Annotated in this window: 112 protein-coding genes, 2 tRNA genes and 3 pseudogenes (2 of these 117 running past the window's edge); 46 read left to right on the top strand and 71 right to left on the bottom strand. The window is 62.9% G+C overall.

Annotation, left to right across the window (positions count from 1 at the left end):
• From BSY18_RS16165 to BSY18_RS16140, 6 genes are all read right to left on the bottom strand, one after another.
• Positions 1-634, bottom strand: partial view of a hypothetical protein gene (locus BSY18_RS16165; protein ID WP_069051184.1) — the 5' portion only. Its footprint begins 407 nt before the window's first position; only the first 634 of its 1,041 coding nucleotides appear in the window; the start codon lies at positions 632-634; its stop codon lies off the left edge, out of view.
• Positions 631-1,389: a hypothetical protein gene (locus BSY18_RS16160; protein WP_069051183.1), complete on the bottom strand. Its 759-nt coding sequence runs from the start codon at positions 1,387-1,389 to the stop codon at positions 631-633. Before BSY18_RS16160 ends, BSY18_RS16165 begins: the two co-directional genes overlap by 4 nt.
• A complete protein-coding gene (locus tag BSY18_RS16155) occupies positions 1,386-2,330 on the bottom strand; it encodes a class I SAM-dependent methyltransferase (RefSeq protein ID WP_069051182.1) in 945 nt (314 codons plus the stop codon). The genes BSY18_RS16160 and BSY18_RS16155 overlap by 4 nt, the downstream gene beginning before the upstream one ends.
• Positions 2,324-3,271, bottom strand: a complete 948-nt coding sequence (locus BSY18_RS16150) for a glycosyltransferase family 2 protein (RefSeq protein WP_069051181.1) — start codon at positions 3,269-3,271, stop codon at positions 2,324-2,326. The genes BSY18_RS16155 and BSY18_RS16150 overlap by 7 nt, the downstream gene beginning before the upstream one ends.
• A gap of 62 nt (positions 3,272-3,333) precedes the next feature.
• Positions 3,334-4,056 carry a WecB/TagA/CpsF family glycosyltransferase gene (locus tag BSY18_RS16145; protein WP_069051180.1) on the bottom strand — a complete coding sequence of 241 codons (723 nt, stop codon included), beginning with the start codon at positions 4,054-4,056 and terminating at the stop codon, positions 3,334-3,336.
• A 440-nt stretch (positions 4,057-4,496) separates the two neighbouring features.
• Positions 4,497-6,506, bottom strand: coding sequence for a right-handed parallel beta-helix repeat-containing protein (locus tag BSY18_RS16140; RefSeq protein WP_083231517.1), 2,010 nt, complete (start codon positions 6,504-6,506; stop codon positions 4,497-4,499).
• A gap of 50 nt (positions 6,507-6,556) precedes the next feature.
• On the opposite strand from BSY18_RS16140, the gene BSY18_RS16135 reads away from it, so the two are divergent.
• Positions 6,557-7,315, top strand: coding sequence for an SGNH/GDSL hydrolase family protein (locus BSY18_RS16135; protein ID WP_069051178.1), 759 nt, complete (start codon positions 6,557-6,559; stop codon positions 7,313-7,315).
• Here the strand turns inward: BSY18_RS16135 and BSY18_RS16130 are convergent.
• The 14 genes from BSY18_RS16130 to BSY18_RS16065 all read right to left on the bottom strand — a co-directional run bounded on the left by BSY18_RS16130 (position 7,257) and on the right by BSY18_RS16065 (position 23,513).
• A complete protein-coding gene (locus BSY18_RS16130; protein WP_069051177.1) occupies positions 7,257-9,257 on the bottom strand; it encodes an acyltransferase family protein in 2,001 nt (666 codons plus the stop codon). The genes BSY18_RS16135 and BSY18_RS16130 overlap by 59 nt on opposite strands.
• 97 nt (positions 9,258-9,354) lie before the next feature.
• Complete coding sequence (locus BSY18_RS16125; RefSeq protein ID WP_069051176.1) at positions 9,355-10,548, bottom strand: tetratricopeptide repeat protein; 1,194 nt, start codon at positions 10,546-10,548, stop codon at positions 9,355-9,357.
• A gap of 49 nt (positions 10,549-10,597) precedes the next feature.
• Positions 10,598-12,754: a GumC family protein gene (locus tag BSY18_RS16120; protein ID WP_069051175.1), complete on the bottom strand. Its 2,157-nt coding sequence runs from the start codon at positions 12,752-12,754 to the stop codon at positions 10,598-10,600.
• A 55-nt stretch (positions 12,755-12,809) separates the two neighbouring features.
• Positions 12,810-13,544, bottom strand: coding sequence for a polysaccharide biosynthesis/export family protein (locus BSY18_RS16115; RefSeq protein WP_083231513.1), 735 nt, complete (start codon positions 13,542-13,544; stop codon positions 12,810-12,812).
• A gap of 13 nt (positions 13,545-13,557) precedes the next feature.
• Positions 13,558-14,910, bottom strand: coding sequence for an O-antigen ligase family protein (locus BSY18_RS16110; RefSeq protein WP_069051174.1), 1,353 nt, complete (start codon positions 14,908-14,910; stop codon positions 13,558-13,560).
• A gap of 236 nt (positions 14,911-15,146) precedes the next feature.
• Positions 15,147-16,211, bottom strand: coding sequence for a dTDP-glucose 4,6-dehydratase (gene rfbB / locus BSY18_RS16105; protein WP_069051173.1), 1,065 nt, complete (start codon positions 16,209-16,211; stop codon positions 15,147-15,149).
• Positions 16,212-16,306: 95 nt separating this feature from the next.
• A complete protein-coding gene (rfbD, locus tag BSY18_RS16100) occupies positions 16,307-17,167 on the bottom strand; it encodes a dTDP-4-dehydrorhamnose reductase (RefSeq protein ID WP_069051172.1) in 861 nt (286 codons plus the stop codon).
• On the bottom strand, positions 17,164-17,709 hold the full coding sequence (gene rfbC, locus BSY18_RS16095; RefSeq protein WP_069051171.1) for a dTDP-4-dehydrorhamnose 3,5-epimerase: 546 nt from the start codon (positions 17,707-17,709) through the stop codon (positions 17,164-17,166). Before rfbC ends, rfbD begins: the two co-directional genes overlap by 4 nt.
• Entirely contained in the window at positions 17,709-18,596 is an 888-nt protein-coding gene (rfbA, locus tag BSY18_RS16090; protein ID WP_069051170.1) for a glucose-1-phosphate thymidylyltransferase RfbA, read from the bottom strand. The genes rfbC and rfbA overlap by 1 nt, the downstream gene beginning before the upstream one ends.
• 205 nt (positions 18,597-18,801) lie before the next feature.
• The gene (locus BSY18_RS16085; protein ID WP_150126309.1) at positions 18,802-20,013 is read right to left on the bottom strand and encodes a hypothetical protein; all 1,212 of its coding nucleotides are present in this window, start codon (positions 20,011-20,013) and stop codon (positions 18,802-18,804) included.
• Positions 20,014-20,052: 39 nt separating this feature from the next.
• The gene (locus tag BSY18_RS16080) at positions 20,053-21,147 is read right to left on the bottom strand and encodes a DegT/DnrJ/EryC1/StrS family aminotransferase (protein WP_069051168.1); all 1,095 of its coding nucleotides are present in this window, start codon (positions 21,145-21,147) and stop codon (positions 20,053-20,055) included.
• A complete protein-coding gene (locus BSY18_RS16075; protein ID WP_069051167.1) occupies positions 21,144-21,569 on the bottom strand; it encodes a sugar 3,4-ketoisomerase in 426 nt (141 codons plus the stop codon). Before BSY18_RS16075 ends, BSY18_RS16080 begins: the two co-directional genes overlap by 4 nt.
• Complete coding sequence (locus BSY18_RS16070) at positions 21,566-22,126, bottom strand: GNAT family N-acetyltransferase (RefSeq protein ID WP_216094706.1); 561 nt, start codon at positions 22,124-22,126, stop codon at positions 21,566-21,568. The genes BSY18_RS16075 and BSY18_RS16070 overlap by 4 nt, the downstream gene beginning before the upstream one ends.
• 82 nt (positions 22,127-22,208) lie before the next feature.
• A complete protein-coding gene (locus BSY18_RS16065) occupies positions 22,209-23,513 on the bottom strand; it encodes a sugar transferase (RefSeq protein ID WP_069051165.1) in 1,305 nt (434 codons plus the stop codon).
• 458 nt (positions 23,514-23,971) lie between these two features.
• Between BSY18_RS16065 and BSY18_RS16060 the strand changes: the two genes are divergently transcribed.
• From BSY18_RS16060 to BSY18_RS16005, 11 genes and pseudogenes are all read left to right on the top strand, one after another.
• Positions 23,972-25,960 (top strand): acyltransferase family protein, encoded by a 1,989-nt coding sequence (locus tag BSY18_RS16060; protein ID WP_083231511.1) that lies wholly within the window; start codon positions 23,972-23,974, stop codon positions 25,958-25,960.
• Between the two features lie 34 nt (positions 25,961-25,994).
• Entirely contained in the window at positions 25,995-26,483 is a 489-nt protein-coding gene (locus tag BSY18_RS21070) for a hypothetical protein (protein WP_236823389.1), read from the top strand.
• A gap of 38 nt (positions 26,484-26,521) precedes the next feature.
• Positions 26,522-27,582, top strand: a pseudogene (locus tag BSY18_RS20730) (IS630 family transposase).
• A gap of 41 nt (positions 27,583-27,623) precedes the next feature.
• A pseudogene (locus BSY18_RS16040) lies at positions 27,624-28,618 on the top strand (isomerizing glutamine--fructose-6-phosphate transaminase); the annotation flags it as partial.
• Between the two features lie 281 nt (positions 28,619-28,899).
• Complete coding sequence (locus tag BSY18_RS16035; RefSeq protein WP_069051162.1) at positions 28,900-29,772, top strand: nucleotidyltransferase and HEPN domain-containing protein; 873 nt, start codon at positions 28,900-28,902, stop codon at positions 29,770-29,772.
• An 81-nt stretch (positions 29,773-29,853) separates the two neighbouring features.
• Positions 29,854-30,869, top strand: a pseudogene (locus tag BSY18_RS16030) (IS110 family transposase).
• Positions 30,870-31,470: 601 nt separating this feature from the next.
• A complete protein-coding gene (glmS, locus tag BSY18_RS16025; protein WP_069051161.1) occupies positions 31,471-33,294 on the top strand; it encodes a glutamine--fructose-6-phosphate transaminase (isomerizing) in 1,824 nt (607 codons plus the stop codon).
• A gap of 342 nt (positions 33,295-33,636) precedes the next feature.
• A complete protein-coding gene (locus BSY18_RS16020; RefSeq protein WP_069051160.1) occupies positions 33,637-34,545 on the top strand; it encodes a HEPN domain-containing protein in 909 nt (302 codons plus the stop codon).
• A gap of 697 nt (positions 34,546-35,242) precedes the next feature.
• Complete coding sequence (locus BSY18_RS16015; RefSeq protein ID WP_069051159.1) at positions 35,243-36,085, top strand: class I mannose-6-phosphate isomerase; 843 nt, start codon at positions 35,243-35,245, stop codon at positions 36,083-36,085.
• Positions 36,082-37,140: a mannose-1-phosphate guanylyltransferase/mannose-6-phosphate isomerase gene (locus BSY18_RS16010; protein ID WP_069051158.1), complete on the top strand. Its 1,059-nt coding sequence runs from the start codon at positions 36,082-36,084 to the stop codon at positions 37,138-37,140. Before BSY18_RS16015 ends, BSY18_RS16010 begins: the two co-directional genes overlap by 4 nt.
• A gap of 151 nt (positions 37,141-37,291) precedes the next feature.
• Positions 37,292-37,663, top strand: a complete 372-nt coding sequence (locus BSY18_RS16005; protein WP_069051977.1) for a VOC family protein — start codon at positions 37,292-37,294, stop codon at positions 37,661-37,663.
• A 34-nt stretch (positions 37,664-37,697) separates the two neighbouring features.
• On the opposite strand, the gene BSY18_RS16000 is transcribed toward BSY18_RS16005, so the two are convergent.
• The 5 genes from BSY18_RS16000 to hemC all read right to left on the bottom strand — a co-directional run bounded on the left by BSY18_RS16000 (position 37,698) and on the right by hemC (position 43,230).
• Positions 37,698-39,830, bottom strand: coding sequence for a transglycosylase domain-containing protein (locus tag BSY18_RS16000; protein ID WP_069051157.1), 2,133 nt, complete (start codon positions 39,828-39,830; stop codon positions 37,698-37,700).
• Positions 39,831-39,993: 163 nt separating this feature from the next.
• Positions 39,994-40,608, bottom strand: coding sequence for a molybdenum cofactor guanylyltransferase (gene mobA / locus BSY18_RS15995; protein ID WP_083231509.1), 615 nt, complete (start codon positions 40,606-40,608; stop codon positions 39,994-39,996).
• A gap of 5 nt (positions 40,609-40,613) precedes the next feature.
• Positions 40,614-41,528: a mitofilin family membrane protein gene (locus tag BSY18_RS15990; protein WP_069051156.1), complete on the bottom strand. Its 915-nt coding sequence runs from the start codon at positions 41,526-41,528 to the stop codon at positions 40,614-40,616.
• A complete protein-coding gene (locus BSY18_RS15985; RefSeq protein ID WP_069051155.1) occupies positions 41,525-42,238 on the bottom strand; it encodes a uroporphyrinogen-III synthase in 714 nt (237 codons plus the stop codon). The genes BSY18_RS15990 and BSY18_RS15985 overlap by 4 nt, the downstream gene beginning before the upstream one ends.
• On the bottom strand, positions 42,238-43,230 hold the full coding sequence (hemC, locus tag BSY18_RS15980) for a hydroxymethylbilane synthase (protein ID WP_083231508.1): 993 nt from the start codon (positions 43,228-43,230) through the stop codon (positions 42,238-42,240). Before hemC ends, BSY18_RS15985 begins: the two co-directional genes overlap by 1 nt.
• A gap of 41 nt (positions 43,231-43,271) precedes the next feature.
• Here hemC and tsaD point away from each other — a divergent pair, with 41 nt between their 5' ends.
• Positions 43,272-44,318 (top strand): tRNA (adenosine(37)-N6)-threonylcarbamoyltransferase complex transferase subunit TsaD, encoded by a 1,047-nt coding sequence (gene tsaD, locus BSY18_RS15975; RefSeq protein WP_069051154.1) that lies wholly within the window; start codon positions 43,272-43,274, stop codon positions 44,316-44,318.
• Positions 44,315-45,304, top strand: a complete 990-nt coding sequence (locus tag BSY18_RS15970; protein ID WP_069051153.1) for an NAD(P)H-dependent glycerol-3-phosphate dehydrogenase — start codon at positions 44,315-44,317, stop codon at positions 45,302-45,304. Before tsaD ends, BSY18_RS15970 begins: the two co-directional genes overlap by 4 nt.
• A 42-nt stretch (positions 45,305-45,346) precedes the next feature.
• Here BSY18_RS15970 and BSY18_RS15965 read toward each other — a convergent pair whose 3' ends face one another.
• From BSY18_RS15965 to BSY18_RS15955, 3 genes are read right to left on the bottom strand one after another with little or no spacing between them, the layout of a single operon-like run.
• Entirely contained in the window at positions 45,347-46,156 is an 810-nt protein-coding gene (locus BSY18_RS15965; RefSeq protein WP_069051152.1) for an NAD(P)-dependent oxidoreductase, read from the bottom strand.
• Positions 46,157-46,211: 55 nt separating this feature from the next.
• Complete coding sequence (locus BSY18_RS15960) at positions 46,212-46,619, bottom strand: acyl-CoA thioesterase (RefSeq protein WP_171900259.1); 408 nt, start codon at positions 46,617-46,619, stop codon at positions 46,212-46,214.
• A 40-nt stretch (positions 46,620-46,659) separates the two neighbouring features.
• Positions 46,660-46,950, bottom strand: a complete 291-nt coding sequence (locus BSY18_RS15955) for a hypothetical protein (RefSeq protein WP_054135137.1) — start codon at positions 46,948-46,950, stop codon at positions 46,660-46,662.
• A 141-nt stretch (positions 46,951-47,091) separates the two neighbouring features.
• Here BSY18_RS15955 and BSY18_RS15950 point away from each other — a divergent pair, with 141 nt between their 5' ends.
• On the top strand, positions 47,092-47,520 hold the full coding sequence (locus BSY18_RS15950) for a CBS domain-containing protein (protein ID WP_054135138.1): 429 nt from the start codon (positions 47,092-47,094) through the stop codon (positions 47,518-47,520).
• A gap of 137 nt (positions 47,521-47,657) precedes the next feature.
• Here BSY18_RS15950 and BSY18_RS15945 read toward each other — a convergent pair whose 3' ends face one another.
• From BSY18_RS15945 to BSY18_RS15930, 4 genes are all read right to left on the bottom strand, one after another.
• Positions 47,658-49,241 (bottom strand): helicase HerA-like domain-containing protein, encoded by a 1,584-nt coding sequence (locus tag BSY18_RS15945; RefSeq protein WP_069051151.1) that lies wholly within the window; start codon positions 49,239-49,241, stop codon positions 47,658-47,660.
• Between the two features lie 235 nt (positions 49,242-49,476).
• Positions 49,477-50,475 carry a ferrochelatase gene (gene hemH / locus BSY18_RS15940; protein ID WP_069051150.1) on the bottom strand — a complete coding sequence of 333 codons (999 nt, stop codon included), beginning with the start codon at positions 50,473-50,475 and terminating at the stop codon, positions 49,477-49,479.
• A 26-nt stretch (positions 50,476-50,501) separates the two neighbouring features.
• The gene (locus BSY18_RS15935) at positions 50,502-52,805 is read right to left on the bottom strand and encodes a molybdopterin cofactor-binding domain-containing protein (protein ID WP_236823388.1); all 2,304 of its coding nucleotides are present in this window, start codon (positions 52,803-52,805) and stop codon (positions 50,502-50,504) included.
• A 2-nt stretch (positions 52,806-52,807) separates the two neighbouring features.
• Complete coding sequence (locus BSY18_RS15930) at positions 52,808-53,788, bottom strand: Mrp/NBP35 family ATP-binding protein (RefSeq protein ID WP_054135190.1); 981 nt, start codon at positions 53,786-53,788, stop codon at positions 52,808-52,810.
• Between the two features lie 135 nt (positions 53,789-53,923).
• On the opposite strand from BSY18_RS15930, the gene hflK reads away from it, so the two are divergent.
• The 4 genes from hflK (at position 53,924) to phbB (ending at position 58,596) form a co-directional block, all read left to right on the top strand.
• Positions 53,924-55,066, top strand: a complete 1,143-nt coding sequence (hflK, locus tag BSY18_RS15925) for an FtsH protease activity modulator HflK (RefSeq protein ID WP_069051149.1) — start codon at positions 53,924-53,926, stop codon at positions 55,064-55,066.
• Positions 55,066-55,917, top strand: coding sequence for a protease modulator HflC (gene hflC / locus BSY18_RS15920; protein ID WP_054135141.1), 852 nt, complete (start codon positions 55,066-55,068; stop codon positions 55,915-55,917). The genes hflK and hflC overlap by 1 nt, the downstream gene beginning before the upstream one ends.
• Before the next feature lie 146 nt (positions 55,918-56,063).
• Complete coding sequence (locus BSY18_RS15915) at positions 56,064-57,593, top strand: Do family serine endopeptidase (RefSeq protein WP_171900258.1); 1,530 nt, start codon at positions 56,064-56,066, stop codon at positions 57,591-57,593.
• Between the two features lie 280 nt (positions 57,594-57,873).
• Positions 57,874-58,596 carry an acetoacetyl-CoA reductase gene (gene phbB, locus BSY18_RS15910; RefSeq protein ID WP_054135142.1) on the top strand — a complete coding sequence of 241 codons (723 nt, stop codon included), beginning with the start codon at positions 57,874-57,876 and terminating at the stop codon, positions 58,594-58,596.
• 75 nt (positions 58,597-58,671) lie between these two features.
• On the opposite strand, the gene BSY18_RS15905 is transcribed toward phbB, so the two are convergent.
• A complete protein-coding gene (locus BSY18_RS15905; protein WP_069051148.1) occupies positions 58,672-59,868 on the bottom strand; it encodes an ABC transporter permease in 1,197 nt (398 codons plus the stop codon).
• On the bottom strand, positions 59,861-60,805 hold the full coding sequence (locus BSY18_RS15900; RefSeq protein ID WP_069051147.1) for an ABC transporter ATP-binding protein: 945 nt from the start codon (positions 60,803-60,805) through the stop codon (positions 59,861-59,863). Before BSY18_RS15900 ends, BSY18_RS15905 begins: the two co-directional genes overlap by 8 nt.
• A gap of 90 nt (positions 60,806-60,895) precedes the next feature.
• Between BSY18_RS15900 and queG the strand changes: the two genes are divergently transcribed.
• Genes queG through dapD form a run of 3 tightly spaced genes read left to right on the top strand, consistent with a single transcriptional unit; the run spans position 60,896 to position 63,568 of the window.
• Positions 60,896-62,041: a tRNA epoxyqueuosine(34) reductase QueG gene (gene queG, locus BSY18_RS15895; protein WP_069051146.1), complete on the top strand. Its 1,146-nt coding sequence runs from the start codon at positions 60,896-60,898 to the stop codon at positions 62,039-62,041.
• Between the two features lie 13 nt (positions 62,042-62,054).
• On the top strand, positions 62,055-62,729 hold the full coding sequence (locus tag BSY18_RS15890) for a pyrimidine 5'-nucleotidase (protein ID WP_069051145.1): 675 nt from the start codon (positions 62,055-62,057) through the stop codon (positions 62,727-62,729).
• On the top strand, positions 62,726-63,568 hold the full coding sequence (gene dapD / locus BSY18_RS15885; protein WP_069051144.1) for a 2,3,4,5-tetrahydropyridine-2,6-dicarboxylate N-succinyltransferase: 843 nt from the start codon (positions 62,726-62,728) through the stop codon (positions 63,566-63,568). Before BSY18_RS15890 ends, dapD begins: the two co-directional genes overlap by 4 nt.
• A gap of 179 nt (positions 63,569-63,747) precedes the next feature.
• Here dapD and rplL read toward each other — a convergent pair whose 3' ends face one another.
• The gene (gene rplL / locus BSY18_RS15880; protein ID WP_054135148.1) at positions 63,748-64,119 is read right to left on the bottom strand and encodes a 50S ribosomal protein L7/L12; all 372 of its coding nucleotides are present in this window, start codon (positions 64,117-64,119) and stop codon (positions 63,748-63,750) included.
• A 76-nt stretch (positions 64,120-64,195) separates the two neighbouring features.
• The gene (gene rplJ, locus BSY18_RS15875) at positions 64,196-64,711 is read right to left on the bottom strand and encodes a 50S ribosomal protein L10 (RefSeq protein WP_054135192.1); all 516 of its coding nucleotides are present in this window, start codon (positions 64,709-64,711) and stop codon (positions 64,196-64,198) included.
• Positions 64,712-65,210: 499 nt separating this feature from the next.
• Between rplJ and BSY18_RS15870 the strand changes: the two genes are divergently transcribed.
• Positions 65,211-65,867 (top strand): RBBP9/YdeN family alpha/beta hydrolase, encoded by a 657-nt coding sequence (locus BSY18_RS15870; RefSeq protein ID WP_069051143.1) that lies wholly within the window; start codon positions 65,211-65,213, stop codon positions 65,865-65,867.
• A gap of 43 nt (positions 65,868-65,910) precedes the next feature.
• Here the strand turns inward: BSY18_RS15870 and BSY18_RS15865 are convergent, their stop codons facing one another.
• From BSY18_RS15865 to BSY18_RS15815, 12 genes are all read right to left on the bottom strand, one after another.
• Positions 65,911-66,708, bottom strand: coding sequence for a transglutaminase-like domain-containing protein (locus BSY18_RS15865; RefSeq protein ID WP_069051142.1), 798 nt, complete (start codon positions 66,706-66,708; stop codon positions 65,911-65,913).
• Between the two features lie 110 nt (positions 66,709-66,818).
• Positions 66,819-67,517 (bottom strand): 50S ribosomal protein L1, encoded by a 699-nt coding sequence (rplA, locus tag BSY18_RS15860; protein ID WP_054135150.1) that lies wholly within the window; start codon positions 67,515-67,517, stop codon positions 66,819-66,821.
• Positions 67,518-67,522: 5 nt separating this feature from the next.
• Positions 67,523-67,954: a 50S ribosomal protein L11 gene (gene rplK / locus BSY18_RS15855; RefSeq protein WP_054135151.1), complete on the bottom strand. Its 432-nt coding sequence runs from the start codon at positions 67,952-67,954 to the stop codon at positions 67,523-67,525.
• Positions 67,955-68,214: 260 nt separating this feature from the next.
• Positions 68,215-68,751, bottom strand: a complete 537-nt coding sequence (gene nusG, locus BSY18_RS15850) for a transcription termination/antitermination protein NusG (RefSeq protein WP_054135152.1) — start codon at positions 68,749-68,751, stop codon at positions 68,215-68,217.
• A 46-nt stretch (positions 68,752-68,797) separates the two neighbouring features.
• Positions 68,798-69,004, bottom strand: coding sequence for a preprotein translocase subunit SecE (gene secE, locus BSY18_RS15845; RefSeq protein WP_054135153.1), 207 nt, complete (start codon positions 69,002-69,004; stop codon positions 68,798-68,800).
• 206 nt (positions 69,005-69,210) lie between these two features.
• Positions 69,211-69,286 (bottom strand) — tRNA-Trp (locus BSY18_RS15840).
• A 202-nt stretch (positions 69,287-69,488) separates the two neighbouring features.
• Positions 69,489-70,004, bottom strand: a complete 516-nt coding sequence (gene rpsI / locus BSY18_RS15835; protein ID WP_082382312.1) for a 30S ribosomal protein S9 — start codon at positions 70,002-70,004, stop codon at positions 69,489-69,491.
• Positions 70,004-70,483 (bottom strand): 50S ribosomal protein L13, encoded by a 480-nt coding sequence (gene rplM, locus BSY18_RS15830; protein WP_054135154.1) that lies wholly within the window; start codon positions 70,481-70,483, stop codon positions 70,004-70,006. The genes rpsI and rplM overlap by 1 nt, the downstream gene beginning before the upstream one ends.
• A 1,062-nt stretch (positions 70,484-71,545) precedes the next feature.
• The gene (locus BSY18_RS15825) at positions 71,546-72,448 is read right to left on the bottom strand and encodes a HEPN domain-containing protein (RefSeq protein ID WP_069051141.1); all 903 of its coding nucleotides are present in this window, start codon (positions 72,446-72,448) and stop codon (positions 71,546-71,548) included.
• 4 nt (positions 72,449-72,452) lie between these two features.
• Positions 72,453-72,662: a hypothetical protein gene (locus tag BSY18_RS21065; protein ID WP_150126308.1), complete on the bottom strand. Its 210-nt coding sequence runs from the start codon at positions 72,660-72,662 to the stop codon at positions 72,453-72,455.
• Positions 72,663-73,392: 730 nt separating this feature from the next.
• Positions 73,393-73,743, bottom strand: a complete 351-nt coding sequence (cutA, locus tag BSY18_RS15820; RefSeq protein WP_069051140.1) for a divalent-cation tolerance protein CutA — start codon at positions 73,741-73,743, stop codon at positions 73,393-73,395.
• Positions 73,740-74,822 (bottom strand): COX15/CtaA family protein, encoded by a 1,083-nt coding sequence (locus BSY18_RS15815; protein ID WP_069051139.1) that lies wholly within the window; start codon positions 74,820-74,822, stop codon positions 73,740-73,742. Before BSY18_RS15815 ends, cutA begins: the two co-directional genes overlap by 4 nt.
• A 149-nt stretch (positions 74,823-74,971) precedes the next feature.
• Here BSY18_RS15815 and BSY18_RS15810 point away from each other — a divergent pair, with 149 nt between their 5' ends.
• The 3 genes from BSY18_RS15810 (at position 74,972) to BSY18_RS15800 (ending at position 77,284) form a co-directional block, all read left to right on the top strand.
• Complete coding sequence (locus BSY18_RS15810; RefSeq protein ID WP_069051138.1) at positions 74,972-75,349, top strand: MerC domain-containing protein; 378 nt, start codon at positions 74,972-74,974, stop codon at positions 75,347-75,349.
• A 71-nt stretch (positions 75,350-75,420) separates the two neighbouring features.
• Positions 75,421-76,431, top strand: a complete 1,011-nt coding sequence (thiS, locus tag BSY18_RS15805; RefSeq protein ID WP_083231507.1) for a sulfur carrier protein ThiS — start codon at positions 75,421-75,423, stop codon at positions 76,429-76,431.
• A 463-nt stretch (positions 76,432-76,894) separates the two neighbouring features.
• Positions 76,895-77,284 carry a UrcA family protein gene (locus BSY18_RS15800; protein WP_054135159.1) on the top strand — a complete coding sequence of 130 codons (390 nt, stop codon included), beginning with the start codon at positions 76,895-76,897 and terminating at the stop codon, positions 77,282-77,284.
• 84 nt (positions 77,285-77,368) lie between these two features.
• Here BSY18_RS15800 and BSY18_RS15795 read toward each other — a convergent pair whose 3' ends face one another.
• The 11 genes from BSY18_RS15795 to BSY18_RS15745 form a co-directional block, all read right to left on the bottom strand.
• Positions 77,369-77,767: a GFA family protein gene (locus tag BSY18_RS15795; RefSeq protein WP_069051137.1), complete on the bottom strand. Its 399-nt coding sequence runs from the start codon at positions 77,765-77,767 to the stop codon at positions 77,369-77,371.
• Positions 77,768-77,931: 164 nt separating this feature from the next.
• Positions 77,932-78,591, bottom strand: a complete 660-nt coding sequence (locus tag BSY18_RS15790) for a cell wall hydrolase (protein ID WP_069051136.1) — start codon at positions 78,589-78,591, stop codon at positions 77,932-77,934.
• A gap of 199 nt (positions 78,592-78,790) precedes the next feature.
• The gene (locus tag BSY18_RS15785; protein WP_069051135.1) at positions 78,791-79,144 is read right to left on the bottom strand and encodes a DUF1491 family protein; all 354 of its coding nucleotides are present in this window, start codon (positions 79,142-79,144) and stop codon (positions 78,791-78,793) included.
• Entirely contained in the window at positions 79,141-79,641 is a 501-nt protein-coding gene (locus BSY18_RS15780) for a PaaI family thioesterase (RefSeq protein WP_054135163.1), read from the bottom strand. Before BSY18_RS15780 ends, BSY18_RS15785 begins: the two co-directional genes overlap by 4 nt.
• Positions 79,628-80,089, bottom strand: coding sequence for a PTS sugar transporter subunit IIA (locus BSY18_RS15775; protein WP_083231666.1), 462 nt, complete (start codon positions 80,087-80,089; stop codon positions 79,628-79,630). The genes BSY18_RS15780 and BSY18_RS15775 overlap by 14 nt, the downstream gene beginning before the upstream one ends.
• Before the next feature lie 195 nt (positions 80,090-80,284).
• On the bottom strand, positions 80,285-80,848 hold the full coding sequence (hpf, locus tag BSY18_RS15770; RefSeq protein ID WP_054135196.1) for a ribosome hibernation-promoting factor, HPF/YfiA family: 564 nt from the start codon (positions 80,846-80,848) through the stop codon (positions 80,285-80,287).
• Between the two features lie 129 nt (positions 80,849-80,977).
• Positions 80,978-81,679 carry a DNA polymerase III subunit epsilon gene (gene dnaQ, locus BSY18_RS15765; protein ID WP_069051134.1) on the bottom strand — a complete coding sequence of 234 codons (702 nt, stop codon included), beginning with the start codon at positions 81,677-81,679 and terminating at the stop codon, positions 80,978-80,980.
• 25 nt (positions 81,680-81,704) lie between these two features.
• Positions 81,705-82,343 (bottom strand): dephospho-CoA kinase, encoded by a 639-nt coding sequence (gene coaE, locus BSY18_RS15760; protein WP_171900256.1) that lies wholly within the window; start codon positions 82,341-82,343, stop codon positions 81,705-81,707.
• The gene (aroE, locus tag BSY18_RS15755; RefSeq protein ID WP_069051133.1) at positions 82,340-83,167 is read right to left on the bottom strand and encodes a shikimate dehydrogenase; all 828 of its coding nucleotides are present in this window, start codon (positions 83,165-83,167) and stop codon (positions 82,340-82,342) included. Before aroE ends, coaE begins: the two co-directional genes overlap by 4 nt.
• Positions 83,168-83,183: 16 nt before the next feature.
• Complete coding sequence (locus BSY18_RS15750) at positions 83,184-83,777, bottom strand: Maf family protein (protein ID WP_082382315.1); 594 nt, start codon at positions 83,775-83,777, stop codon at positions 83,184-83,186.
• Positions 83,778-83,789: 12 nt separating this feature from the next.
• Entirely contained in the window at positions 83,790-84,644 is an 855-nt protein-coding gene (locus tag BSY18_RS15745; RefSeq protein WP_054135167.1) for a pyruvate, water dikinase regulatory protein, read from the bottom strand.
• A gap of 282 nt (positions 84,645-84,926) precedes the next feature.
• On the opposite strand from BSY18_RS15745, the gene hemE reads away from it, so the two are divergent.
• From hemE to BSY18_RS15710, 7 genes are all read left to right on the top strand, one after another.
• On the top strand, positions 84,927-85,979 hold the full coding sequence (hemE, locus tag BSY18_RS15740; protein WP_069051132.1) for a uroporphyrinogen decarboxylase: 1,053 nt from the start codon (positions 84,927-84,929) through the stop codon (positions 85,977-85,979).
• Positions 85,980-86,034: 55 nt separating this feature from the next.
• Positions 86,035-86,499: a CopD family protein gene (locus BSY18_RS15735; protein ID WP_171900255.1), complete on the top strand. Its 465-nt coding sequence runs from the start codon at positions 86,035-86,037 to the stop codon at positions 86,497-86,499.
• 334 nt (positions 86,500-86,833) lie between these two features.
• The gene (rho, locus tag BSY18_RS15730) at positions 86,834-88,090 is read left to right on the top strand and encodes a transcription termination factor Rho (protein ID WP_054135170.1); all 1,257 of its coding nucleotides are present in this window, start codon (positions 86,834-86,836) and stop codon (positions 88,088-88,090) included.
• 37 nt (positions 88,091-88,127) lie between these two features.
• A complete protein-coding gene (locus tag BSY18_RS15725) occupies positions 88,128-88,796 on the top strand; it encodes a TerC family protein (RefSeq protein WP_054135171.1) in 669 nt (222 codons plus the stop codon).
• Between the two features lie 78 nt (positions 88,797-88,874).
• Complete coding sequence (locus tag BSY18_RS15720; protein ID WP_069051131.1) at positions 88,875-89,846, top strand: 2OG-Fe(II) oxygenase; 972 nt, start codon at positions 88,875-88,877, stop codon at positions 89,844-89,846.
• Between the two features lie 89 nt (positions 89,847-89,935).
• Positions 89,936-90,940: a Vgb family protein gene (locus BSY18_RS15715; RefSeq protein ID WP_069051969.1), complete on the top strand. Its 1,005-nt coding sequence runs from the start codon at positions 89,936-89,938 to the stop codon at positions 90,938-90,940.
• A complete protein-coding gene (locus BSY18_RS15710; RefSeq protein WP_069051130.1) occupies positions 90,937-91,308 on the top strand; it encodes a c-type cytochrome in 372 nt (123 codons plus the stop codon). The genes BSY18_RS15715 and BSY18_RS15710 overlap by 4 nt, the downstream gene beginning before the upstream one ends.
• 115 nt (positions 91,309-91,423) lie before the next feature.
• Here BSY18_RS15710 and BSY18_RS15705 read toward each other — a convergent pair whose 3' ends face one another.
• The gene (locus BSY18_RS15705; protein ID WP_069051129.1) at positions 91,424-91,822 is read right to left on the bottom strand and encodes a nuclear transport factor 2 family protein; all 399 of its coding nucleotides are present in this window, start codon (positions 91,820-91,822) and stop codon (positions 91,424-91,426) included.
• On the bottom strand, positions 91,819-92,541 hold the full coding sequence (locus BSY18_RS15700) for a dienelactone hydrolase family protein (RefSeq protein ID WP_442856583.1): 723 nt from the start codon (positions 92,539-92,541) through the stop codon (positions 91,819-91,821). Before BSY18_RS15700 ends, BSY18_RS15705 begins: the two co-directional genes overlap by 4 nt.
• A gap of 103 nt (positions 92,542-92,644) precedes the next feature.
• Between BSY18_RS15700 and BSY18_RS15695 the strand changes: the two genes are divergently transcribed.
• The 6 genes from BSY18_RS15695 to BSY18_RS15670 all read left to right on the top strand — a co-directional run bounded on the left by BSY18_RS15695 (position 92,645) and on the right by BSY18_RS15670 (position 98,612).
• Positions 92,645-92,899: a DUF6489 family protein gene (locus tag BSY18_RS15695; protein ID WP_171900254.1), complete on the top strand. Its 255-nt coding sequence runs from the start codon at positions 92,645-92,647 to the stop codon at positions 92,897-92,899.
• Positions 92,900-92,914: 15 nt separating this feature from the next.
• Complete coding sequence (gene mnmE / locus BSY18_RS15690; RefSeq protein WP_069051128.1) at positions 92,915-94,210, top strand: tRNA uridine-5-carboxymethylaminomethyl(34) synthesis GTPase MnmE; 1,296 nt, start codon at positions 92,915-92,917, stop codon at positions 94,208-94,210.
• 98 nt (positions 94,211-94,308) lie between these two features.
• Positions 94,309-96,156 (top strand): tRNA uridine-5-carboxymethylaminomethyl(34) synthesis enzyme MnmG, encoded by a 1,848-nt coding sequence (gene mnmG / locus BSY18_RS15685; protein WP_069051967.1) that lies wholly within the window; start codon positions 94,309-94,311, stop codon positions 96,154-96,156.
• Between the two features lie 7 nt (positions 96,157-96,163).
• Positions 96,164-96,856 carry a 16S rRNA (guanine(527)-N(7))-methyltransferase RsmG gene (rsmG, locus tag BSY18_RS15680; RefSeq protein ID WP_069051966.1) on the top strand — a complete coding sequence of 231 codons (693 nt, stop codon included), beginning with the start codon at positions 96,164-96,166 and terminating at the stop codon, positions 96,854-96,856.
• Positions 96,853-97,638 (top strand): ParA family protein, encoded by a 786-nt coding sequence (locus BSY18_RS15675; RefSeq protein WP_054135176.1) that lies wholly within the window; start codon positions 96,853-96,855, stop codon positions 97,636-97,638. The genes rsmG and BSY18_RS15675 overlap by 4 nt, the downstream gene beginning before the upstream one ends.
• Positions 97,638-98,612 carry a ParB/RepB/Spo0J family partition protein gene (locus BSY18_RS15670; RefSeq protein ID WP_054135177.1) on the top strand — a complete coding sequence of 325 codons (975 nt, stop codon included), beginning with the start codon at positions 97,638-97,640 and terminating at the stop codon, positions 98,610-98,612. The genes BSY18_RS15675 and BSY18_RS15670 overlap by 1 nt, the downstream gene beginning before the upstream one ends.
• A gap of 116 nt (positions 98,613-98,728) precedes the next feature.
• Here the strand turns inward: BSY18_RS15670 and BSY18_RS15665 are convergent, their stop codons facing one another.
• The 4 genes from BSY18_RS15665 to ftsE are packed head-to-tail and all read right to left on the bottom strand — an operon-like array spanning position 98,729 to position 101,602.
• Positions 98,729-99,445 carry a lysophospholipid acyltransferase family protein gene (locus BSY18_RS15665; protein WP_069051127.1) on the bottom strand — a complete coding sequence of 239 codons (717 nt, stop codon included), beginning with the start codon at positions 99,443-99,445 and terminating at the stop codon, positions 98,729-98,731.
• 2 nt (positions 99,446-99,447) lie between these two features.
• Positions 99,448-99,978: a YdcF family protein gene (locus tag BSY18_RS15660; protein WP_054135179.1), complete on the bottom strand. Its 531-nt coding sequence runs from the start codon at positions 99,976-99,978 to the stop codon at positions 99,448-99,450.
• Positions 99,975-100,871 carry a cell division protein FtsX gene (locus BSY18_RS15655; RefSeq protein WP_069051126.1) on the bottom strand — a complete coding sequence of 299 codons (897 nt, stop codon included), beginning with the start codon at positions 100,869-100,871 and terminating at the stop codon, positions 99,975-99,977. The genes BSY18_RS15660 and BSY18_RS15655 overlap by 4 nt, the downstream gene beginning before the upstream one ends.
• Complete coding sequence (gene ftsE, locus BSY18_RS15650; protein ID WP_069051965.1) at positions 100,871-101,602, bottom strand: cell division ATP-binding protein FtsE; 732 nt, start codon at positions 101,600-101,602, stop codon at positions 100,871-100,873. Before ftsE ends, BSY18_RS15655 begins: the two co-directional genes overlap by 1 nt.
• A gap of 231 nt (positions 101,603-101,833) precedes the next feature.
• Between ftsE and BSY18_RS15645 the strand changes: the two genes are divergently transcribed.
• A complete protein-coding gene (locus BSY18_RS15645) occupies positions 101,834-102,676 on the top strand; it encodes an MJ0042-type zinc finger domain-containing protein (protein WP_069051125.1) in 843 nt (280 codons plus the stop codon).
• Positions 102,677-102,811: 135 nt separating this feature from the next.
• Positions 102,812-102,898 (top strand) — tRNA-Leu (locus BSY18_RS15640).
• A gap of 68 nt (positions 102,899-102,966) precedes the next feature.
• Here the strand turns inward: BSY18_RS15640 and BSY18_RS21060 are convergent.
• Complete coding sequence (locus BSY18_RS21060) at positions 102,967-103,224, bottom strand: hypothetical protein (RefSeq protein WP_150126306.1); 258 nt, start codon at positions 103,222-103,224, stop codon at positions 102,967-102,969.
• Between the two features lie 133 nt (positions 103,225-103,357).
• Here BSY18_RS21060 and BSY18_RS15630 point away from each other — a divergent pair, with 133 nt between their 5' ends.
• Positions 103,358-103,825 carry a Wzt carbohydrate-binding domain-containing protein gene (locus BSY18_RS15630; RefSeq protein ID WP_150126305.1) on the top strand — a complete coding sequence of 156 codons (468 nt, stop codon included), beginning with the start codon at positions 103,358-103,360 and terminating at the stop codon, positions 103,823-103,825.
• Positions 103,826-103,838: 13 nt separating this feature from the next.
• Here BSY18_RS15630 and BSY18_RS15625 read toward each other — a convergent pair whose 3' ends face one another.
• Entirely contained in the window at positions 103,839-104,141 is a 303-nt protein-coding gene (locus BSY18_RS15625) for a SemiSWEET family sugar transporter (protein WP_069051122.1), read from the bottom strand.
• Positions 104,142-104,341: 200 nt separating this feature from the next.
• On the opposite strand from BSY18_RS15625, the gene BSY18_RS15620 reads away from it, so the two are divergent.
• The 4 genes from BSY18_RS15620 to BSY18_RS15605 are packed head-to-tail and all read left to right on the top strand — an operon-like array spanning position 104,342 to position 109,432.
• Positions 104,342-105,406, top strand: coding sequence for a DNA topoisomerase IB (locus BSY18_RS15620; RefSeq protein WP_236823387.1), 1,065 nt, complete (start codon positions 104,342-104,344; stop codon positions 105,404-105,406).
• A gap of 47 nt (positions 105,407-105,453) precedes the next feature.
• Positions 105,454-106,209 carry a trehalose-phosphatase gene (gene otsB, locus BSY18_RS15615; protein ID WP_171900253.1) on the top strand — a complete coding sequence of 252 codons (756 nt, stop codon included), beginning with the start codon at positions 105,454-105,456 and terminating at the stop codon, positions 106,207-106,209.
• Positions 106,206-108,017, top strand: a complete 1,812-nt coding sequence (locus BSY18_RS15610; RefSeq protein WP_069051121.1) for a glycoside hydrolase family 15 protein — start codon at positions 106,206-106,208, stop codon at positions 108,015-108,017. Before otsB ends, BSY18_RS15610 begins: the two co-directional genes overlap by 4 nt.
• Positions 108,014-109,432: an alpha,alpha-trehalose-phosphate synthase (UDP-forming) gene (locus BSY18_RS15605; RefSeq protein ID WP_054135932.1), complete on the top strand. Its 1,419-nt coding sequence runs from the start codon at positions 108,014-108,016 to the stop codon at positions 109,430-109,432. Before BSY18_RS15610 ends, BSY18_RS15605 begins: the two co-directional genes overlap by 4 nt.
• 15 nt (positions 109,433-109,447) lie before the next feature.
• On the opposite strand, the gene galE is transcribed toward BSY18_RS15605, so the two are convergent.
• The 4 genes from galE to BSY18_RS15585 form a co-directional block, all read right to left on the bottom strand.
• Positions 109,448-110,470, bottom strand: a complete 1,023-nt coding sequence (gene galE / locus BSY18_RS15600) for a UDP-glucose 4-epimerase GalE (RefSeq protein WP_069051120.1) — start codon at positions 110,468-110,470, stop codon at positions 109,448-109,450.
• An 11-nt stretch (positions 110,471-110,481) separates the two neighbouring features.
• Complete coding sequence (gene pgmG / locus BSY18_RS15595) at positions 110,482-111,867, bottom strand: phosphoglucomutase/phosphomannomutase PgmG (RefSeq protein ID WP_069051119.1); 1,386 nt, start codon at positions 111,865-111,867, stop codon at positions 110,482-110,484.
• Between the two features lie 94 nt (positions 111,868-111,961).
• Positions 111,962-113,128 carry a non-hydrolyzing UDP-N-acetylglucosamine 2-epimerase gene (gene wecB, locus BSY18_RS15590; protein WP_069051118.1) on the bottom strand — a complete coding sequence of 389 codons (1,167 nt, stop codon included), beginning with the start codon at positions 113,126-113,128 and terminating at the stop codon, positions 111,962-111,964.
• 27 nt (positions 113,129-113,155) lie between these two features.
• A protein-coding gene (locus BSY18_RS15585; protein ID WP_069051117.1) for a UDP-glucose dehydrogenase family protein crosses the window boundary here: on the bottom strand, positions 113,156-113,244 show its 3' end. It continues 1,213 nt past the right edge of the window; 89 of the gene's 1,302 nt are visible here — the last part of the coding sequence; its start codon lies beyond the right edge, outside the window; its stop codon occupies positions 113,156-113,158.

Here is a 113,244-nt window from a genome sequence, read left to right as displayed (position 1 = left end):
CCAGGCCGAACATCTCGGTATATTGCCGCCCGATATCGTCGCCAAAATTGATATAATCGCGCAGGCCGATGATGATCGCCGGTGCGATGCAGAGGGAGGGAAGCTGGCTGAACAGCGAATCTCCGACACCGGGGCCGGAGGAGGCGGCCGGATCAGCGCGTCCCAACCCGCGAATGGCGACGATCAGGAATACAGCTGCCAGCGCTATCTGCGCGTAAATCGGCAGAACGATGACGATCAGGAACAGGATCGGTGGCAAGCTCTCCCACGCAACGTTCTTGATCGTTCCGCGGGTCACACGAAAAATCAGCGTAAGCAGCGACGTACAGAAGAAACACAGCACCGCCACGATATCGGTCGGTGTGATCTGGAACTCGTCTGATATGGCGCTCAGCAGGAAGACCGAGGTGATCGGGACGAAAAGCCAGGGCAAATCGGCCTGGCGAAAGGCGACCTGGCCGCCCCCCTCTACCCCAGAACCTCGCAATTCGAGGATCAGGAAAACGGAAAAAAGCCCTATATAGCCGCTGCGGGCCAGCGAAACCAATTGCGGGGCGATGTGGAGTTCCGGACTGATCCACACCACCCCCAGCCAGGTCACGCCGGATACGAGGAACCAGAAGAAACTGTTCACCGGCGCTCCTGAAACTTCCGCCGTTTCAGCGAATAGACGAGCCGCCCTACAAGCCCACAGGGAAAGCTTTCAAGATTACGCAGTTCGATCCCGTCAAACACGTGGTGCTCGATGAAGATGCGGGCAAGGCGACTTTGCAGCGCATCCTTCGGCCAGCGTCCCGGCTGGGATTTTACCCATCGCTCCAGGATGTTCTCTTCATCCGGCGAGAACAGCGCGGCACCGGACGCATGCCGTTCCGCGTACTGGTCGATTGCGTGCTGGATCGAGGCCTGCAACTGACCCGCCATTGCCTGGCCGCAAATGACCACGCGCGAATTGGGCCGCGAAGAGAAATAGGGCTTGCGCAGGAACGAAAAATTGTCGCGCCATCCGGCGACCTTGCCCTTTTGCGCCGCGCTGTACATCCCAGCGATGATGCCGCGCGAAGCCTCGGTAATAGTCCAGTTCCGGGCATAGCTGTCATTGAGCAACGTGATCAGCCGGGGCGCGCCTAGCGTTCCGGCCAACACCATGCCTTCAACCCAGCCGGAAAACTCCCAATAGGTGTTCGATCCCTTGTGCACACTGAACCGACCGACATTGCTGATGCCTTGCTGGGTCAGCTTGCCTGAATTGTCGATAACGATAACACTGTCGTGGACGAAGCCCGTTTCCGCTTCGAACGACGCCACGAGCTGCTCGATACCGTGGATCGTGTCCTGATAATAACTGACCAGAACCAGCACGAAGCTGCTGCTATCCGCCGTTGTCATCCGGCATACCTGGCAACGTACAGCAACTCCTCGCCCATTTCGTCGGTCGGAGCGCGCACGGTGGCGGGAACCGGCGCACCGGCCTTGGCCGCAGCCTCGCCGCTAACGGCATCGGTCCACGCTCGGCTGCGGGCTGAACACCGGCCGGTCTCGATCACGAAGCCATTTGCCTGCAGCAGCCGGCTTAGCGACGCCTGGGTGAAGATGTGCAGATGCCGCGGTGCCTCAACGCCACGCCAGAATTTGGCCCATTTCAGCCGCGACAGCGAATTGAAATTCGGAGTTAGGATAGCCAGCCTGCCCGTACCGCGCACAAGCACGCGTCCGATTTCGCGCAGGGCCTCGCCCGGATCGGGAACGTGCTCAATAACATGATGCATGATTGCTGCATCGACGCTGCCATCGGACAGCGGAATGGCATCTGCGGTGCCGGTATCCACCTGACGCCCCTGGGCGCGTGCAGCCTCGACCGCCTTGCTGTCGATCTCGACGCCGATAGCCTTGCCCCAGCCTGCGCGCAGCAATACATCCAGCCGGTTGCCATTACCGGCGCCGACATCGAGGATGGTGCCCCTGGGCAATGGCCGCATCGCTCCGATATTGCAAAAGGCGTCCTCGACGAGCCTCAACTGGCCGGTCAGGTCCCGGCGTGACAACAGCCCTTGCGGGGCCGCCAGCGCCAGCTTGACGATCAGCTGCTTGACCTGCGCCTTGAGAGGGCTATCCGCCGGTTCCTCATGCGTGTAATAGGTGCTGTAGGCGAGCGACAGCAGCTCTTCACTGGGTGCCGGATCGATCCAGGCCACACCGCAGGTGCCCGACTGGCACTGAAGGATGGTCCATTGGCCCGGGCAGTGGAAGTAATAGTCCTGGACCTGTTCGAGCACGGGCTTGCCTAGCGACGCGCAGAGCGGACAGGTCGCGGGATGGGCCTCTACCATGGAATATAGCTCCTGATCTTCATTGCAAACTTGCGGTTGCGCGGATCGTCGAGCGAGACCAGAACCCGGCCGAAGATTTTCATGAAAAGGTAGCGCGCCCAGCCCGATCTCGTACGCAGCAATATGCACAGATCGTCAAACATCCGGACATTGCCCGCCTTCAGCGCGCGGATGGCGGAGATCGCGATATAATAGGATTGCCGCTTTGCGACATAGGGCGACAATGCTGGATAGCGCGCCTCCAGGATCGCGCCGACCATCAGATTCTCTTCAAGCATCTCGCTCTTGATCTGGGGGTTCTGGCCAATGCTCTTGTCGTGCTTGCGATAGCGCGCCAGAACGCCATCCATCCGCCAATAGGCACCGTCGGGGACGATCACTTCCAGATCGAACAGAAAATCGTTGTGGAACTTGAGCCGCCCATCAAAGCGGTGGCGAATATGGGCTCGGCGCACCATTACAGTGGACGGCAGCATCTGGTAGCGCGGATCCAGCATGCGGCGGGCGTCGACCCGATCGGTCGTTGCAGCCTTGCCAGCATAGAGCACCGAAAACAGCCCCAACGTCTGATCAGATGGCCAAGCAAAGACCTCTGCATCATGATAGCAGCCATGTGCCTCGGGATGATCGTTCAGGAAACGTCGCTGTCTGACAATCTTTTCCGGCATCAGGATATCGTCGCCACCCAGCCAGGCGACATAGTCACCGGTTGCCGCCTCTATCCCGCGGTTGAAATTCGCCGCGATGCCGGTGTTGCAAGGGCTCAGCACCGGCACAATGAGTTCGGGATGCGCCCGGGCATAGTCCTCTATGATGGCCTGTGTCCGGTCGCTGGAACCATCATCCGCAACAACAATCTTCAGATCATAATCGTCGCCTGTCTGGATGATGCAACTGTCGAGGCATTGTCCAATAAACTCTTCGTGGTGGTACGAAACCACGACAATCGTAACAGTCTCTTTCCCGCCCATAATTCTTTCCGGTTATCTATTTGGGTATTTCATCAGCGGGCAGGACGCAGAGCCAAAGGCAGCTCTGCCGTCTTGGGATCGAGATAAAAACGCAAGAAATGGTAATAGGTCTTGAAGGCCCGGCGCAATCGCCCCTTGCTGGGCTGAAGCAGCAGCCGCCAGAGCGCCTCCATCCCTGCAGCCTGCACCAGGCGCGGTGCCCGCTTCAGGCCGCCGGTTATCATCTCGAAGCTGCCGCCGATGCAATAGAATCGAGCGCCGCCGTGCATGGCGCTCAGTTCACTCGCCAGCATTTCCTGCTTCGGTACGCCAAGCGCGATGAACACGGCACGATAGGCGCTCAGATCGTGCTCGGCAAAGCGGCCCGCGAGTTGCCGGGCATCCTGCTGGCTGCTGATATCAAACATGCCATCATCGTGGTCGAAACGCGCGTGAGGATAAAGCTGCCGCAACTGCTCGATATACTTGCGTTTCGACCCGATGATCAGGAAGCTTTCCGCCGGATTGCGATCCAGGAGCGCCTTGGTCAGTTCGTTGCCGACCACGATCGGGATGCGGCGTCCGACACTCTTGCGGATCACCAGCTCGGCCCCGCGCCCGTCGACGCACACGTTCATGTCAGGCGCGGTGCGGAACAAAGTCGCAAGGCCGACATTGGACTGAAGCTCGTACAGATGCTGCATGTTGACGGTGACCAGATAGCCCGTCGCCATATTGCACGCTTCATCCAGCGAATGAAATAGTTTGTTGTTCATATAACATCTCGTTCAAATCGCTTCCCACCAAAAAATTGGCAATTCGATCAGTAAATCAAATATTGCTGATGCATCCAATCAGATTTTTCAGCAATATTTGCCGATGTATTATTCAAATTACACTCTTTATCTAAAACATCTGCATTATACATCGACAAGCCACAAGATATTCCGGCATACACTTGCAGTAAAATAGCACCCCTCTGGTTCGATACGGTGATGTAAACGGGTTATCCAAAAGCGGCGCTGAACGCGCTGGAATGGTTCCGTACCGCTACCCGTTTCTCCCTATCCACCAAGCAGCGCAGGTCCTTGCTGCAATTTTTCCGCGGCCCCTTTAGCGCCCTCCCCGGAAATGCGCCAGACTTTACGCCAAAGGATGGAAATTGGCCGAAGCACCGAAAAGGCGTCAGTGGTACAGGGGGTGGGGCCTGCATTCCCTAGCTGTCTGGAAAGAGCTTGACCCGGCCGCTCTTCATGACGCCCTGCGCATCGCGAACCCGGAAGACCAAAATGTCGTTCTCGATCGTGACATGCATGTCGCGCGGATTGAGCGCAGCTGGCGCAATGCTGCCGGGAACGGCGGTGCTCAGGATGCAACCACCTGCGCCAAGAAACTTGGCGAGCCGGTTACCCCGGCCGGTCGTGATGGACATGCCCCGCGGACCCTGATCCGCCGGGTCGAGCGCAAGCCATATCGCGTCATCATCAGATGCCGAATTCAGCACGAGGTTGTTCAGCGAATTGAGCGGCTTGTTGTTGATGATGGCATTCTGGAAGCTGCAGAACTTGAGATCCCCTTGCGCCATGCTCAGGTAACAGCCCGCAACCACGATCCCGCCGAGCGTCACGGGATTGACGACCCTGAGCGACACCGAATTGTTCTTGCGGACATATTGATCGGTGATTGCGCGCAGTTCGCCAAGGCAGTTTTCCATCACGATAGCATCGCGATCGCCAAGCGAGAGCAGGAACACCGAATGGAGCACCACGTTCCTCAAGGCCTTGAGCATATAGGCCGGTCCGGCATCCTTTTCAGAGGCGCAATTGTTGAAAAGCACGTTGCTGACAGCGTTCAACCCGCCTGCTGCACCGTCAAGAAAGATGCCGCCTGCTCCGTTTTCCTGCGTGGTCACATTGTCAAAAGCGCAATAGTTGATGTTCGAGCCCATCAGTCCCCATCCGCGGTTCTGCTTGGCCCAGATGTTGACCATCTTGATCGATGTGCTGACATCGCCCCTGTGCAGTGGCTGGTCCACGCCGACGATGATGCCATTGCCCATGTTGTCTCGGACGGTGACATTCTCGATCGTGGTCTTCAGTACATATTCGACGATCAGCCCGTCGCCACGCGATCCATAGATTTCGGCGTTCTTGAGGATGCACGAGCCGCCGTAAAGCGCACAGGCCGACCGCGCAAAGCCGTTGGCGTCGAGCGAGAGATTACGAATCTCGCAGCTGCCGACCGTGTTGCGCTTCTGGCCATCGCGGTTGACCCTGGCATCGAGCATTGCAGTGGTACCGCCAGAGGCGCATTTCAGGATCGTACCTAAGCGCGACTGGCCCACAATCATGCACCCCTGCACCCCCAGGGTGTGCACCCAATAGGTGCCATCGGGCAGATAAAGCGAAACCGAGACACCCTGTTGCGGCTGTGATCCCAAACGATTGAGCGCCGCCTGAAGACAGGCGGTAATGATATCGGCATCGCTGGCATCGGTCTGGTTAGTCCGGATTTTGCGGCACATTTCTTCGGGCAGAAAGTCGAACGCGCTCACGATATCGGCGCTTTTTGATTCGACGGTGCGCAAATAAGCGCCGGGTTCCTTGCGGGAAAATCCGACATGGCCCGCGCCCTCGCGCCCTGCCAGATTGCTGCCGATGGATTCCAGCACCTGACGCAAATTTCCGTCGTTCTCGATCAACGGCGATTCGAAACTGCCGAGCGACCGGTCCGTGGTAACGAATTCAGAGACCAGAACCGCCTTTCGCCCCTCGTTGACGTACAGATCAACCGGGCCAGTGGTCCAGAACAGCTCTCCTTTGCGAGTGAGCTTCCACCCCTCGTCGCTATTGTCGAACAACGGATTCCTGCCGACCACCTGGGGTGCCGAAGCAACCAGCGCGGTGGCCGGTTCGACCGAAGCAGCCCCTAAGCCAACAACCGACAGGCCAGCCGCACCCCTGAGGGCGGAGCGTCGCGTGATTCTGCCTTTCATAGATTTGACCATGTCCTTGCGACCGTGAATATGCCCGAGAAACCAGTGATTGCTGGCCCGCGCTGTGCGCTGCTGCATAGCAGCAGGTACAACCCTATGCGATAGGCGACCGTGAGGCGATACTATCAAGCAGTATGTCGTGACTGCATGTCGAACACCTGGGATATGGTACGCTATCGAGTTGCATTGAAGGTGGAAGGCTATCGCACTAGGACGGCGAGATCGCGGCATTCTGGTTCGATCTGGGGGTGAGGTAGGTTATGAGAAGAAAATCGGGTCTTATGGCGTTCGGCGCGGTTGCGCTGGTAGCGTTGATTGTGATTGTCATCGCGCAGATGCTTCCCGCCCAGTCCCCCGATGTTTCGAACGGGCCCAACCAAGTGAAATCGGACGGGGCCGTTGTAGACGGAGCCCTTGTAAAAGCATCGCCTGATCCGGCAGCGGCAAGCATCACCTTTGACGAGGCGATTGGCGGGATCCTCGCTGATCAGCGGACATTCGGCGAAAAGGGCGTCGTTCTGCTGGGTGACTCCATCGTGGCGCGCAGTGGTGTGTATGAAATGTGCGCGAAGCCGATATTGCTGGCCGGAATTCCCGGTTCTCGCGTCCGCGACTGGGTGGACCTGGGCCCGGACATCTTCGCCCAGGTAGAACCCGAACTGGTCGTTTTCGCGCTGGGGATCAACGATTCAGTTGCAGCGTTCAATACAGACCCCGACAAATGGGCGTCGGATTACAAGGCGCTAGCCAAGGCGGCCTTGCCTTCCAGGCTCGCTTTCGTTTCGATCATGCCAATCGACAAGTCGCGGCCGGGTGCAGCCGCACTCAGCGAAGAGATGCGCGAAAGGTTGAATGCCAAGTTGAAAACCATAGCCGAAGAGACAGGTGGATTGCTGATCGATCCCCTGCCCACGGCCAAGGGCTTGACCCTGGACGGTGTACATTTCAACGATGCAGGGCAGAAGCAATGGGTGACAAACCTCAGCGCGGCCTGTCAGGCGCCCAATCAGCCGAAGTCCGACCGAGCACCGATCCTATAAGGTCGGGCGGCAATGCCAGTTGCGCCCCTTCGGCAGAGAGGTGGTTATCGTCGAAATAGAGTGGACGACCGGATTTTACGACGAGACATCGTCCCGCAAGGTCGGCCGGGCACAGGCCTCGGGCAGGGTATAGCCGCGTGAGGCGGGGATGCTCGCCAAGGCGGTCGAGCAGTGCGAACAACTTCTGGTTGGCCGCATCAAAGGCGGAGCGCGGGATGGTCAGCTGTTGCGGGATCTGCCAGCCCAGCCGTTCACGCTTGAGCAGATAGCGGGGAATGTCGCGCCTTGCCGCAGGCGAGGGGTAAACGATAATCACATGGCGTCCTGCACTCAGCAATCGGTTGACGGTGTCATTCAAGGCGCGTTGCAGCAGCGCGGTGCGCACCCTTCGGCCCGGATCGGCGGCATAGATACCGTCGGCACCGTCTGACCCAGCATAAAGCGACCATCGCGCCACCAGGATGACCGTCTGCAAATCCGGACGGGCTATCACGTGATCGAGCGCAGCTGCTGAATAACGGTCGCAAGTCGCTGCGGCAGGGTCGCTCGTGCCGCGCTCGATCCAAAGCGGGAGACATCCGGACGCCGTGAGAATCAACGCATTGAGACCGGCTGTCTTCAGCGGACCAGCAAAGGCGGCGCTTGCCCCAGTCGCATAGGAATCACCGACGATGGCGACGCTGGGTCGCACCGGGGCGCCGATCCTGCATCCCCGGCCAAGCGGGCGATCCGGGTTTTCGTCCGTGCGGCAGCGTTGGTTGAAAGCGATGTAAGGGTCAGCAAACTGAACAAGATACTGCTGCCGGACGGTCAGTGACACCGGCTGCTTCCCGAACGCAAGCAGACTTCCCGTTGCGATGATCACTAATAAAGCCGCGACGATCGCAGCCAGTTTGGGCATCTGGAACCGTCCACCACCGCGGAACGGCATCTCGATGAAGCGCCAGGTGGCAGCGCCCAGCAGCACGCTGAGCACCAGTACGGCCGCGGCCGAAGCGACCGTCAGCTCGTCGGGCGACAGCAGTCGGAACATTGCCAGCAGCGGCTGGTGCCAGAGATAGGTGCTGTAGGATATCAACCCGATAGCAACCAGCGGCCAGCAGGAAAGAATGCGGCCAACGCCTCGGTCCTGCTCCGCAAAGGCGATGAACAGGCAAGTACCGACGATCGTCGGCACCGCCGCCACGCCGGGAAAGGGGATTGCCGAGGACAGCAGGAAAATGGGTGCCGCCAGCATCGCCAGACCAGCTGCTGCCAGCCAAGGGCCCGCCTTGGAGCACAGACGCCCTGCTGCGGCCCGCTCGCCCAGCAGGACAAGCATTCCCGCGAGAAACTCCCACCCGCGCGTGGGCAGCAGGAAATAGTTGGCACCGGGCTTGGCGATACTGAGATAGCAGCACAGGAGGAACGAGCAAAGTGCGGCAAGGCCCAGCACAATCCCCTTGTCGCGCAGGCTGCGCCGGCTCATCAGGACGAGGGCAGGCGTGACGATCAGGTAGAACTGCTCTTCGACGGCCAGGCTCCAGAGGTGGATCAGTGGGATATATGGTGCCGCCAAGCCAAAATAGCCGCCACTTCTCAGCCAGAAATAGACATTGGCCAGCATCGCAACCGATGCGATCGCACTTTGAGCGGTGGTTTTGATGTTGGCTGGATCGATAACCAGCAATGACGCCACCAGGGTGATGAGGGTGACGAACAGCATGGCTGGCAGAATGCGCAGCGCTCGGCGCAGGTAGAATGCGCGGTAGCCGAAAGTCCCACTTTCGATATTGCCCAGGATGATGGCCGATATGAGATAGCCGCTGAGGACGAAGAATATGTCCACACCGGTAAATCCGCCAGGTACCGCGTCAAGCTCCGCATGATGTGCCATGACGGCGAGCACCGCAATCGCGCGCAGCCCGTCAAGCTCGGGCCGATAGGCGATGCTGACAGACATCGATGGGGCTTGCGATCTCGACCGGAGGCTGGGCATCGCAAACCGCACGATCGTCCTGGCTGCCGTGCCCCACATCAGATTGCGGGTGATGCCCGGATCAGCGCGAAAGGCGCAAACGGGAGATCTGGGTCTCGACCGTGGCACCCGAACCATCGCCGTCCAGATACAGCATCACGCGCAGCATCCTGCAATCGCTGCCGACATCGACCGAGACCGCCTCCCCGCTGCGCTGTGCATTTGCTGGCTCCACAGCGGATTGGAGGTCTGAGACAAGCTCTGCCCCAATGCACTGAAAGCCCCAGATCAGCTTGGTTGATGCATCGTCCTGGTCGGCATGCTCGAAACTCAGCTGATAGCGTCCGGAGCCGGGAACTGGAATGTCGCGCGACGCTACGAGTTCACGGCCGGCCACCTGCCCGGTCAGCTTCAGCGTGCCCTGTTCGGAATAATCGGACTGAACCGCGTCGTCCGGAAAGGTCCAGGCAAACGGACCGAGTAGCGGGTCGGCAGTCTGCGTGGAAATGCGCGGGTCACGCAGCAAAGCCGGGTCGAATTTGGGTCTGATGCGCCGCAGCAAGCCGATGCCTGAATCGGTATCCCCACTGCGGATCAGCGAATAGGCAAGATCGACGGCAGTGGCTTGCAACCCTAGACGGCGAACGTCAATCTGACCGCTGGAAAACAGGCTGAACGCCAGCTGCGGATCCTGCCCCACCAGCGTAGAAACGAACGACTTGAACCATGGCCGTCGGGCATAGGGGTCGAACAGCTTCACGGGCAGTGTAAACTGCTTGCCAAGATCGCGCACGACGCTCGGAATCACGACTTCGCTCGTCACAGGCCTGACTGACATGCTGTAATCGAAATGCTCTAGGGCAGAAGGCAAGTTGCCTTGACGCCGATAAAATTCACCCAGCCACAATTGGGCAATCGTGTCGCGTTTGGATATGGCTGAACTCAGCTGCATGCCGGAAAGTGCACGCTTCATGTCGCCGGAGGCTTCATAATGCGCTGCCAGTGCCCGCAACAATACGCGGTTCATCGGATTCCAGGCCAGCGAAGCCTGGACATTTGCCATGTCGCGCCCCTCAATAATGAACCGCTTTTCCTCGATGAACCTGCGGTTGATCTCGTTGGCAAGAACCTGCCCGTCGGTAGGATCATATTGAAAGGCAAGGCGCGGATTACCGAGACGGACATTATTCGACGCAGCTATGTTGAACGCGACCCAGGCAAGGCCGAGACCGGCCACGAAAATGACATAGCGCAGCGCGGACCAAGCACCAGTCATTATCGGGTACCATCAATCATGGCAGCGATGAAGCAAACGGCGTGCACGTTTAGGATTCTTTCTCGTCACCATAGCCATAGCCGTAACCATAGCCATATCCATAGCCGTAGCTCATCGAGCGTTGGCTCATCTTGGTCAGGATGACCCCAGCAATCTTGGCATTGGCGGACAGGATGCGTTGCGTCGAGTTACGCACGCCGCGGATCGGCGGGCCACCCGATTCGACGACATAAACCACCGCCTCGACCGAACGCCCGATGAGCGGAGCGTCGGCCATGCCCAGCACCGGCGGCGCGTCGATCACGATATGGTCATAGACCTCGCCGAGCTTTTGCACCAGTTCGGCCAAGCGCGAACCGGTGAGCAACTCGGCGGCATTTGGCGGCGTGCGTCCTGCCGAAATGACGGAGATATTTGCGGCATGGCCGGTTTGCACCAGGCTGCGCCAGTCATCGTTGCCCGACAGGAAGTCCGTAAGGCCCCGATCATTCTTGAGGTCGAGAAGGCCGTTGACCGAGGGCTTGCGGACGTCGCCATCGACAAGAATGACGTTCTTGCCGGTGCGAGCCAAAACCGTCGCGAGAGCAACCGAGGACGAGCTTTTGCCTTCGTTCGGCCGTGTGCTGGTGACCGAGATCGATTTGGGGAAGCCATGGTTTGTCGAGAACGACAGGTTCGACATCAAGGTGAAATAGGCATCGTAAATCGGCGATTTCACATCCTTCAAATTCGACAGGATGTCGTCTGCGGTCATTGGCGTGACACCCAGGAGCGGCAGGCCGAGCAGCGTCTCGACATCGGTCGGATTATCGATACCCTCATCAATCTGCTCCAGCGCCACTGCAGTCAGCCCAGCCAGGATCAACCCTACGCAAAGCGCGAGCAGCAGGTTCAGGAGCAACTTGGGCGAAGAAGGCGCATTGGGCACGATCGCAGGCTGTACGACGCTGATGTTGTTCACGCCCACCTGGCCAGCGACGCCGATCTCCTTGTAGCGCTGCAACAGCGCATCATAGATCTGACGGTTGGTATCGGCATCGCGCAGCAAAGCCGCATATTGAATATTGGCGGTTCGCTCTGCCTCATATTCCTGCTTGATCTGCTGCAACTCACCGCGGAGTTCCCGCTCACGGTTTGTCGCTTCCTGATATTCGGTCTGTCGCGTGAGTGTGATGCGCCGCGATTCCTGGGCAATTGCTTCGTCGAGCGAGCGAAGCTGCTCGCGCAATTCCTGCACCTGCGGGTTGCGCTCATCGAGCTGCACGGTCTTGCGGGCATAATCGGCCGCCACTGTCGCGCGCTGCGCTTTCAAGGTGGCAATTGCACCGCCGGTGACCGATTCAGTGACATTGGCACCGACCGACCCCTTGCGCGACTCCGCAGTGATGCGGGCGGCGGTCGCCTTGTTAAGCTCGGCAGCAAGCTCTTCGAGCCTCAAGCTAGCCAGCGTCTGGTTGGTGACAGTGCGGCCATCAGCATCCTTGGTATCACTGAACGAGACGATGCCGCTGCGCGCGGCGTACGACACGGCAACGCGTTCCGATTCGTCGAGCCGATCACGCAGGATCACCAGCCGCCGCTCAAGGAACTTGCGCGCATCAGCGGTCGATGCGTACTGCCGCTCCATGCTCTCGGCGATATAGGCCTTGGCCCATTCATTGGCGATGCGCGACGACAGTTCAGGGTTCTGGCTGGTGTAGCGAATGTTGATCAGTTTCGACAGCCGGATCGGATTGATCTCGACATGGCCAAGGAGGATCCCGACCACCATTGCCTTTTTGGCATCGGCGGCTTTCCCGCGTGCCTGGCCAGTTTCCATGGCGTCAAAAGTATCGGGCGCTACACCATGCGCCTCCAGAAACTGGACACTGTCATAAAGACGCAGCGAGGTAGCGACGCGCTCGGCAATAGGACGTGCTTCGAGCAGCGCATATTGCGTCGCGTAGAACTCCAGATCGGGGGCCGAGCTTTCGGCTTCGATGCCCTCCACCTTGGTAATCTGCTTCTGCTGCCGCTCGACCTGAATCTGCACTTCGGCGCTGTACTGCGGCGACATGAACAGCGTGATCACCGCACCGATGACGATCGCGCCCAACACGATCCCCATCATCAGCCAGCGCCAACGCAGCACCGTGTTCCAGTATTGCAGCAGCAGCGGCGGAACAGCCGACCGATTCACCGGCACTACAGGTGCTTGCATATCCATATAGCTACCGTCAGAAAAAGAATTGGTCGACGTCATGTGCAATCCAGTAAATTTATCAATTGTTGCTATCAAGCAGGAAGATCAACGGAGCAATCAAAGATGGTGCAATGCCATAGATATTCTTTAAGTCACGACGGGCCTGCGAATCACCGATAATGATCGTGTCATTCGGATAGACGCGTGGGTCCATGTAATTGCCGCGTTCGATAGCCCGGGCGTCATAAAGCGCTGCATATTTCTTACCGCTCACATTGCGGAAAATAATCACCTCACGCTTCTTTGAGAACTCAGTCCAGCCTTCAGCACGTGCGATGGCCTTCATCAACGTCATGTCGCCGATCACCGGATAGATGCCCGGACGCTTGACTTCACCGCCGATGGAGACGACCTGGCTGGAAGTTTCCTTCATGTTCACGGAAACTTTAGGGTTCTTGTAGTAACCCTGCTTGAGCCGGTCTTCGATTTCTGAGCCCACTTGTTGCGGGGATTTGCCTGCCACCTCGACCGAACCGATCAGTGGGAAGGATATCCGTCCGCTGGCATCGACCTGCACACCTTCGACACCGAGGTCGTCACCATATACGGCGATGGTCAGCACATCGAATGGTCCGATCACGAACGGCTGCTCAGACGCCAGATAATCCTGATCCAGCGGTGTGGGCAGTTCTTCTCCGCCGACCAGCGATAGATTTGTACCGCCACCGATCGGGCCGGACGATGACGACGCACAGCCGGACAGCGCGAGGCAGATCGCGGCTGCAAGGAAACAGAATTCGCGAACATTCTTCATATCGACTTCCAGATTATGGCTTGACAGGTGAGCCGGTAGGCCGCGCGGCCCAAGCAGCCGCGATCGCTGCTACCGCAGCAATGAGAGGGGTCCTTAGCGGATAATCCGTCATGCTCGCAATGGCCAAAACCAACAGACACATAAGGCCCAAACGCTTTGCCGGATCGGCGCGTCTGCCCGCCGACAGTTCGCGCATCCATCCCCGGCTGTAGGCGCTTATCGCAAGCACCGCCAGGACAAGGCCGGGAACACCTGTCGTGAAGACCAGCTCTAGCCAGTCGTTATGGGCATGGTTCGAATAGGACGGCGACAAAAGCGCTCCCGGTTCGATTGCCTGATAGCCGGCAACATAGGTGCCGACACCCGTGCCCCATGGCATGACATCGGGCAACGCGGCGACGATGCTTTGCCAGACGTCCAGACGCGACGAGTCCAGGCCTCCGACGATACGGGCAAAGGTCACATCGCGCGCAGTGAACAGGATGAAAACGGCAAAGGTAACAACCGCCAGTACCGCCGCACCGATCAGAACCCCGCCGGCCTTGCGGAAATGGCCCTTACCGGATCGAAGGATGCTGCGATCGACAAAGGGTGCCAGGACCAATGCGACCACGAACGTGATCAGTCCCATGCGTGACCCGTTGATCAGCAGCAGAACGGCAATCAGCAGGATATAAACAATGGCAGCGAGGATCAGCGGTATCCGGTACTGGTCCAAGTGCCGTGCCTTCTGATAGACAAAGGGCAGGAACAGAACCGAAACCGACAGCAGTACGGCCTGGTGGTTCCGGTTGGCGAAAATGCCCGACATTTCAGAATTGTAACGGTACAATTTGATGGATACGCCGACTGCCTGAAGAATGCTGACCACAATCCCAAGACCGATAATGATCGCGAGGACCGCCGCAATCTTCCGGTCGAAGGCCGGTCCCAGGTGCAGCACGTACAGAAAGACGGACAAGGGCACGAAACAAAAGAATAACGAATACAAGCTGTCCTTGGGAGAGATGGACAGTGGCCGCCACAGATCTGGCACCCCGTTGAACGCATCGATCCTCGCGATGATCTCCCTCCCTGGCAGGCCGCGCCAGATCTCTGGGGGTAACGGCAAGAGATGCAGCGCAGCCAGGAGCAATGGCATACAGACACCAATCAACAGCCAGCGATAGCGGCGAAGCTCGTCCACCGAATATTGCGTCAAGGCCCAGAAGGCGGTTGAGATGGCCACCGGCAAGAGGACGACGAGGCCCGCAACATCGCTCCGTGCGCTGCCGCCCAATAGCCCGACAAGGATCAGCAGAACAGCAAGAATGTAGAATTCATAATTGCGAGCGCCGCCCTGAGCCGGGCGATTTCTGGCCTTCATACAGTGCCCTTCATTTCATTGGCTCTCGATGCGCCGATAACCGGAAGCTTAGGTCTGCTTCTGAGCGCACCTGCCTTGCGCGTCCCAGAAGCCGATGCGATCGGTAAATCCGAAAACGTGAGAATGATCAATGCCTTCGGCGGTCCGGCCATCGGAATGCTGCAGCGCTGTGTCTTTAGAGTGGCATTCGCTCGACGACGTTGCCGCCCATGAATGCCACCATGGCGCCATTTGCCTCAGCCTTTGTTGCCAAGGCTTAGCGCTCGCCACCACGGCTCGTTGGCCAGATACCAGGCGAGGGTCTCAGCAAAACCCTGCGGGAAATCGCGCGCGGGCGCATAGCCCAGCTCGGTGCGGATCTTGCGTTCGTCGATCGCATAGCGACGGTCATGTCCCTTGCGGTCTTCGACATAGGTCTTGAGGCTTGATGACGGTTCGCCCCGCACTGCGGGGGCACCGGGGAAGCGGGCGGCCAGGTCGGGGTTCGCTGCGAAGGCCGCATCGACCGTGGCGCAGATCTCGTCTATCACCTTGATGTTGGGCAGTTCCTGCCCGCCGCCGACATTGTAGACCTCGCCGGGGCGGCCTTTTTTCAGGATCAGTTCGATGCCTACGCAGTGATCCTCGACGTGCAGCCAATCGCGCACGTTCATGCCATCGCCATAGATCGGCAGATTCCGGCCTGAAAGCGCATTCAGCAGAAACAGCGGGATCAGCTTTTCCGGAAACTGATACGGACCATAATTATTCGAACAGTTGCTGATCGTCGTTTCGAGCCCATAGGTGTGGTGATAGGCACGCACCAGATGATCCGAAGCTGCCTTGGATGCCGAATAGGGTGAATTCGGCGCGTAGGGCGTCGTCTCGGAAAACGCAGGATCGTTGGGGCCGAGCGAACCATAGACTTCATCGGTCGAAACGTGATGGAAGCGATGCGGACGCCCGCTGCCTTCATCGAGCCAAACCGACTTGGCCGCTTTCAACAGGCTGTGCGTTCCGATCACATTGGTCGTAACAAAGGCATCGGGCCCGGTGATCGAACGGTCGACATGGCTTTCTGCGGCGAAATGAACGATGGTCTCAACGTGCCGTTCGACCAGCAGTTTGCGCACCAGATCGGTATCGCAGATATCGCCTTCGACAAGTTCGACACCGTCCATTCCAGCAATATTCGCAGGGTTGCCAGCATAAGTCAGAGCATCGAGCACGATGATCGTATCATCGGGTTGCTTTTGTCGCCAATGGCGCACGAAGTTCGCGCCAATGAAACCGGCACCGCCTGTTACAATGATGTTCTTCATTTTCCTATTTTTCCTTCAAGCGCTGTCAATCGCGCACAACCATATTTACAAATCAGGAGCCGGCGCGCTGATGCGCGGCCCGTACAGAGGCAGGGTCACCGTGCTTCCGACGATATGGCGCGCAGCATCAGGCGCAGATTGGCCCTCCAGTGAGGGGCTGGGCCGCCCAGGACTGCCATAGTCTTCGTGCTATCCAGAACCGAATAATGCGGCCGCGTGGCGGGTGTAGGGTAGCCAGATGTCGGGATTGGCACGATCGGAATTGCCTTGTCCAACAATTGCAGCGCGAGCGCCTCTTCCTGGATCGCCACCGCAAAATCGTACCAGCTGGCCGCGCCGCTGTCGGTGTAATGATAAACACCGCTGGCCTCTTTTTCTGCGAGCGTCCAAAGCGCTTTGGCGAGGTCGGGGGCATAAGTGGGCGTGCCCATTTGATCCGAGACCACCCGCACTTCGGACCGCTCGCCGAACAAGCGCAGCATCGTGCGGACGAAATTGCCTCCGGTGGTAGAATACACCCACGCCGTCCGGACGATCAGGGCAGCATCACCGGCTGCTCGTTCGCCGGCCAGCTTGGTACGGCCATAAGCACTGACAGGATGGGTCGGTGCGTCTGGCGCATAAGGCCGACCGCTCAGCCCATCAAAAACATAATCGGTCGAGACATGGACAAGCTTCGCACCCAGATCGCGCGCCGCTGCGGCCAGGACACCGACGGCCTCGCCGTTAATCTTCCGGGCCGTCTCCTCTTCCGCCTCTGCGCCATCGACATTGGTAAATGCCGCAGCATTGAAAATAATGTCTGGGCGCGCGGATTCGACACTCGTCCTGAGCGCGTGATGGTCACAAATGTCAAGAGTATCGATGTCGTGTTGCACGACGATCGAGCCTGCAGGTGCGCATGCCACCAACTGGCGGCCCAGCTGGCCCTTGCTGCCAAGTACCAGAGCCTTCATGCATAAGCCTTTATCGAATGGAGCAGCTTGCCGTTGCGATCCTTCTCGGACAGTTGCACGTCCAGCCCCTCGATCGGCCAGGCAATGGCGACATCCGGATCGTTCCACTTCAGCGTCTGCTCGCTCGACGGGTCATAATCAGCCGTGCATTTATACAAGAACTGAGTGCCGTCCTCAAGCGAGAGGAAGCCATGCCCGAAGCCGGGCGGCACCCACAGCATGGCCTTGTTGTCCGCGCTCAGTTCGACTCCGAACCATTGGCCGAACGATGCAGCCGAGCGCCGCAGATCCACTACCACGTCCCACACCGCTCCGCTGACAACGCGCACCAGCTTGCCTTGGGGGTTGGGATTCTGGAAATGGATGCCGCGCAACACGCCTTTCGAAGAAAGGCTGTGATTGTCCTGCACGAACGTCCAGTCTAGCCCGGCTTCTGCGAATCGCCGAGCATTCCACGATTCCAGGAAGAAACCGCGCTCGTCTCCGAACACGGTCGGCTCGATCAGCACCGGACCCGGGATGTTGAGCGGGCTGAAACGCACTATGCAGACCCCCGATTGTTGAGCAGGTCGAGCAGGTAATTGCCATAGCCGCTCTTCGTCAGGCGGGTACCCAGCACGGCGAGTTGTTCGTCGTCGATAAACCCATTGCGCCACGCAATTTCTTCCGGGCAGCAAAGCTTGAGGCCCTGCCGCTCCTCGGTCACCCGGACATAAAGTGCGGCGTCGAGCAACGAACCGTGCGTACCGGTGTCCAGCCAGGCAAAGCCGCGCCCCATAAGCTCCACCGACAGGCTGCCATCTTCAAGGTACAGTCGGTTTAGATCGGTGATTTCGAGCTCGCCGCGTGGCGAAGGGGAAAGCTGCTTGACCAGGTCCACCGCTCGCCCGTCGTAGAAATACAGGCCGGTCACGGCAAAATTAGACTTGGGCTGAGCCGGCTTTTCTTCGATCGTCTCAGCCTTGCCGTTCGCATCGAATGAGACCACGCCATAGTCTGTGGGGTTGTTGACGTGATAGCCGAAGACCGTCGCCCCGCTGGTGCGCGCATCCGCCGCCCGGAGCAGTTCGGCCAGGCCATGGCCATGGAAGATATTGTCACCCAGAATGAGCACCGAAGGCGAAGTACCAACAAAGTCCGCGCCGATCTGATAGGCTTGGGCAAGACCTCCCGGGTGTGGTTGGGTGGCATAAGTGAGCGAAATCCCCCACTCCTGCCCATCGCCGAGCAAAGCCTCGAAAGCAGGGCGATCATGCGGCGTAGTGATAATCAGGATATCCCGTACACCGGCAAGCATTAGCGTCGACAATGGGTAATAGATCATTGGCTTGTCGTACACCGGCATCAACTGCTTTGACGCAGCGAGCGTCAAGGGATGCAGCCGAGTTCCAGACCCTCCAGCGAGTATTATACCTTTTCGTTCGGTCATGAAACTTCCATTCCTACCAATATTGAAACTGACGGCCTTTTTGGCCTTACCATTTTTGCTTATTTTTGGAGCTGACACGGAGATTTACAGCTCAACTGGCAATAACCTGAACTACTGGAGCCGTTAGACAGAGATTCCGCGCGATGCAAGCCGCAGGATGGGACCCCCAAATATGCCTGATGCAAAGCCGACACCACGTTCATCCTTATGATCTGGCGGGAACGGCAGTGTGCGCTCGTCGCCCGAGTATCGCCATGGTCGACAGCACAGCACCCCCAGCGAACGAGCTATAATCCAGAATGGGGATGAACAGGATATAGGCCAAAAATGCGAGCGCGAGAAACATGATTCCGGTGCGGTGATAGCTGCGCACCACAAACGCCACCCAATAGCTGATCAGCCCCAGTGCCAGCAGTGCACCCGGCAGGCCATAGCGCAGGATGTACAGCAGCATTCCATAGTCGGACGAGAAATACTGTTCTGACACCGCAAGTGCGTTGCGGAGAATATTGTCGGTGACGAAGCCGAAGCCAAAGGGAAAGGCAGTGGCTGCCACGGCCAGCGCATATCCATAATCGCGACCGGCCACTTCTCCGCTGAACTCGAATGAGTCACCCGAAAACAACGCCACGCCGATCGTTAATGTGATGATAACTGAGAACAGGACAATAGGCAGGAACCGCAACCATTGCGACATGCCGTAAACCAGTACCGCAGCGGTCAACAATGTTTCGATACGGCTTGTCGTGATCAGAAGCGCATGCAGGAACAGCACCCCGGTCACCAGCAGTGCCGTGAGCATCTCCCTAGGGTGAGTATCCGAGCGCGAAATTAGGATGCAGGCCGCCGATAGCGGAAACAAGGTGGAGCAGACATAGCGCTGATAGGTCCGCTCGCCGAGAACGAGTGCCTGGTCGGGTGCCAGAAAGGCAAAGACGAACACATCGAGCAGAGCGATAAACACGACCATGTAGATACAGAATCTCACAAGATCCCTGCGGTCCATAGACCTGTAGAAGCGATAGATGATCGGCAGGAATGCCAGCATGATGCCGAAGCGCGCTTCCTGAAAACTGGGCAGCAACGGCTGGCCGAATTCGAGCAGTGCAGTTGATGCGCCGAATGCGAATTTCAGGATGATGAACAACAGGCCGAAAATCGTGAACAGGACCACTCGCCGCTTATCCTGGACCCGGCTGCACATCAGCCCGACCGACAGAAACTCGCAGGCGGCGATGACATATTTCAGTAATTCGCCCTGATCGAGTACCGGAAGGCGCGAAATCGATGAAATCGTCATCAGCAGCGGCAACAGAAACCAGATCGTCTTGGTCGGTGTCGCTGCAGCGACCGAAGGCGACGCATAGCGTTGCCCCCCAAGGCCGAAGGCCGCTTCTCTGCCGGTCAGCATCACCACACACAGGGTCCATTCAACAGGAAGAAACAGCGCCCTGCGTCAGGCATGCAGCTTCACCATTTCGGCCACAGTGCACATGTCGCCGTGCGACAGGTGCGGGCCCATGGGCAGACTGAGCACCTGATCGGCCAGCTCTTCCGCGATCGGCAGGCTGCCCGGCGCCAAGCCTGCATCGGCATAGGCCAGCTGCTTGTGCGGCGGCACCGGATAATGGATCAGCGAATCGACACCACTGGCTTTGAGCCGCTCCTGCAGCCCAATTCGATCGCGGGTGCGAATGACATAGAGGTGCCAGGCCGGCGCGCACCAATTGGGAATGTGTGGCAAGATCAGCGACGTTTCGGCCAGCGCCTCGCTGTAATAGGCCGCTACCTGTCGGCGGCGGTCGGTCCATTCATCGAGCACACCGAGCTTGACGCGCAGGATCGCCGCCTGAATGGGGTCCAGGCGCGAATTATGTCCCTTCACCTCATTGATATATTTCACCTTGCTGCCGTAGTTGCGCAGCATGCGGATGTTGTCGGCCAGATCGGCCCGGTCCGTGGTGATCGCTCCGCCATCACCCATCGCCCCCAGATTTTTGCCGGGATAGAAGCTCCAGCACACGATATCGCCGTGCGCACCAATCTTTCGATCGCGGTAGGTCGCACCATGCGCCTGTGCGGCATCCTCAATCACGGCAAGACCGGCGGCCCTGGCGAACTGCAGGATTGGTTCCATATCCGCAGGCTGACCGTAAAGGTGCACCGGAATGATTGCCTTGGTTGCCTTGGTAACGGCCGCTTCCAACAGGCTGCTGTCGATATTGTGGGTAAACGGGTCGGGTTCGACCGGGACCGGCTTGGCCCCCACCGCCGACACCGCCAGCCAGGTCGCGATATAGGTATTCGAAGGCACGATCACCTCGTCGCCCGGCCCAACATCGAGCGCGCGGAGCGCCAGGATGATCGCATCCAGCCCGTTGGCGACGCCAACCGCGAACTGGGCGCCGCAATAGGATGCCCATTCCTGTTCGAACAGTGCGACTTCATTGCCCAGAATATACTGGCCGGAGCCCAGCACCTGCATCACGGCTTCGTCTAGCTGGGGCTTAAGCTCGTTATAGGTTGCAGCCAAATCAAGAAAAGGGATCACGCCTGCTTACTCCGGACAACATCGAGAAATTCTTCATAATCGCGATAATAATCCTGCTCGTCATATCGATGCGACGCCAGGACCATGCACACCGCGCCTTCGCTGAAGGCATCCATTTCGCGCCAGATCAGTCGATTGATGTACAGGCCCTTGGCAGGATCACGCAGCCAGTATTCTTGGGTGTCGATGCCATCGGAAACCTTGATTCGGAAACTGCCCGACAGCGCGAAGATGACCTGTTCGAGTTCCTTGTGCGCGTGGCCGCCCCGTTCTGCTTCGGCCGGCACGTTATACAGGTAATAGACGCGCGCGATGCTGAAGGGGATATGCTCCATCCCTTCCACAAAGGTCAGATCGCCCCGCGCATCCCGAATTTGGGGAAGGCTGATTTCTCTGACGGTACCGGATTGACTGCTGATCATCGAGAATTGGCCTCAAGCAATTTTACATATTCTGGCAGGCGACCAAGAAAGACGTCCCGGTGGTTGTGGAAATAGATGTTTTCTTCATCGACGCCAGTCTCTTCCATGCCGAAGCCCCGGTACAGACTGGCTGCCCTCTCGTTCTCAATGCGCACATCTACCAACGCCATGGGTAGCGCCAGCAGACCAAAGCCGATGTAGAACGAGAGCATGGCGCTTTCCAGCGCGGCCTTGGGCGGCTTGTTCTCGTCGAGAATCCAGCTTCCCCAGGTGAAAGCCATAGGCGTGATGTCGTAGAGCCGGACCAGTCCGCACCGGCAACCATCGTGCCGTTCGATCACATAATAAAGTTGCTCGCGACGCTGCTCCGCCTGCTTGTAGCGCAGAATCCAGTTGCGCTGGTCTTCGACATCGCCGGTCACGGGCGAGAGATGACGGTTGTATCTGGGCTGCATTCGCAGGTCCTGAATATAGCCCGCGTCATCCGGCTCGACCAGCCGCAGCTTCAGCGAGGGTCCTGAAACTCCTTCCATATCCCCGGCAATTTGATGATTCAATGGCGTTTCCTTGCAGAGGTCGGAATTCAGGCGATCGCGCCGAGGCACGTCGCGCCATGGCTTTCGATACGGGCGCAATGCATCATTTGGACCCGAAACCGGTGACGACCGTCATCACTGTCTTGAAGATGATCAGGATATCCAGCCACACGGAAAAATAGCGGATGTAAAAGAAGTCATATTCCAGCTTCTCCGTGGCGGCTGCAACCTGGGCGACGTTGCCCTGGTGGACCGCTGCCCATCCCGTAATGCCGGGGCGAACGGCGTGGCGATAGCCATAAAAGGGGACATGCCGTGCATAGTGCTTGGCCAGATTCAGCGCTTCAGGGCGCGGCCCGATCCAGCTCATATCGCCCTTGAACACGTTGAAGATCTGTGGAAGTTCATCGATGCGCCACTTGCGCAGATACATTCCGAGCTTGGTGATGCGCGGATCGCGATCGACCGTGAACTCGGGGCCCTTGATGCCCGAACGCATGGTGCGCAGCTTATAGCAGATGAACGGCTTGCCGCGATGGCCGATGCGCACCTGGCGGAAAACGGCAGGGCCGGGGCTTTCCAGTCGGATCGCTACACTGGCAAGAGCGATGATCAAGAGGAAGATCGGGAAAAGCATTATGGCGAGCATCAAGTCCAGCGTCCGCTTCAGTCGTAGATAGAAGAGCGAAGGTAGCAGCGCGCCAAACTCATTCTCGGATTCGTTGTTGAACCGAACCCGGCCTGTGAGACCCTCGACAATATGCGACAAATGATAGACTGGCACGCCATTGAGCACCATCTTGGTGATGAAGGAGGACCATCGCATCGAGAGATCGGCATGCGGGTCATAGGCGATCGCTGTCATGCCCTTGACGAACTGCGGCTGTTCCAGCGGCAACCAGGCAACGCTTTCGGGCAAGTCCCTCAAGGTCGTGTCATCGACACCGAGAATCCCGATCACCGGGTGCAGGTGCTTGGTTCGCAACAGCGCAAGCAGCATGTTTAGCGCGATCACCACCGCAAGGCTGACGAAGATTGGCTTCACACCGAGCGGAACCTTGGTGACGTAAAGAGTGAAATAGGAAAAACCGTAGGAAGCCATGAAAGTCGGAATGACAACGGCAGCCGAGGAGATCAGTGGCAGCGCAGCGATGCGCTGCACCGAAAAATGGCCTGTTACGATCGCCAGCAGACAACATGCCAGCGTCGGAGCGAAATGTTCCAGCGTCGGGATAATCCGGCCAAGGGTTTGAGGCTGGATGATGGAGAACAACGGCGCAATCAGTCCGACCATCAGGCCAAGCGCAAGAACATAGCGATTCGAGCTGAGGATGACGCGCGCAAGCCGGCTGTCAGCGGCTGCCGCCACAGGATGGATCGATCCCCTTTTCACAACGATATTGTTCACGATGCATATTCCATTAGGCTTGGACGGGACGTTGGCCTGAACAGTCTGTTGGTGGTCGAACCACCACGCCATGTGGCGCTTTGGGGCCCCTTTCCACCCGTTGTAGCCAAAAGTCAAATGGCAGCTATGACTGGCCCACGCAGTGCCGCGCGGCACTGCGTGGGCCACAAATTGAGATGCCGGGACATCGCCCCGCATTGCGGAACGGGCAACGCACTCTTGTGACGGCGGGAACATGCTACTAAGAGCCGCGAACCGGATGGGGGCTGAGACCTGAACTTGCGCTCTTTTTCAAGGCCGCCGCCCCGAAGGGAACACCGGACTGGCGCATCTGGGGTTGGGCGGAAGGGCTGAAATTCACACAACAGTCTGCGGCCAGGTCCTTCGCTCGCAACGTCTTATTGCCTTTCAGGCCAATCAAATTGCAACGTTTATGACATTTCGACTCGAGGTGGCGGGTGAATTACAGGCCTGATATTGATGGACTACGCGCCATTGCGGTTTCCACGGTTGTTTTGTTTCATCCAGGCGTACCCTTCCTGTCGGGGGGCTATGTCGGTGTCGATGTATTCTTTGTTATTTCGGGCTATCTGATTACCGGTATCATCAACAAGGAAATAGTTTCGGGCACGTTCAGCTTTCGGAATTTCTTCGAACGTCGCATCCGGCGAATTTTCCCTGCGCTGTTTTTCATGCTTTTCGTAACTACGGTGATGGCGTCGATAGTTATGATGCCTCGGGATTTGATGGACTATGCAAAATCCTTGGTCGCCACCGTGCTGTCGGGATCAAACATGCTGTTCTGGTGGCAATCGGGATATTTCGATGGCGCTGCCGAGGCAAAGCCTCTTCTGCACACCTGGTCGCTCGCAGTGGAAGAGCAATTCTATCTCGCGTTTCCGCTGATCCTAGTGCTGCTGCAGCGATTTATGCCCCGTAGAATCCAGCCGGTCGTAGTAACCGCCATATTGCTGTCCTTCGGCCTGTCGGTTGCGTTAATGGCTATATCGCCGACATCGAGCTTCTACATTGCACCGCTCAGGGCGTGGGAGCTGCTGATCGGTGCGATGCTCGCCTTTGTCGGCCATGCCAGGATCAGCAATCCGCTATTGCGTGAGCTTCTTGCCGGAGCAGGCCTGGTCGCCATACTGGCCACGGCAGTGCTGTACACAAAGCTGACGACTTTTCCTGCCCAGGGCGCGGTGCTGCCGGTGCTGGGCAGCGCGTCGATTATCCTGGCCGGTTCGACCGGAACTACACTTGTCGGCCGGCTTCTGGCGCTGCGCCCGATGGTGTTTGTTGGCCTGCTGTCCTATTCCTTCTACCTCTGGCACTGGCCCGCGCTAGTCTTGGCCGAATATGTCGCGATCGACGAGCTGACCACCATGCAATCGGCGATCGCCGTCGGCTCGGCATTGTTTATGGCCTATCTTTCGTGGAGGTTCGTCGAACGCCCATTCCGGTCGAAAACCGGCCTGATCAAGACGCAAAAGGCAGTGTTCGTCGCTGCCGCTGCCACGGTCATGTTAAGCATCGGCCTGAGCGGCGCGATTTTGGTGGCGCAGGGCTTGCCCTTGCGTTTCTCGCCGAACGTCACTCGCATCCTCGTAGCCAGCGAATCGCTCACCGACCGCATGGCCACCTGCTCGGCACAGGTCGAAAAGCAGCTGGATCCAAAGGGCGGGTGCGTCATTGGCAGCAACCCGCAGCCCACAGGCTTTCTGATGGGCGATTCGCATGCCGATGCCATAACAGGCGCGGTCCAGGCAGTTGCCAAGGCTAAGGGGATGTCCTTTTATTACGGGGTTGATGCTAGCTGCCCGCCGTTGCTCGGCGTCGGGACTGGCACGCAATGCATTGCAAACAATCGGCGCTGGCTCGACTTTATCGGCAAGCATCCGGAAATCAGGACCATTATCATCGCATCACGCTGGACATCCTATACCCGTGGTAGGGCCGTCGATTTCGGCCCGGCGGAGAGCAACGAGCAACTCCCTTATCTGATGCTTGAAAACGGCGAGACCGTCCCGCGCTTTTCCATACAGGCGAAGCGCGCCATGCAGACCGGAATTAGTGGCATGGTCGATGCACTTATCAAGCTGGGCCGTGACGTGGTCATCGTCTACCCGATACCCGAAACCGGGTATAACATCCCGACGACACTGGCGCGGATGGTGAGCCAAGGGCGCGCGCCCGAGAAATTCACGCGGCCTATGCGCTACTATCAGCAAAGGCAGCGTTCGACTTTCGAGATCCTCGATAGCCTGCCCTATGGCGAACATCTTAAGGCGCTCCATCCCGAGCAAATTCTGTGCGACAACGGGCAGTGCCGGGTTTATTCGGCTGGCAAGGTGCTTTACTGGGATGATGACCATCTCAGCCTTGAGGGTGCAATGCTACTCTATCCCGACCTTTTGGACATTATTGGTTCTTTCCCCGTGCGCTAATGTTTGCAGCCATCACTTGCTAGTCCCCGAAGACTTGGACATCTGCATTCTCTATCTGGCCGGAACAGCCCATTCCCCAATGTTAGGTGTCGTTGGAACAATCGCCCGGCGCAATGTTTTGAATGAGTTGATCGATGACCTGAAAGAGATGGAGTACAGCGGCTATGATTCGGTCCACATGTGCACGGTTCATGAAGGCCCGCGTGCCCACAGGCGCGCCCAGGGCAAGCTGAGTGACCAGGTCGATATACTAACCAAGGACTTCGCGCCGGAACATTTCGGCATTGCGCACACTCGCTGGGCGACGCACGGCGCGCCGACCAAATCGAACGCGCACCCACATGCGACCCAAGAGGTTGACCTTGTGCACATCGGTATCACTGAGAACTTCAAGAGCCTGGGCAATGCGTTGATCGAGCGCGGCCGCCGGTTCGAGAGCGAAACCGATTCGGGAATGGGCGTACGTCTGCTAATACCAAGGCGCGCTGAGGCTGACTCACGAGAGGGATTCCCAACTGGCTGAAATTGTGATTCGTTGCGGCAGGCATATGGAGGCTTGCAATGGCGGCAGCGAGTGGGGTTCGGACCGATTACACATCATCGGATTTGCGGGGATTTGCCCGACGATGCAGTGACCCGGAACAGGTTCGTCGGCTGCTGGCGCTGGCGTTGATCGTTGACGGTGGAAGTCGGAATGATGCGGCCCGGTTTGCCGGGGTCACCCTGCAGATCGTGCGCGACTGGGTGTTGCGGTTCAACGAGTGCGGTCCTGATGCCCTGGCAACACGCAAGGCACCGGGACGAGCTTCGATCCTGAATGATGAGCGACGCGCCCGGCTGGCGGAGCCGGTCGAGGCTGGGCCGATCCCTGCTGCCCATGGCGTTGTGCGCTGGCGGCTTGCAGATCTGGCGCAGTGGGGCTGGGATGAGTTCGCGCTTTCTGTCACCCGCCATACCTTGGGGCGCGAGCTTCGCGCGATGGGATATCGCAAACTCTCTGCGTGACCACGGCATCACGGGCAGAAGCCCGATGACATTGTCGATTTTAAAAAAACTTCGCCTCCCGTCTGGCGCGGATCAAGCGAAGGCTCCCGAGAGGAACGCCCGTAGAGCTTTGGTAGCGGGACGAAGCGCGCATCGGCCAGCAAACCAAGCTCACCCGGCGTTGGGCCAGACGCGGCACCCGCCCATCAGCGCCCAAGGATCAGCGATGCGCCTCCGCATGGATGTTTGGTGCGATATGCCCCGCTGAAGGGAAGGCCGCCGGGATCGTCATGCCCAAATGCAACAGCGAGGCGATGAGTATACATCTTGAGGAAATCGCCTTCCACATCGCGCCAGGTGCGCATGCGGTGCTGCTGCTTGATCAGGCCGGATGGCACAACTCGGCCGAGCTGGTCATATCTCCCAATATCACCCTCATGCCTCTGCCTCCCAGGTGCCCAGAACTCAATCCGGTGGAGAATGTGTGGCAGTTCATGCGCGACAACTGGTTATCGAACCGCATCTACCAATCATACGACGACATCGTCGACCACTGCTGCTTCGCATGGAACAAGCTCGTCGATCAGCCATGGCGAATTATGTCTATCGGCCTGCGCAGGTGGGCTCATGGGTCATGATCAATGCGCGTTGGTATAAGTGAGCAGATCTCGGTAGGCGGCAGGTCGCGCTGCCACAGATGGATTTCGCGATGTCCGATATCGACCGGGTGACGATCATCGCCTGCGGTACCGCTTCTTATGTCGGCATGATCGCCAATACTGGATCGAGCAGCTGGCGCGCGTGACCGTCGAAGTCGATGTGGCATCTGAATGCCGCTATCGTGATCCCGTCCTGATGCCGGGCATGCTGGGGGTCTTGGTGTCCCATTCGGGTGAGACCGCCGATACGCTGGCGGCGTTTCGGCACATGAAGGCAGGAGGGGCGACCACCGCTGGCATCATCAACGTGCCGCCCAGCTCGATTGCGCGCGAGGTCGAACTTTTTGCTGCCGACGCATGCCGGGCCGGAAATCGGGGTTGCCTCGACCAAGGCGTTTACCTGCCAGCTGGCGTGATGGCGGCGCTCGCGGTCAACCTGGCCCGCGCCAAGGGACGATTGGATGCTGCCGAAGAGGCCGAAATCGTCCGTCACCTCATCGAAGCGCCTGCGGCGATCAACGAAGCGCTGGGTCATGATGCCGAGATCGAGGCGATGGCGCACACGATTGCGCAGGCCCGCGACGTGCTGTATTTGGGGCGCGGGCCGGACTACGCGCTGGTACTCGAAGGCGCGCTGAAGCTCAAGGAAATCAGCTATATCCATGCCGAAGGCTATGCTGCAGGCGAGATGAAGCATGGCCCGATCGCGCTGATCGACGAGGCGGTGCCGATCATCGTCATCGCCGCCTCCGGCCCGCTGTTCGAAAAGACGGTGAGCAACATGCAGGAAGTGCGCGCGCGCGGCGGCCAAGTGGTGCTGATCTCCGATGCCGAAGGCTTGGCTGAAGCAGGCTAAGGCTGCCTGGCAACCATCGAGATGCCCAAGGTACACCCCATAATTGGCCCTATGGTTTACTGCGTACCAATTCAGTTGCTCGCCTATCACGTCGCCGTCGCCAAGGGCACCGATGTCGATCAGCCGCGCAACCTGGCGAAATCAGTGACGGTAAAATAGAACCAACAAGGATAATCATAGCCTTACCGCACCAATTTATCACCTAATAAAATAATAACTTAGATGATATATATTTATAATTGCCTGCTCCGCTCACTTATCCAAGTGAATGCCATAGACCCATCTCTGAAATAAAATTCTAAGCGGGTGCAGCCCAATTAGAACTATTCACAAAGTACCAGATTAAAATTTATATTGCAAGCAATCACCGAGCAATCACACACAGACTTTTGTATTCATCTGACCTTGCGGTGGCTGCGCCAGGGTCGCACGATGGAGATATGCGAACCGATCTCGACCATCTGCCCAGCCGGAAGCAGCAGGAGCTGCAGGGCGCAATGCGTATCCTGTTCGAGGAGTTTGCGGCCGCGATCGGCAGCACTACAGCGCCTTGGAAAAAGCAGGGCCGTATCCTCAAGATTATTCTTTATGGCAGCCATGCCCGCGGTGACTGGGTCAATGACCCTGTTGGCGGCTATAAGTCAGATTTTGATCTGTTAATTGTGGTTAATGACGAACGCCTTACCGATATCGTTGATTATTGGGCAGCCACAGATGACCGGCTGATGCGCGCGATGACAATCACGCACACGCTCAGCGCGCCGGTGAGCTTCATCGTTCACAGCCTCAAGGATGTGAACAAGCAGTTGGAGCAGGGACGTCCGTTCTTCACCGATATCGCCACACAGGGCATCGCGCTGTACGAGGCCGAGGGGTTTCCGTTTACGACGCCGGCCAAACTCGCCCCAGATGTGGCTCGTGCTGAGGCGCAGAAGCATTTTGACATCTGGTTTGAGCAAGCAGACAGTGCCAAGTCAGGAGCGATGTTTTTCGTCCAAAAGGGCAAATCCCGTGACGCTGCGTTCTTGATGCATCAGGCTACAGAACGGCTTTACCACTGCGTGATGCTTGTCTTCACCCTCTACAGCCCAAAGTCTCACAAACTGGCCTTTCTCCGCGGCCATGCGGAGGCGATCGCGCCCGAGCTGACCAAGGCCTGGCCTCGCGACGTCCGGTTCAGCCGCCGGTGCTTCGAACTGCTGCGGCAGGCATATGTGAATGCGCGTTATTCCCTGCACTTCAAGGTTAACGACGAGGAGCTAGCTTGGCTTTGCGAACGCGTGTCTCTCTTGGAGAACTTAGTTGGGGACTGACGTGATGTCGTGGACGACCTCCGCACCACCGTAGCTGTGTGATGATGTGGTCGTTGTAGGTCCACGTCTAGGAGTCGTTCCATGGAGCAGAAGATTGTCACCGTCGGATTGGATCTGGCGAAGAATGTGTTTCAGGTCCACGCCATCGCTGCCGATGGCGCAGTGCTGTTCCGGCGCAGGTTGCGCAGGACAGAAATCATCCGCTTCTTCACTGAGTTGCCGCCTTGCCTGGTCGGCATGGAAGCGTGTACGTCGGCGCATCACTGGGCGCGCGAGTTGACGGCGAACGGCCATGAGGTGCGCCTCATGCCTCCGGCCCATGTTAAGCCGTATGTGAAGCGTGGGAAGACCGATGCAGCGGATGCTGAAGCGATCTGCGAAGCGGTCACCCGGCCGACGATGCGCTTCGTCGCTGTGAAGTCGGTCGAGCAGCAGGCGGTGCTGATGCTCCACAAAAGTCGCGACCTGATGGTCAGACAGCGCACCATGTTGATCAACGCGCTCCGCGGCCACCTAGCTGAATACGGGATCGTGACGGGTCTGGGCGCTGGCGGCGTAGTGGCTTCCCTGAAGGCGCTGCACGAAGAGCAGGACAGGTTTCCCGCACACACGCGTTCGGCCCTTCATGCTATTGCCGCTCAGCTGAGGGCACTAACCAGCGAGATCGATAGGCTTGAGGCGCAAATCCTCGATTGGCACCGTAACAACGAGACGAGCCGCAGGTTGGCTACGATCCCGGGGATCGGCCCGATCACAGCTTCAGCTATCGCGGCAGCGGTGCCCGACGCCTCTCCGTTCCGATCAGGTCGTCAGTTCGCCGCCTGGCTTGGGCTCACACCTCGTGCGAACAGCTCGGGCGGCAAAGAGCGGCTCGGCGGAATAACCAAACAGGGCGATGGCTATCTTCGCCGGCTTCTGGTCGTCGGTTCGACTGCTGTTATGCGAATAACGCGCAAGAATCCGGCTCGCCAACCCTGATGGCGGACCTGCTCGAGCGCAAGCCTGCGAAGATCGCGGCAGTGGCGCTCGCCAACAAGATAGCACGGATTGCCTGGGAAGTGACGACGCGGAAGGAGGTCTACGCCGCCGCCGCATAACGAGATCTCCGTCACTCGACAATCGCGTGATGGGATGCGTTGGAGCAGCTTAGTAGTGATGACGAACCGGTCAGACCGGGGGTTGGTGAAACCCAGAGGGTCAAAGCGCTTCGAGCGCGATGACGTGATTAGGGAGCCAGCCTGCGGATTTCATCAGGGCCAGCAGCCATTTGGTGCTGCGCGAACAGGCCGAACACATGGATGCACCCGACCGAGGTCATCAATGCCGAAAATCTCTTGCGCCGCGGAGGTCGTCCACACATGGACCTACAACGACCGCAGTATGACACAGCTACGCTGGTGCGGGGGCCGTCCACGCCATCACGTCACTGGACCAACTTGAGCGACAGCAAGTTTCCTATTCACATGGATGCCCGTAGCCAGCTGGTATCATTGTGGCGAGCTGTCTCCCATAAATCTGCAGCTGCTGGCTCGCAAACTGCGCCGTGTGCCGCAAATCACACTAGAGGTTGAGATTACCTATCAAACCGGTCTAAAGGCCCGGCCCGATCGCAATATCGTTAACGAGTACACAAACGGATAGCTGGCAACGACGCCTACAGTTCCTGTTTCGTATCTGCTTTGAAAGGCCTCTTCCTGCATGTGTGGTATCGTTGGAATCCTCGCCCGGCGCGATGTCGTGGGCGATCTGGTCGATGGTTTGAAGCGGATGGAATACCGCGGATATGACTCCGCGGGAGTCTGCACGGTGCACGACGGCCAGCTGGTGCGTCGGCGCGCGCAGGGCAAGTTGCGCAATCTGGTCGATGTGCTGGCGAAGGATCCCGCGCCCGGCCATGTCGGCATCGCGCACACCCGCTGGGCGACGCACGGCGCGCCGACCACATCGAACGCGCATCCACATGCTACGGACGAAGTGGCGCTGGTGCACAACGGCATCATCGAGAATTTCAAGCAGCTGCGCGATGCGCTGATAGCGCGTGGTCGCCGTTTCGAGAGCGAGACCGATTCCGAGGTCGTCGCGCATCTGCTGAGCGAGCGGATCGAGGCCGGCGACAGCCCGCAGGACGCGGTCAAGGCCGTACTGCCGCAGCTGCGCGGCGCCTTCGCGCTCGCCATCGCGTTCCGCCAGTATCCGGATATGCTGATCGGCGCGCGGCTGGGTTCGCCTCTGGTGCTGGGCTATGGCGAGGGCGAGACCTATCTGGGTTCCGACGCGCTGGCGCTCGCTCCATTGACGCAGCGCATCGCCTATCTCGAAGAGGGCGACTGGGTGGTGCTGACCCGCGACGGCGCGCAGGTCTTTGACGCCGACAATGCTCCGGTCGAGCGCGAGGTCACGCTGTCGGGTGTGACAGGCGCGCTGATCGACAAGGGCAACCACCGCCATTTCATGCAGAAGGAAATCTTCGAGCAGCCGGTGGTCGTGGCGCAGACGCTGCAAAGCTATATCCGCTCGGTCGAACAGCAGGTGGCGCTGCCGCAGATGGACTTCGAGCTTTCGGACATCGACCGGGTGACGATCATCGCCTGCGGCACCGCATCCTATGTTGGCATGATCGGCAAATACTGGATCGAGCAGCTCGCCCGCGTGCCGGTCGAGGTCGATGTCGCGTCGGAATACCGCTATCGCGATCCGGTGCTGTCGCCCGGAATGCTGGGCGTGGTCGTGTCTCAATCGGGCGAGACCGCCGATACGCTGGCGGCCCTGCGCCACATGAAGGCGGGCGGGGTGACCACCGCAGGCATCATCAACGTTCCCACCAGCTCGATGGCGCGCGAGGTCGATCTGTTGCTGCCGACGCACGCGGGCCCCGAGATCGGGGTGGCCTCGACCAAGGCGTTCACCTGCCAGCTGGCGGTGATGGCGGCGCTTGCGGTCAATCTTGCGCGCGCCAAGGGGCGCCTCAGCCAGGCTGAAGAGGCCGAGATCGTGCGCCATCTGATCGAGGCGCCCGCTGCGATCAACGCGGCGCTGGCACATGATGCCGAGATCGAGGCAATGGCGCACACCATCGCACAGGCGCGCGACGTGCTGTATCTGGGGCGTGGGCCGGACTATGCGCTGGCGCTGGAAGGCGCGCTGAAGCTCAAGGAAATCAGCTACATCCACGCCGAAGGCTATGCCGCAGGCGAGATGAAGCATGGCCCCATCGCGCTGATCGACGAGGCGGTGCCGATCATCGTCATCGCGCCCTCGGGCCCGCTGTTCGAAAAGACGGTGAGCAACATGCAGGAGGTGCGCGCGCGCGGCGGCAAGGTGGTGCTGATCTCGGATGCCGAAGGCCTCGCCGAAGCAGGCGAGGGGTGTCTTACCACGATCGAGATGCCCAAGGTCCACCCGCTGATCGCGCCGCTCGTCTATGCCGTGCCGGTCCAGCTGCTCGCCTATCACGTCGCGGTCGCCAAGGGCACCGATGTCGATCAGCCGCGAAACCTCGCCAAGTCCGTCACTGTGGAGTGACGGGGTCCAGAGGTCATCAATCGACCAGATAGCCTGACCGTCACCGGCGGCTGCCATTGCGGCGAGGTGCGGTTCCAGGCCGACGTCGCGCCGCAGGTGCAGGATGCGCTGACCAGCCACTGCTCCGAAACGGCGCTTTAGGACCTATTCGACGGTAACACCGTACCGACCAATTTCTCGTGAACGCTAAAACTGGTCTAAGCGGGGCTCTGTTGTATAGCAGAAGGACTTCACCCTTGGTGCGTTTGTGGGGAGTGATCAAACGTCGAAAGCATATCCATTTTCGATGCGTTGTATGGCTTGGCGCTTGCAAACGCTTGGCTCGGATAGCAAGGTAAGCCAATGCGCTCCGACCTCGACCATCTACCCGAACAAAAGCAGAGCGAACTGCGAGCGGCAGTCCGTATATTGTTTGATGAGTTTGCTGCAGCAATCGGCAACACTACGGCCCCTTGGAAAAGGAAGGGAAGAATTCTTAAGGTCGTCCTGTATGGAAGTTTTGCTCGAGGGGATTGGGTCGATGATCCGCTCAGCGGTTACAAATCTGATTATGATCTTCTCGTAGTAGTAAACGATGAAAGATTATCGGATGTTGTTGACTACTGGGCTGGTACAGATGATCATTTGATGCGCGAGATGGTGATAACAAATAGGTTGAGCGCGCCGGTGAATTTTATTGTACACACTATCAGTGATGTAAACAGGCAACTAAAACACGGCCGACCATTCTTCGTCGATATCGCAAAACAAGGTATAGCTCTCTATGAGGCAGAGGGCTTTCCGTTTGCTATGCCTACTAAATTAGGGGAAAAAGCCTCGCTTGAGGAGGCGCGAAATTACTTTAATCAATGGTACCCCAGCGCCAAAAGGCGCCTGCAGACATTCAGAATCGAACAACTCGAAGCGCACGCCGACGTCGAATGGCGGCGTGATGCAGCTTTTACCCTACATCAAGCAACTGAGCGGCTTTACCATTGCTTGATGCTAGTCTTCACCCTGTATAGTCCAAAATCTCACAAGCTGGGCTTTCTGCGCGGCCATGCTGAAGAGCTGTCACCTGGGCTCATTGCGGCGTGGCCGCGCAATGACCGGTTCAGTCGGCGATGTTTCGAATTACTCCGGCAGGCCTACGTGAATGCCCGCTACTCATCCCACTACAAGATAAGCGAAGAAGAACTCGATTGGCTTGGCGAACGTGTGTTAGTGTTGCAGGAGTTAGTACGCATAGCATGTTTGGATAAAATTGAATGAAAAATCCTATAAATAGAGCAATCATGGCGACAGTTACCATATAATTCAGACTTTAGTGCAGTGCAGCCGGAACCAGCAGGCCTGGGAATGGTAGAGCTGTTTTTTAAGTGGATAAGTGTGTAACAATATACTCAACCCTCCTGAAAATCAGGTCGCCACGGAATTGGTGCTTGTAGCAGCGATAGTCTAATTGAAATTTGGCATTCGGATTCGACGGTTTCGGGATTTCCGGCGGACTGCTGCACTGATGCACTGATGCACTGATGTACTGATGCACAAGGCACCTGCTCAGCTTTTATGTGAGCAGGCGAACACTTTAGGAGTTTATCAGTTTGAATGAACTTTCTGGGGTCTAGTCGGTGCTACTGGTGTTGATGCCGGGCTTGTTTGAGAGCTGCGGCATCTAGATCACAAGGTTCCGTAAGGCTTGGCAGGACGAGATCACATCGGCGCTTCTGGTTTCCAGCTGCGCGCTTACTGAAGCGCTGAAGGCCTGCAGCATCAAGAAACTTTTGAATAGCCTGACTTTTTTCAGCTCTGCGCGTTACACGATATGAAAAGTCTTGTAAAAAACTGGACCACATTTTTTGGCGGGCCACCAATGGGCTTGGCGAAGAGTCTTCCATCTTTTTAGATAGACTGCCCAGATTGACGTGTCACGCTTGACTAAACTGGGAGCATCGCGGAGATGACAGTTATGAATGTAATGGCTTTTCCGATGAAGCTTACGGCGCGCGAGGTGACAAAGCCATGGGGAAAGGCCGATGTCCCGGCTCCCTTCAGCAACACCGGCCCCGACAAGATCGGCGAAATCTGGTTCGAGGCTGAAGGCGCTGCTCCGCTCGCGTTGATGGTGAAGTACATCTTCACTAGCGAGAAGCTGTCGATCCAGGTCCATCCTGGCGATGCCTACGCGCGCTCGATCGGCCTGTCCGGCGGCAAGGAGGAGTGCTGGCTGGTGCTCGATGCCGAACCCGGCGCGACGCTGGGGATCGGCCTGGTGCGCGACCTCAGCGGTGACGAACTGCGCGCGGCCGCGCTCGATGGCTCGATCGAGCAGCTGCTTGCCTGGCTCCCGGTGGCGCGCGGCGACTTCTTCTACATCCCGGCTGGCACCATCCACGCCATCGGCGCGGGGCTCAGCCTGATCGAGATCCAGCAGAACGCCGATGTGACCTTCCGGCTGTACGATTATGGCCGCCCGCGCGAACTGCATCTCGACCAGAGCATCGCGGTTGCGAACGCTGCGCCCTATCGCCACACGCTGGCGCGGCACATCGATCTGGACACCGACCAGACACTGGTCGACGGGCCGCTGTTCGAGCTTCGCCTGGCAGGAGATGCCCCCGAAACGCTGGAGGGAACAGGCCCGCTGCTGGTGATCCCGATCGAAGGCAGCGTATCGGTGCAGAGCGCCGCCGGTGCCGTTACCGCGGTAGCGGGCGAATGTCTCGCGATCGATCCAGCCTCTTCCTATCACGCCAGCAGCGACGCGCGCCTGCTGCTCGCCCGCGCTCATGAGAACGGCCAGACTGCATGACAAAAATCCTTCCCGTGATCCTGTCGGGCGGTTCGGGCACCCGGCTTTGGCCGCTGTCGGTCGAAGCCCGCCCCAAGCAGTTCCTGCCCTTGGTCACCGACCGGTCGATGTTCGCCGACACGCTTGCGCGCGCCAACGGCTCGGACAGGTTCGGCCCTGCGCTGATCATTGGCGCGGAGCGTCATTGCGATCTGATGCAGGCCGAACTGACCGAAGCGGGGCTGGGCGATGCGCGGATTCTGCTGGAGCCGAGCGCGCGCAACACTGCGCCTGCTATCGCGCTGGCGGCGCTGGCGGCAGGATCGGGCGATGCGGTGATGCTGGTGATGCCCAGCGACCATGTCATCGGCGATCTGGATGCGTTTCTCGCCGCAGTCGACGCTGCGCGTCCCGCCGCGGAACAGGGCTGGCTGGTCACCTTCGGCATCGAGCCGACCGGGCCCGAAACCGGCTTTGGCTATATCCTCATGGCCGCGCCGCTCGCCGATATCCCCGGGGTCCGGCAGGTCGAACGCTTCATCGAAAAGCCGCCGCGCGACAAGGCCGAGGCGATGCTGGCCGAGGGCAACCATGCCTGGAATGCCGGGATCTTCCTGATGCGCGCCGATCGCTATCTGGAGGAGCTGGCGCTGCACGCCCCCGACATGCTGCGCGCCGCAAGGGAATCACTCGAGGGCGTCCAGCTCAACGCGCGCACCATCCGCCCGCTGCCCGACCGCTTTGCCGCCTGCCCCTCCGATTCGATCGATTATGCGGTGATGGAACGCGCAGACCGCGTCGCCATCGTGCCGGTGTCATGCGGCTGGTCGGATGTCGGCAGCTGGGACGCGCTGGCAGGCATCGCCCCGCCCGACGACGCGGGCAACACCCGCCATGGCGAGGTCATCGCGATCGGTTGCAGCAATTCGCACATCCATGCCGACGGCATCACCGTCACCGCATCGGGCATCAGCGACCTCATCATCATCGCCAACGGCAGCCACGTGATGATCGTCCCCAAGGGCCGCTCGCAGGACGTCAAGAAGATCGTCGAGGCGCTGAAAGCGGGCGGGTAGCAGCACGGGCAAGAGGCAACGAGGCGGGCAGATGATCCGGTTTCCATCCCTTTTCGCCCCATGGCTTGCCATTGGAGCGCTGTGCCTTGGAATCGCTGCGTGCAGCGGTGGAACGGTGGCTGGCGAGGATAACAGCACAAAGGCGCGTTCGATGGGCAATCCGGTGGTTCATTTCGAGATCCCCGTCACCGACATGGACCGGGCGGTGGCGTTCTATGAAGCCGTGTTCGGCTATCGGCTGACCCGGCAAGAGGTCGATGGATATGACATGGCGTTCTTTGCGCGCGCCGACGGGGCTGCCGGTGCGAGCGGGGCGCTGGCCAGAGGCGATGTCTACCGGCCGAGCAAGGAGGGCGTGATCGTCTATTTCGACGTTCCCGATATCGATGCGGTGCTGCAAAAGGCCAAGGCCCGAGGCGCCAGGATCCTCTACGCGAAGAAGGATATCGGCGCGGCGGGGTTTGTCGCCGAAATCGAGGACAGCGAAGGCAATCGCATCGCGCTGTCGCAGGTCAGGGACTGATCGCGCACAGCGGGCAAAGAGCGCCAGCGCCCGCCTATTCGTCTTCGCGCAGCGCCGGGGCGACCCGTTCTTCCTGCGGCGTCGGCGGCAGACGACGCACAGGGGGCCGGGGTTCAGCCTGACGGACCTGCGGCCGGTTGACCGGATCACGGCCAAGCGCGCGATCTATGAAATTGTCATCCAGCCGCTCGGGCTGCTGCACCGGCGGCGGCGCGAACGGGTCGGGCTCGGCCGGGCCGCGGCCCGGATCGATCGGGTTGCCGTTCTCGTCGATGAAGATCACATCGTCGGGCGAGCCGAAATAGGCCTCGTCGTCGGGCTCTAGCTGCCATTCGGGAAGCTTGAGCTCGGTGTCGAACGGCTCGACCTTGCGCTTGGCGACCGCGACCTTCATGAACGAGGCGAACGCGCGCGCGGGCGCGGTGCCGCCCTGCAGCCCGCCGACCGGGCGGGCATCGTCGCGGCCCATCCATACGCCGGTGGTGATCCCGCTCGAAAAGCCAAGGAACCAGCCGTCCTTGTTGCTGTTGGTGGTGCCGGTCTTGCCCGCCACAGGCCGCCCGATCTGCGCGGCGCGCCCGGTGCCGACATTGACCGCGGTCTGCAGCAGGTCGGTCATCCCGGCGGTGACGTGCGGCGGAACGAGCACCTGGCTCATGTCGGATTCATGGCTGTAGAGCACCTCGCCATCGCTGGTGGTGACCTTGGTGATACCATAAGGCGAAATCGCGACCCCACCCGAGCTGACCCCGGCAAAGGCGCGCACCATATCGATCACGCGCACCTCGGACGATCCCAGCACCATCGAGGGCAAGGTCGTGATCGGGGTGGTGATACCAAAACGGCGCGCCATGTTGGCGATCGAGCTGGTGCCGACATCCTCGCCGATCCGCGCGGCAACGGTGTTCTTGGAATAGGCAAAGGCGGTGCGCAGCGTGATGTCGCCCGCATAGCTGCCGCCGCTGTTGCGCGGAGACCAGCCGCCGATGGTGATCGGCGCGTCGGTGACGATGTCCTCGGGCGTATAGCCCGCCTCCAGCGCGGAAAGATAGACGAACAGCTTCCACGCCGAACCCGGCTGGCGCAGCGCGCTGGTCGCGCGGTTGTAGTTGGAGGTGACGTAATCGGTGCCGCCGACCATCGCGCGCACCGCGCCATCGCGGTCGAGCGAGACCAGTGCGCCCTGCGCGCCGCGCGGCACATGCGCCTGGATCGCTGCGGTCCCTGCGCGCTGCATGTTGAGATCGAGCGTGGTCCACACCACGATCGGCTCGCCATTGTCCTCGATCAGCGTGTCGAGCTGCGGCAATGCCCAGTCGGTGAAATAGCGTACCGAATTCTGGCCCTTTTCGGGCGCGAACTCGACGCCTTCGAGATCCGCCTCGGCGGCCTGGGCCGGGGTGATCGTGCCGACATCCTGCATCACCTGCAGCACCACGCCCGCACGGCCCAGAGCGGCCTCGCTGTCGGCGGTGGGGGAGTAACGCGAGGGCGCCTTGACCAGTCCGGCGATGATCGCGGCCTCGGCGAGCGACAGCGTCTTGGCATCATGGTTGAAGAACTTGCGCGCCGCCGAATCCACGCCATAGGCGCCGCCGCCGAAATACACCTTGTTGAGGTACAGCTCGAGGATCTGGTCCTTGGAGAACTTGCGCTCCAGCGCCAGCGCCAGCACGCCTTCGCGGATCTTGCGGGTGTACGAACGGCTGTTGCTGAGGAACACGTTGCGCGCGAGCTGCTGGGTGATCGTTGATGTCGCCCGCACGCGGCCGCCGCCTGCGACCGAATTGTAGATCGCGCGGCCGATGCCGATCGGGTCGACGCCGGGGTGATAGGCGTAGCGGCGGTCCTCGACCGAGACCATCGCGTCCTTCATTACCTGCGGAATGTCATCGATATCCAGCCATTCGCCGAAGCTTGGGCCCAATTGCATGATCTCGGTGCCATCGGCGGCCTTGACCAGGATCATCTGGCCGTTGGGCGAGGATTTCAGGTCCTGGAAGCTGGGCAGCGAACCCATCACGGTGACCACCGCGACGACCAGGCCGATCAGCCCGATCACCGCTGCCGCCGAGCCGATCTTGACGAAACGCCAGAACCACAGGCGCGGGCCGCTTGCGGGCCTGGGCTTCGACGCGGCCCTGTCACCCTTGTCTTTCACCGCCATGTGCAATCGGCCCCGATCATTGTGCCCAGCTCATTGTGCCAGGCTCATTATGCAACGCGCGCATCAGCCGCGCCGCAGCAAAGCGCCGCGTTTTGCAGCATCCGGCTTTCGCGTTGCTGAATATCGCGTCCAGTGCCATGCGCCAAGGCGTTTCGGTGGGGCCTCATGCCGTGCCCGGCCCGCCTGGCGCGTCGCCTGCCAGCGCCTGCGCCATTGCGAGTTCATGCGGCGTGTTGACGTTTATCAGCGCGCCTGGCTCTGGAAACTCCACCGCGCGCGCGCCCAGCGCCTCGCCCAGGCGGCGCAGCGACCATTTTTCGGCGCATACCTCTGCCGGAAGCGCTGCGATCACCGCGCGCGTGTCCCACAACGCAAAAGCGGGCTGCCAAGCGCCAGGGGTTCCGCCGTCGCCTGTGGCCATCGCCACCGGCGCAGATGGCGCCAGCCGCGCGACCAGATCGTCCGGCACGAAGGGCGCATCGACCGGCGCGGTGACGAACGCATGCACGTCGCGCGCCGCCAGATGCAGCGCCGCCGCGCGGATCGCGCCGACGGGTCCCGCTGGGCCTTCGGGGAGATCGGCGATCGCCTCGAGCCCGGTGCCATAATCATGCGGCGCCGACAGCAGCACCTGCTCCACCTGCCGCGACAATCGCCGCACCACCCTGTCGATCATGCGTTCGCCGCCGATCAGCGCCAGCGCCTTGTCCTCGCCCTGCATGCGGCGCGACTGGCCGCCTGCCAGCACCACGGCGACCTGCGGCAGGGACATATCCATCAGGCTCAGTTTGCAGGCGCCTTGGGGGCCAGCGGCGAGGGCTGCTCAATCGGCTGGCCAGCGGCATCGCGCAGGCCGCGCGGCTCGAGAATGGCCGCGCTTTCGATGATGTCGAGAGCGCGCCGCGCCTCGGCATAGATCCGCGCCTTGGCCAACCAGTCGGCGGCCTTGTTGCTTCCGGGCAGCCGCTCGATCTCGGCGAGTGCAGCCTCGACCCGCCCGGCCTCCAGATAGCGCTTGGCGCGCTGCAGCCGCTGCGAGGGGGTCTGCGACACGCTGCCCTGCTGCTCGACGACGAACAGCTCGCTCGCCTCGCGCTGCAGCGCATCGAAAAAGCCTTCATTGGCGGCGCGGCCCGAGACGATCGAGGGGCCGATCTCCTCAAGCTGCGCGCGCAATTGGTCCATGGTGACGGGGTTGCGCGCGGCGCGCACGATGGTGGCGACCGCATTGGGCTGTGCTGCGCCGAAACGCAGCTGCAGCTGGCCTTCGAGATAGCCCAGCGCCGAGGCGCGGTCGAGCGCGCGGCGCGCGGCAAAGGCGATCAGCAGCCCTTCGGCGCGCCCTGCATTGCCCGATGCCTCCTGCGCCTGAACATTGATCAGCGACAGCCGGTTCTCGAGCTCTGCCACCCGCACATCGAGCGCACGCGGCGAAACCGGGCCCCCGAGCATGCCGCCTGTCATCGCAGGCGGCGGGCCGCCGGCGCCGGGACCTGCCGGATCTGCGGTAATGACATTGCGGTCGAGCGCGGTCTGCGCAGGCGTTGCAGGTGTTTCGGTGAACCAGCCCGAGCGGGTGATCAGCCAGCCCGACAGCGTCGCTCCGCCGACAAAGGCAAGCGCCAGCAGGATCAGCAGCGTCCTGCCGCTGGCGCCTTGCGAAGGGCGGCCCGGGCGGGGGGTCTCGGGGTTCATCATGTCTCCGGTTGGTGATTGGGTGAAGCATGCTGGCACAGGGCGTCCGCGACGTCCAGCAAAGCACGGTCGTCGGTCGAGGCCGCGACGCGCACCGCAGCCCAGCCGGACCCTGCCGCATCGACCAACGCAGGCGCGAACAACGCGAGGCTGATCCGCCCGCGATCCAGCCCGGCGGAATCGACCAGGGCGGCAAAGTGCGAGGCCGCGCGCGCCGAATGCAGCAGCACCACGCAGGGGTTGGCCAGCGCATCTGCCAACGCAGGGGGCATCGGCAGCGCGCGCGAGCGATAGACGATGCGGGTGTCGATCGCGAGGCGGCTGTCGGGAAGATCGACGCGGTCTTCGCCCGCCAGCCGCAGGATGTGCAGATGGCCGTCCTCGACCAGCATCGGCAGCAAGGCGGCCAGCCCGCCTTGCCCTTGGCCGCGCACCCGGAAGCCGAGGTCCAGCGCCATCCGCGCGGTCTTGCCGCCCACCGCATAGACCGGCAGGTCCTTGAGGTCCGCGAGCGCCGGGCCGCCATGGCGAAAGACATTGGCGCTGCCCACCAGCAGAGCATCATAGGCGGACGGATCGGCGGGGCTCCAGGCGACCTGCTCGATGACGAACAGCGGCGTCACCAGCGGATCGTGCCCCGCAGCGCGCAGCGCCTGCGCGGTCGCGGTGGCGCCGGGCTGGGGCCGCAGCACGATGATGCGCGCGCCCGCCATCAGCCCGGATGGAACAGCCGCGTGATCGTCTCGGGGGCCTGGGCCAGCAGATCGGCGGCCAGCCGCGCCGGTGCGCCAGGATCGTTCGCCGCAAAGCGGATGTCGCCCGCGACATGCTGCGCGCCGTCTTCGGAATAGAGCACCGCGCGCAGATGGATCGTGGTGCCCGAAATCCGCGCCAGTGCAGCGATCGCCGAGTGGCAGTCGCCGCCCAATGCCTCGAGCAGAGCGCGTTCCGCCATCACGCAGGCTGAGGTCGGCGCATCGTCGATCCCGCCGATCAGCGCGCGCATGGCTGCATCATCCCGGCGCACTTCGATCCCCACCGCGCCTTGCGAGGGGGCAGGCAGCCAGTTGTCGCTGTCCAGCCGCACCGAGGCAATCCCCGGCAGCGTCTCGCCCAGCCGGTCGAGCCCGGCGGCGGCGAGCAGCGTCGCATCGGCCTCCCCGGCCTGCAACTTGCCGATGCGGGTGGCGACATTGCCGCGGAACAGCACCGGCACGATATCGGGGCGAAGGCTGCGAATCTGCGCGGAGCGACGCGGCGAGCTGGTGCCGAAGCGCGCGCCATGCGGCAGCGCATCGATGCTCGCAGCGCCCAGCAGGACATCGCGGACATCCGCGCGCGGCAGCATCGCGGCGAGCACAAAGGCCTCGGGACGGATCGTCTCGACATCCTTCATCGAATGCACCGAAAGGTCGATCGTGCCCCCGCCCAGCGACCAGTCGAGCTCGCGCGTCCACAGCGCCTTGCCGCCAACATCGGCAAGCGGACGGTCGGTGATCCGGTCGCCGCTCGCCACCACCGGCGACAGCTCGACCTGATCTTCGCCCAGCCCCCAGCGCGCGCGCAGCGCGGCGGCGGTCATGTGCGCCTGCGCCATCGCCAGCGGCGATGCGCGGGTGCCCAGCCGGATGGGCCGGTCGGCGAGGATTTCGGCTATGCCTTCTGGCAGGTCGGCGCGGGCGCCGGGATGCAATGTCTCTCCCATGCACCTTGTGCTAGCGGCCAATAGCGATAAGGGAAAGCCCCATGGCAATCATCCTCGGCATCGAATCAAGCTGCGATGAAAGCGCGGCCGCGCTGATCGGGTCCGATCGCAGCATCCTGGCGCACCGGCTGGCGGGGCAGGAAGACGCGCACCGTCCCTATGGCGGCGTGGTCCCCGAGATCGCCGCGCGCGCGCATGTCCAGATGCTCACCCCGCTGATTCAGGCCGCGCTCGACGATGCCGGGCTCACCCTCAACGATGTCGATGCGGTCGCCGCGACCGCAGGCCCCGGGCTGATCGGCGGCGTGATGGTCGGGCTGGTCACCGCCAAGGCGCTGGCGATGGCGGCGGGCAAGCCGCTGATCGCGGTCAACCATCTCGAGGGCCATGCGCTTTCGCCCAGGCTGGCCGACGCCAGCCTCAAATTTCCCTATCTGCTGCTGCTGGTCTCGGGCGGGCATTGCCAGATCCTGCGGGTCGATGGCGTGGGCCAGTACCGCAGGCTGGCGACGACGATCGATGATGCCGCAGGCGAGGCATTCGACAAGACCGCCAAGATCCTGGGGCTGGGCTATCCCGGCGGGCCGAAGGTCGAGGCGCTGGCGAAAACCGGCGATGCGCGGGCGGTACCGCTGCCAAGGCCGTTGCTGGGCAGCGCCGAGCCGCATTTCTCGTTCGCAGGCCTCAAGAGCGCGGTGCTGCGCGCGGCGCAGAGCGGGAGCCATCGGCCCGAGGATATCGCCGCAAGCTTTCAGGCGGCGGTGGTGGATTGTCTGATCGACAGGCTCGAGAAGGCTCTGTCCGGCTCTGCCGACGAGGGCGAACCCCCCCGAACCCTTGTCGTCGCAGGCGGAGTCGCGGCGAACGGCGCGATCCGCTCGGCGCTCGAGGCGCTCGCGAGCCGCCACGATATGGGCTTTGTCGCCCCGCCTTTATGGCTGTGCACCGACAATGCCGCGATGATCGGCTGGGCGGGAGCAGAACGCTTCGCTTTGGGGCTGACCGATCCGCTGGATATCGCCGCACGCCCGCGCTGGCCACTCGACCCACAGGCAGAAGCGGCGCGCGGTGCAGGAGTGAAGGCATGAGCGACACCAAACCAACGGTCGGCGTGATCGGCGGCGGCGCCTGGGGCACTGCCCTTGCGCAGATGCTGGCGAGCGATGGCCGCGAGGTGCTGCTCTGGGCGTTCGAACCCGCAGTGGTCGAGGAGATCAACGCGCAGCACCGCAACAGCGCGTATCTCGCCGGGATCGACCTTAACCCCGCGATCCGGGCCAGCACCGATCTGGCTGATCTGGCCGGTTGCGCGCTGCTGCTGGTGGTGACCCCCGCGCAGCACATGCGCCGCGTGCTCATGCAACTGCCACCCGGCACCGCCGATCTAGTGCTGTGCTGCAAGGGGATTGAAGAGGCGAGTGGCGACCTGATGGTCGATGCCGCGCGCGCCGCAGCTCCGGGACGCCCGCTGGCCGTGCTCTCCGGGCCGACCTTTGCGCACGAGGTTGCGCGCGGCCAGCCCACCGCGGTGACGCTGGCGTGCGAGGATCAAGCGCAATGGGAGCGGATCGCGCCACAGATCGCGCGCCCCGCCTTCCGCCCGTATTTCACCACCGACATCACCGGCGCCGAGATCGGCGGTGCGGTCAAGAACGTGCTCGCGATCGCGTGCGGCGTGGTCGAGGGGCTGGGGCTGGGCCAGAACGCCCGTGCCGCTTTGATCGCGCGCGGTTTTGCCGAGATGACGCGCTTCGGCCTCGCCTGCGGGGCGCAGGCCGAAACGCTGTCGGGGCTTTCGGGGCTGGGCGATCTGGTGCTGACCTGCTCGTCGGTGAGTTCGCGCAACTTCTCGCTGGGCAAGGCGCTGGGCGAGGGTCGAACCGCCGCCGATATCCTCGCCGACCGCGCCACCGTGGCCGAAGGCGCCTTCACCGCGCCGGTGCTGCAGCGCGTGGCGCGCGACCGGGGCGTCGCGATGCCGATCGTCGACACCGTGTGCGCGCTGCTGACAGGCGACGTCGCAGCGGGCGCTGCGGTGGCGGCGCTGCTGGCGAGGCCGCTGACGGCGGAGTGATTTTCTCTCCCCTCCCGCTTGCGGGAGGGGAGAAAGTAGTCACTACCCCGCCAAAATCGCCGCGAGCCCCGCCTCGTAGTCAGGATAGCGCAACTCCCACCCCAACAGCCGTTTCGCCTTGCCGTTCGCCACCCGGCGGTTCTCGGCATAGAAGCCCAAAGCCATCGGCGACAGGTTGGCCTCCTCCAGCGTCTGCAGCGGCGGCGGCGGCATGTCGAGCAGGCGGCACGCCGCCTCGATCACCAGATTCTGCGAACAGGGAAGGTCGTCGGCGAGATTGTACACCCCCGCCGGGCCTGCAAACGATGCGATCACCCCGCCTGCAATATCATCGACATGCACCCGGCTGAACACCTGACCGGGCATCGCGATGCGCTTGGCCGACCCTTCGCGTACCCGGTCCAATGCGCTGCGTCCGGGACCGTAGATCCCCGGCAGCCGCAGCACATGGACACGTGAATCGAGCGGGGGATCGAGCGCCTGCCAGTCGAGATCGGCCTGGGTGCGCGCGTTGCGCCTGCCGGTGCCGACGATGGCGCCTTCATCAACCCACGCCCCGCGCGCATCGCCATAGACACCGGTCGAGGACAGATAGCCGATCCAGCGCGCGGGTGCGGCGCGCAACGCATCGGCATAAGCGGCGAGCACCGGGTCAGCGCCGCTGGCGCGATCGGGCGGAACGCTCGATAGGATGTGGCTCGCGCCTGCCAGCGCGGCGTGGACGGCGGCGCTGTCGGCAAAATCGGTGTCGCCCGCACGGCCCGTGCCCTGCACCTGCCAGCCCTGGGCGCGCAGCCGCTGCGCAAGGATCGAGGCGGTATAGCCTATGCCGAAGATGAAAAGCCTGCTCATGGCGCGGGACCCTAATGCCCTGGCAGCGGCTGACAAGCGTTTGCCGGGGTCTGCGTCAGGCCAGCCTGGTGTCGCGCACGATGGGACGCGGGCGGTGGTTGTCGTCGAGAGCGACAAAGGTGAACAGGCCGCTGGTCACGCGCACCTGCTGTTCGCCGCGGTCGCGTGTCGCGATGACATCCAGCCGGATCGAGATCGAGGTGCGGCCCACCCGCTCGACCTCGGCATAGACCGAGATGATATCGCGCAGCAGGATGGGAGCAAGGAACTGCATCGCCTCGATGGCGACCGTGGCGCAAGGCCCCTGAACCTCGCGGCTGGCGACGATGCCGCCTGCGATATCCATCTGCGCCAGCACCCAGCCGCCGAAGATATGGCCGTTGGAATTGATGTCCGCAGGCGCGGGCACCACCCGCAGCACGGGATCGCGACACTCGGTCAGGCGATCGGTGGTCTCAGTCATGGAATTACCCCCCGGTTGGCACCCGGCACTCCGGCCCCGGTCACGGGGACTCGGGATCGAGCGCGTCGTCTATCGATTCGTCATGGCCGGTGCCGCTGGAAAGGAACACCAGCCCCATCAGCGCCGCGGTCAGCAACATCGTGAAGCCTATGCCCAGCGCCGCAGCGATGTACATGTGGATCGAGACGGTGCCGTGCAGCATGAACAGCACGCCCAATATGCTCACCACCGCCAACGCCGTGGCCGCCGCCATCCAGCCCATCACCCGCCAGTAGCGGCGCCAGGCGAAGCGGGCATATTCGGGATCATCGAGATTGGAAAAGCGGGGCATGGAAGGGGATATAGGTCGAGATGCCTTTTCTTTCCAAGCATTTCGTGGGACCATCGCTCTGCTTGAGTCGCCATGGCGGACCTCGTTGCATTGCCGCCTTTGTCAGAGGGACCGGGCGTAACGCTTAGGAGGGCGCATGTCATGACCATTGCCAATATTCTGTCCGGGCGCGATGGCGCGGTCCACCAATGCACCTGCAATGCCACCGTGCGCGATGCGGCCAACCTGCTCGCGGAAAAGCGCATCGGCGCGCTGCCGATCGTGCGCGACGGCGAGGTGGTCGGCATCTTCTCCGAGCGCGATCTGGTCTACCGGCTGCATTCCGACGGCCCCGATATTCTCGATCAGCCGGTCGAAAAGGCGATGACCGCGCCCGCGATCACCGTTGCCCCCGACACCGCGGTGATGTCCGCGCTCTCGCTGATGACCCGCAGGCGGATCCGCCATCTGCCGGTGGTCGAAGGCACGACTTTGATCGGCTTCGTCTCGATCGGCGATCTGGTAAAGTACCGCATCGACAAGATCGAAAGCGAGGCCGCGGCGCTGAGGGATTACATCCAGAGCGTTTGAGGGCTGCTGTTCTCCAGTTTTTTGCCCGTCATTCCCGCGAACGCGGCAATTCCGCTTTGTCTGGCCCCTCGGGCAGAAGCGGGCCCTCTGCCTTCGCGGGGGGTGACGACAAAAGGGCTTGGGGCAGGCACTAACCCCTATCGCATCAACCCGCCCAGCAGATTGCGCGCGAACCGGCCGAGGCCCGGAAAGCCGAACGCCTTGCCCAGTTCGGTCGCGACCGTGCCCGCAGCCGCGCTTGCCGCACTTGCACCCGGGCGCGCGCTGCTCTTCTTGCCGCGGATGGCGCCTGCAATCACCGCGCCGGCCGAGGCGGCTGCCGCCCCGGCTGCGGCATTGCCCGCCTTGGCCCAGATCGATGTCGTCTTGCGCGGCTGCTTCGCCACTTCGTCCTTGCCCTTGGCCTCGACTTCCTCGGCGACCGCGGCAGCGTCGGCTGCCTTCTGTGCGAGCACCTCCATCGCCGATTCGCGCTCGATCCGCGTGTCGTACTTGCCGTCATAGGGCGAGACCGACTGGATGATCGCGCGCTCTTTCGGGGTCAGCGGGCCGAGCCGCGAGCGCGGCGGCTTGATCAGCGTACGCTGGGTGATCGAGGGCGAGCCGTCCTCGAGCAATGTCGAGACCAGGGCCTCGCCGGTCTTGAGTTCGGTGATCGCAGTTTCGACGTCGAGATCGGGGTTGATTCGGAAGGTATCCGCCGCCGCCTTGATCGCTTTCTGGTCGCGCGGGGTGAAGGCGCGCAGCGCGTGCTGCACCCGGTTGCCCAGCTGGCCTGCGACCTTTTCAGGGATATCGATCGGGTTCTGGGTGATGAAATAGACGCCCACCCCCTTGGAACGGATCAGCCGGACGACTTGCTCGATCTTCTCCTCGAGCGCCTGGGGGACGTCATCGAACAGCAGATGCGCCTCGTCAAAGAAGAACACGAGCTTGGGTTTTTCGGGATCGCCGACCTCGGGGAGAGTCTCGAACAGCTCGGACAGCAGCCACAACAGGAAGGTCGCATAGAGCTTGGGGCTATGCATCAATTTGTCGGCGGCAAGCACGTTGATATAGCCGCGCCCCTGGTCGTCGCAGCACAGGAAATCGTCGATCTCGAGCGCGGGTTCACCGAAGAACTGCGCGGCGCCCTGGCTTTCCAGCTGGAGCAGTTGCCGCTGGATGGTGCCAACGCTAGCCTTGGTGACATTGCCGAACCGGGCGGACAGCTCGCTGGCGTTCTCGGCGGTATAGGCGAGCACCGATTGCAAATCGGCAAGATCGAGCAGCAGCAGCCCCTTTTCATCGGCATAGCGGAAGGCGATGTTGAGCACGCCTTCCTGCGTGTCGTTCAACCCCATCAGCCGCGCGAGCAGCAGCGGCCCCATCTCGCTGATCGTGGTGCGGATCGGGTGGCCCTGTTCGCCGTAAAGGTCCCAGAAGATCGCGGGGTTGTCCGAATAGGCAAAGCCCTCGAGCCCGATCTCGGCGGCGCGCGAGACAAGCTTGTCATGCGCCTTGTGGGTGGGTGAGCCCGGCATCGCGATCCCGGCAAGGTCCCCCTTCACATCGGCGACGAATACCGGAACGCCCTCGGCCGAAAAACTCTCGGCGATCCCCTGCAATGTCACGGTCTTGCCGGTGCCGGTAGCGCCCGCGACCATGCCGTGCCGGTTGGCACGGGCAAGCACGAGCACCTGCCGCTCCCCGCCGCCAAGGCCTAGAAAGATATCGGACATAGGTGGTGCTCCCCGCAGCTGCTGTTTGCGGATGTATGCCGCGAGAGCAGGGGCAAGTCGAGGGAGCTGGCGTGTAAACTGTGTGGGGGGCGGTGCTCTCAGGCCCACCCCGGCTTCGGCTTCGCCTCAGCTACCCCTCCCGCAAGCGGTAGGGGAGAATGTTGCGCCGTCCCTCTCCCCTCCCGCTTGCGGGAGGGGCAGCGCGGCTTGCCGCGCGGGGTGGGCGTGTAAAGACCTAGATCCACCCGCCCAGTTCGCGGCGCACCAAAGTCTCGAGCATGTCCATGCCCTCGCCGCTGGCGTTGAGGCACGGCAGGTACGCGAACTTCTCGCCGCCGGCGTGTTCGAACTGCTCGCGGCCCTGGATCGCCAGCTCCTCGAGCGTCTCGAGGCAATCGACCGAAAAGCCGGGCGCGACCACCGCGATGCGCTTGACGCCCTTCTTACCCAGCGCCTCGAGCGTCGCGTCGGTCGCGGGCTCGAGCCATTTGGCGCGGCCGAAGCGCGACTGGAACGAGACGACCAGCTCGCGCCCCATCGCCTCGCTCAAAAGCCGCGCGGTCTTGCGACACTGGCAGTGATAGGGATCGCCCAGATGCAGCGTGCGCAATGGCATGCCGTGGAAGCTGGTGACGATCTCTTGCGGAACGAAATCGAGCGAGGCGATCGCGTGCTCGATGTTGCGCTTGAGCGCATCGATGTGCGCGGGGTCATCATGATAGGCGGGCAAGGTGCGGATCGCGGGCTGCCAGCGCATCGCCTGCAGCACCTCGAACGCCTTGTCGTTGGCGGTGCCGGTGGTCGCGCCCGAATATTGCGGATAGAGTGGGGCGAGCAGGATGCGGTCGCACCCTGCCTCCTTCATCGCCTTGATCCGCGATTCGATCGAGGGCTGGCCATAGCGCATCGCGTAATCGACCAGCACCGCATCGCCCAGTCGGGCCTTGAGCGCCTCGGCCTGCCTTCGCGAATACACCGCGAGCGGCGAGCCCTGGTCGGTCCAGACCTCGGCATAGGCAGCCGCCGATTTCTGCGGGCGGGTGTTGAGGATCACCCCGCGCAGCAAGGGCTGCCAGACGATCGCGGGGATTTCCACCACGCGCTTGTCGGAGAGGAACTCGCCCAGATAATCGCGCACCGCCTTGGTGGTCGGCGCTGCAGGTGTGCCCAGATTGATCAGCAGCACGCCGATGCGGGGCTTCAGGATCGGCGGGTGATCGGCATCGGGCTGCATTCCCGACCTGGAAATATCGAAATCGCTCACAGGCCACCTGACAGTAATGGCAGCTGGCGGAAGCGCAGGCCGGTGGCAGAGGCGAGCGCGTTGGCAATCGCGGGCGCGACAGCAGGCACGCCGATCTCGCCAAGGCCCGCAGGCGGCTCCTGGCTCTCGATAAAGTCCACGCGGATCTCCGGTATGTCGGCCAGTTGCGGCAGGGAAAGGTCTCTCAAGGCTCTGGCATCGGGATAACCATCGGTCCAGCCGGTGGCGCACCCCATCGCCATCGCAAGGCCGAATATCATGCCGCCCTCGATCTGTTGCAAGGCTATGTCGTGATTGATGATGCGCCCGGCATCGACCACCGCAGACAATCGCTCGACCCGAAAGCCGCCGCGCGCGCCTGCGCCATCTGTACCGCTGCCGCCGCGCGAGGCGCTGGCGACCACCGCGATGTGCGCGCCGTTCCAGCTGCAGCAGGCGACGCCCTGGCCGCTGTTGTCGAGCCCGCCATCCCATTCTGCCAGCCCCGCGACGCGCGTCAGGCAGTTGGCGAGGCGGATGTTCTGCCCCAGCATCTGCACCCGGTACGACAACGGCTCGCGCCGCGCCTGGGCGGCCAGCTCGTCGATGAACGATTCGGTGACGAACACGCCATAGCTCGCGCCATTGCCGCGCCAGCGCCCGGTGGGGATGTCGATCCGCACCGGGTAATGATCGATCGCGACGTTCGCGATATCGTACGGAACCATTGCACCTGAAACCGCCATCCGGTCGGCATCGCCGCTGGTATCGCCGATCGCCTCCATGCCGTGCGAATCGTTGAACAGCCGCTGCGCCGATTCGCGCGCGCTGGGCGGGCAGGCGATCTTGACCGAGAGCGCGGCGATGTTCGCCTGTTCGTCGATCAGCGCCGCGACGCGCGCCGCGACGGGCGTGCGGACGGGATCGCGCACCGCCTCTTCCTGCCGCGAACGGGTGAGCTGCACGGGCCGACGCAGGTCGCGTGCCAGGATCGCGGCGGGCGCGACCAGATCATCATCGAGCCTGCGGTCGAACGATCCTCCTGCGGGCATCGGATAGATCTGCACATTGGCAGGCGCGATGCCCAGCGCCTTGGCCGCGCGCCGCCGTGCGGCTGCCGGGGCCTGGCTCGCCACCCAGAGTTCCAGCCGGTTGTCGGCAAAGCGCGCGGTGACCGCGCCGGTTTCGAGCGTCGCATGCGGCGCGGCGGCGATGGCATAGCGCGCCGCCAGCCCCCTGCCCCCGGCAAAGCCCGCATCGCCCTCGCCGCGTTCGATCATCCGATAGCCGGTGCCCGAATCGCCGCCCTTGCCCTCGATCGCCTTGGCGAGCAATTCAGCGACATCCTCGCCGCTGCGCCGTTTGCCGCTGTGGCGGAACCGCGGGCGCAGGCGGTTGACCGCCCTGTCCGCCGCCCACCAGCTGGTCGCCGCCGCCGCGACCCAGTCTTCGCCCTGGACGATGTCGATCAGCCCGGTCACGCCATCGGCCAGCTTGCGGTCGACGCTGACCAGGGCGGTCGCGCCCACCGGTCCCTGACGGATCGCGGCATAGACCATGTCGGGCAGCCGGACATCGCCTGCAAAGGTGGCGCTGCCATCGACCTTGCCGGGAAGATCGAGCCGCGCAAAGGGCGGCGCATCGCCCACCGGCTCGGCGCGGACATTGCCCGGCAGCGTGGTGCGCAAAGGTGCAGGATCGGGAACGGCATAGCCCACCGCCTCAGCGGCAAGTTCGGCGAAGCGCAGCTTCTCGTTGCCCCAGACGACGAAGCCGTCGCGGGTATCGGTTTCCTCGACCGTTGCGCCCCAGCGGTCCGCTGCCGCCTGACACAGCAGCGAGCGCGCGGTCGCAGCCGCCGCGCGGTATCCCGCCTCATAAGCGGTGACCTCGGTATCGCCTGTGGTCACCACGAACTCGCGCATCGCGGCCCAGCGGCGCACCAGAATGTCGTTGGCATCGGGCTGCAGCGCCAGCATCGGGGGCAGCAGCAGCGGCGCCCATTCGCTCGCGAGCATGGTGTTGGCGAACACCGGAACCGGCGGCGCGGGCTCTATCGCGATCGTACGCCAGTCTGCGCCCAGCTCTTCGGCAACGATCTGCGCGAGCACGGTGCCCACACCCTGCCCCATTTCGCAATGCGGATTGCTGACGATCACGGTGCCGTTGGCGGCGATGCGAAGATAGGCGCCGAACACCGCCTCGTCGCCGATCAGCGCGGGCGGATTGTCATAACGGCGCGGCCACAGCGCCCAGGCGACCGTCAGTCCGGTGCCCGCGGCTGCGGTGATCAGCAGGCCGCGCCGCGTGATCTGCACCATGTTCAGCCTGCCGGCCCGAACCGGTTGTCGATCCAGGTCGAGATGCGGCCTGCAATCGCGGCGAAGCTGTCGGAGATCAGCCCCTCGCCCGATGCCGGCGGCACGCCCGCATCGCTCGACCGGCGGATCACCATGTCGAGCGGAACGCGGCCCAGGAACGGCAGGTTCATCGATTTGGCCGCCGCTTCCGCGCCGCCGATGCCGAAGGGATCGGACAATTCGCCGCAATGCGGGCAGACATAGCCCGCCATGTTCTCGATCAGCCCGATGATCGGAATGCTGCCCTGTTCGAACAGGCTGATCGCGCGCACCGCGTCCATCAGCGCCAGATCCTGCGGGGTCGAGACGATCACCGCGCCAGCCGGCTTGTGCTTCTGGAGCATCGAAAGCTGCACATCGCCGGTTCCCGGTGGCAGATCGACGATGATGTCGGTGACATCGCCCCATTGCGCGTTGATCAACTGGTCGAGCGCCTTGCCCGCCATCGGCCCGCGCCAGGCGATGGCCTGACCCTGCGGCACGATATGGCCCATCGAGAGCAGAGGCACGCCATAGTCGTTGGGCACCGGCACCAGTTTGTCGTCGCGCGCGGTGGGTTTGACATCCTCGCAATCGAACAGGCGCGGCTGGCTGGGGCCATAGATATCGGCATCGACCAGCCCGACCTTGCGCCCGGCGCGGTGCATCGCCACCGCCAGATTGGCGGAAAAGGTGGACTTGCCGACACCCCCCTTGCCCGAGCCGACCACGATCAGCCGCGGCGGACGGCGCTCTGCGGTCATCGCGACCTGCACCTTGGTGACGCCCTCGATCTTGAGCAGCGCGCCCTTGAGCGCGATCTCCATGCGGTCGCGCGCGAGCCCATCAAGCCCGCCGACATCGAGCACCAGCGAAACCACGCCGCCCTCGCGCAGCCGCACGCCACTCGCCCTGCCCTCGCTCGCCGCGGCTGCAGCGGTTTCAATTTCGTTCAGCTCTGCCATATTCGTCCCAAGCGCATAAAGCGGCGCACCATCATCCGGCAAGCCCCTGCCCTGCCTAGACGAAATGCGCGTGTCCGCAAAACAGATGCGCATGAAACCCCTGTTTTTATCGGAGTCACGTCCTATAAAGAGAGTATGACAAGACTGACCGGCTGGTTTTCCAACATTGCGACTATGGCCAACAACAGCCCCTGGGGCGGCGGATCGGGAGGTTCGGGCGGCCCCGGCGATTCCGGATCTGGCGGTGGCGCAGACAATGGCAGCGGTGGGGGTCCGCGCAATCCGTGGCAGCCCGCAGGGGCCAGTCCGACCGGTGGCCGCAAGGCATCCAATATCGAAGAGCTGTTCAAGCGGCGCGGCGGTGGCGGCGGCGGTTTTGGTGGCGGCGGCTTTGGCGGTCTGCCCCGGCGTCCCAACGGCAAGAGCTATCTTCCCATCGCCATCGGCCTGATCTTCGTGCTGTGGCTGCTGCTCACCAGCATCCACCGTGTCGGCCCGCAGGAGCGCGGCGTGGTCTCGTTCCTCGGCTCCTATTCGCGCACGCTGGAACCCGGCATCGCGATGACGCTGCCCTCGCCGGTGGAATCGTTCGAGGTCGTCGATGTCCAGAACATCCGCACCATCGATATCCCCGCCGCAGGCACGCAGGAAAACCTGATCCTTACCGGCGACCAGAACCTGGTGGACCTTGCCTATTCGGTGCGCTGGACGATCAAGGACCCCACGCTTTACCTGTTCCAGCTGGCCGATCCTGAAGCGACAATCCGCGAGGCGGCAGAAGCCGCGATGCGCGCCAGCGTGGCCGAAGTGACGCTCGATGATGCGATCGGCCCTGGCCGTATCGAGGTCGAGCAGAAGGTTGAGCAGCGGATGAAGGAGCTGCTCGACGGCTATCGCTCGGGCATTCAGGTGCAGGGCGTCGCGATCAAGAAGGCCGACCCACCCGAAGCCGTCAACGAAGCATTCAAGGCGGTGTCCGCCGCGCAGCAGGAAGCGCAGACCTTCCTCAACGAGGCGCGCGCTTATGCCCAGCAGCTCACCGCTGCCGCGCAGGGCGAGGCCGCCGCGTTCGACAAGGTCTACGAGGAATACCGCATGGCGCCCGAAGTGACGCGTCGGCGCATGTATTACGAAACCATGGAGCGGGTGCTGTCCAAGCTTGACAAGACGATCATCGAACCGGGCAATGTCGTCCCCTATCTGCCGCTGCCGGAACTGCGCAAGCGGGTGGAAGCGACCCCTGCGCCGCCTGCGCCAGCGACCGGGGAGGCACGCTGATGGGATCGATGATGCAACGCCCGATGCTGCTGCTCGGCCTGCTCGCATTGCTGCTGATCGTGCTGGCAAGCTCGGTCGCGGTGGTGCCCGAAACCAAGCAGGCGGTGATCGTCCGCTTTGGCCAGCCGGTGCGCACCTTTAACGTCTATCGCGAGAACGAGGAATTCGGCCAGACCGGCGCGGGCCTCATCGCGCGCATCCCGTTTGCCGAACAGATCGTCTGGGTCGACAAGCGCGTGATCGCGGTCGAGATGGAGCAGCAGCAGGTGCTCTCCACCGACCAGTTGCGGCTTGAGGTCGATGCCTATGCGCGCTTCCGGATCGTCGACCCCGAGCGGATGTACGTCTCTGCCGGAAGCGTCGAGCGCGTCGCTGCTGAGCTTCGCCCGATCCTCGGATCAGCGCTGCGCAACGAGCTGGGCAAGCGCCAGTTTGCAGCCTTGCTGAGCCCCGAACGCGGCGGCATCATGGACCGCATCCAGGCCGGGCTCGACCGCATCGCATCGCAGTACGGCGCGCAGATCGTCGATGTGCAGATCAAGCGCGCCGACCTGCCGCAGGGCACCCCGCTGCAGAGCGCGTTCCAGCGGATGCGCACCGCGCGTGAGCAGGAAGCACGCACCATCACCGCGCAGGGCCAGAAGAACGCGCAGATCATCCGCGCCGAGGCCGATGCATCCGCATCGCGTACCTATGCCAACAGCTTTGGCAAGGATGCGTCCTTCTATGAATTCTACCGTGCAATGCAGAGCTATGAACGGACGTTCCTGGGTGGATCGGGCGAAACCTCGATCATCCTGTCGCCCAACAACGAATATCTGCGCGAATTCCAGGGTCGGGGTAATCGCTAAACCGGTGCGGCGCACCTGATGCGCCGCACCATTCAATCTGCGTTCAGGCGCGGGTTGCAAACCGGACGTACCAAGGTTTTGCACCGGCTTGTCGGTGTTCTGGGGAAGCCGGTGGTCGCGTCTTAAGACATGAAGAGGAATCACACGTGCGATACGCTTATGCAGTGACGTCAGCCCTTTTGCTCGGTGGCAGCGCCGTCGTGCTGGCCACCGGCCAGCCACTGGGCGCGCAGGTCGCCCAGAACGACCAGAGCGCGATGATGGCAGCCGCCCCGCGCCCCGGCGCGCCGATGAGCTTTGCCGACCTCACCGAACAGCTGCAACCTGCGGTGGTCAACATCTCCACCCGCCAGCGGGTGCGCGTGGCCAACAATCCCTTTGCCGGAACCCCGTTCGGCGGCCTGTTCGGCGCGCCGGAAGGCGGCGGCGGCGGCGGCACCCGCGAGGCGCAGTCGCTGGGATCGGGATTCATCATCTCGGCCGATGGCTATGTCGTCACCAACAACCACGTGATCGCAGCCGAAGGCAATGCCTCGGTCGAATCGATCACCGTGACCATGCCCGACGGCACCGAATACCCCGCCCGGCTGATCGGTCGCGATCCGCAGTCGGATCTTGCCGTGCTCAAGATCTCGGGCACCAAGCCCTTCCCGTTCGTGCGCTTTGGCGATTCAACCAAGGCGCGTGTCGGCGACTGGATCCTCGCGATCGGCAACCCCTTCGGCCTGGGCGGCACGGTGACCTCGGGAATCATCTCGGCGGTCTATCGCAACACCGGCCAGGGCGGCGCCTATGACCGCTATCTGCAGACCGACGCCGCGATCAACCGGGGCAATTCGGGTGGCCCGATGTTCGACCTCAACGGCAACGTCATCGGCATCAACAACGCGATCATCTCGCCCACCGGCGGCAGCGTCGGCATCGGCTTTGCGATCCCTGCCGAAGTCGCCGCACCCATCGTCGAGAAGCTGCGCAGCGGAACTGCGATCGAGCGCGGCTATCTGGGCGTCGGCATCACGCCGCTGACCGATGATCTTGCCGCCTCGCTGGGCCTGCCCAAGAAGCGCGGCGAGTTCATCCAGCGCGTCGAACCGGGTGAACCGGCGGAGAAGGCCGGGCTGAAGGCCGGCGATGTCGTGGTGTCGGTCGACGGCAAGGACGTGACTCCCGATCAGACGCTGTCGTTCATCGTCGCCAACACCGCCCCGGGCAAGCGTATCCCCGTCGTGGTGGTGCGCAACGGCGAGCGGATGACGCTGACCGCCACGGTCGGCAAGCGTCCGAGCGAAGAGGAGCTCAACGCACAGGCGTTCAACCCCGAAGCTGCCGAAGACTTCTCCGATCAGGACGAACAGGTTAGCGAGCAGGCCACCCGCCAGGCGCTGGCCATGGCGGTGACCGAACTGACCCCGCAGATCGCGCGGCAGATCGGCGTGCCGCCCGAGCTCAAGGGTGTCGTTGTGGCCGCGGTCGATCCTTCGGGCGATGCCGCGACCAAGGGCATCCGCCGCGGCGACGTGATCCTCTCGATTAACAACCGTCCGGTCGCGACCGGAGCGGATGTCGACCGGGTGATCGCCGAGGCGCGCGCTGCCAACCGCGAAGCCGTGCTGCTGCGCGTCCAGCGCCGCACCGGCCAGCCGCAGTTCCTGCCGGTACGCCTGCGCACGAAGTAAGGGCGGCTCAGGGCGAAAACGGACAAGGGGCGGTACCATAGGGTGCCGCCCTTTTTCGTTGAGCATTGGGCTAGCTTCATCGCCGTCACCCCCGCGAACGCGGGGGTCCCGCTTTTGTGAAGCCGTTTGTGCAGAAGCGGGATTCCCGCGTTCGCGGGAATGACGAGATCGTACACCCACCGCGCCCACGCTTTTCGCGAGCGTCAACTTGTCTTGCCTGCCGCGGCTTCCTAGTGTGGCCGCGAAAGCCTTGATTCACGGGCGAGACAGGAGAGTATGCATGGGCAGAATTGCAATCGTAACCGGCGGAACGCGCGGCATTGGCGAGGCGATCAGCCTGGCGCTCAAGGATGCAGGCGCACGGGTTATCGCCAGCTACGGTGGCAATGACGAAGCCGCCAGCGCCTTTTCCAAGCGGACCGGCATCGCCGTGCAGAAATGGGATGTCGGTGACCACCAGCAGAGCATGGATGCGGTCGCCAAGATCGAGGCCGATCACGGCCCTGTCGACATCCTGGTCAACAACGCCGGCATCACCCGCGACGCCACGATGATGAAGATGACCTGGGAGCAGTGGGACGAGGTGATCCGCGTCGACCTCACCGGCTGCTTCAACATGGCCAAGGCGTGCTTCCCCGGAATGCGCACCCGCGGCTGGGGCCGGATCGTCAACATCGGATCGGTCAACGGCCAGGGCGGCCAGATCGGTCAGGTCAACTACGCTGCTGCCAAATCGGGCATCCACGGCTTCACCAAGTCGCTGGCGATGGAAGGCGCGCGCTATGGCGTCACCGCCAACGCGATCGCGCCGGGCTATATCGCCACCGAAATGCTCTCGACCATTCCGCAGAACGTGATGGACAAGATCGTGGCGCAGATCCCGGTCGGACGTCTGGGCCAGGCAGAGGAAATCGCGCGCGGCGTCGTCTTCCTCACCGCCGAGGAAGCCGCGTTCGTCACCGGATCGACGCTGTCGATCAACGGCGGCCAGCACATGTACTGATCGCCCACAAGGCACAGATCACCAAAGGGCCGTGCAGCGATGCGCGGCCCTTTTGCGTTTCAGGACCAGTGTCGTTCAGGGTTTCGCCATCAGCCCGGCGATCAGCCCGCGCTTGGCGCCGCCGCCCGATTTGAGCACGTTGCGGCGGAACAGCCGCGCGCCGAAGCGGATCAGCAGCAGCACCCACGCCGCCTGCCAGCCCAGGGCCAACAGATGCTGCAGCACATCGGGCTCCTGCGCCGCGCGCGCCAGCATCGCGAAAGGCGAGCTGAACGGGAACGCCGCAGCAAAGATCTCGATCGGCTCGCCCAGCCGGGTAACCGAATAGGACGCGAGGAAGAAGAACAGCAATTGGCCCATGGTCGCGGGCATCGACAGCGTCTGCACCTCGCGCACCGTGGTCGCCATCGCGCCGATGCCGAGGAACAAAGATCCCAGCAGCAGATAGGCCATCGCGAAATAGGCAACGCCAAGGCCAAGGAACAGCGGCCATCCGGTCGCGGGCGCGGGCAGCTGCGGCATGCCATTGCCCGCCGCCAAAATCGCAATCACCGCCAGCCCCGCCCAGCAGGCGATGCCGATCAGCGCCATGCCCAGCATCGCGAACAATTTGCCCAGAAAGATCGCATCGATCGGCACGGCTGCCGCGAGGATCTCGATGATCTTGTTGGTCTTTTCCTCGACCAGATTGGAGAGCACCATGCCGGCGAGCAGCATGGTGAGCAGCACCAGCAAGGCCTGACCGACTTGCGCGGTGACCAGACGCCCCTGCTCCTGCGCGCCCGAGCTTTGGGCTACCGCGCGAGTCTCAAGCTTTGCGGGCTGCGCCGCCTGTCCGGCGCGCGCACGCTCGACCAGCAGCTCGAGCGGACCCTGCCAGCGCTCGATCTCGGCTGCGGTGCCGATCAGCTGCGGATCTGCGAGGCTTCCGGTGAGCACGCCCAGAAAGCGCGTGTCCTGTGTCGCATCGAGCAGGCGTTCGGGCTGGTCGGCCTGGCGGGCCACCAGCACCGGCACCCTGCCCTCGCCCAGCTGCATGGCGAGCGCGGTGCGCGCCGCCAGCGCGGCCTCTGAATCGGGCGCAGCCATCACCAGCGCGAAGCTGGGCCGGTCGATATCGCGTGCGACCTGCCCGCCGATGCTGCCCGCCGCAATGCCGATCGCAAGCGGAAAGACCGGGCCGAGCAGGAAGAAGAAGAACGCCTTGGAAAAAATGATCGCGGCGAAATCGCGCCGGGCGATCACCCAGGCAGCGCGCAAAAGTTCAGGCATCGGAACCCTCCTGCAGCGCTTCTTCCTCGAGCTGGCGCGCGGCATCGGCGCCTGCGATCGCGACAAAGGCATCGTGCAGTCCGGGGCGTTCGATCGACAGCGACTGGATCCCCGCCTCGCCCTCGATCAGCGCGCGCAGCAGGGGCTCGACCCCGGTTTCGGGAAGCGTGAAGTGCCAGAAATGCCCCTCAGGCGCGGCATCGGCGGGCAGCGCCGCGCGCCATGGCCCGTCGAGCGACCGCGTCTCCAGCTGCACCTGCGGGCGCAACCGGTCGCGCGCTTCCGAGACCGATCCGGTGAACGGCACCTTGCCGCCGGCAATGATCGCGATACGCTCGCACAGCCGTTCGGCATGCGCGATGACATGAGTGGAAAAGATCACGGTGACGCCCTTGTCGGCCTGCGCGCGGATCAGCCGCTCGAGCTTGGCCTGGTTGAGCGCGTCGAGCCCCGAGAACGGCTCGTCGAGCACGATCAGCTCGGGATCGTGCACCAGGGTGCCGAGCAGCTGGACCGTCTGCGCCATGCCCTTGGAGAGCGTGCGCACTTCCTTGTCGGCCGCCTTGCCCAGGCCATGCTCCTCGAGCATCGCCCTGCCCCGCCTTCGCCCCTCGGCCAGCGGCAGCCCGCGCAGCGCGCCCATGAAGGCGATCGCGTCATAGGCCTTCATCGAAGGATACAGCCCGCGCTCCTCGGGAAGATAGCCCACGCGCTTGGCGACATCGAGCGGATGATCGGTGCCCAGCAATGTCCGCGTGCCCTCGTCCGGATCGACGATCCCCAGCAGCATCCGCAAGGTGGTGGTCTTGCCTGCACCATTGGGTCCCAGGATGCCGAAGATGCTGCCGGCAGGGACGGTTAGGTCAACCCCGTCGACCGCGCGCTGACGCCCAAAGATCTTGACCAGCCCGCGCGCTTCGATGGCATTGGCGGTCACGGCTGGTCCTTGGGCATTGGGGTTTTGGGCGGGGTCAACGGATAGCCCATCGGTCTTGGTGGAGAGGCGTTAATCGGGTAGCGGACAAATATGGTTAGCGGCAAGAAAAACCTTGAGGCGGACATTGCAGCAGAGGCCGCGCGGCTGGGCTTTGCCGATTGCGCGATTGCGCCCGCGAGCCTGGGCCCGCAGACTGCCGCGCGGCTGCAAGACTGGCTCGCCAAGGGCTGCCATGGCGACATGCTGTGGATGGAGGCGCGCAGCGACCAGCGCGCAGACCCGGCCACCCTGTGGAGCGATGTCCGATCGGTGATCATGCTGGGGATGAGCTATGCGCCCGGTCGCGATCCCTTCGCGCTCGCCGAGCATCCGGGCCTAGGGAGGATATCGGTCTATGCGCAGGGCGGCGATTATCACAAGACGGTCAAGACCGCGCTCAAGGCGCTCGCGCGCTGGCTGGTCGAGCAAAGCGACGACGTTCAGGTCAAGGTGTTCGTCGATACCGCGCCGGTGATGGAAAAACCGCTGGCGATGGCGGCGGGGCTGGGCTGGCAGGGCAAGCACACCAATCTCGTCAGCCGCGAGCATGGTAGCTGGCTATTCCTGGGCGCGATCTACACCACGCTCGAACTCGCGCCGAGCGGTGCGAGCGCCGACCTTTGCGGATCGTGCACCGCCTGCCAGGACGTCTGCCCGACAAACGCTTTTCCCGCGCCTTACAGGCTCGATGCGCGACGCTGCATCTCGTATCTCACGATCGAGCATGCCGGACCCATCCCCGCCGAATTGCGCGCTGGCATCGGCAACCATGTCTATGGCTGCGACGATTGCCTGGCGGTCTGCCCGTGGAACAAGTTCGCCGATGCCGCGCACCGCAACCAGGCGTTCCTGCCGCGCGCCGAGCTGGCCGCGCCGTCGCTTGCCGATCTGCTGGCGCTGGATGACGCGCAGTTCCGCAGTGTGTTTGCCGGATCGCCGATCAAGCGCAGCGGGCGGGTGCGGATGCTGCGCAATGCTCTGATCGCTTCGGGCAACAGCAACGATTCCACCCTGATAGCCCCGGTGGCCGCACTGCTCGATGATCCTGAGCCCGTAGTGCGCGGCGCTGCGGTGTGGGCGCTGGCCGGGCTCGACTCGGCGCGCTGGGCAGCCGAGCGCGCTGCGCGCATGGCTCAGGAGCAGGACGCGGACGTGGCAGCCGAATGGCGGCTTGCCGACGCGCCCGCGCCGGTCTAGGCGCAATTCCATCATGCGCCCGCCTTTCGATCACATCCGCACCTGGATCTTCGATCTGGACAACACGCTCTACCCGGCGGAGACGGACCTGTTCGCGCTGATCGACGAGCGCATGGGGACCTATGTCGCCGATCTGATGCAGGTCGATCTGGTCGAGGCGCGGCGCATCCAGAAAGACTATTATTACCAGCACGGCACAACGCTGGCCGGGCTGATGCTCGACCACGGTGTCGATCCGCACCATTTCCTCGATTACGTCCACGATATCGACATGGGCCGCATCGAGCCCTGCCCGGTTACCGCAGCAGGGCTGGCGCAACTTCCCGGGCGCAAGCTGATCTTCACCAACGGCGACGTGACCTATGCAGGCCGCGTGCTCGACCGGCTCGGCCTGCGCGACCAGTTCGAGGCGATCCACGACATCCACGCGACGCAATACCAGCCCAAACCGCATGCCGCGGCGTATGCCAGCCTTGTCGACAGCCTCGCGATCGATCCTGCAGCGGCGCTTTTCGTCGATGATCTCGCGCGCAACCTCAAGCCCGCCAAGCAGCTGGGCATGACCACGGTGTGGATGAACAACGGATCGGATGGCGGCACGCATGAGGCCGAACACGACTTTATCGACCATGAGATAAGCGCGCTGGGCGAGTGGCTCACCGCGCTGACACAGGAGACTGCCCGATGACCGACACACTCCAGACCCGCATCGAAGCCGCCTGGGACGGCCGCGACAGCCTCGACACCAGCCCCGGCAGCGCGGTGGGCCGTGATGTCGCTGAAGCCATCGCGCTGCTCGACAGCGGCGTGGCGCGCGTCGCCAAGCCCGACGGCAAGGGCGGCTGGCAGGTCAACCAGTGGCTCAAGAAGGCGGTGCTGCTCTCGTTCCGTTTGAACCCGATGGCAGAAATAAGCGGCGGCCCCGGCGGCGCGCACTGGTGGGACAAGGTGCCCAGCAAGTTCGACGGCTGGCAGGCCGACGAGTTCAAGGCAGCGGGTTTCCGCGCGGTGCCCGGCTCTATCGTCCGCCGCGGCGCGTTCATCGCCAAGGACGCGGTGCTGATGCCCAGCTTCATCAACATCGGCGCGCATGTCGGTGAAGGCACGATGGTCGACACCTGGGTCACCGTGGGCAGCTGCGCGCAGATCGGCCGCAACGTCCACATCTCGGGCGGCGTCGGCATCGGCGGCGTGCTCGAGCCGCTGCAGGCGGGCCCGGTGATCATCGAGGACAACTGCTTCATCGGCGCGCGCTCCGAAGTCGCCGAAGGCGTGATCGTCGGCGAGGGCGCGGTGCTTTCGATGGGCGTGTATCTGGGTTCGTCGACCAAGATCGTCGACCGCGCCACCGGCGAAGTGCATTACGGCAAGGTGCCTCCCTATGCGGTGGTCGTCCCCGGATCGATGCCCGGCAAGCCGCTACCCGATGGCTCGCCCGGCCCGTCGCTCTATTGCGCGGTGATCGTCAAGACAGTCGATGCGCAGACGCGTTCGAAGACCGGAATCAACGAGCTGCTGCGCAGCTGACCTCTCGTCATTCCCGCGAAAGCGGAAATCCCGCTACTGCCGAAACGACAGCGCACAAGCGGGACCGCCGCGTGCGCGGGGGTGACGAAAAAGAGGAAAGACACGAAAAAGGGCGGCCTGCGCGAAGCAGACCGCCCTTTTCGTTCATCCCTGCGGCATGAAGCCGCAGGAGCAGAAGATTACTTGAGCTCGACGGTGCCGCCGGCTGCTTCGATCTTCGCCTTGATGTCTTCGGCTTCAGCCTTGCTGACGCCTTCCTTGATCGCCTTGGGAGCGCTTTCCACCAGGGTCTTCGCTTCGGTCAGGCCGAGCGAGGTGATGGCGCGGACTTCCTTGATGACCTGGATCTTCTTACCGCCGTCGCCGGTCAGGATGACGTCAAATTCGGTCTGCTCTTCAGCAACCGGTGCAGCAGCGCCAGCAGGCGCGGCAACAGCGACAGCAGCAGCGGCCGAAACGCCCCATGCTTCTTCGAGGGCCTTCGAGAGTTCAGCGGCTTCAAGAACGGTCAGCTTCGAGAGTTCTTCGACCAGGTTTGCGATATCTGCCATTTTAAGTCTCCAGTTCTAAATCATGATAGGTGCCGCATCCGCCCGGACAGGCGAGACGCGACGAAGTTTGAAAAGCTTATGCGTCTTCCTTGGTCGCATAGGCGCCGAACACGCGGGCAAGCTGCCCAGCCGGTGCCTGAATGACCTGGACAACCTTGGTTGCCGGGGCATTGACGAGACCAATGATCTTGGCGCGCAGTTCGTCGAGCGAGGGCATCGAGGCAAGCGCCTTGACACCTTCGGCATCCAGAACCGTGTCACCCATTGCGCCGCCGACAATCTCAAGCTTTTCATTGTCCTTGGCGAAGTTCACCGCAACCTTTGCAGCCGCGACCGGATCGGTCGAGGTGGCAAGGGCAATCGGTCCGGTCAGCAGGTCGGCGATGGACTCATAGGGAGTGCCTACCGCAGCCAGCTTGGCCAGGCGATTCTTGGTGACTTTGTAGCTGGCGCCTTCTGCGCGCATCTTCGTGCGAAGCTCGGTCGACTTGGCAACGGTCAGACCCAGATTACGGGTCACCACCACCACACCGGCTTCACCGAAGGTTGCGTTCAGCGAGGCAACAGCGGCTTTTTTATCAGCACGATCCATGCTGGTCTCCTTCCACATGAGCGCATCGAACAGACAGTGTGCACTGCCCGCCGGTGCGCCCGGTTCATTGCGCAGCGCCCTTGCCCTTGTGGGGGTCAAGCACTGCAGATCAGTCCGTGGGGGTGTTTGCCGAGCCGTTGCCCCGATCCGATTGGAGGGGCGAAAATGGCAGCGTCTGCCCTGATCAGATCAGGAGCAGTGAAAAACATATCCCCGTCTAGGCTGGACATTAAGCGGAGCAAATCCCCCGCACCAACTGTCTCGGACGGCGATCGGGTGGGCCCTGAGGCCTATCCGGTCAGCGGCGGCAGATAGCAGCGGGGCTACCAGAGTCAAGCCCTGTCGCATTTTCGGTCCGGCTCAAACCGAGTTCAAGTGATCGCAATCACATTGTCTATCATAATGGTTGAGATAAATCCAGCTCATCGCCGGGGCCGACCGAGGCCATGGCGACCGCCGCGTGGTCCCCGCGTGGCGAACTCGAAACGAAAGGTGCCCCATGACCGGATTTCGTACCCATTCGCTCAGTGATCCCACCATTCTGACCGTTCCCAGCCTCGACAACAGCGGGCCCGATCACTGGCAGAGCCATTGGGAGCGTCAATCACTCAATTGCCGCCGTGTCGATATGGGCAACTGGCGCACCCCCAACCGCAATGCCTGGGTCAACCGGCTCAACATTGCCATCCGCCAGACCCAAGGACCGATCGTGCTGGTCGCGCACTCGCTGGGCTGCCATGCCGTTGCCTGGTGGGCCGCGCTTGAACGCCCAACCGCCAGCGGACCGGTGATCGGCGCGCTGCTCGTCGCGCCGCCGGAAGTCGATAATGCTCCAAGAGATTCTCGGCTGTGCAGCTTTTCCCCGTCGGCCCGAGGTGTCCTGCCCTTCCCCAGCCTGCTCGTGAGCAGCCGCGACGATCCCTACATCACACCAGACAGAGCCTATCGTCTTGCCAGTTTTTGGGGAGCGGATCATATCGATGCCGGACGGCTCGGGCACATCAACGCAGAAGCGCGGCTGGGCGACTGGACGTTCGGCAAGACATTGCTGGCGCGGCTGCTCGATTCGGCGCAGTTCGAGCGCAGTGTGATGCAGCAGGCACTGCCCCCTGCGCAGCGGTCCGCAGGCGGCTGGCGAGCCGACCTCACCCAATGACGCCCTGACATGCCGACTGGAGACCGGCGTCGGAGCGCTGGCGTCAGTCAGCCCTTGTCACGCTGACGTTCTGCTCGACCAGCTCGACCGTGCCGAAAGCGGTGAGGAAGGCGACGTCGAGCGCGTCGCGGCCGACGCCGATCTTCACCATATCGGCGGCGGTTGCCATGCCGGTGGGGTCGATGAGATGCCACGAGCCGCCAACGCCCGAGGGATCTGCAAGGAACACTTCTGCGACCGCGTGGAAATCGGGCGGGGTGACATCGGGCGCGTAGACGCTGGCGAACCGCGCCGGGATCGAGCAGGCGCGTGCGAGCACGATCATGACATGCGCATAATCGCGGCAGACGCCATGGCGCATCACGAAGCTGTCGAGCGCGGTGGTGGTTCCGTCCGACGAGCCGGACTCATACACGAAATGTTCGGTGATCCAGTCGCGCATCGCCGCGATCCGCGCGCCGCCCTGCAGCTCGCCAAATTCGGTGTCGACGAAGCTGTGGAACTTGGTGGCGGGGCAATAATGCGAATCGAACAGATACTGCACGGTTTCGCCGGGCAGCTGGTGCAGCGGCATCTGCGGCAGCGTTGCGACATCGACCAGATCGCGCAGCACCGTCATCCGGGCCCGGTAGTCGATACTGAGCCTGCCGCTGGTGCGCAGCCATATCCGGTCGCCGATTCCGTCCAGCGCCGCCACGCGGACGAAATGCTCGCACCGCGATGCCTCGATATGCGCCCATTCGATCCGCTGTTCGGGGATCGCGGCGGCCTCGACCTGCAGCAGGATATCGGTCGGCACATCCATGTCATAGGTGAGCGCGATGTGCAGATCGAGGGTCATCAGGGAAGCTCCAGCGGGCGGATGTGGGGGTCTGTGAAAGCCAGACACCAAAAAGGGGCCGAGGTTCCCCCCGGCCCCTGATTTAGGCTTTTAACAGCAGAGTGTGACGATCAGCCTGCGTGCACTTCCGACAGGTCGACCTTCAGGCCGGGGCCCATCGACGAGCTGACCGAGATCTTGCGCAGGTACTTGCCCTTGGAGCCCGAGGGCTTGGCACGCACGATGGCTTCGACGAACGCATCGAAGTTCGCGCGCAGCGCCTCATCGGTGAAGCTCGCCTTGCCGATGCCCGAGTGGATGATACCGGCCTTTTCGACGCGGAATTCGACCTGGCCGCCCTTGGCAGCCTTGACCGCTTCAGCGACGTTCGGGGTGACGGTGCCCAGCTTCGGGTTCGGCATCAGGCCCTTGGGACCCAGCAGCTTGCCCAGACGGCCGACCACACCCATCATGTCGGGGGTGGCGATGACGCGGTCATAATCGACCTTGCCGTTCTGCATTTCTTCCATCAGGTCTTCGGCACCGACGCGCTCGGCACCAGCGGCGAGAGCCGCATCGGCCTTGTCGCCGCGAGCGAACACGGCAACGCGCACGTCCTTGCCGGTGCCCGAGGGCAGCGACACGACACCGCGGACCATCTGGTCAGCGTGACGCGGGTCGACGCCCAGGTTCAGCGCGACTTCGATGGTTTCGTCGAACTTCGACGTCGCCAGTTCCTTGATGGTCTTGATGGCTTCATCGACGCCGTACAGCTTTTCAGCATCGAGCTTGGCGGAGAGGGCCTTTGCCTTCTTGGTCACTTTTGCCATGATACTTAGCCCTCCACCACTTCAAGGCCCATCGACGTCGCCGAGCCTTCGATAATCTTCGTTGCCGCTTCAATGTCGTTGGCATTGAGGTCGGCCATCTTCGCCTGGGCGATTTCCGCCAACTGCGAACGCTTGATGGTTCCGGCGCTTTCCTTGCCCGGCAGCTTCGATCCGCTCTTCAGGTTGGCAGCCTTCTTGATGAGATAGCTGGCAGGCGGGGTCTTGGTGACGAACGTGAAGCTGCGATCGCCGAACACGGTGATCACGGTGGGCAGCGGGGTGCCTTTTTCGACTTCCTGCGTCGCAGCGTTGAACTGCTTGCAGAATTCCATGATGTTCACGCCGCGCTGACCCAGAGCCGGGCCGATCGGCGGAGAGGGGTTGGCAGAGCCCGCAGGCACCTGCAGCTTGATATAGCCTTCAATCTTTTTTGCCACGATGGCACTCCTTCATTCTGTCGGGCGAGTGGCGGATGCCGGATGCCCTCAAATTAAGCGGTCAGACAACAGGTTTGAGGCCTGTCTCCCGCACTAAACCCTCTCCCTTTACGGGAGAGGGACAGCTTCACGAAGTGAAGCAGGGAGACGGCTGGGAGCACGACCGGTGCGCCGAAGCCCTCTCCAACTTCGCCTAGGCAGCAAGCTGCAAAGGCTGCGTATCCTCTCCCGTAAAGGGAGAGGATAAATCCTATGCGACCTTATTTCGCTAACTCGACATGCTCGAAGTCGAGATCGACCGGCGTTGCACGGCCGAAGATCGAGACCGAGACCTTGACGCGGGCCTTGTCGAAATCGAGCTCCTCGACGATGCCGTTGAAGCTCGCGAACGGGCCTTCGAGCACCTTGACCGAATCGCCGATCTCGTAATCGACATCGATGCGCTGGCGCGGGGCGTTGGCGGCCTCTTCCTTGGTGTTGAGAATGCGCGCAGCCTCGGCGTCGCTGATCGCCTGCGGCTTGCCGTTGGGGCCCAGAAAGCCGGTGACCTTGGGCGTGTTCTTGACGACGTGATAGACATCGTCGGTCATCGCCAGCTTGGCCAGCACGTAGCCAGGGAAGAACTTGCGCTCGGTCTGCACCTTCTTGCCGCGGCGGACTTCGGTCACGGTTTCGGTGGGCACCTCAACCTGTTCCACCAGCGCCGACAGGCCCATGCGCTCGGCATCGGCGAGAATCGCGTCGCGGACCTTGTTTTCAAAGCCCGAATAAGCGTGAATGATATACCAGCGCGACATTCAGTTCTCTTTCAATAATCAGCCAAGCAAAATCAGGCCGCCGCGATCATGCAAGCGTGAGCAGCCATTTCACGATGGCACCGAACACCGAATCGACTGCCAGGAAGAAGATCGCCAGGATCGTCATCAGGATGAACACCATGATGGCGGTGGTGATGGTTTCCTGACGGCTCGGCCAGACGACCTTCGACGCCTCGGTCTTCACCTGGTTCACGAACTCGCCGGGACTGGTCTTCTTGCGCTCAGTGGCCATGGCCGTCTAACTTTCCTGTTTCCGATTCGCGGGGCATCATCATGCTGCAGGCACATCGCCGCCAGCCTTGCCCGGCTGAAACACGATATATGCACCCTGTCGGAGAAAGACAGCCCCATAACCGCGCCAAGCCGCAGAGGCAAGGGGATTCAGAAACCCGGGGGATTCAGAAACTCGGGCGAATCACAAAGCCGGGGTAGGGCCGCTGGCAGGAGTGGAGGGATTCGAACCCCCGGCATTCGGTTTTGGAGACCGACGCTCTACCAGCTGAGCTACACTCCTGTGCGGGCAGGCCGTCGCCATTAGCGGCTGCACGCCCGGTGCGCAAGCGCTGCTGTGCGGTTTTGCACCCGCCAGACGCACAACGGGGTGACCGCTTGCCCATGATCCGCGCCACAAGGGCACTGCCATGGGGGCGATCACCCCGTGTGAATTCAAAGCCGGTAGGCGCCAGGCCCCAAAAGAGCCCGGAGCCAGGACCAGATCAGCGCTTCGAGAACTGGAAGCTCTTGCGCGCCTTGGCCTTGCCGTACTTCTTGCGCTCGACGGTGCGGCTGTCGCGGGTCAGGAACCCGGCCGACTTGACTGCGCTGCGCAGCGTGGGCTCGTACTTGCTGAGCGCCTGGCTGATGCCGTGCTTGACGGCGCCGGCCTGGCCCGAAAGACCACCACCCTTGACGGTGCAGATGACATCGTACTGGCCACGACGATCGGTGATGTCGAACACCTGGTTGATCACCAGACGCAGAGTGGGGCGTGCGAAGTACACTTCCTGGTCGCGCTTGTTGATGATGATCTTGCCGGTGCCGGGCTTCAGCCACACGCGGGCCACGGCGTCCTTGCGGCGACCGGTGGCATAGGCACGGCCCTGCTTGTCCAGTTCCTGCTCGCGGATCGGAGCCGGCGCGCCGCCACCGCCGGTGTGGGCGGGGTTGATCGGGGTTTCGACGTCGGCGGCGATGTCCTTGAGATCGGACAGGGATTGCACGGTATCAGACATTATGCACCCACCTTGTTCTTGCGGTTGAGCGAGGCAACGTCGAGCGCTTCGGGCTGCTGGCCGTTATGCGGATGTTCGGTGCCGGTAAAGAGATGCAGGTTGCGCATCTGCTGGCGACCCAGAGGACCACGGGGAACCATGCGTTCCACCGCCTTTTCAAGCACACGCTCGGGGAAGCGGCCGTCGAGCACCTTGGCTGCGGTCACTTCCTTGATGCCACCGATATAGCCGGTGTGCTTGTAATAGACCTTCTTGTCGCGCTTGTTGCCGGTCAACACCACCTTGCCGGCGTTGATGACGATGACATGGTCACCGCAATCGACGTGCGGGGTGTAGCTCGGCTTGTGCTTGCCGCGCAGGATGTTGGCGATGATCACCGCAACGCGGCCGACCACCAGTCCGTCGGCATCGATAATGTGCCACTTCTTTTCCACGTCCGCCGGTTTGATCGACTTGGTGGTCTTGAGCAAAGCCTTCATGGCCTTCAACCTTCCAAAACATCAGCCAGGCATCTGACGGACCCTGATCGGGCCGCCCGCCGGTGGGCTGACACGTTTCTATGAAACGAACAGGCCTTTATCGGCCTGAGCGAAGCGCGGCTAATGACGATGAGGGCACGTTTAGTCAAGCATTTTGGGGGGATTGCAAAGAGGTAAAATGATACCTTGGCCATCTCGGGTCGGTCGCAGGGGCCCCAGCGTGAGCAATTTGCGGAACACCCGGCTCGTCCCCTGGGCCGTACTGGTCATGCGCCGGTCCTGGCATAAGCAACGCAGATCGGCGGACAGTGAGCCAATATCGTGTCAGGCAAGCCGATGCAGAATAGCTGCATCGACAGATTCAACTTTGCATGCACGATGGTTCTTTCAATGAGACCCTGTTCATGGGCCTTGTCCATACCCGTCTCGAAATCACTACATGAGTCGAGGAGTTTAACCGGGGGGCCGCACTCAGCCCTCGGGTAAACCACACCGCCGGCACTAGGCTTTAAACTGGATCATCTAAAACTGGCCTCGCTAAGCCCGACGGGCTACGCTACAAAGGCTATGGCTCAGCCACGCAAACCGCTCCGCCTTGGCCCCGGCTGGAGCAATGCTAAAGGTCACTTCCCTACGCCAGCGCACTTCTTCTTCTCCGACCAGTGCCGCCGACCCTGAACACCGGACATTCCCTGCGTCTGACCAATGACACCGTCTCTAGCACCAGCGTTTGCAACCTTGCTTCTTGGTACCTCAACAAACCAAAGCAAAATCGTTCTCACCGAAAGGTTTCTGCATAGTGGGCAGTACAGTTGAACAGCAGCTGGTCTGGACTTTCACTGCCTCATAAATAACGATGTGAAGTGGCGCGGAGCCTTAATGTAAGGGACTCGTGCCCGACCCAGCAGGTGTTGCTAGCCCCTGCTAGGTCGCATATTCCGTCAGCGACACCGGTGCCGTTTGTTGATCCGTTGCCAGCCGTAAACCTACCGCTAAGACCAATTTCCTCAGTACGGCGCCTATTGCCGCCACCGGCTGCTGGTTCAAGTTTGCCTACCTTGCTTAGTCCTCGGGAGCCAAGCGGCTTTCGCATACCTTACGGACCAAATCTTGGAGGATCGCGACGCGTTCGCCGAGCCATTTCAGTTCTTCGTAGCTAACCTTGTAGTGCGGCGAGTAGCGCGCGTTTACATAGGCCTGGCGCAGCAGCTCGAAGCAGCGGCGGCTGAACCGGTCGTTGCGCGGCCAGGCCTCTATCAGTTCGGGCGCGATCTCTTCCGCATGGCCGCGCAGGAAGCCGAGCTTATGTGACTTTGGGCTGTAGAGTGTCAGCACTAGCAACGTACAGTGATAGAGGCGCTCAGTCGCCTGATGGATTGAGAAAGCGGCCTCTTTGTCCCATTGCTTTTGACTTTGCTCCAAGCCAGTTTCCAAATAGCGGCAAGCGCTCTTGTACCATTGATCAAAATGCTTTTGGGCCTCAGCGCGAGCCACTGCCGGTGCAAGCTTGGATAATGTCGCAAACGGAAAGCCGTCAGCTTCATACAGCGCGATGCCCTGCGCGGCGATATCGGCGAAGAACGGACGGCCCTGCTCGAGCTGCTTGTTCACATCCTTTAGGCTTTGAACGATGAAGCTGACCGGTGCGCTCAGCGTGTGCGTGATCGTCATTTCACGCATCAGCCGGTCATCGGCAGTGGCCCAGTAATCGACAACATCGGTCAACCGATCGTCATTAACAATGACGAGCAGATCGTAATCGGATTTGTAGCCGCCGACGGGATCATCGACCCAGTCGCCGCGTGCATAGCTGCCATATAGGATCACCTTGAGGATCCGGCCACGAATCTTCCAAGGTGCGGTTGTGTTACTGATCGCGGCTGCAAATTCTTCGAACAGAATGCGCACAGCGGCCTGCAACTCCTGCTGCTTCTGTCCGGGCAGATGATCTATATCGGTGCGCATAAATTCATCCTGTAGCGACGATGGTTCCTTGGCAAGCCGGAAGCATTGGCTGGCTGACCGAACTTCCTCCATTATCGAGGTAATCGCTGCTAGAAAAAGGGGGGCGGCATTCCGTCGCCTTGCCAGTCATGTTCGGCGGATAGTCTTCTGCCTTCCTAGCTTGGTTGGCTGCGCGGACAATGGTGTTGTCGTTGTCATGCTGGAATGTGGTCATGTCCTCGAGTACATTCGGCAATGCCAATTCTAAACTCAATCGACCGCTTGAAGAAAGCAAGAGTCTTGACTCCGCAATTTTTTACCCTGGCCGACTAGGACTCTGGCGTAGGTGTGAACAGTTCAATGTAAGCAGGCGTGGGTTCTTTACCCATGATTGCGTCAATGCCGCCAGCGGCCGGGGCCTGGTTTTGGGTCACGCAGCGTTGTGAACCTTGGCCTCTCGTGACCACTTCGGCCCTCAAGATCAGGACATTGACACCCGAGCTGCGCCGCTTCGATACCGCAGTGTGCGGCTTGGTAAAGCGACATGCGATGCGTACCAGGGCTGACTCGCAAAAGGCGCCCGTGCGTTTGCTCTGTGATGGTACCTGCGTCTGCTGCATCGAGCCTGTTGCGGCTAGTATTGTTTTCAAATGCCCTGACTCCTTCCATCCAGCGCAGAAGGAGCGTCGTGAGGGGGCCACTATGCGCTGGCGACCACTCTGCGCCTTGCAGCGCGTCAACCGTAAATCGCCGCAATGCATATGAAGGATTGGGCGAGGTAGCGCGCAGAGCTAGCGCGACAAGGGACAGATGGCGCATCCATCAAGCACGTCCTACAGCGGGGTCGGGCGCGACAGAATGGCGCGGCCGAGGGTGCAGGCGAGTCAGCCATAGTTTTGTCGGTGTCCGTCGCAGCCGAAACAACCAAGGTTAAGCGAGCAACGGACGCAGCGCGCCCGCCAGCATCAGTCGATCGCCAGCGTCTGGCCCATCACCCAGGCACGGAAGCTGGGCGGGCAATAGTCCACCGGCAGCACCAGCACTGCGGGCTCGTCATAGCTGTGCAGATGGACGATCCGCGCGACCAGCGCCTTGGACTGGGGCAAAGCAGTCTTGAACAGCACCGGGACCTCGGCCGTTTCGGTGAGTTCGCCCTGCCAGTGGCAGATTGCAAGGGCAGGGGCCATGATGTTGGCACACGCGGCAAGCTGTTCGCGCACCACCGTCCGCGCGATGGTCCGCGCCTCTTCCTCATCGGCAAAGGGGCAATAGACCAATCGGATGTCCGATCCGTCGCCCGGCAGGTCGCCGATCATGCAGCCACGGCCACTTGGCGTTGGAGCGTATCGCGCTGGCCCAGCCGGTGCGCGCCCCACGCCGTGGTCGCAACCAGGATCGCGCCCACCGCCTGGTGCAGCACCGCCATATGCAGATCGACGCTGGTCATCACCGTGGCGATGCCGAGCAGGATCTGCAGCCCGAAGGCGGTGTGGATTGCAAGCGAGATCCGCCGGTCGACCCGGCGCACCGCGCGGCCCATCACCACCAAGGCGGCGACGGCGACGAACGCCCACCAGCGGTGGATGAAGTGCAGCAGGAAGGGGTCATGCGTCAGCGCGTGCACCAGCCCCTGCGACCAGTCGACATCGACGGGGAAGAACGCCCCGTTCATCAGCGGCCAGCTCTTGGCGGCGTAGCCCGCGTTGAGCCCGGCGACCCAGGCGCCGAACAGCAGTTGCAGGAACAATACGCCGATCACGATCAGGCTGAGCCCCGTCATCCGCGCCGGCCTTGCTGCGGGATCACGCGCCAGTGCCTTCAGGTCGAGCGCGGTCCAGATCAGCCCGGCCATGATGAACAAGGCGTTGAGCAGATGCACCGCAAGCCGGAAGTGGCTGACATCGGTGCGCTCGGACAGGCCCGATGCCACCATCCACCAGCCCACCGCGCCCTGCAGTCCGCCCAGTGCAAACAGGGCGGTCAGCCGCCAGCCATATCCCTGCGGGATCGCGCGGCGCACCGCGAAGTACAGGAACGGCAGCGCGAACGCGACGCCGACCAGGCGCCCAAGCAGCCGGTGGATATACTCCCAGAAATAGATGGTCTTGAATTCGGCCAGCGTCATGCCGGCGTTGACCTCGATATATTCGGGGATCAGCTTGTACTTCTCGAACTCCGCGACCCAGGAGGCCTCGCTCAGCGGCGGCAGCGTCCCGGTGACGACATTCCATTCGGTGATCGACAGCCCCGATTCGGTCAGCCGGGTGATTCCCCCCACCACCACCATGGTGAACACCAGCAGTGCCACGCCATACAGCCAGTTGGCGATGGCCGAGGGGGCGGCGCGCGCGTCCAGGCGTGCGGCAGAGACAGGTGCGTGCGACAGGCTGGTCATGGTGTCGCATTTCGGATGCCGCCGCCCCGCTTGCAAGGTGTTTTTTGCGCTGCGGCAACCGAATGATGGGCGTTGCCCGGGATGATGTTTTTGTAATCCTGCGCTCAAGCGACATTGCGCAATGATATCATATAACCTATGTGCCAGACATGTTGTCTCGTATCACCAAGTCCGGCCAGCTCGATTCTGCAGCGATTGCGCTGTCGGCATTGTGCATGGTGCATTGCGCCGCGGGCATCTGGCTGGTGGCGGGATTCGCCTCATTGGGCGGCATTCTGCTCGCCCCCTGGGTGCACGAGGTCGGCTTTGCGCTTGCCGCGATCATGGCGGCGCTGGCGCTGGGCCATGGCGTCCGCTCGCACGGAGCGCGGCTGCCGCTGGCAATCGGGGTGGTCGGAATCGCCTCGATGCTGATGGCGATGACCGTGCCGCACGGAAGTGCCTACGAATATGCGCTCACCCTGGCAGGCGTCGCCGCGCTGAGCGTCGCGCACCTGCTCAACTACCGCGCCGCGCGCCAGAACTGAGTTCCGCGCAAGCCGGGCACCAACATTCGCACTTGCCCTTTGCCCGTCATCCGCGCCAAGAGTTTCGGCCTATGACCAGCACCACCCACACCTCCGCTCAGATCAACCTCCACATCAATGGCGAGCCGCGCCGCGTGCCCGCCGGGCAGAGCATCGCCGCTCTGGTGACCTCGCTCGGGCTTGATCCCGCCAAGGTTGCGGTCGAGCGCAATCTGGAGATCGTGCCGCGCTCAACGCTGGCGGATGTCATGGTGGGCGAAGGCGACCGGCTCGAGATCGTCCATTTCGTCGGTGGCGGCGACCATATCGCTGCAGACGACAGCTGGACGGTGGCAGGCCACACATTCCGTTCGCGGCTGATCGTCGGCACCGGCAAGTACAAGGATTTTGCCCAGAATGCCGCTGCCGTGGAAGCCTCGGGCGCCGAGATCGTCACCGTCGCGGTGCGCCGCGTCAACGTCTCGGACCCCAGCGCACCGATGCTGACCGACTTCATCGACCCGAAGAAGATCACGTATCTGCCCAATACCGCAGGCTGCTTCACCGGCGAGGACGCGATCCGCACGCTGCGGCTGGCGCGCGAGGCAGGCGGCTGGGATCTGGTCAAGCTCGAGGTGCTGGGCGAGGCCAAGACGCTCTACCCCGATATGCACGAGACGCTGCGCGCCACCGAGATTCTCGCCAAGGAAGGCTTCAAGCCGATGGTCTATTGCGTCGACGACCCGATCGGCGCCAAGCGGCTCGAGGATGCAGGCGCGGTTGCGATCATGCCGCTGGGCGCGCCGATCGGATCGGGGCTGGGCATCCAGAACCGGGTGACCATCCGGCTGATCGTCGAGAATGCCAAGGTCCCAGTGCTGGTTGATGCCGGCGTCGGCACCGCATCGGACGCGGCGATCGCGATGGAACTGGGTTGCGATGGCGTGCTGATGAACACCGCGATCGCCGAAGCCAGGGACCCCATCCGCATGGCGCGCGCGATGAAACTTGCGGTGGAGGCGGGACGCGATGCGTATCTTGCCGGCCGCATGGGCACGCGCAAATATGCCGATCCCTCGAGCCCGCTCGCCGGTTTGATCTGACCGGGCACACCGGTTCCACATGGAACCGGTGCATTGCCCTCGAAAACCTCTCTGCCTCCCGCATCGCCCCCGCGCATACGGGGCTTCTGCTGCCGCGCCGCTGTCGCCTGTCGCGACTCCCGCCATGCGCGGAAATGACAAGGGCGTGTGGGAACTCCCACTTTCCCTAGCGTCAAGCTGAAACGATCATACCGATTTGGTGACAGTTTCTTTGCATATGTTACATTCGTCGACGACCCGCTGTCGTTCGTCGACGCTTGTAGTCGTTGAGCGACGCATTCGCCGATTTGGTCGAGCACCCCGCGACCCGCGCAAACCGATCTCCTATCCAGATCATGTCGCGGATGACCATAGCTCCCCAGGCCGGGCATCCGCGGCAAACCAGACGGACCGGCCCTGATGGGCCCCTTAACCAGCAGGGCCGGTCACTGTTCAGTTTGCACCATCGAAAGGACCCCTCCCCATGTTTGCCCCCGCAACCGCATCGATTTTCACTCGCACCCTGGCCGCCGCTGGCGCTGCTGCCGTTCTGTTTTCCGCCTCTGTCCAGGCCAGCCCGGTCAAGACCGTCGAGACCGCCAACGGCCGCATCGTGCGCAGCGTCGAAGTGCCGTTCGTCGACCTGGACCTGGCCAGCGCTGAAGGCGTCGCCGCACTCGAATCGCGTCTCAAGGTCGCATCGCAGCAGGTCTGCGGCGTCACCGAGCGTGTCCCGCTGCAGCAGCAGATGGACCACCAGGCCTGCATCGCCGATACTATGGCAAGCTCGAAGCGCGCGATCGTGACGCTCGTCGCCCGCGCCGAGGCCGGTGACCGCTTCAAGGCCGGCGAACGCATCGCCGTCGGCAGCTGATTTTCACCCGTTTACCACCCTTGGTAAAAGTCGAGACTGGACCGGTAGCCCCCAAGCCACCGGTCTTTTTTTCGTTGCGAACGATCAGTCGTAATGCGCCATGCCGGGTGCGGTGAGCGCGATCCAGCGGTGCTTGCGCTGTTCGTACACCGAATATTCGGGCGCGGGAAACAGCGGGTCGGCAAAGGTTCCGACCGGTACAGCGATCAGGCCGGGCAGCGAATCGGCGCGATACGCCACGGTCGTCCCGCAATCCGCGCAGAAGGTGAACGTTGCAGCGGAGCCACTTTCGCCCTGCTTGGTCCACCATGCGGTTCTTCCCGTGATCGCAACACGCTCCTGCGGCCAGCGCGCCTGGAACGCAAAGGCGCTTCCGCTCCGCCGCTGGCAGTCGAGGCAATGGCATATCGATACGCGTTGCGGATCGCCCTGGCATTCCACCGAGACCTGACCGCACGCACATCGCGCTTCCCGAATGGTCATCCACTCCTCCTCCTGAGCCCGTCGCCAAGCGCCGAGGCTGCACGTCCGGCAGGCAAAAGTCGAGGCGGACGCACGAATGCGCCCGCCTCAGTCCTTCGCGACCCAAAGGACTAGCTCTCAATATCCGATCAGGGGCCTGCAGCGCTCGCTACAGGCCGTGCCGATCAGCGATAGAAGACGTGATTGTCGACAGCGGCGAGGCGCTGCATGCGCCAGCCGGGGGAGACGTGACGCGCATGGAAGAACAGCGCGCCTTCGACCGGGCTTTCCCAAGCGTCCTTCATCGCGATCTGCGCGATGGCGACAGCCTCGGCCCAGTCACGGCTGGCGGTGGGGATGGCAGGCATCCGGCCGCCGCGCACGAACGAGAACTGGCTGGGCTGATAGACCACGCCGCACAGGCTGCTGGCAAAGCGGCCCGAATCGCGCCGCGCGATCACCACCTTGGCGACCGCAAGCTGGCCGTTGAGCGTTTCGCCCTTCGATTCGAAGTACACCGCGCCTGCCAGGCAGCGGGTTTCCTCGTCGATATCTGCGGGAAGATCGTGCATCGCCACAAGCTGCGTCAAGCTTTCAGCCCTGAGCGGCGGCTGGGCGGACTGGGTGTCGATCTGCTGGGGGGCGGTTTCAGCGTCTGCGACGGTTTCGACAGCGGCATCGGATGCGCCGGAAACGGTTTCATCGCTGGTCTGGGCTGGAACCGGCTGGATCATGTCGGCGATCAGCGGCGATGCAAAGGCGGCTGAAGCGTCGGTAAAGGTCAGGGTGGCGATCGAGTAGATGGCCACGGCAGCCATGCTGGCGGCCTTGAGAATGGTACTCATCAAAGTCTTTGACTGTGCGGTGAGTCACCTTGATCAGGGCAACATGCTGGCAGATCTGCATCTGCTGGCCGGTCCCGATGGGCTTCCCCCCGTCTGCGTGCCTGCCTGTTGAATTTCCGTCCGTGGATTTTCGGATGGAACCGCCGGGCCGCCTGCGCGTTTCTGGTGGACGCCCCCTTCTGTCAGGTGGGCTGACGAGTCAACCAAGCTGACCTAATATCGCGTCGAACTGTGCGCGGTTGGCGACATCCAGTTCAATCACCCATATATCGGGGTCCCTGGACCTGCGACGTGCCAGATATTCGGTCAGCGTGCCCTTGGCAGCGATGGTGCTCTCATCCTCGCTCCAAATTTCCTGCCAGGCGATGCCGCTATCCAGCGCCGATATGCCTTCCAGCACGCCGTTATCGCCGCCGCGCACCGTGCGCACGATCAGGATCGCGCCCGAGACCGGATCACCCCTGGAGAGCAGTGTCGCAAAGCCGCCCGCAGCCTGGGTCAGGCGTTTGAGCGCCTCTATGCGGATATGCGCGGCCAGCCGCGCCTCGATCATGCCGAAGCGTCCGGTGACGATGTCTGCTGCGGCAGGCTGTAGCCCTCAAGCCCCGACAGGCCGATGTGCGAGCGCATGAAGGTGCCGGTGCCGCGCGCGATTTCCTCGCCATGGCTGTCGACCAGCCGGGCTTCTCCCACGAACACCCGCCTCTTGCCGCTGACCCAGTGTCCTTCGGCATGGACCGGGCCTGCGCGCACCGGCGCGGTGAAGTGCAGGTTGAAGGCAGTGGTGAGCAGGAAGCGGTCGGTGACCAAAGCGTTGCACGCATAAAAGGCCGCATCGTCGAGCATCTTGAAATAGAGCGTGCCGTGCGCGGCGCTGGCGGCGTGGAAATGCTCGGGCGTCACGTCGAAGTCGATCCGCGCGCGACCCTGGCCGGTAATGCTCAGCCGGGAAGGGAACAATCGGTTGATCGCCGCGGCCGCGTAAAGCCGCTCGAGCGCGCGATAATGCGCCTCGGCCCCGGTCCCGGGCGCCGCTTCAGGCAGCGTCACGGTCCAGCTCGGCGGTCACCAGCGCGAAGATGGCGTCCGGGTCGTCGGCGCCCTTGATCTTGGCGAGCGTCTTTTCATCGCGGGTCAGCCGCGAGATGTGCGCCAGCGCCTGCAGATGCATCGCGCCGGTGGCGATGGGCGAAATGAGCGCGATCACCAGATCGACGGGCAGATTGTCGATCGATCCGAAATCGATCGGCTTGCCCAGCCGCAGCAGCACCGCGACCGAATGATCCAGTCCCTCGATCTTGCCATGCGGGATCGCGACGCGTCGTCCGAAGCCGGTGGAGCCCAATTGCTCGCGCTCGAGCAGGCACGAGAGCACCTTGTCGGTCTCCATACCATAGCAATGGCCGAACTGTTCCGCCGCCAGTTCCAGCGCCTGCTGCTTGTCGGCGACGCGCGCAGAGATGAGCACCGCCTGCTTGTCGAGTTCGAACCACGCCATGATATTCAAGTTTCTCGATTCTGGCATGCGGCCCCGATCGTTGTCGAGGCCGCCACGCATGAATGTCCATCAGGTCCAGCGTCGTTCCCGCCGGGGAGGTTCTGACCTCATCCCGCCAACGCATATCTGGGGCGCCCATGCACCAGATTGCCGCAAAAACCAAGCGGCTCAGTGCACGGGCGCACAGCTATTCGCTTATTTCTGCGGTTCGACCCAACCGATCGAGCCATCGACGCGGCGATAGACCATGTTGTGGCGCCCGGTCCCGGCGTTCTTGAAGAACAGTGCATTGGTGTTGCGCAGGTCGAGCATCATCACCGCATCGGAGACGGTGGCCTCGGGCACATCGACCCGGGTTTCGGCGATCACCACCGGGAAATCGACGACCTCCTCCTCCTCGCTGCCGGTATCGAACACGGTATAGGCAGCCTCTTCCTCGGCCAGCGCGTGCTGGACCTGCTCCTGGCGGCCCTTGAGGCGGCCCATATAGCGGCGAAGCTGCTTGTCGATCTTTTCGGCAGCGCCATCAAAGGCGACATGCGCGTCGTGCGCGGTGCCCTGGCCCTTGAGGATCAGGCCCTGCATGACATGGGTGACGATATCGCACTGGAACTGGTCGTGAGGCCCTCGCCCGAAGGTGACCTGGCTGGATATCGCCTTGGAAAAATACTTTTCGACAATCGCATTGAGCCGGTCGGAAACATGCACCTTGAGTGCCTCGCCAGTATCGACCTGATGACCTGAAATACGAATGTCCATGATGTTCTCCATTTTTATGGCCAGCCACAGGTTCACAACCGCAGCGGGCCGGACAGATACGCTTCTGCGCAATCGCAGAAGGGGATTATGGGACCGGGTTCAGACCTCCTTTCGTGAGAGGATGTGCGTTCAACGCTTGGACAGCCACAAGGGCTGCTTGATCTTGGCGAGAAACTCCTGATGCACCGCCAGCTCCTCGGCGGTGGCGACAAACTGGCGGGGCAGCCGGTGCGGGCGCTGGACCGCCGGGATCAGCCGCGGCCGTGCCGGAATGCCCGAACTGGCGGCATCGCTGTCGTCGGCCAGCCCCAGCCCGATCTGCCGCCCGCCGGTAAGCTCGATATAGACCTGCGCGAGCAATTCGGCATCGAGCAGCGCGCCGTGCAGCACGCGGTGGCTGCGATCGACCCCGAAGCGCTTGCACAGGGCATCAAGGCTGGCGGGTGATCCGGGGAACTTGGACCGCGCCATAGCCACGGTATCGACGACCCGCGCCATGGGAATCGGCGGCAGCTCGATCCGCGCCAGCTCGGCATTGACGAAGCGCATGTCGAACCCGGCATTGTGCGCGACCAGTTGCGCATCGCCCAGGAACTCCAGCAGTTCGCCTGCGCGCTCGTGAAACAGCGGCTTGTCCGCCAGAAACGCGTCCGAGTGCCCGTGCACGCGCTCGGCCTCGGGCGGCATCGGCATCTGGGGGTTGAAAAAGGCATGGAAGGTGCGGCCCGTGGCCATCCGCCCGACCATCTCGATGCACCCGATTTCCACCATCCTGTGTCCTTCGTCGGGGGACAGGCCGGTGGTTTCGGTATCGAAAATGATCTCTCTCATTCCGGTCATTATTGGCCTGATTTGATCAGCGCGCAAGAGACGACCGCAAATTCCCCAGCAGCTTTCGCACAGCCTGCCGCGTCGCCAATTTGGTCCCCCCGGTGGGGATGATCCAGTCGGCATGGCTACGCTTGTGATGATCGGCCATCTGCAGGTGGCGGATGTGCCGCAACCGCGCCGCGGTCATGCCTGCACGCGCCATCACCCGCTTGCGCTGCTGCCATAGCGAGGCGGACACGACGATGATGCCGTCGACATTCTGCGTGCCGCCTTTCTCGAACAGCAAGGGGATATCGAACACGATGATCCGCCGCGCGCGGTTGGCGCGGACGAAGGCGGCGCGCGAGCGTCCAACCGCGGGATGGACGATGTGCTCGAGCGTCTTGAGCGCGCCTGCATTGCCGAACACAGCCGCGCCCAGCTTGGCGCGATCGACGCCCTGCGGACCGGTGGTGCCGGGAAACGCCGCCTCGATCGCCGGCAGCAGCGCGCCGCCCGGGCCCTGCAGCACATGCACCTCGGCATCGGCATCGAACACCGGCACCCCTTCGGCGCGGAGCATCCTGGCGACCGCGGACTTTCCCATGCCGATCGATCCGGTCAGCCCGAGCACCATGGGGCGGTGACGGTGGTGCGGAGGCAGCCGCTTGACATGGGTGGTCATGCGATCAGCAGCGCGCGCAGTTCGTCGTCGTGATCACGCGGCGGGGCGACATCGAAGAAGATCTCGAACGCGAGCGCAGCCTGGCCAATCAGCATTTCCAGCCCATCGACGGTGTCGAGCCCCAATGTGCGCGCCTGTTTGAGCAAGGCGGTCTCGAGCGGGGCGTAGACGATGTCATAGACCAAAGCGCTTGTCGGCAAAGGCGACAGATCGACGTTGAGCGGGTCGAAGCCCTTCATCCCCAGCGGGCTGGTGTTGACCAGCAGGTCGACCTCGCCCAGCGAATCCTCCATGCCGCGCACTTGGCCCTTGAGCCCGAAACTGGCGAGCAGCCCCATGGCCTTGAGCGCATTGCGCGCATGGATCGTCACGCTGGCGACATCCATCCGCGACAGCGCGAACAGCACCGCGCGCGCCGCACCGCCTGAACCGATGACCGCGACATTCGCGCCTGTAAAATCGCTTTGGCCGAGCGGCGCATAAAAGCCCCCGGCATCGGTGTTGGTGCCGAACAGCGCGCCGGTGGCATCGCGCGCAATGGTGTTCATCGCGCCGATGCTGGTGCGCACGTCGCCAGGATCTGCGACATGCTCCATCACCGAAAGCTTGTGCGGGATGGTGACATTGCACCCGCGCCACAAGGGATCGTCGCGGCGGCTGTCGATATACGCGCAAAGCGCATCGGGGGTGACATGCGCCGTGCGATACTCTGCGTCCATCCCCAGCTGCCTGAGCCAGAAGCCATGGATCAGCGGCGATTTGCTGTGCGCGATCGGGTCGCCGATCACCTCCGCATAGGGACGGGCGGCATGGGGTTTTTCCACAGGGTTCACGCTGCGATCAGCTCGGCATCAGTTCGCGCTCGCGCAGGAAGCCGAGCAGCGGCAGCAGCGGCATGCCCAGGACAGCGAAATGATTGCCCTCGATATGGCTGAAAAGCTGGGCACCTGCGCCCTCGATCTCGTAACAACCCACCGTGTATCCGATCGATTCCCAGTGCTTATCCACATAGTCGCGCACAAAGGCGCTGCCCAGCGGACGCACGTGCATCACGGCTTTTTCCACATGCCGCCAGATCGGGCGGCCACCCTCGACGATGACGGCTGCGCTCCACAATTTGTGCGCCTTGCCCGACAATGTCTCGAGCTGGCGGATCGCGTCTTCGGGGGTCTGAGGCTTGGACAGCATCTCGCCGGTCGAGGTTTCGAGGATCTGGTCCGATCCCAGCACCATCGCTTCGGGCCGCTTGGTGCCCACGCGCATCGCCTTGGCCTCGGCCAGCGCATCGGCGATATCGCGTGGGCTTGTGCCCTCGGCGTGCAGCGAGGCGCGGATCGCCGATTCATCGATGTGCGCCGCCACCACCGTGAAGGGCACATCGGCCTTGTCCAGCATGGTCCGGCGTGATGCACTCTGCGATGCGAGTATCAGCATGTCTTTTCGTCCTTACACTTCATCTGCCGCCAGCCCCGCCTGGCGACGGCTTTCGCGCGCCGCCTCGCGCTCGTTGAACAGGTTGATGATCGCCGCGGCCGATTCCTCGATCGACCTGCGGGTCACATCGATGACCGGCCAACCATTATCCGCAAACATCCGCCGCGCAAAGGCCAGCTCCGCCTTCACCTTGTCATCGTTGACATAGTCGGTTTCGGGGGCCTGGTTCAAGGACAACAGCCGGTTGCGCCGCACCGCGATCAACCGCTCGGGGTTGGTGGTCAGCCCGACGACCAAAGGGCGGTTGAGCGAAAACAGCGCTGAAGGCGGCGGGGATTCGACCACGATCGGGATATTGGCGGTCTTGTAGCCGCGATTGGCCAGATAGATCGAGGTCGGCGTCTTAGACGAGCGCGATACCCCGGCGAGCACGATATCGGCCGCCTCCCAGTTTTCCCAGTTCTGCCCGTCATCGTGCGCGATGGTGAACTGGATCGCCTCGACGCGCGCGAAATACGCGGCATCGAGCACATGCTGGCGACCCGGGCGCGCCTTGGCAGCCTGACCCAGCAGGTTGGACAGCGCATCGCTGACCGCATCGAGCGCAGGGACCATCGGGAGCCCCAGCACGCGGCAGCGGCGTTCGAGCTTGGCGCGGATATCGGGATTCACCAGAGTGAACAGCACCAAGCCCGGATTGGCCGCGACCTCGTCCAGAATCCGGTCGAGATGCGTTTCGGAGCGGACCATCGGCCAGAAGTGCTTGATGATCTCGACCGCATCGAACTGCGCCAGCGCGGCCTTGGCGATGTTTTCCAGCGTTTCCCCGGTGGAATCCGACAGCAGATGGAGGTGGAAGCGGCTCATGGCGATGGTCTGTGGGTTGTAGGGGGATAAATCAAGGCATGATCTTGTGGGCAAAACCGGGGACGAAAACGCTCCCCCCTGCCCGTCATTCCGTCCGCATGCTTGTCCACAGCTGACAAGGTTATCGACAGGCTGTTGAAAGCCGGGATAAAATTTCCGACTCGTGGCGGCCATGCGATTTGCTGACTGTCAATCTGTCGATACATGAGGCAAGAAAGCGTCATGCCGGTTATCAAGCGGCCTTCTTCAACAGATTCCTAATTAAAGGATATAAGATAAAGTATGGGCGGGGACACAGTTCAGACCGCAGTGCGCACAGCGCCGCTGCTAGAATGCTTGGCAGGTAAGGTTCACGAGACGCCGCCGATGTGGATGATGCGTCAGGCCGGGCGCTATCTGCCCGAGTATCGCGCTCTCAGGGCAGAAAAGGGCGGTTTTCTGGAGCTGGTCTATGACAGCCCGTCGGCTGCCGAGATCACGCTGCAGCCGCTGCGCCGCTTCGATCTTGATGCCGCGATCCTGTTTTCCGATATCCTGATCGTTCCTTACGCGATGGGCCAGAACCTGCAGTTCCTGGTCGGCGAAGGTCCGCACCTCTCCCCGACCTTGGTCGATCATGCGCTGGAGAGCCTGGTGCCGGCCTATGAGCGGCTCGATGCGATCTACGAGACCGTGCGCCTGGTCAAAGCCGAGCTTGCGCCTGAGAAGGCCTTTCTGGGCTTTGCAGGGTCTGCCTGGACAGTCGCGACCTACATGGTCAACGGCGAGGGTAGCAAGGACCAGCACGCCACCCGCGCCTATGCCTACAGGGATCCGCAGGGCTTCCAGGTGCTCATCGACACGATCGTCGATCTCACCATCACCTATCTCATCGGCCAGATCGATGCCGGGGTCGATGCGGTGCAGATCTTCGACAGCTGGTCGGGCTCGCTTGCGCCCTCGCAGTTCGAACGCTGGGTCATCGCGCCAAATGCCCGGATTGCAGCGGCGATCCACGAAGCGCGCCCGGGTGTCCCGGTGATCGGTTTCCCCAAGGGTGCGGGCGAAAAGCTTGCCGCTTATGCACGCGAGACGGGTGTCGATGCGCTCGGGCTCGACGAGACGATCGATCCGGTCTGGGCAGCGGCCAACATTCCGGCGCATCTACCGGTGCAGGGCAATCTCGATCCGCTGGCGCTGCTGGCGGGCGGCGAGCAGATGGAAAGCGCGGTCAGGCACATCATCCGCACCTTCGAGGGAAGGCCGCACATTTTCAACCTGGGCCATGGCATATTGCAGCAGACGCCCATTGAACATGTTCACGCACTGCTTACACTGGTGAAGCAGGGCGCATAATCGCGCTGCCTAACGAGCTGGCGGGTTTTCCTGCCCGCGCACATGGCATGGCATCATGAATGAGCTCCTCCTGACAACGGATTACGTCTTAGCAATGCTCTATCTCTGGCTGAAAGCGGCGCACCTCATCTTCGTCATCTTCTGGATGGCGGGCCTGTTCATGCTGCCGCGCTTCCTGGTCTATCATCAGGAGGCTGAGCACGGATCGCCCGAGGCCACCCGCTGGATCGACCGCGAAGCCAAGCTCAAGAACATCATCCTCAACCCCTCGCTGATCATCGTGTGGTTGCTGGGGCTGGTGCTGGCGGTGCAGATCGGCGCGTTTTCGCAAGGCTGGTTTCACGCCAAACTGCTCTTCGTGCTGGTGCTCAGCGGCTATCACGGCTGGATGATCGGCTATGCCAGGAAGCTGGCCAAGGGCGAACGCAAGCTGACCGGCAAGCAATTGCGGCTGATCAACGAAGTGCCGGGGATCGCTGCAGCGGTGATCGTGATTTTGGTGATCGTGAAGCCTTTCTGACCTCTTTCTCCCCTCACGCTTGCGGGAGGGGCAGGCCCGGTTTTCCGGGCCGGGGTGGGCCTGGAGGTCACAACGGTACAGGCCCACCCCGGCTTCGGCTGCGCCTCTGCCACCCCTCCCGCAAGCGGTAGGGGAGAAGTTACCCCCCCTCGCCCCGTCGCAGGCCCGATTGACTTTGCCCAGGGCCGCGCCTAGATCGGTCGCCGTCCCGTCCGGGACCGTCGACGACCCTTATCCACCAGTGACCGGATTACCGGCTGGGCGTCCCACAGATTTTCCCATGACTGCCGTCTGATTTTTTGCGGCACCTTTTCTTCACGGACGATTGCACCTCATGCATCTTAAAGAACTCAAGCAGAAAACCCCCGCTGAACTCGTCACCATGGCAGAGGAGCTGGGCGTCGAAAGCGCGTCGACGCTCCGGCGCCAGGACCTGATGTTCGCGATCCTCAAGGAACTGGCCGATGATGGCGAGCTCATCATGGGCCTCGGCACCATTGAAGTGCTGTCCGACGGGTTCGGTTTCCTGCGCAGCCCCGAGGCGAACTATCTCGCCGGGCCCGACGACATCTACGTCTCCCCCAACCAAGTGCGCCGCTTCGGCCTGCGCACCGGTGACACGGTCGAAGGCGAAATCCGCGCACCGCGCGACGGCGAGCGCTATTTCGCGCTGACCAAGCTGACCGCGGTCAACTTCGACGATCCCGATGTCGTGCGTCACCGCGTCAACTTCGACAACCTGACCCCGCTTTATCCTGATGAAAAGCTGCGGCTCGACACGCTCGACCCGACCGTCAAGGACAAGTCGGCGCGCGTCATCGATATCGTCTCGCCGCAGGGCAAGGGCCAGCGTGCCTTGATCGTCGCTCCGCCGCGCGTGGGCAAGACCGTGCTGCTGCAGAACATTGCCAAGGCGATCACCGACAACCACCCCGAAGTCTTCCTGATCGTTCTGCTGATCGACGAGCGGCCCGAGGAAGTCACCGACATGCAGCGCAGCGTGAAGGGCGAGGTCATCTCCTCGACCTTCGACGAGCCTGCGCAGCGCCACGTCCAGGTCGCTGAAATGGTGATCGAGAAGGCGAAGCGTCTGGTCGAGCACAAGAAGGATGTCGTCATCCTGCTCGATTCGATCACCCGTCTGGGCCGTGCCTACAACACCGTCGTCCCGTCATCGGGCAAGGTGCTGACCGGTGGTGTCGATGCCAACGCGCTGCAGCGTCCCAAGCGCTTCTTCGGTGCTGCGCGCAACATTGAGGAGGGCGGTTCGCTCTCTATCATCGCCACCGCGCTGATCGATACCGGCAGCCGCATGGACGAGGTCATCTTCGAAGAGTTCAAGGGTACCGGAAATTCGGAAATCGTTCTGGATCGCAAGGTCGCCGACAAGCGTATCTTCCCCGCGCTGGATGTCGGAAAGTCCGGCACCCGCAAGGAAGAGCTGCTGGTGGAAAAGGATATCCTGTCGAAGATGTGGGTGCTGCGCCGCATCCTCATGCAGATGGGCACCATCGATGCGATGGAGTTCCTGCTCGACAAGATGAAGGATTCGAAGACCAACGAAGACTTCTTCGACTCCATGAACCAGTGATCTTCCAAGAGACCCTGTTTAAGGCCTGCGACCTGCCATGATGGAACTTTGGAATCATATCGTAGCCGATTTCTCGAATATCGGCTCCCCCGCTGCGCTGGCCGCTTTTGGCCAGGTGCTCATGATCGACATCCTGCTCGCCGGCGATAACGCGATTGTCGTCGGTGCGCTCGCGGCTGGCCTGCCTGCCGACCAGCGGCGCAAGGTGATCCTGATCGGGATCATCGCGGCTCTCGTACTGCGTATCGCTTTTGCGCTTGTCGTCACCCAGCTGATGCAGGTCGTCGGGCTGATCTTTGCAGGCGGCCTGCTGCTGCTTTGGGTATCGTGGAAAATGTACCGCGAGCTCCAGCCCGCGGGCAGCTCGCCCGGTTCGCCCGAAATCGAGGGTGACGAATCCAGCGGTGTCCGCCCGGCCAAGAGCTTTGCCGCGGCAGCCTGGGCCGTTGCGGTTGCCGATGTCAGCATGAGCCTCGACAACGTGCTCGCGGTGGCCGGCGCTGCGCGCGATCATCCCGGAATCCTGATCGTCGGGCTGATCCTTTCGGTCGCGCTGATGGGCATCGCTGCCAACTTCATCGCCAAATATATCGAGCGCTATCGCTGGATCGCCTATTTCGGCCTCGTCGTGATCCTCTATGTCGCCGGCAAGATGATCTATGATGGCTTTGTCGATCCCAGCGTTGGCATCACCACGCTGTTCTAGACGCCTGTTCCCGGCCATGGCTCGCAACACGCCTATCAGCTGTGTTAACAGCGGGCATGGCCGGGATGACATCGCTCCATGACTGACGCCGCCACCGATCTGCGGCGGCAACTCGGCATGCTGCTGGGGCAGGGCCGTGCGGCAGACGCAGTGGCGCTGCTCACCACCCGGTCGCAGGCGGGAGATGCGGCAGCACAATATGAGCTCGGCCTTTGGCGGCTCTATGGCCAGTGCGTCGAACGCGATCCATCAGCGGCGCTCGACCTGTTCCGCGATGCCGCCGCGCAGCATCATCCAGAGGCAGTCGCCGCCGAGATCGCGCTGCTTGGCAATGGCATGGCAGGAACCGCCGACCCTGCAGCAGCGCAGGCGCGCGTCGCTGCGCTGGCAGCATCCGATCCCTTTTATCGCCACCAGCAGGATTTGCTGGAGCAGATAGCAGCCGCGCCGCTGCCGCCCGCTGAGGTGTTGAGCGTCGACCCCGATATCCGGTTCTACTCAGATTTCCTGCCACCAGCGTTGTGCGATCATGTGATGGAGGCGGCTCGCGTGCGGCTCGCGCCCAGTTTCGTCATCGATCCGGTGTCTCGCCAGCGCGTGCCGCACCCGGTTCGCACCTCACACGGCACCAATTTCGGGCCGGTGGATGAGGATTGCGTGATCAATGCGATCAACCGGCGGATCGCGACCGTCACAGTGACCGACTGGCGCGCGGGCGAGATGCTGCATGTCCTGCGCTATACCCCCGGCCAGCAATACCGGCTGCACCATGATGGCCTGCCGAATGTCACCAACCAGCGGCAGTGGACAGCGATCGTCTATCTCAACCATGGGTTTGACGGAGGTGCGACCGACTTTCCGCTGCTCGGGCTGGATGTCGCGCCCCGGCGCGGCGGGTTGCTGGTCTTTGCCAACACGCATGGCGATGGCGCCATCGATCCGCGCACCCGGCACGAGGGCAAACCCGTCGACACCGGCGAGAAATGGGTCGCAACCCGCTGGATCCGCACCCGGCCATGGACACCCTGGGACGAAGCGCCCGCGCGCTGAGGTACGGCTGCCGAAACATTTGTTGGTTTCGAAGGTTCGAATCCTGATAGTCTGTTGAAAAAGACCGATGAGCGATGGAGGCGAGGGTGATGATGCGGATTTGGCTGGCGGGAATCGCGGTGGTTGCGCTTTTGCCCTCGATGGCATCGGCGAAAGAACGCGCGCAGATCGCCGCGTCCGCCGAGATATCCGACAAGGTGACGCTGTTCGAACTGCCAAAGGGTTCGCGCCCGCATGACGTTGCGCCCGCCCCTGATGGCAAGATCTGGTACACCGCGCAGCGCCAGGGCGCGCTGGGCATTCTCGATCCGGTGACCGGCCAGGTGGTGCAGGTCCCGCTCGGCCCCGAATCCGCGCCGCATGGCGTCATCCAGGGCCCCGACGGCATGGCGTGGATCACCGATGGCGGTCAGAACGCGATCGTCCGCTACAACCCCGCCAATGGCAAGATCGACGTGTGGAAGCTGCCTGCGGACACCGGCTACACCAATCTCAACACCGGCGCGTTTGACGGCAAGGGCGTGCACTGGTTCACCGGGCAGAACGGCATTTATGGCCGGGTCGATGCGGCGTCGGGCAAGGTCGAGGTGTGGAAGGATCCCAAGGGTCGCGGCCCCTATGGCATCGCCACCGCGCCCGATGGCACCGTCTGGTACGTCTCGCTCGCCGGCAGCCACCTCGCCAAGATCGACAGCGCCAGCGGCGAGATCAGCGTGATCGAACCGCCGACGCCGGGCGCGGGGCTGCGCCGGGTGTGGGCGGACAGCAAGGGCGATCTGTGGATCACCGGCTGGAACAGCGGCGAACTCTACCGCTATCGTCCCTCGACCAGGAGCTGGAAGACGTGGAAGCTGCCCGGCGCCAAGCCCCAGGCCTATGCGGTCTATGTCGACGAGCGCGATATGGTGTGGGTCAGCGATTTCGGCGACAATTCCACCCGCGTGTTCGACCCGCGCAGCGAGACGTTCACCGCGCGCTATCCCGGCAGCGGCGAGGGGGCCAATGTCCGCCAGATCCTGGGCCGCAAGGGCGAGGTGATGCTGCCCGAATCGGGTACCGAGCGGATGATGGTGGTGCGGACCAAGGGCAAGTGATCCGCTGGCTGGGCGTATTCGCGCTGCTGGTACCCGGCATCGCCTGGGCCCAGACCACCAACCAGATCGGTGAACGCGCCTTCCAGCGCTGCTACAGCTGCCATTCGGTGGTGAAGGGCGAGACGGGGCTGAGCGGACCCAATCTCGCCGGTCTGTCCGTGCGCGCGATCGCCTCGGACCCTAATTTCAAATACTCCAAAGCTTTCAGTAAGTTCGCTCAATACAACCGTCGGTGGGCACCCGTTCTTCTGGAGCGGTTTCTGGCCGACCCGCAAAAGCTTGTGCCGGGGAATGCTATGGGATTCTTCGGGCTGAAGAAGGCCGATGAACGCTCCGCGATTGTCACGTATCTGATGGAGATAAGGTAACCCAACTGGTTATCCTCACCGTTACCCCCGCGAAGGCGGGGGTCCCGCTTACGCGCAAGCGTCGTGCCAAAGCGGAATTCCCGCATTCGCGGGAATGACGGTGAACAGGATAACACTAGCCCGCCTTCGCCAACATCTCGCCCATTTTCTCCCAGACCTTGTTCATCGCCTTCATCGGGCGGACCATGACCTTGAAGTCCTCGATTTTCCCGTCCGCATTCCAGCGGATGATGTCGACGCCGTTGACCTGGATCCCGTCGAGCTCGAGCGCGAATTCGAGCATCGCGCTGTCGCCGTCGACGATCTCGCGGACATAATGAAAGCTGTCATTGCCCAGCACATGCGCGGCAGCGTGGAGGTAAGCGAACACCTTGGCCTTGCCTTCCTGCGGCGTGTGGACCACCGGCGAGTGGAACACCGCGTGCTCTGCCAGCATGGCGTCCAGCTTTTCCGGCGTGGAGCCGCCATGCATGTAGTCATGCCAGGCCGCGACCCCTGCCACCGCCGCGCTCATGCGAGATGCTCGGCAAAGAAGGCCGCGGTGCGGCCATCGGCGAGCTGCGCCCCGGCTTCATCGCGGCGGTTGCCCATTTCGGCGGCGAAGCCGTGATCGAGCCCTTCATAGTCGTGCAGCGTGACGCGCGGGTGGCTGTCCAGCCCGGCGTGCACAGCCGCCTGCGCTTCGGGTCCCACCAGATGATCGGCGGTCGGAATGTGCAGCATCAGCGGGTTGGCAATGGCGTGCGATTCATCGAGCATCTGGTCGATCATAACGCCGTAATAGCCGACGCTGGCGTCGATGTCGGTGCGGGCCGCGACCATATAGGCAAGCTTGCCGCCCAGGCAGTAACCGACCGCGCCCACCTTGGCGACGCCGCCGAGCCCGCCGATTCCGGCCCGGATCGCGCGGATCGTCGCCTCGATGTCCTGAACGCCGTCATTGGTGTCGTACTGGCCGAAATAGCCGAACGCCTCCTGCAACTCGGCTTCGACATCGGGGTCGAGCTCGAGGCCTGGCTTGATCCGCCAGAAAAGATCGGGCGCGACCGCCAGATAGCCTTGTCCGGCCCAGCCGTCGCATTTCTGGCGTATGCCCGGATTGACGCCGAAAATCTCCTGAATCACGATGATGGCGGCCTTGGGGGTGCCTTCAGGCGCGGCGACATAGGCGCTGAACGTGCCTTCATGGTCGAAAGTCTGGATGTTGTGCGTCGAACCCATTTTGCTCTCCATCATCAATTCGTTTGCTTTGGCGGCCATTTATACCCACTTTGATCAGGCTGATAAGCGTGAAACTGGGGCTTGGGGGCCTTGCGCTGCTAGAAGGTTGATTGCCATGAAAGTGAATATCGAAGTCGATTGCTCCCCCGAAGAAATGCGTCGTTTCATGGGGCTGCCTGACGTATCGGATGTCAACAAGACCTATGTCGATGGTGTCGTGAACGCGATGAAGGGCACCAGCAACGTCGACCAGCTGCAGACCATGGCAAAGAACATCGCGCCGATGGGAGAGATGGGTCTGCGCTTCTTCCAGCAGATCATGGAAGCCGCCGCAGCCGGTGCCAGCGGCAAGCCGAAAAGCGGTAGCTGACCGCCCTTTCTGACGATGCACGCAGGCGATACGATCTTTGCGCTGTCGAGCGGCGCGCCGCCTGCTGCATTGGCCATCATCCGGATCAGTGGACCTGAGGCAGGCGCCGCACTGACCGCACTCGGCGGAGCGCTGCCATCGCCGCGCCGTGCCGTGCTGCGCGATCTGTGCGATCCGGGTGATGGCAACCTGCTCGATCGCGCTCTGGTCTTGTGGTTTCCCGGCCCCGCAACTGCAACCGGCGAGGATCTGGCCGAGCTTCATCTGCATGGTGGGCGAGCGGTGGTGCGTGCTGTGGAAGCTGTACTGACCCGCATGCCCGGACTTCGGCTTGCCGAGCCCGGAGAATTCACGCGCCGTGCATTCCTCAACGGGCGGATGGCTCTGGCCGAAGCCGAAGGGCTCGCAGACCTTCTGTTCGCCGAAACCGAAGCGCAGCGCGTGGCCGCAATTCGCATGGCGAGCGGGCATCTGTCGCGCCAGGTTGAAGGGTGGCGGCAGGCGGTGCTGCAACTCTCCGCACAGGTTGAGGCCGAGCTCGATTTTTCAGATGAGGATGATGTCGGTGAAGGGGGCGGCGACGCCACCGGGCAGGGCATTGCCGCGCTGGCTGGCGAGATCGGCACCGCGCTGGCACGACCTCGCGCCGAGCGGTTGCGCGATGGCATTCGCGTGGTGCTGGCGGGGCCGCCCAACAGTGGCAAGTCGACCTTGCTCAACGCACTGGTCCAGCGCGAGGCGGCGATCGTCTCCGATATCGCGGGAACCACCCGCGATCTGATCGAGGCGCCGGTGGCGCTGGGCGGGATACCCTTCATGTTCACCGACACCGCCGGGCTGCGCGAAGAGGGTGCCGAGGCGATCGAAGCGATCGGCATCGACCGCGCGCGCGATGCGATGGCCGGCGCGGATCTCGTGCTGTGGCTGGGTCCGGAAGGGCAGGGCGGTCCAGTGAGGTGGGAGATCGAGGCGCAGATCGATCGGCCCGGTGTTTCACGTGAAACAAAAGCTGCGCCGCGGCACCGTCTGTCGGCGCGCACCGGGGAGGGGCTGCAGGGCCTGGTTGACGATCTGGTGGCAACCGCGCGCACTCTGCTTCCCAGCGCAGGCGACGTGGCACTCAATCAACGCCAGCACCGGCTGCTGTCCGAGTGCCGTGATGCGCTGGAGCAAGCGGTGTGCCAGCCCGACCTGCTGCTGCGCGCAGAATCGCTGCGACTGGCGCGGCTGGCGCTCGACCAGCTGCTGGGCCGCACGCATGTCGAGGACATGCTCGACGCACTCTTTGGAAACTTCTGCATCGGGAAGTAGACCTTTCCCCCCCCCCCCGCTTGCGGGAGAAGACAGATGGTCTTCCAAGATCTCCCACCCCCTCGACCGAATCCCGCAATTGGGCTATGCGCCGTGCCATGGTGGAATTTGATGTTCTTGTTGTCGGCGGCGGACACGCCGGGTGCGAGGCTGCGGCAGTGGCAGCGCGGATGGGCGCGCGCGTCGCCCTGGTCAGCTTCACCCACGACGCGATCGGCGCGATGTCGTGCAATCCCGCGATCGGCGGTCTGGGCAAGGGGCATCTTGTGCGCGAGGTCGATGCCTTTGACGGGCTGATCGCGCGCGCCGCAGACGAGGCCGCAATTCACTACCGGATGCTCAACATCTCCAAGGGCAGTGCGGTGCAGGGACCTCGTGTCCAGGCCGACCGTACCCTCTACAAGGCGGCGATCCAGCGGATGCTGGCTGCGCAGGACAATCTCGAGATTGTGGAAGGCGAGGTTGCCGCGCTTCGAATGGACGGCGGCGCGATCACCGGCGTGGATATGGCGGACGGCAGTACCGTCACGGCGCGCGCGGTGGTGCTGGCGACAGGGACGTTTCTGGGCGGGCGGCTGTTTCGCGGCGAAGAGCGGCTCGAGGGCGGGCGCATCGGCGAGCCGGGTGCGAGCCTGTTGGCGCAGCAGCTGCGGGCCGCAGACCTGCCGATCGCGCGGCTCAAGACCGGAACCCCACCGCGGATCGACGGGCGCACGATCGACTGGGCCATGCTCGACGAGCAGCCCAGCGATGGCGAGGCGTGGACCATGTCGCCACAGAGTGGCGGGCGGACCGTCCCCCAGGTCTTCTGCGCGATCACCCGGACCAGCCAGCAGACGCACGACATCATCCGCGCCAGCCTTGATCGCTCGCCCTTGTTCAGCGGGGCGATCGGTGCGCAGGGCCCGCGCTATTGCCCGTCAATCGAGGACAAGATCCACCGCTTTGGTGACCGCGACGGGCATCAGGTGTTCCTCGAACCCGAGGGGCTGGATACGCATCTGGTTTATCCCAACGGCATTTCGACCTCGCTGCCGACCGATGTCCAGCTCGCGTTCGTCCGATCGATGGCAGGGCTTGAGCGCGCCGAGATCGTGGTGCCGGGCTATGCCGTTGAATATGACCATATCGATCCGCGAGCGCTCGATCATCGCCTACAGCTGCGCAGCATGCCGGGTCTGTATTGCGCAGGCCAGATCAACGGCACCACCGGCTATGAAGAGGCCGCAGCGCAGGGGCTCGTCGCCGGCATGGCCGCAGCAGCCCAAGTGCTGGGCCGCGAGGTGGAGTTGCCCGATCGGGCAACCAGTTATATCGCGGTGATGATCGACGACCTCGTGCTGCAGGGCGTCACCGAACCCTATCGCATGCTCACCGCGCGGGCCGAATACCGATTGCGGCTGCGCGCCAACAACGCCTCGGACCGGCTGACCGGCATCGCGATTGCCAATGGCTGCGTGGCATCCGAACGCCGGAGCTGGTACGAACAGCGCCAGCGCGCCAAGGCGGACATGATGATCGCGCTCGAGCGGCAGGCGAGCTGCGCCGAGCTGGCAGCGCTGGGTCTGCCGGTAAAGGCCGATGGCGCGCGCCAGAGCCTCTATGACTGGCTGCGCTTCCCCGCAGTGTCGCTTGCCTCGCTGGCGCCGCTGATCGAGGGCGATCGCGATCTCGCCGACGACCTGATCGCCGAGATCGAGGAGGATGCGGTCTACGCTCCCTATCTGGCGCGGCAGGATGCCGAGCTGCGCGATCTGCGTGCCAATGAGCGGGTCGCGCTGGGCATGGACATCGACTACCGAATGATCACCGGGCTATCGAACGAGATGGTGGAGCGGCTTACGCTTGCGCGGCCCGAGACGCTGGCCGAGGCCAGTCGCGTGCGGGGAATCACACCGGCAGCGCTTGCCGCTATCCTGGTCCATGCCCGCCGCCGTGCGGCGTGAGACCGTGATGCTGATCCAGGATGAAGAGAGCGCCAAGGCGTGGCTGACGGACACGCTGGGTGTTTCACGTGAAACAATGGCGTTGCTGGAGCGCCTCAACGCGTTCGTTGTCGCTGAGGCCGAGCACCAGAATCTGGTTTCCGCTTCGACGCTGGCGCATATGTGGCAGCGGCATATCGTCGATAGCGCGCAGCTGCTGCGCTTTGCCGATCCAAGAGTTGACGAGCACTGGATTGATCTGGGCAGTGGGGCAGGGTTCCCGGGGCTGGTGATCGCTTTGATCGCGCCATGCCAGGTGACGCTGGTCGAATCGCGTGGGTTGCGGATTGCCTATCTCGAGCGCGCGATCGCACATCTCGGACTGGGCGATCGTGTGCAGGTCGCCGGAGCAGCACTTGAACGGGTTCCGACAGTTGCAGCGGACTATATTTCCGCGCGCGCCTTTGCACCTTTGCCGCGGCTGCTTGAAGGCGCTGCACGGTTTTCCACAGAAAACACCCGCTGGTTGCTGCCGAAGGGACGAAATGCGCGCACGGAACTGGAAAGCGCCCCGTCTGCGTGGCAAAGTATGTTTCACGTGGAACAGAGCCTGACCGACGCCGATGCCGCGATTCTGGTCGGTACCGGCAGCGTCCCATCCAGCAATCCGCCGCGCAGCGTCCTTCAACGACCCATGCGCAAGCACAGGAGCAGATCATGATCCGCATTGCGGTTGCGAATCAGAAGGGTGGGGTGGGTAAGACCACGACCGCGATAAACTTGGCGACTGCGCTGGCTGCGACGGGGCTCAAGGTGCTGCTGATCGATCTCGACCCGCAGGGCAACGCATCGACGGGTCTGGGCATCGCGCGCAACGACCGCGAGTTCTCGAGCTATGATCTGCTCACCAATGAAAGCTCGCTGGCGCAATGCGCGGTGCCAACGCAGATTCCGGGGCTGGATATCGTGCCTGCCACGGTCGATCTGTCGGGCGCGGAGATCGAGCTGGTCGATCTCGAGCATCGCACCCACCGGATGAAGATGGCGATGGACAGTGCGCATCAGCAACGCTGGCAGGTGTGCCTGATCGATTGTCCGCCCTCGCTCGGGCTGCTGACGCTGAACGCGCTGATCGCGACCGACCAGGTGCTGGTCCCGCTGCAGTGCGAGTTCTTCGCGCTCGAAGGGTTGAGCCAGCTGCTGCAGACGGTCGAGCGGGTGCAGCAGCGCTTCAACCCTGATCTGTCGATCATCGGCGTGGTGCTGACCATGTACGACCGGCGCAACCGGCTCACCGACCAGGTCTCGGACGATGTCCGCGCGGTGCTTGGCAAATTGGTGTTCGATACCGTGATCCCGCGCAATGTGCGGCTGTCCGAGGCGCCGAGCCACGGCATGCCGGCGCTGATCTATGATCACCGCTGCGTCGGTTCCGAGGCCTATATTGCGCTCGCACGAGAGTTCATTTCCCGGATGCCCCGGGTCGAAGAGGAAGCCGCCTGATGGCCGAGGAACACAGCGACCTGCCCGATATCGCCAAGGCCCTGGGACGCAAGCGACCATCGGGTCTGGGCCGGGGGCTCAACGCGCTGCTCGGCGAAGCGGTGCGCGAAGAGCCGCTGGTGCGGCGCGAGGACGGCACTCCGGGTCAGGCAGCCACGATCACCGGTCTGCGCACGCTGCCGCTTTCCGAAATCCGCCCGCACCCCGGCCAGCCGCGGCGCTGGTTCGACGAGGAGGCGCTCGATGATCTGGCGCGCTCGATCGCGCAGCGCGGCGTGATCCAGCCGGTCATCGTGCGTCCACGCACAGGCGGCGGTTATGAGCTGGTCGCGGGCGAGCGCCGCTGGCGCGCGGCGCAGCGCGCGCGGCTGCACGAGATCCCTGCGATCGTCCGCGAACTCAGCGACCCCGACACCTTTGCGCTGGCGCTGATCGAGAACATCCAGCGCGAGGACCTCAACCCCGTCGAGGAGGCCGAGGCCTATCAGCGGCTGGTGGGTGACCAGGGCTACACCCCGGTCGAGGTCGCGCGGATGGTCGACAAGTCGCGCAGCCACATCGCCAACCTGATGCGGTTGCTGGCTCTGCCGCAGCCGGTTCTCAAGATGATCGCCGACAAGAGCCTGAGCATGGGCCATGCCCGCGCGCTGATCAACGTGCCCGACGCCGAGAGCATCGCTGCCGAAGTGGTCGATCGCGGGCTGTCGGTACGCGATGTCGAAAAATTGGTGCGGCGCGCGCGCAGCGATGCGGCGGGCAAATCGGGGAGCAAGCCCCGCGTCCGTCAGGGCGGCGAGGATGCGGCGAGCAATGCGGATATCGCGGCGGTCGAGCGGCATCTGGAAGACCTGCTCGGGCTCAAGGTCAAGATCACCGCCGATGCCAACCAGCGCAGCGGCGCGGTGACCGTGCGCTATGGCAATCTGGATCAGCTCGACCTGATCTGCCAGCGGCTATCCGGTGAGATTATTTAGACGTATCAATAAGTTATTTTATATTTTCGTCATTCCCGCGAACGCGGGAATGACGCTAGCCGCTAGGTATGACGCGCAAGCGGGACCCCCGCCTTCGCGGGGGTGACGAAGCTTCCCTAGGGCGAAATCCGCCTCGGATCGTTAAGCACGTTGATCGCGGCGTGCACCCGCGCCTCGATCTCCTCGCGCGGCAGGCCCGCCGGGATGATCTCGCCGAACTTGTAGGTGACCACGCCGGGGTGCTTGATGAAGCCGCGCCGGGGATAGAGATGCCCGCTGTCCAGCGCGATCGGCACCACGGGCAGCTTGGCGAGCTTGTACAGCCCGGCAAAGCCCGCCTGCAGCGGCGGCTGCTCGCCTGGCGGGATGCTGGTGCCCTCGGGATAGATCACGATCGAGCGACCTTCGGCGACGAAGCGGCGGACCTCGGTCATCATGGCGCGCAGCGCGACGGCACCGCCCGCGCGATCGATGAAGATCATGCCATAGGTGCGCGCGATCTGGCTCCACAGCGGAATGCGGGAAAGCTCGATCTTGGCGACCACTGCGGGGCGGTTGAAGATGCGCAGCAGCTCGATGGTCTCGAAAAAGCTCTCGTGCTTGATCGCATAGAGCACCTGGCCTTGCGGTATCTCGCCGTCGATCCGCGCCCGGATTCCCAGAAAGGTGCGCGCGCACAGATAATGATAGCCGCCCCACGCGCGCGCCATCCCCTGCAGCCGATGCCGCGAGAACGGCAGGATGATGAACGCGATGATGACGATCGGAACCGATCCGCCATAAAAGGCGATGGTGAACAGGATCGACCGGAACAGGGCAAGCGCGGTCCGCATGGTCACACCCCGAACAAACCGGCGAGCACGCGCAGCACCAGCTTGTTGTACTCGCGCCACAGCGTCATCAGGCTGGGCTTGCTGGCGACCGCATCGGTATAGATCGCGATGTCATCGGGAAGCGCGCGCTGCAGCTCGTATTCGGCGCGGCGCATGTGCCAGTCGGTGGTCACCAGCCGTACCGATGTCACCTTGCGCTGCTTGGCCCAGCGCGCGGTTTCTATGCCGTTCGACCGGGTGTCATAGGCGCGAAAGCCCAGATCCACGCAGCAGTCGAACAATTCGGTGGAGCCGGGATACTGCGCGCTGAGTTCCGCCGGGCGGACATCGCGGTCGACGCCCGAGATCAGCAGCCGGTCGGCCCATTTGTTGCGCAAAGCCTCGAGCCCGCGGTCGATCCTCAGCGGCCCGCCAGTGGGCACCACCACCGCATCGGTCTGCTGCTCGCCCAGGGGCTGCGGCAGCAGGATGGCGAACCAGGCAAAGCCCAGGATCCAGGCCAGCAACACCGATGACAAGAGGCGGACAATCACAGTTTTTTCCTGAGCGCGCCAAGAACGGTCATGCGCGCGGTGAGCACTGCCAGCGCAATACCGGCAATCGGCACGGTTGCAAGCAGCAGCCAGTCGAGCGGCCCGAAGGATCCGGCAGACACCAGCCCCGAATCAAGCCGCGCGGCGGCCTGACCCAGCAGCCACAGCACCGGCGCGGCGAGCAGGCAGGCGATCAGCGCACCGAGCGCCGCATCCAGTGCGATGCGGCGCTGGAACAGCCGCGCGATCTGCGCATGGGTGCTGCCCAGGAGATGCATGATGTCGATGGTCTCGGCGTGCGCGGCAAAGCTGCTGCGCGCCGAGAGCATCACCGAGGCAATGCTGGCGAGCGCGAGCAGCGCGACCAGCGCGATAGCCAGCCAGCGCAGCGTGCCGATCAGATCGAACACCGGGCGCAGCCACTGCCCGTGTGCATCGATCCGTGCATCGGGCGCCGCCTCGCCCAGGGCGTCGCGCAACCGGCCCAGCGTCGCTGGATCGGCCTTGGCACGGAAGTTCACGTCGATCAGGCTGGGCAAGGGGATGTCTTCGCTCAGCGCGCCGCTGCCCAGCCAGGGCGAGAGGAGCGAGCGCACCTCGGCATCGCTAACCCGGGTGACCGCTGCAACCGCGCGGTCGGAACGCAGCACGGCCTGCGCGGCATCCGCCTGGCGCTGGCGGATATCCGCATCGGCGTTGACGATCTGCACCGTCGCGCGTCCGGCAAGATCGGCGTTGATCTGGTCGGCGGCGCTGCCCAATGCGAGCGCGGCGGCGCTGGCGAGCAGGGTGAGGAACAGCATCACCGCGATCACCCAAGGCATCGGCCCGGTAAGCCGCGCCTGCGGGATCAACCGGCGGTCGTGCGCGGTGGGAAACAGCGCGCCCAGCATCAGCGGCTCTCCCCGTCCCAGCCGCGCAGATCGGAAGGCTTGGGGGGGTAGCGTAGCGCGCCTGTCGGGTCGAACAGCCGCCCGCACTCGAGCCGCATCATCTGTCCGCGCTTGATCCGGGTCATCAGATGGATGTCGTGGGTGGCGACGATGATCGTGGTGCCCATTCGGTTCAATGCCTCGAACAATCTCAGCAGTTTGACCGCCATGTCGGGGTCAACATTGCCGGTGGGCTCGTCGGCGACCAGGATATCGGGTCGGGTGATCACCGCGCGGGCGATCGCCACGCGCTGCTGCTCGCCGCCCGACAGCGTCGCGGGCAGCGCATCGCCGCGCGCGCTCAGCCCCACCCAGTCGAGGATCTCGCGCACCGGGGTGGCCAGATCGGCATCGCGCATCCCTGCGATCCGCAGCGGCAGCGCAATGTTGTCGAACGCCGAAAGGTGCGGCACCAGCCGGAAATCCTGGAACACCACCCCGATCCGGCGGCGGAACCCCGGCAACCGGTCGCGGCTCAAGGTCACCAGATCGCTGTCGAACAGCCGGATCATCCCGCGGCTGGGGCGCTGCGCCAGATACAGCAGCTTGAGCAAGGAGGACTTGCCTGCGCCAGAGGGCCCGGTGAGGAAGTAGAACTGGCCCGAAAACAGCGTGAAACTGAGGTCCGACAGCGCCTCGGGACCGGTGCCATAGCGCAGCCCGACATTCTCGAACTGGACGATGCTATCCATGGTCGCGCTGCTCATCCTGTCGCGATAGCGCGCCGCGGACGGGGCAGGCAATCGGAAAGGCGCACAGGCCGTGATCCGCGGTCATGATCGCATCGAATCGGGTGCCGGACAGGCTGCCAACCCGTTGAAAAATCTCTGGCCAGCGCAAACTCCGGTGGAAAAAGGGCCGACAGGGCTTGGCAGCCAGTGCAAGCCCCTTGCGGCGATTCGCCCGGCGTGGTTAGAAACGCCATGATTATTGCGTGCCCCGCGTGCAACACCCGTTATGCGGTTCCGGACACTGCCATCGGTATTGATGGCCGATCGGTGCGATGCGCCAAATGCGGGCACAGCTGGTTCCAGCATGGCCCGGACGTCGCCCGCCCACCCGAAGCAGCGGCGCCCGTCGCAGCGCCAGCGCCTACTGCAACCCCTGCTCCGACACCGACACCAGCCCCAGCAGCAACTCCTGCGCCTGCGCCTCAGGCTGCCCCCGAAGCAGCGCCAGCGCCCGGCCCTGCCGCACCGAGCGATCCCGAGCCCGACCTTCCGCCGTTGCCGCACCCCGTTCCGCCGATCAGCCGTCCTATCGTTGCCAGCTATGCCGATGATTCGCTGGCCGATCGCCCGAGCAGCTTCAATCATGAGCCGCCCTTCCGCCCGCGTCGCAACCCGGCGAAGCTGTGGATGCTGGGCGCGATCGCCTTTGCGCTGATCGCCTCGGCGACCGCGGTGGCGATCTCGGTCTTCGGCCTGCCGAGCGCGCTCACCAGCTACAGCCTGCCCTTTGCCGAGGTGGAGCCCGATCTGCAGATCGATTTCCCGCCCGCCAAGCAGGAACGGCGCACGTTGCCCAACGGCACCGAGTTCTTTTCCGCATCGGGCACCATCCGCAATCTGAGCAAGACCGCTCAGGATGTTCCGCCGATGCTGGTGGTGCTGCGCGATGCGCAGGACCGGGTGGTGTTCAACTGGATCATCAACCCGCCGGTGGAGACGCTGCAACCGGGTCAATCGGCGGATTTCCGCCAGGCGATGGTCGATGTGCCGCGTTCTGCCAGCTCGGCCGAGATCGCCTGGGCCAAGCGCCGCTGACCGCTGCCCTCGGACGGGGCACGTCCACCGGATAATCCGTGTTGCTATGCGCCAAGCGCTTTGCTAATGGCGCGGCCTGCCACGCGGGCAGGCGGGTCTCAACCACCCTCAAAACCCGCGAAATTGCTGGACTGTGCGGTCATGGCGGAATTGGTAGACGCGCAACGTTGAGGTCGTTGTGGGCGAAAGCCCGTGGAAGTTCGAGTCTTCTTGACCGCACCAGTCCCGCTGCAGCCGGATGCCGGCCTGCAATCCCGACACCTGCTGATCCTCGCTGCCGCAGGCCGCCGCTAGAGCGGATCGCCCGTGTTCAATGGCCAGTGCAACCTGGGGTCGCGGTGCTTGAGCAGCTTGGGGGCGACCCCATGGACCAGACGGAAAGTATCCGCGCACAGCCTGTCGCGGGTCTTGACCGCGAGCACGTTGATAAAGCAGCGGGCTTCGAGATAGGTGGAATCGAGATCGACGAGCTCGACATGGTCGCTGTCGAACGGCTCGCACCTCCAGATATCGCGAAGCGCGAACACGTCATAGCCTTGGTCGATCATCAGGCGGCACAGCGGCGTGTCCCTCAAACCCTGCGACCGAACGACATAGGCGCTGTGGATCTCGCAGATCAACGTGGGGGCGGTTGCGGGGGGCTGGGCGAGCAACTGATCGCTGGTCGCCCAAGGACGCTGCGTGGCACGCGCCCACTTTAACCGCAAAGAGCCGGTGCTGCGCAGGATGATCGGCCACATCAACGACCTCGTACTGATCGATGCCGAAGGCTCGATTTGCGGGCCCACAGTGGCAGTCGGCAGCCGACTGACGCTGACTGCGCAGATCCGGGCGCTGTGCGATGTCCAAAAGCCGCATTTCGGATTGATGATCACAGCCCAAGAAGACGCGATCGTCGCTGCGGTGTCCAACACCATGCTGGGAGAGCCCGATGTCCCCCTGCGGGCGGGCGAGGAGCTGACCGTCGGGTTCACCTTCGATCTGCCGCTGACGCGCGGCGACTATTTCATCGATTTCGGGCTGGCCGAGGCCGCAGGCGAAAGTCTGGACGTGCTCGAATGGCGCAGGGGCGTGAGCCACCTGGTGGTGACCAACAGCAGCAACGCCACCGGGATCGTCGATACCAGGGCGGTCTATCGGCGGAGCTGAGCCTTGCGCTCGCTCAAGCTACAGGATCGAGCGTCTCGGCGACCTCCTTGGTCTTGCGCTCGGGCAGCGCGATCATCGCGAGGATGAACAGCGCAAAGCACAGGCAGATCGCGTTGGGAATGATCAGCGCCCATTCGCCCTTGAGCAGGCCGAAGCTGGTCCACGCGGCAAAGGCCAGGCACGTGAGCGCGAACATGCCGAGCGACAGCCCCTCGGTCGAGCGGCTGCGGATGATTTTCCACGCCTGAGGGGTGAAGCTTGCGACCGAAGCCACCGCTCCGATGGTGCCTGCAACGGTGATCCAGTCGAGTGTCATACCCGCCCCTACGCGCCCGGCGCGTTCGGGTTTCGCAAATTCCTGCCGGACCAAGGATTGTCGGATTGCGCGCGTGGCATCGCGCGCGCGGGAGCCATGCCCGGGGGTGCGCGTATTCGGCTCTGGATGATGCCCATAGGGTGTCCTCCTCCGACGGCCAACAGGCCGGTGGGCAGCAGCGACAACAAGGCGGTGGACGAGTGGATCGAGTGGATAAGGCCGCGCGCGGAGATGCGGCGGCGGTGCTGGATGGCGGCCTGATCTATACCCAGGACGACGCGCCGGGGATCACCCGGGTGCGGCGCGGGCGGGGCTTCAGCTATCACGCGCCGGACGGCCGCCTGATCCGGGACGCCAAGACGCTGACCCGCATCCGGATGCTGGCGATTCCGCCCGCTTATCAGCAGGTGTGGATATGCCCGAAGCCCAACGGCCATATCCAGGCGACCGGGCGCGACGACCGCGGCCGCAAGCAATATCGCTATCATGCCGCGTTTCGGGCGTCGCAGGACAAGGCCAAGTTCGCGCGCCTTGCCAAGTTCGGCGCGGCGCTGCCCGAGATGCGCGAGCGCATCAGCGCCGATCTGCGTTCGCGCAGCACCTCGCGGCGCTGTGTCATCGCTACCATCGTGCATCTGCTCGATTGCACCGCGATCCGCATCGGCAATGCACCCTATGCGCAGCAGAACCGCTCTTATGGGCTGACCACGCTGCGCCAGCGGCATGTGACGCTCGAATCCTCGACCATCCGCTTCCGGTTTGCCGGCAAGGGCGGCAAGAAATGGGATGTCTCGCTGCGCGACCGGCGGGTGGCGCGGGTGCTGCGCGGGTTGCAGGAGCTGCCCGGCCAGCAGCTGTTCGGCTATCTCGATGGCGACGATGTCCGCGCGGTGACATCGGACGATATCAACGCGTATCTGCGCGAGATCGGCGGCGAGGATTTCTCGGCCAAGGATTTCCGCACCTGGTGCGGCACCGTGACCGCCACTGCTATGCTCGCCGAACTCCACCAGCAGGAGGAGCCGCCTGCGGCCGCCGCCGCGATCAAGCAGGCGGTGCTCGCAGCATCACAGGCGCTGCAGAACACGCCCACCATTTGCCGCAAGTCCTACATCCATCCTGCCGTGCTCGAGGCGTACGATACCGACCAGGCGCGCTTTGCCGGCATGGCCACAGACGATGCCGAAAACGAGGTGCTGGCGCTGCTGCTGGAGGCAGAAAACCGCGGAAAACGCGGAACCAACCGGCAGTCGAAGCGTGGTTAGGCGACACCCCCTATCAGCGGACCATAGCCATCGGGAGCCCCGGACGCGTGCACAACAGCCCTGCGCAGACCATCACCATCGATCCTGAAATCCGCGCCGGACAGCGCAGCGCGCTACTGGTCGACTTCGACGGAACGCTGGTCGATATCCGCAGCACGCCCGATGCGGTCGAGGTCAGCCGCGCGGTGATCGATGCCATCGCCGGGGCCTCGCGGCGGCTCGGCGGGCGGATCGCGATCGTCAGCGGCCGCTCGATCGCGCAGCTCGAGGCGCTCTGGCCCGGCGCGATGCCCGAGATTGTGATGGCGGGAAGCCACGGACAGGAGCTCAAGGTCGAAGGCGCAGTACAGGGCCCGGTGCACACCGATCTGTTCGCGCGGATGGCCGAGGCCGCCAGCCGCCATTTCGGAAAGGACGCCGGGGTCGTGATCGAGGAAAAGACCTTCGGTCTTGGCGTGCATTACCGCCAGAACCCGGCGCAGCGTGATGCGGCGCAGGCCTGGGTCACGGATCGGGCGCGCGAGCACGGGCTGTTCATCCAGCAGGGCGACATGGTGTTCGAGCTGCGACCGCGCGGCGCCGACAAGGGCGATGCGGTGCGCGCGATCATGGCGCTGGACCGGTTCAGCGGCAGCCGCCCGGTCTATATCGGCGATGATCTGACCGACATTCCCGCGTTCCAGGCGGTGCAGGCGCTTGGCGGCCATGCGATCAGCGTCGGCGAGCGCACTGCCGCGTATTCCGACGAGCAGGTCGGCGATGTTGACGCGGTGCTGCGACGCATCGGCGAGATGGCGGCATGAGCGCTGCCCCCGACACTGCAGACGTCAAGAGCGACGCCATGAACCTGTGGCCGATTGGCAATTGCGAGGTCGCAGCCCTGATCGATTCCAAGGCGTCGATCCGCTGGGGGTGCCTGCCGCGCTTCGATGGCGATCCGGTGTTCTGCTCGCTGCTCGAGCCCGAAAAGGACCACGGCTTCTGGGACGTGCTGCTCGAAGGCTGCACCCGGATCGAACAGCATTATGTGCGCAACACGCCGGTGTTGGTCACGCGGATGAGCGCGGATTGCGGCAATGTCATCGAGATCGTCGATTTCATGCCGCGCTACCAGCGCCATGGCCGGATGTTCCGCCCGGTGGCGATCGCGCGGATCATCCGCGTGATCAGCGGATCGCCGCGGATCGCGGTGCGGCTGCGTCCGGCGCACAGCTGGGGCGCCCAGACACCCGCGCAGACATCGGGGTCCAATCACATACGTTATATCCTCGATGACCATACCCAGCGACTGACCTGCAACGCCCCTTTGGGCTGGATCAGGAACGAGACGATGTTCCGGGTGGAAAGCGACCTGTATTTCTATTTCGGCCCTGATGAAGGGTTCGATGCCGATCTGCCCGCGACGCTTGAGGCGATGCTGGAGCAGACGGTGTCGACATGGCAGCACTGGGTGCGCGGGCTGCATCTGCCGCTGGAATGGCAGGATGCCGTGATACGCGCCGCGATCACGCTCAAATTGTGCCAGTACGAACAGACCGGCGCGATCGTCGCGGCGCTGACGACATCGCTTCCCGAGCATGCCGATTCGGGGCGCAACTGGGATTATCGCTTCTGCTGGATTCGCGATGCGTATTTCACCGTCCAAGCCCTGAACCGGCTGGGCGCGCTAGATGTGCTCGAATCCTATCTGCATTATCTGCGCAACATCGTCGATGCGGCGCGCGGCGGGCATATCCAGCCGCTCTACGGCATCGGTGGAGAGGCGCAGATCGAGGAACACATCATGCCCGCGCTGAAAGGCTATAAGGGGATGGGGCCGGTGCGCAGCGGCAACCAGGCCTATGAGCAGATCCAGCACGATGCCTATGGCCAGATCATCCTGTCGAGCGTGCAGGCGTTCTTCGACCAGCGGCTGCTGCGCCGCGCCACGGTGCAGGATTTTGAGGCGCTCGAGGCGGTGGGCCACCGCGCCTTCGATGTGTTCGACACCCCCGATGCTGGCCTGTGGGAGCTGCGCACCCGCAGCCACATCCATACCTATTCGGTGGCGATGTGCTGGGCGGCGTGCGACCGGCTGGCCAATGCCGCCAACGCCATCGGCCGCAGCGAGGCATCCAAATTCTGGCAGGACCGCGCCGACCATATCCGCCAGCATATCGACGATCACGCCTGGAGCGAGGAGGGTGACCATTATTCGGCGGTGTTCGGCGAACGCACGCTTGACGCCAGCCTGCTGCAGTTGCTCGACCTCAAGTTCGTTCAGGCCGACGACCCGCGCTTCATCACCACGCTGGCGGCGATCGAGACAGGCCTCAGGCGCGGCAGCCATATGCTGCGCTATGCCGAGGAAGACGATTTCGGCATGCCCGAAACCGCGTTCAACGTGTGCACCTTCTGGCTGATCGAGGCTCTGCACGCCACCGGACGCGACGCCGATGCGCGCGTGCTGTTCGAGGAGATGCTCAGCCGCCGCACGCCTGCAGGGCTGTTGTCCGAAGACATCGACCCGCGCACCGGCGCCCTGTGGGGCAATTACCCGCAAACCTATTCGCTGGTTGGGCTGATCCAGTGCGCAGGCATGCTCTCACGGCCCTGGAGCGATGCACGATGAGCCGACTGATTGCCATTTCCAACCGGGTGCAGGCAGCCCAGGCCGGAGAGAATTCGAACCGGGGTGGTCTGGCAGTCGCGCTTTCGGCGGCATTGCGGGCGAGCAACGGCATCTGGTTCGGCTGGTCGGGCGAGCAGACCGACGAGTTTTCCGGCCAGATCAGCTTTCGCCGGCAGGATGGCGTTGCGACCGCGACCATCGATCTGGAAGCGCAGGATATCGAGGAATATTATAACGGCTTTGCCAACCGCACGCTGTGGCCGCTGTTCCACTACCGGCTCGACCTCACCGAGATCGCGCGCGACTTTGCCGGGGGCTATGCCCGGGTCAATGCGCGCTTTGCCGATACCGTCGCCCCGCTGATCGAGCCCGACGACATGATCTGGGTTCACGATTATCACCTGATCCCGCTGGGCAAGGGCCTGCGCGACCGCGGGTTCGAGAACCGGCTCGGTTTCTTCCTCCACACCCCCTGGCCGCCCGCCAGCCTGATGGTGTCGCTTCCCAACCATCGCGAGCTGGTCGCCAGCCTGCTCAGCCACGATGTCATCGGCTTTCACACCGACGAGTGGCGGGCCTCGTTCATCGACTATATCGTCACCCATCTCGACGCCCGGATCGAAGGCGAATTCGCGCATTATGACGGCCGGGTAACGCGGTTATTGGTGTGCCCGATCGGTCTGGACACCACCGAATTCACCAGCGCACTGGGTACGCCCGCCGCGCTGAGCGCCGAAGAACGGCTGATCACCAGCGCGGTGGGGCGCCAGGTCATCGTCGGGGTGGACCGGCTCGATTATTCCAAGGGGCTGCAGGAGCGGTTCCTTGCCTATGAGCAATTGCTCAATGTCCGTCCCGATCTGCGCGAAAAGGTGTTCATGCTGCAGATCGCGCCGCCCTCGCGGGGCGACGTCGCGAGCTATCAGCAGATCCGCGCCGATCTCAACAGCCTGTCGGGCGGGATCAACGGCGAGTTCGCCTCGATCGACTGGGTGCCGGTGCGCTATGTCAACAAGGGCTATGCGCGCGAGGAGCTGTTCGGCATCTACCGTGCCTCGCGGGTCGGGCTGGTCACCCCCTTGCGCGACGGGATGAACCTGGTCGCCAAGGAATATGTCGCGGCGCAGAACCCCGAGGACCCGGGCGTGCTCGTGCTGTCGCGCTTCGCCGGCGCCTCGGTGCAGCTCGATGCGGCGCTGATCATCAACCCGCACAGCAGCGAGGACATGGCCGATGCCATTTCGCGCGCGCTCGTGATGCCGCTCGAGGAGCGCAAGGAGCGGCACGCAGCCATGCTCACATCGGTGGTGAAGGAGGACGTACGCTGGTGGAGCGCCAAGTTCATCGCCGCGCTGGCGGAGCCCGAGCCGCAGGAAGATCGCCCCAAGCTGGCGCTGGCCTCGAGCAAGCCGTGATGCAGAACCAGCGGGTCAGCGCACCCGTTCGCTGAGCTGGCGTTCCCAGGCGAGTGCATGCGACACGATGGTGTCGAGATCATCGTGCTGCGGGGTCCAGCCGAAGCGTGCGCGGATTGCGCGGTTGTCGGCGGTGAGCGAGGCGGGGTCGCCCGCGCGGCGGCCCTGCAGCACGCGCTCGATCTGGCGGTTGGTCACCCGGTCGACCGCATCGAGAACCTCGAGCACCGAATAGCCATGGCCATAGCCGCAGTTGAGCATGTGCGAGCGCGCAGGTTCCTCGATCAGCGCCTCGAGCGCAAGCACATGTGCATGCGCCAGATCGCTGACATGAATATAGTCGCGCACCCCGGTACCGTCGGGGGTATCGAAATCGGTGCCGAACACGCCGACATTGTCGCGCTTGCCCAGCGCAGCTTCGACCGCGACCTTGATCAGGTGGGTCGCGCCTGCGGTCGACTGGCCGGTGCGCGCCTGCGGATCGGCGCCCGCGACGTTGAAATAGCGCAATGCGCAGTAGTTGAAATCGTGCGCCGCCGCGCAATCGCGCAGCATCCACTCGGTCATCAGCTTGGATGTGCCATAGGGATTGATCGGCACTTGCGGATCGGTCTCGGCGATCGGGCCGTCGCTGTCGGGCGTGCCATAGGTCGCCGCGGTGGACGAGAAGATGAAGTGCCGTACCCCGCCGGTGATCGCCGATTCGATCAGCGCGCGGCTCTTTACGGTGTTGTTGCTGTAATATTTGAGCGGATCGCTGACCGATTCGGGGACCACTACCGATCCTGCAAAATGCAGGATCGCGCCCACCTTCTGCTCGGCGATGATCTTTGCCAGCAGATCGCCATCGGCGATGTCGCCCTCGTAAAAGGCGACGTCATCGGGGACCGCCCAGCGGAAGCCCGTGACGAGGTTGTCGATCACCGCGACCTTCCAGCCTGCGTCCAGAAGCGCGAGCACGGCATGGCTGCCTATATAGCCCGCGCCGCCGGTGACGAGGATGGTGTGCTGGCCCTTGAAGCTGTCGATCGCGCTCATCGGCATGCTCCTCAGTGCCCGGCCTGCTCGCCCCGCTCCAGGCCGGAGGCGGCAAGCTGTTCGTCGATCTGCGCCATCAGCCGCTCGAGCCCGGCCTCGTCGCGCGCTTCGGCGCGGGCGACCAGAACGTCCTGCGTGTTCGATGCGCGCAGCAGCCACCAGCCGTCTACGGTGTTGACGCGGGCACCATCGGTGGCGTTGACCGTCGCGCCGCTCGCCGAAAGCCGTTCGAGCACCTCGTCGATCACCGCGAACTTGCGGCTCTCGTCGACCTGGAAGCGCATTTCAGGCGTGTTGATCATCGGCGCCATGTCACCCCGCATCTCGGTTACCGACTTGCCCAGTACGGTCTGCGCCTCGATCAGCCGGACCGCGGCATAGAGCGCGTCGTCATAGCCATAATAACGGTGCTTGAAGAACACATGGCCGCTCATCTCGCCCGCCAGCGGACAGCCGGTTTCCTTCATCTTGGACTTGATCAGGCTGTGCCCCGTCTTCCACATCAAAGGCACGCCGCCCAGCTCGCTCACCCGGTCGAACAGCGCCTGGCTGGCCTTCACATCGGCGATGATCGTGGCGCCGGGCAGGTCTTTCAGCACCACTTCGGCGTAGATGCTCAGGAGCTGATCGCCCCAGATCACGCGGCCCTGGCCGTCGATCGCGCCGATCCGGTCGCCATCGCCGTCGAAAGCCACTCCGAAATCGAGGTTCTTTTCCGCGACAAGCGCCTTCAGGTCAGCGAGATTCTTCTCTTCGGTGGGGTCAGGATGATGATTGGGAAAATTGCCATCTACTTCGGTAAACAGCGTGAAGTGTTCGCCCGGAAGCCGCTTGACCAATCTTTCGACCGCAGGGCCAGCCGCGCCGTTGCCGCAGTCCCAGCCAACCCGCGCCGCAGCGCCGCCAAAATCCTCGACCAGCCGGTCGACATAGCGGTCGAGAATGTCGATCTGCCGCGAGGTGCCCGTGCCCGCGTCCCAGTCGCCCGATGCCCCCATCTCGCCCAGCTTGCGGATATCCGCGCCGAAGAACGGACGGCCCTGAAAGACCATCTTGAAGCCGTTGTAATTGGCGGGGTTATGGCTGCCGGTTATCTGAATGCCGCCATCCGCCTCTTCTAGCACCGCTTCGGCATAATACAGCATCGGGGTGGGGCCCATGCCTACACTGATCGCGTCGATGCCGCTGTCGTTGAGGCCGCGGATCAGCGCGGCTTCGAGCATCGGCGAGCTCACCCGGCCGTCATAGCCGACGACGACGCACTTGCCGCCCGCGCGCGCGATCAGCGTCGCAAAGCCGCGGCCGATGGCATAGGCGTCCGCATCGCTCAAAGTCTCGTCGATGATCCCCCGGATATCGTATTCGCGCAAGGTGGTGGGATCAAACTGATGGGTCATGGGAAAAGCTCTTCCGGAAATGTCAGGCGTGTAGCCATAGGACGTCTTGGGGTGCGAACCGTTGCTGCGGCACTACTGACAAATTGACGTGAACTCAATTGGCTTGGTGGCGCCCGGGTGCCGCGAACCACCGGCTTATGGCCTGGGCGATCCGGGCGGAACTGTGGCCATCGCCAAACGGATTGTGCGCCTGCGCCATGGCGGCATAGGCGGCCGGGTCGTCGAGCAATTGCGTGGCCTGCGCAACGATGGTCGCGCGATCGGTGCCGACCAGTTTCGCGGTTCCCGCCGCCACGCCCTCGGGCCGCTCGGTGGTGTCGCGCATCACCAGCACCGGCTTGCCCAGAGCGGGCGCCTCTTCCTGCACCCCGCCGCTGTCGGTCAGCATCAGCTCGGCGATCTGCAGCAGCCGGGTGAAGTTGAGATAGTCGAGCGGCTCGAGCAGCGCCACATTGTCCAGCCCTCCCAGGATCGGCAGCATCGCCGCGCGCACCTGCGGGTTCAAATGCACCGGGAAGATGATCGCGACATCGTCGCGCGCGGCCAGATCGCGGATGGCATGCGCGATGTCGTCCATCCCGCTGCCGAAATTCTCGCGCCGGTGGGTGGTGACGCCGATGATGCGCTTGCCCGCAAACCGCGCCTCGACCGGAGCGATCACCGATGCCTGTGCGGGATCGTCGGCCAGCTTCGCGGTGACCCAGTGCAGCGCATCGATCACGGTGTTGCCGGTGACGAGGATCTTGTCGTCGGGCACCGCCTCGCGGCGTAGGGCGTTGGCGGCGGTCTCGGTCGGGGCGAAGTGCAGATCGGCAAAGCCGCCGATGATCTTGCGGTTCACCTCTTCGGGCCAGGGGTGATAGATGTTGCCCGAGCGCAGACCCGCCTCGACATGCGCGACGGGGAGCTTGCGGTAATAAGCGGCGAGCGCGCCGCACATCGCGGTCGCGGTGTCGCCCTGGACGATCACCATGTCGGGCTTTTCCGCGTCGAGCACCGCGCCGATGCCGGTGAGCAGCCGCGCGCTGATCTCGTCGAGGCTCTGCCCCGGCTGCATCAAGGCCAGGTCATGATCGGGCACAAGCCCGGCGATTTCGAGCACCTGGTCGAGCATCTCGCGGTGCTGGCCGGTGACCAGCACGACCGGCTCGAGCCCGTCAGCCTCGTTCAGCGCCGCGATCACCGGGAACAGCTTGATCGCTTCGGGACGGGTGCCGAAGATCACCATGATGCGTCGCGACCCGGTCTTGCCTTCTGTCATCTGCATTGCCCCCCGTTGACCCGCAGCTCAGCGGCCGACACTGACATAGGTGAAGCCCGCCGCCTTCATCTGCTCGGGCTTGTAGATGTTGCGCAGGTCGACCAGCGTGGTGCCGC

The sequence above is a fragment of the Blastomonas sp. RAC04 genome, from assembly GCF_001713435.1.
Taxonomy (GTDB): Bacteria; Pseudomonadota; Alphaproteobacteria; order Sphingomonadales; family Sphingomonadaceae; genus Blastomonas; species Blastomonas fulva.
This window is presented reverse-complemented; position numbering and strand designations above follow the sequence as displayed.

Bases quoted from the DNA above. Each gene is read 5' to 3' on its own strand.
- BSY18_RS16160 (WP_069051183.1), bottom strand. From the start codon at position 1,389: ATGACAACGGCGGATAGCAGCAGCTTCGTGCTGGTTCTGGTCAGTTAT.
- BSY18_RS16155 (WP_069051182.1), bottom strand. From the start codon at position 2,330: ATGGTAGAGGCCCATCCCGCGACCTGTCCGCTCTGCGCGTCGCTAGGC.
- BSY18_RS16145 (WP_069051180.1), bottom strand. From the start codon at position 4,056: ATGAACAACAAACTATTTCATTCGCTGGATGAAGCGTGCAATATGGCG.
- BSY18_RS16140 (WP_083231517.1), bottom strand. From the start codon at position 6,506: ATGCCGCGATCTCGCCGTCCTAGTGCGATAGCCTTCCACCTTCAATGC.
- BSY18_RS16135 (WP_069051178.1), top strand. From the start codon at position 6,557: ATGGCGTTCGGCGCGGTTGCGCTGGTAGCGTTGATTGTGATTGTCATC.
- BSY18_RS16130 (WP_069051177.1), bottom strand. From the start codon at position 9,257: ATGTCTGTCAGCATCGCCTATCGGCCCGAGCTTGACGGGCTGCGCGCG.
- BSY18_RS16125 (WP_069051176.1), bottom strand. From the start codon at position 10,548: ATGACTGGTGCTTGGTCCGCGCTGCGCTATGTCATTTTCGTGGCCGGT.
- BSY18_RS16120 (WP_069051175.1), bottom strand. From the start codon at position 12,754: ATGGATATGCAAGCACCTGTAGTGCCGGTGAATCGGTCGGCTGTTCCG.
- BSY18_RS16115 (WP_083231513.1), bottom strand. From the start codon at position 13,544: ATGAAGAATGTTCGCGAATTCTGTTTCCTTGCAGCCGCGATCTGCCTC.
- BSY18_RS16110 (WP_069051174.1), bottom strand. From the start codon at position 14,910: ATGAAGGCCAGAAATCGCCCGGCTCAGGGCGGCGCTCGCAATTATGAA.
- rfbB (WP_069051173.1), bottom strand. From the start codon at position 16,211: ATGAAGAACATCATTGTAACAGGCGGTGCCGGTTTCATTGGCGCGAAC.
- rfbD (WP_069051172.1), bottom strand. From the start codon at position 17,167: ATGAAGGCTCTGGTACTTGGCAGCAAGGGCCAGCTGGGCCGCCAGTTG.
- rfbA (WP_069051170.1), bottom strand. From the start codon at position 18,596: ATGACCGAACGAAAAGGTATAATACTCGCTGGAGGGTCTGGAACTCGG.
- BSY18_RS16075 (WP_069051167.1), bottom strand. From the start codon at position 21,569: ATGATCAGCAGTCAATCCGGTACCGTCAGAGAAATCAGCCTTCCCCAA.
- BSY18_RS16035 (WP_069051162.1), top strand. From the start codon at position 28,900: ATGCGAACCGATCTCGACCATCTGCCCAGCCGGAAGCAGCAGGAGCTG.
- glmS (WP_069051161.1), top strand. From the start codon at position 31,471: ATGTGTGGTATCGTTGGAATCCTCGCCCGGCGCGATGTCGTGGGCGAT.
- BSY18_RS16020 (WP_069051160.1), top strand. From the start codon at position 33,637: ATGCGCTCCGACCTCGACCATCTACCCGAACAAAAGCAGAGCGAACTG.
- BSY18_RS16015 (WP_069051159.1), top strand. From the start codon at position 35,243: ATGAATGTAATGGCTTTTCCGATGAAGCTTACGGCGCGCGAGGTGACA.
- BSY18_RS16010 (WP_069051158.1), top strand. From the start codon at position 36,082: ATGACAAAAATCCTTCCCGTGATCCTGTCGGGCGGTTCGGGCACCCGG.
- BSY18_RS16005 (WP_069051977.1), top strand. From the start codon at position 37,292: ATGGGCAATCCGGTGGTTCATTTCGAGATCCCCGTCACCGACATGGAC.
- BSY18_RS16000 (WP_069051157.1), bottom strand. From the start codon at position 39,830: ATGGCGGTGAAAGACAAGGGTGACAGGGCCGCGTCGAAGCCCAGGCCC.
- mobA (WP_083231509.1), bottom strand. From the start codon at position 40,608: ATGGATATGTCCCTGCCGCAGGTCGCCGTGGTGCTGGCAGGCGGCCAG.
- BSY18_RS15990 (WP_069051156.1), bottom strand. From the start codon at position 41,528: ATGATGAACCCCGAGACCCCCCGCCCGGGCCGCCCTTCGCAAGGCGCC.
- BSY18_RS15985 (WP_069051155.1), bottom strand. From the start codon at position 42,238: ATGGCGGGCGCGCGCATCATCGTGCTGCGGCCCCAGCCCGGCGCCACC.
- hemC (WP_083231508.1), bottom strand. From the start codon at position 43,230: ATGGGAGAGACATTGCATCCCGGCGCCCGCGCCGACCTGCCAGAAGGC.
- tsaD (WP_069051154.1), top strand. From the start codon at position 43,272: ATGGCAATCATCCTCGGCATCGAATCAAGCTGCGATGAAAGCGCGGCC.
- BSY18_RS15970 (WP_069051153.1), top strand. From the start codon at position 44,315: ATGAGCGACACCAAACCAACGGTCGGCGTGATCGGCGGCGGCGCCTGG.
- BSY18_RS15965 (WP_069051152.1), bottom strand. From the start codon at position 46,156: ATGAGCAGGCTTTTCATCTTCGGCATAGGCTATACCGCCTCGATCCTT.
- BSY18_RS15960 (WP_171900259.1), bottom strand. From the start codon at position 46,619: ATGACTGAGACCACCGATCGCCTGACCGAGTGTCGCGATCCCGTGCTG.
- BSY18_RS15955 (WP_054135137.1), bottom strand. From the start codon at position 46,950: ATGCCCCGCTTTTCCAATCTCGATGATCCCGAATATGCCCGCTTCGCC.
- BSY18_RS15950 (WP_054135138.1), top strand. From the start codon at position 47,092: ATGACCATTGCCAATATTCTGTCCGGGCGCGATGGCGCGGTCCACCAA.
- BSY18_RS15945 (WP_069051151.1), bottom strand. From the start codon at position 49,241: ATGTCCGATATCTTTCTAGGCCTTGGCGGCGGGGAGCGGCAGGTGCTC.
- hemH (WP_069051150.1), bottom strand. From the start codon at position 50,475: ATGCAGCCCGATGCCGATCACCCGCCGATCCTGAAGCCCCGCATCGGC.
- BSY18_RS15935 (WP_236823388.1), bottom strand. From the start codon at position 52,805: ATGGTGCAGATCACGCGGCGCGGCCTGCTGATCACCGCAGCCGCGGGC.
- BSY18_RS15930 (WP_054135190.1), bottom strand. From the start codon at position 53,788: ATGGCAGAGCTGAACGAAATTGAAACCGCTGCAGCCGCGGCGAGCGAG.
- hflK (WP_069051149.1), top strand. From the start codon at position 53,924: ATGACAAGACTGACCGGCTGGTTTTCCAACATTGCGACTATGGCCAAC.
- hflC (WP_054135141.1), top strand. From the start codon at position 55,066: ATGGGATCGATGATGCAACGCCCGATGCTGCTGCTCGGCCTGCTCGCA.
- phbB (WP_054135142.1), top strand. From the start codon at position 57,874: ATGGGCAGAATTGCAATCGTAACCGGCGGAACGCGCGGCATTGGCGAG.
- BSY18_RS15905 (WP_069051148.1), bottom strand. From the start codon at position 59,868: ATGCCTGAACTTTTGCGCGCTGCCTGGGTGATCGCCCGGCGCGATTTC.
- queG (WP_069051146.1), top strand. From the start codon at position 60,896: ATGGTTAGCGGCAAGAAAAACCTTGAGGCGGACATTGCAGCAGAGGCC.
- BSY18_RS15890 (WP_069051145.1), top strand. From the start codon at position 62,055: ATGCGCCCGCCTTTCGATCACATCCGCACCTGGATCTTCGATCTGGAC.
- dapD (WP_069051144.1), top strand. From the start codon at position 62,726: ATGACCGACACACTCCAGACCCGCATCGAAGCCGCCTGGGACGGCCGC.
- rplL (WP_054135148.1), bottom strand. From the start codon at position 64,119: ATGGCAGATATCGCAAACCTGGTCGAAGAACTCTCGAAGCTGACCGTT.
- rplJ (WP_054135192.1), bottom strand. From the start codon at position 64,711: ATGGATCGTGCTGATAAAAAAGCCGCTGTTGCCTCGCTGAACGCAACC.
- BSY18_RS15870 (WP_069051143.1), top strand. From the start codon at position 65,211: ATGACCGGATTTCGTACCCATTCGCTCAGTGATCCCACCATTCTGACC.
- BSY18_RS15865 (WP_069051142.1), bottom strand. From the start codon at position 66,708: ATGACCCTCGATCTGCACATCGCGCTCACCTATGACATGGATGTGCCG.
- rplA (WP_054135150.1), bottom strand. From the start codon at position 67,517: ATGGCAAAAGTGACCAAGAAGGCAAAGGCCCTCTCCGCCAAGCTCGAT.
- nusG (WP_054135152.1), bottom strand. From the start codon at position 68,751: ATGTCGCGCTGGTATATCATTCACGCTTATTCGGGCTTTGAAAACAAG.
- secE (WP_054135153.1), bottom strand. From the start codon at position 69,004: ATGGCCACTGAGCGCAAGAAGACCAGTCCCGGCGAGTTCGTGAACCAG.
- rpsI (WP_082382312.1), bottom strand. From the start codon at position 70,004: ATGTCTGATACCGTGCAATCCCTGTCCGATCTCAAGGACATCGCCGCC.
- rplM (WP_054135154.1), bottom strand. From the start codon at position 70,483: ATGAAGGCTTTGCTCAAGACCACCAAGTCGATCAAACCGGCGGACGTG.
- BSY18_RS15825 (WP_069051141.1), bottom strand. From the start codon at position 72,448: ATGCGCACCGATATAGATCATCTGCCCGGACAGAAGCAGCAGGAGTTG.
- BSY18_RS21065 (WP_150126308.1), bottom strand. From the start codon at position 72,662: ATGACCACATTCCAGCATGACAACGACAACACCATTGTCCGCGCAGCC.
- cutA (WP_069051140.1), bottom strand. From the start codon at position 73,743: ATGATCGGCGACCTGCCGGGCGACGGATCGGACATCCGATTGGTCTAT.
- BSY18_RS15815 (WP_069051139.1), bottom strand. From the start codon at position 74,822: ATGACCAGCCTGTCGCACGCACCTGTCTCTGCCGCACGCCTGGACGCG.
- BSY18_RS15810 (WP_069051138.1), top strand. From the start codon at position 74,972: ATGTTGTCTCGTATCACCAAGTCCGGCCAGCTCGATTCTGCAGCGATT.
- thiS (WP_083231507.1), top strand. From the start codon at position 75,421: ATGACCAGCACCACCCACACCTCCGCTCAGATCAACCTCCACATCAAT.
- BSY18_RS15800 (WP_054135159.1), top strand. From the start codon at position 76,895: ATGTTTGCCCCCGCAACCGCATCGATTTTCACTCGCACCCTGGCCGCC.
- BSY18_RS15795 (WP_069051137.1), bottom strand. From the start codon at position 77,767: ATGACCATTCGGGAAGCGCGATGTGCGTGCGGTCAGGTCTCGGTGGAA.
- BSY18_RS15790 (WP_069051136.1), bottom strand. From the start codon at position 78,591: ATGAGTACCATTCTCAAGGCCGCCAGCATGGCTGCCGTGGCCATCTAC.
- BSY18_RS15785 (WP_069051135.1), bottom strand. From the start codon at position 79,144: ATGATCGAGGCGCGGCTGGCCGCGCATATCCGCATAGAGGCGCTCAAA.
- BSY18_RS15775 (WP_083231666.1), bottom strand. From the start codon at position 80,089: ATGGCGTGGTTCGAACTCGACAAGCAGGCGGTGCTCATCTCTGCGCGC.
- hpf (WP_054135196.1), bottom strand. From the start codon at position 80,848: ATGGACATTCGTATTTCAGGTCATCAGGTCGATACTGGCGAGGCACTC.
- dnaQ (WP_069051134.1), bottom strand. From the start codon at position 81,679: ATGAGAGAGATCATTTTCGATACCGAAACCACCGGCCTGTCCCCCGAC.
- coaE (WP_171900256.1), bottom strand. From the start codon at position 82,343: ATGACCACCCATGTCAAGCGGCTGCCTCCGCACCACCGTCACCGCCCC.
- BSY18_RS15750 (WP_082382315.1), bottom strand. From the start codon at position 83,777: ATGCTGATACTCGCATCGCAGAGTGCATCACGCCGGACCATGCTGGAC.
- BSY18_RS15745 (WP_054135167.1), bottom strand. From the start codon at position 84,644: ATGAGCCGCTTCCACCTCCATCTGCTGTCGGATTCCACCGGGGAAACG.
- hemE (WP_069051132.1), top strand. From the start codon at position 84,927: ATGGGCGGGGACACAGTTCAGACCGCAGTGCGCACAGCGCCGCTGCTA.
- BSY18_RS15735 (WP_171900255.1), top strand. From the start codon at position 86,035: ATGAATGAGCTCCTCCTGACAACGGATTACGTCTTAGCAATGCTCTAT.
- rho (WP_054135170.1), top strand. From the start codon at position 86,834: ATGCATCTTAAAGAACTCAAGCAGAAAACCCCCGCTGAACTCGTCACC.
- BSY18_RS15725 (WP_054135171.1), top strand. From the start codon at position 88,128: ATGATGGAACTTTGGAATCATATCGTAGCCGATTTCTCGAATATCGGC.
- BSY18_RS15720 (WP_069051131.1), top strand. From the start codon at position 88,875: ATGACTGACGCCGCCACCGATCTGCGGCGGCAACTCGGCATGCTGCTG.
- BSY18_RS15715 (WP_069051969.1), top strand. From the start codon at position 89,936: ATGATGCGGATTTGGCTGGCGGGAATCGCGGTGGTTGCGCTTTTGCCC.
- BSY18_RS15705 (WP_069051129.1), bottom strand. From the start codon at position 91,822: ATGAGCGCGGCGGTGGCAGGGGTCGCGGCCTGGCATGACTACATGCAT.
- BSY18_RS15700 (WP_442856583.1), bottom strand. From the start codon at position 92,541: ATGGAGAGCAAAATGGGTTCGACGCACAACATCCAGACTTTCGACCAT.
- BSY18_RS15695 (WP_171900254.1), top strand. From the start codon at position 92,645: ATGAAAGTGAATATCGAAGTCGATTGCTCCCCCGAAGAAATGCGTCGT.
- mnmE (WP_069051128.1), top strand. From the start codon at position 92,915: ATGCACGCAGGCGATACGATCTTTGCGCTGTCGAGCGGCGCGCCGCCT.
- mnmG (WP_069051967.1), top strand. From the start codon at position 94,309: ATGGTGGAATTTGATGTTCTTGTTGTCGGCGGCGGACACGCCGGGTGC.
- rsmG (WP_069051966.1), top strand. From the start codon at position 96,164: ATGCTGATCCAGGATGAAGAGAGCGCCAAGGCGTGGCTGACGGACACG.
- BSY18_RS15675 (WP_054135176.1), top strand. From the start codon at position 96,853: ATGATCCGCATTGCGGTTGCGAATCAGAAGGGTGGGGTGGGTAAGACC.
- BSY18_RS15670 (WP_054135177.1), top strand. From the start codon at position 97,638: ATGGCCGAGGAACACAGCGACCTGCCCGATATCGCCAAGGCCCTGGGA.
- BSY18_RS15665 (WP_069051127.1), bottom strand. From the start codon at position 99,445: ATGCGGACCGCGCTTGCCCTGTTCCGGTCGATCCTGTTCACCATCGCC.
- BSY18_RS15655 (WP_069051126.1), bottom strand. From the start codon at position 100,871: ATGCTGGGCGCGCTGTTTCCCACCGCGCACGACCGCCGGTTGATCCCG.
- ftsE (WP_069051965.1), bottom strand. From the start codon at position 101,602: ATGGATAGCATCGTCCAGTTCGAGAATGTCGGGCTGCGCTATGGCACC.
- BSY18_RS15645 (WP_069051125.1), top strand. From the start codon at position 101,834: ATGATTATTGCGTGCCCCGCGTGCAACACCCGTTATGCGGTTCCGGAC.
- BSY18_RS21060 (WP_150126306.1), bottom strand. From the start codon at position 103,224: ATGATCGACCAAGGCTATGACGTGTTCGCGCTTCGCGATATCTGGAGG.
- BSY18_RS15625 (WP_069051122.1), bottom strand. From the start codon at position 104,141: ATGACACTCGACTGGATCACCGTTGCAGGCACCATCGGAGCGGTGGCT.
- BSY18_RS15610 (WP_069051121.1), top strand. From the start codon at position 106,206: ATGAGCGCTGCCCCCGACACTGCAGACGTCAAGAGCGACGCCATGAAC.
- BSY18_RS15605 (WP_054135932.1), top strand. From the start codon at position 108,014: ATGAGCCGACTGATTGCCATTTCCAACCGGGTGCAGGCAGCCCAGGCC.
- galE (WP_069051120.1), bottom strand. From the start codon at position 110,470: ATGAGCGCGATCGACAGCTTCAAGGGCCAGCACACCATCCTCGTCACC.
- pgmG (WP_069051119.1), bottom strand. From the start codon at position 111,867: ATGACCCATCAGTTTGATCCCACCACCTTGCGCGAATACGATATCCGG.
- wecB (WP_069051118.1), bottom strand. From the start codon at position 113,128: ATGACAGAAGGCAAGACCGGGTCGCGACGCATCATGGTGATCTTCGGC.